Annotated in this window: 118 protein-coding genes, 1 pseudogene and 1 riboswitch (1 of these 120 cut by a window edge); of the genes and pseudogenes, 24 read left to right on the top strand and 95 right to left on the bottom strand. The window is 41.4% G+C overall.

What is annotated here, in order from left to right:
* The 4 genes from K5Q29_RS00860 to K5Q29_RS00845 all read right to left on the bottom strand — a co-directional run.
* Positions 1 to 835 (bottom strand): transposase (locus K5Q29_RS00860; protein WP_205032690.1); only part of this gene is annotated, 835 nt, incomplete at its 3' end.
* A gap of 138 nt (positions 836 to 973) precedes the next feature.
* Positions 974 to 1,441 carry a cytidine/deoxycytidylate deaminase family protein gene (locus tag K5Q29_RS00855; RefSeq protein WP_105139555.1) on the bottom strand — a complete coding sequence of 156 codons (468 nt, stop codon included), beginning with the start codon at positions 1,439 to 1,441 and terminating at the stop codon, positions 974 to 976.
* Positions 1,442 to 1,459: 18 nt separating this feature from the next.
* Positions 1,460 to 2,197, bottom strand: a complete 738-nt coding sequence (locus tag K5Q29_RS00850) for a hypothetical protein (protein WP_172699685.1) — start codon at positions 2,195 to 2,197, stop codon at positions 1,460 to 1,462.
* 1 nt (position 2,198) lies between these two features.
* On the bottom strand, positions 2,199 to 3,233 hold the full coding sequence (locus K5Q29_RS00845; protein WP_105139554.1) for a M42 family metallopeptidase: 1,035 nt from the start codon (positions 3,231 to 3,233) through the stop codon (positions 2,199 to 2,201).
* A 65-nt stretch (positions 3,234 to 3,298) separates the two neighbouring features.
* On the opposite strand from K5Q29_RS00845, the gene birA reads away from it, so the two are divergent.
* Positions 3,299 to 4,255, top strand: coding sequence for a bifunctional biotin--[acetyl-CoA-carboxylase] ligase/biotin operon repressor BirA (birA, locus tag K5Q29_RS00840; RefSeq protein ID WP_105139553.1), 957 nt, complete (start codon positions 3,299 to 3,301; stop codon positions 4,253 to 4,255).
* Here the strand turns inward: birA and K5Q29_RS00835 are convergent.
* The 6 genes from K5Q29_RS00835 to udk form a co-directional block, all read right to left on the bottom strand.
* Positions 4,221 to 4,409 carry a DUF3272 domain-containing protein gene (locus K5Q29_RS00835; protein WP_002936839.1) on the bottom strand — a complete coding sequence of 63 codons (189 nt, stop codon included), beginning with the start codon at positions 4,407 to 4,409 and terminating at the stop codon, positions 4,221 to 4,223. The two genes, birA and K5Q29_RS00835, sit on opposite strands and share 35 nt — an antisense overlap.
* A gap of 197 nt (positions 4,410 to 4,606) precedes the next feature.
* On the bottom strand, positions 4,607 to 6,274 hold the full coding sequence (dnaX, locus tag K5Q29_RS00830; protein WP_105139552.1) for a DNA polymerase III subunit gamma/tau: 1,668 nt from the start codon (positions 6,272 to 6,274) through the stop codon (positions 4,607 to 4,609).
* Positions 6,274 to 6,771, bottom strand: coding sequence for a GAF domain-containing protein (locus K5Q29_RS00825; protein ID WP_014638428.1), 498 nt, complete (start codon positions 6,769 to 6,771; stop codon positions 6,274 to 6,276). Before K5Q29_RS00825 ends, dnaX begins: the two co-directional genes overlap by 1 nt.
* 64 nt (positions 6,772 to 6,835) lie before the next feature.
* Positions 6,836 to 7,105, bottom strand: a complete 270-nt coding sequence (locus K5Q29_RS00820; protein WP_002940218.1) for a DUF1294 domain-containing protein — start codon at positions 7,103 to 7,105, stop codon at positions 6,836 to 6,838.
* Between the two features lie 87 nt (positions 7,106 to 7,192).
* On the bottom strand, positions 7,193 to 7,732 hold the full coding sequence (locus K5Q29_RS00815) for a PadR family transcriptional regulator (protein WP_105139551.1): 540 nt from the start codon (positions 7,730 to 7,732) through the stop codon (positions 7,193 to 7,195).
* A gap of 1 nt (position 7,733) precedes the next feature.
* Positions 7,734 to 8,363, bottom strand: coding sequence for a uridine kinase (gene udk / locus K5Q29_RS00810; protein ID WP_002936217.1), 630 nt, complete (start codon positions 8,361 to 8,363; stop codon positions 7,734 to 7,736).
* Between the two features lie 82 nt (positions 8,364 to 8,445).
* On the opposite strand from udk, the gene K5Q29_RS00805 reads away from it, so the two are divergent.
* Together K5Q29_RS00805 and K5Q29_RS00800 are read left to right on the top strand one after the other, a co-directional pair.
* Entirely contained in the window at positions 8,446 to 9,432 is a 987-nt protein-coding gene (locus K5Q29_RS00805) for a Gfo/Idh/MocA family protein (RefSeq protein WP_105139550.1), read from the top strand.
* Positions 9,422 to 10,504 carry a DEAD/DEAH box helicase gene (locus K5Q29_RS00800; protein WP_024398152.1) on the top strand — a complete coding sequence of 361 codons (1,083 nt, stop codon included), beginning with the start codon at positions 9,422 to 9,424 and terminating at the stop codon, positions 10,502 to 10,504. Before K5Q29_RS00805 ends, K5Q29_RS00800 begins: the two co-directional genes overlap by 11 nt.
* A gap of 66 nt (positions 10,505 to 10,570) precedes the next feature.
* Here the strand turns inward: K5Q29_RS00800 and K5Q29_RS00795 are convergent, their stop codons facing one another.
* From K5Q29_RS00795 to K5Q29_RS00785, 3 genes are all read right to left on the bottom strand, one after another.
* Entirely contained in the window at positions 10,571 to 11,968 is a 1,398-nt protein-coding gene (locus K5Q29_RS00795; RefSeq protein WP_105139549.1) for a polysaccharide deacetylase family protein, read from the bottom strand.
* Between the two features lie 342 nt (positions 11,969 to 12,310).
* Complete coding sequence (locus K5Q29_RS00790) at positions 12,311 to 12,694, bottom strand: VOC family protein (RefSeq protein ID WP_015647197.1); 384 nt, start codon at positions 12,692 to 12,694, stop codon at positions 12,311 to 12,313.
* Between the two features lie 105 nt (positions 12,695 to 12,799).
* Complete coding sequence (locus K5Q29_RS00785; protein ID WP_002936226.1) at positions 12,800 to 13,492, bottom strand: phosphoglycerate mutase; 693 nt, start codon at positions 13,490 to 13,492, stop codon at positions 12,800 to 12,802.
* Positions 13,493 to 13,717: 225 nt separating this feature from the next.
* Between K5Q29_RS00785 and K5Q29_RS00780 the strand changes: the two genes are divergently transcribed.
* From K5Q29_RS00780 to K5Q29_RS00770, 3 genes are all read left to right on the top strand, one after another.
* Positions 13,718 to 14,902: an acetyl-CoA C-acetyltransferase gene (locus K5Q29_RS00780; RefSeq protein ID WP_105139548.1), complete on the top strand. Its 1,185-nt coding sequence runs from the start codon at positions 13,718 to 13,720 to the stop codon at positions 14,900 to 14,902.
* Between the two features lie 28 nt (positions 14,903 to 14,930).
* A complete protein-coding gene (locus K5Q29_RS00775) occupies positions 14,931 to 16,100 on the top strand; it encodes a hydroxymethylglutaryl-CoA synthase (protein ID WP_105139547.1) in 1,170 nt (389 codons plus the stop codon).
* Between the two features lie 208 nt (positions 16,101 to 16,308).
* Positions 16,309 to 17,565, top strand: a complete 1,257-nt coding sequence (locus tag K5Q29_RS00770) for a hydroxymethylglutaryl-CoA reductase, degradative (RefSeq protein ID WP_105139546.1) — start codon at positions 16,309 to 16,311, stop codon at positions 17,563 to 17,565.
* Between the two features lie 24 nt (positions 17,566 to 17,589).
* On the opposite strand, the gene K5Q29_RS00765 is transcribed toward K5Q29_RS00770, so the two are convergent.
* The 11 genes from K5Q29_RS00765 to xseA form a co-directional block, all read right to left on the bottom strand.
* Positions 17,590 to 18,057 (bottom strand): GNAT family N-acetyltransferase, encoded by a 468-nt coding sequence (locus K5Q29_RS00765; protein WP_024396900.1) that lies wholly within the window; start codon positions 18,055 to 18,057, stop codon positions 17,590 to 17,592.
* Positions 18,058 to 18,621: 564 nt separating this feature from the next.
* On the bottom strand, positions 18,622 to 18,897 hold the full coding sequence (locus tag K5Q29_RS00760) for an HU family DNA-binding protein (protein ID WP_024385016.1): 276 nt from the start codon (positions 18,895 to 18,897) through the stop codon (positions 18,622 to 18,624).
* A gap of 89 nt (positions 18,898 to 18,986) precedes the next feature.
* Positions 18,987 to 19,583 carry a YpmS family protein gene (locus K5Q29_RS00755; protein WP_105139545.1) on the bottom strand — a complete coding sequence of 199 codons (597 nt, stop codon included), beginning with the start codon at positions 19,581 to 19,583 and terminating at the stop codon, positions 18,987 to 18,989.
* The gene (locus K5Q29_RS00750; protein ID WP_024378958.1) at positions 19,555 to 20,388 is read right to left on the bottom strand and encodes an SGNH/GDSL hydrolase family protein; all 834 of its coding nucleotides are present in this window, start codon (positions 20,386 to 20,388) and stop codon (positions 19,555 to 19,557) included. The genes K5Q29_RS00755 and K5Q29_RS00750 overlap by 29 nt, the downstream gene beginning before the upstream one ends.
* Positions 20,381 to 21,214 carry a DegV family protein gene (locus K5Q29_RS00745; RefSeq protein WP_105139544.1) on the bottom strand — a complete coding sequence of 278 codons (834 nt, stop codon included), beginning with the start codon at positions 21,212 to 21,214 and terminating at the stop codon, positions 20,381 to 20,383. Before K5Q29_RS00745 ends, K5Q29_RS00750 begins: the two co-directional genes overlap by 8 nt.
* Positions 21,215 to 21,307: 93 nt before the next feature.
* A complete protein-coding gene (recN, locus tag K5Q29_RS00740; RefSeq protein WP_002942943.1) occupies positions 21,308 to 22,969 on the bottom strand; it encodes a DNA repair protein RecN in 1,662 nt (553 codons plus the stop codon).
* A gap of 2 nt (positions 22,970 to 22,971) precedes the next feature.
* Positions 22,972 to 23,397, bottom strand: coding sequence for an arginine repressor (locus K5Q29_RS00735; protein WP_002936261.1), 426 nt, complete (start codon positions 23,395 to 23,397; stop codon positions 22,972 to 22,974).
* The gene (locus K5Q29_RS00730) at positions 23,390 to 24,211 is read right to left on the bottom strand and encodes a TlyA family RNA methyltransferase (RefSeq protein WP_044758511.1); all 822 of its coding nucleotides are present in this window, start codon (positions 24,209 to 24,211) and stop codon (positions 23,390 to 23,392) included. Before K5Q29_RS00730 ends, K5Q29_RS00735 begins: the two co-directional genes overlap by 8 nt.
* A complete protein-coding gene (locus K5Q29_RS00725) occupies positions 24,204 to 25,073 on the bottom strand; it encodes a polyprenyl synthetase family protein (RefSeq protein ID WP_105139543.1) in 870 nt (289 codons plus the stop codon). Before K5Q29_RS00725 ends, K5Q29_RS00730 begins: the two co-directional genes overlap by 8 nt.
* Positions 25,073 to 25,288, bottom strand: coding sequence for an exodeoxyribonuclease VII small subunit (locus tag K5Q29_RS00720; protein ID WP_002936269.1), 216 nt, complete (start codon positions 25,286 to 25,288; stop codon positions 25,073 to 25,075). The genes K5Q29_RS00725 and K5Q29_RS00720 overlap by 1 nt, the downstream gene beginning before the upstream one ends.
* Positions 25,263 to 26,606, bottom strand: coding sequence for an exodeoxyribonuclease VII large subunit (gene xseA / locus K5Q29_RS00715; RefSeq protein WP_105139542.1), 1,344 nt, complete (start codon positions 26,604 to 26,606; stop codon positions 25,263 to 25,265). Before xseA ends, K5Q29_RS00720 begins: the two co-directional genes overlap by 26 nt.
* Before the next feature lie 224 nt (positions 26,607 to 26,830).
* On the opposite strand from xseA, the gene K5Q29_RS00710 reads away from it, so the two are divergent.
* Entirely contained in the window at positions 26,831 to 27,739 is a 909-nt protein-coding gene (locus K5Q29_RS00710) for a neutral zinc metallopeptidase (RefSeq protein ID WP_105139541.1), read from the top strand.
* Positions 27,740 to 27,947: 208 nt separating this feature from the next.
* Here the strand turns inward: K5Q29_RS00710 and K5Q29_RS00705 are convergent, their stop codons facing one another.
* The 3 genes from K5Q29_RS00705 to K5Q29_RS00695 form a co-directional block, all read right to left on the bottom strand.
* Entirely contained in the window at positions 27,948 to 28,499 is a 552-nt protein-coding gene (locus K5Q29_RS00705) for an isoprenylcysteine carboxyl methyltransferase family protein (protein WP_024400287.1), read from the bottom strand.
* 171 nt (positions 28,500 to 28,670) lie between these two features.
* The gene (locus K5Q29_RS00700) at positions 28,671 to 30,059 is read right to left on the bottom strand and encodes a HAMP domain-containing sensor histidine kinase (protein WP_105139540.1); all 1,389 of its coding nucleotides are present in this window, start codon (positions 30,057 to 30,059) and stop codon (positions 28,671 to 28,673) included.
* A 1-nt stretch (position 30,060) separates the two neighbouring features.
* Entirely contained in the window at positions 30,061 to 30,711 is a 651-nt protein-coding gene (locus K5Q29_RS00695; protein ID WP_044679156.1) for a response regulator transcription factor, read from the bottom strand.
* Between the two features lie 231 nt (positions 30,712 to 30,942).
* Here K5Q29_RS00695 and K5Q29_RS00690 point away from each other — a divergent pair, with 231 nt between their 5' ends.
* On the top strand, positions 30,943 to 31,644 hold the full coding sequence (locus tag K5Q29_RS00690; RefSeq protein WP_105139539.1) for a CPBP family intramembrane glutamic endopeptidase: 702 nt from the start codon (positions 30,943 to 30,945) through the stop codon (positions 31,642 to 31,644).
* A gap of 448 nt (positions 31,645 to 32,092) precedes the next feature.
* Here K5Q29_RS00690 and K5Q29_RS00685 read toward each other — a convergent pair whose 3' ends face one another.
* From K5Q29_RS00685 to K5Q29_RS00670, 4 genes and pseudogenes are all read right to left on the bottom strand, one after another.
* Positions 32,093 to 35,227, bottom strand: a complete 3,135-nt coding sequence (locus tag K5Q29_RS00685; protein WP_221876858.1) for a serum opacification factor — start codon at positions 35,225 to 35,227, stop codon at positions 32,093 to 32,095.
* 569 nt (positions 35,228 to 35,796) lie between these two features.
* Positions 35,797 to 37,977, bottom strand: coding sequence for a YSIRK-type signal peptide-containing protein (locus K5Q29_RS00680; protein WP_221876857.1), 2,181 nt, complete (start codon positions 37,975 to 37,977; stop codon positions 35,797 to 35,799).
* Positions 37,978 to 38,608: 631 nt separating this feature from the next.
* Positions 38,609 to 39,081, bottom strand: a pseudogene (gene tnpA / locus K5Q29_RS00675) (IS200/IS605 family transposase).
* Between the two features lie 213 nt (positions 39,082 to 39,294).
* Entirely contained in the window at positions 39,295 to 40,230 is a 936-nt protein-coding gene (locus tag K5Q29_RS00670) for a manganese-dependent inorganic pyrophosphatase (protein ID WP_024384619.1), read from the bottom strand.
* A 137-nt stretch (positions 40,231 to 40,367) separates the two neighbouring features.
* Between K5Q29_RS00670 and K5Q29_RS00665 the strand changes: the two genes are divergently transcribed.
* Entirely contained in the window at positions 40,368 to 42,065 is a 1,698-nt protein-coding gene (locus K5Q29_RS00665; protein WP_105139537.1) for a M3 family oligoendopeptidase, read from the top strand.
* 24 nt (positions 42,066 to 42,089) lie between these two features.
* On the opposite strand, the gene K5Q29_RS00660 is transcribed toward K5Q29_RS00665, so the two are convergent.
* Entirely contained in the window at positions 42,090 to 42,437 is a 348-nt protein-coding gene (locus tag K5Q29_RS00660; RefSeq protein WP_105139536.1) for a helix-turn-helix domain-containing protein, read from the bottom strand.
* A gap of 142 nt (positions 42,438 to 42,579) precedes the next feature.
* Here K5Q29_RS00660 and K5Q29_RS00655 point away from each other — a divergent pair, with 142 nt between their 5' ends.
* Positions 42,580 to 43,422 carry a VOC family protein gene (locus K5Q29_RS00655; protein WP_105139535.1) on the top strand — a complete coding sequence of 281 codons (843 nt, stop codon included), beginning with the start codon at positions 42,580 to 42,582 and terminating at the stop codon, positions 43,420 to 43,422.
* A 41-nt stretch (positions 43,423 to 43,463) separates the two neighbouring features.
* Here the strand turns inward: K5Q29_RS00655 and K5Q29_RS00650 are convergent, their stop codons facing one another.
* From K5Q29_RS00650 to K5Q29_RS00640, 3 genes are all read right to left on the bottom strand, one after another.
* Positions 43,464 to 44,606 carry a glycoside hydrolase family 3 protein gene (locus tag K5Q29_RS00650; RefSeq protein ID WP_105139534.1) on the bottom strand — a complete coding sequence of 381 codons (1,143 nt, stop codon included), beginning with the start codon at positions 44,604 to 44,606 and terminating at the stop codon, positions 43,464 to 43,466.
* Positions 44,607 to 44,627: 21 nt separating this feature from the next.
* A complete protein-coding gene (gene pflA, locus K5Q29_RS00645; protein ID WP_012027587.1) occupies positions 44,628 to 45,419 on the bottom strand; it encodes a pyruvate formate-lyase-activating protein in 792 nt (263 codons plus the stop codon).
* A 120-nt stretch (positions 45,420 to 45,539) separates the two neighbouring features.
* Positions 45,540 to 46,877 (bottom strand): hemolysin family protein, encoded by a 1,338-nt coding sequence (locus K5Q29_RS00640; protein ID WP_002942867.1) that lies wholly within the window; start codon positions 46,875 to 46,877, stop codon positions 45,540 to 45,542.
* A gap of 132 nt (positions 46,878 to 47,009) precedes the next feature.
* On the opposite strand from K5Q29_RS00640, the gene K5Q29_RS00635 reads away from it, so the two are divergent.
* A complete protein-coding gene (locus tag K5Q29_RS00635) occupies positions 47,010 to 47,789 on the top strand; it encodes an ABC transporter ATP-binding protein (RefSeq protein WP_044765597.1) in 780 nt (259 codons plus the stop codon).
* 15 nt (positions 47,790 to 47,804) lie between these two features.
* Here K5Q29_RS00635 and K5Q29_RS00630 read toward each other — a convergent pair whose 3' ends face one another.
* Both K5Q29_RS00630 and K5Q29_RS00625 read right to left on the bottom strand, forming a co-directional pair.
* Positions 47,805 to 48,359 (bottom strand): class I SAM-dependent methyltransferase, encoded by a 555-nt coding sequence (locus K5Q29_RS00630; protein ID WP_002942863.1) that lies wholly within the window; start codon positions 48,357 to 48,359, stop codon positions 47,805 to 47,807.
* 9 nt (positions 48,360 to 48,368) lie between these two features.
* Entirely contained in the window at positions 48,369 to 48,887 is a 519-nt protein-coding gene (locus K5Q29_RS00625; protein WP_105212506.1) for a TetR/AcrR family transcriptional regulator, read from the bottom strand.
* Between the two features lie 121 nt (positions 48,888 to 49,008).
* Here K5Q29_RS00625 and K5Q29_RS00620 point away from each other — a divergent pair, with 121 nt between their 5' ends.
* The 4 genes from K5Q29_RS00620 to nadE all read left to right on the top strand — a co-directional run bounded on the left by K5Q29_RS00620 (position 49,009) and on the right by nadE (position 52,929).
* Positions 49,009 to 49,827, top strand: coding sequence for a cation diffusion facilitator family transporter (locus K5Q29_RS00620; RefSeq protein ID WP_105212505.1), 819 nt, complete (start codon positions 49,009 to 49,011; stop codon positions 49,825 to 49,827).
* Positions 49,828 to 49,879: 52 nt separating this feature from the next.
* Positions 49,880 to 50,524, top strand: a complete 645-nt coding sequence (locus tag K5Q29_RS00615) for an A24 family peptidase (protein ID WP_105212504.1) — start codon at positions 49,880 to 49,882, stop codon at positions 50,522 to 50,524.
* A gap of 107 nt (positions 50,525 to 50,631) precedes the next feature.
* Entirely contained in the window at positions 50,632 to 52,092 is a 1,461-nt protein-coding gene (locus tag K5Q29_RS00610) for a nicotinate phosphoribosyltransferase (protein WP_044684097.1), read from the top strand.
* Between the two features lie 12 nt (positions 52,093 to 52,104).
* The gene (gene nadE / locus K5Q29_RS00605) at positions 52,105 to 52,929 is read left to right on the top strand and encodes an ammonia-dependent NAD(+) synthetase (protein WP_044681117.1); all 825 of its coding nucleotides are present in this window, start codon (positions 52,105 to 52,107) and stop codon (positions 52,927 to 52,929) included.
* 42 nt (positions 52,930 to 52,971) lie between these two features.
* Here the strand turns inward: nadE and trpB are convergent, their stop codons facing one another.
* The 16 genes from trpB to K5Q29_RS00525 all read right to left on the bottom strand — a co-directional run bounded on the left by trpB (position 52,972) and on the right by K5Q29_RS00525 (position 65,658).
* Positions 52,972 to 54,147: a tryptophan synthase subunit beta gene (gene trpB, locus K5Q29_RS00600; protein WP_105212503.1), complete on the bottom strand. Its 1,176-nt coding sequence runs from the start codon at positions 54,145 to 54,147 to the stop codon at positions 52,972 to 52,974.
* A gap of 872 nt (positions 54,148 to 55,019) precedes the next feature.
* Positions 55,020 to 55,547 (bottom strand): VanZ family protein, encoded by a 528-nt coding sequence (locus K5Q29_RS00595; protein WP_002942846.1) that lies wholly within the window; start codon positions 55,545 to 55,547, stop codon positions 55,020 to 55,022.
* Entirely contained in the window at positions 55,544 to 56,656 is a 1,113-nt protein-coding gene (gene rlmN, locus K5Q29_RS00590; protein WP_221876856.1) for a 23S rRNA (adenine(2503)-C(2))-methyltransferase RlmN, read from the bottom strand. Before rlmN ends, K5Q29_RS00595 begins: the two co-directional genes overlap by 4 nt.
* A gap of 8 nt (positions 56,657 to 56,664) precedes the next feature.
* The gene (locus K5Q29_RS00585) at positions 56,665 to 57,306 is read right to left on the bottom strand and encodes a YutD-like domain-containing protein (RefSeq protein WP_105105999.1); all 642 of its coding nucleotides are present in this window, start codon (positions 57,304 to 57,306) and stop codon (positions 56,665 to 56,667) included.
* Between the two features lie 186 nt (positions 57,307 to 57,492).
* Positions 57,493 to 58,542 (bottom strand): SepM family pheromone-processing serine protease, encoded by a 1,050-nt coding sequence (locus K5Q29_RS00580; RefSeq protein ID WP_105139621.1) that lies wholly within the window; start codon positions 58,540 to 58,542, stop codon positions 57,493 to 57,495.
* Positions 58,529 to 59,017 carry a pantetheine-phosphate adenylyltransferase gene (gene coaD, locus K5Q29_RS00575; protein WP_105139620.1) on the bottom strand — a complete coding sequence of 163 codons (489 nt, stop codon included), beginning with the start codon at positions 59,015 to 59,017 and terminating at the stop codon, positions 58,529 to 58,531. The genes K5Q29_RS00580 and coaD overlap by 14 nt, the downstream gene beginning before the upstream one ends.
* Complete coding sequence (gene rsmD, locus K5Q29_RS00570; RefSeq protein ID WP_014638485.1) at positions 59,007 to 59,546, bottom strand: 16S rRNA (guanine(966)-N(2))-methyltransferase RsmD; 540 nt, start codon at positions 59,544 to 59,546, stop codon at positions 59,007 to 59,009. The genes coaD and rsmD overlap by 11 nt, the downstream gene beginning before the upstream one ends.
* Positions 59,547 to 59,853: 307 nt before the next feature.
* Positions 59,854 to 60,576: a serine protease gene (locus tag K5Q29_RS00565; protein ID WP_105139619.1), complete on the bottom strand. Its 723-nt coding sequence runs from the start codon at positions 60,574 to 60,576 to the stop codon at positions 59,854 to 59,856.
* A 56-nt stretch (positions 60,577 to 60,632) separates the two neighbouring features.
* Positions 60,633 to 61,019, bottom strand: a complete 387-nt coding sequence (locus K5Q29_RS00560) for a rhodanese-like domain-containing protein (protein ID WP_004194735.1) — start codon at positions 61,017 to 61,019, stop codon at positions 60,633 to 60,635.
* Positions 61,019 to 61,237 carry a YqgQ family protein gene (locus K5Q29_RS00555; protein ID WP_004194736.1) on the bottom strand — a complete coding sequence of 73 codons (219 nt, stop codon included), beginning with the start codon at positions 61,235 to 61,237 and terminating at the stop codon, positions 61,019 to 61,021. The genes K5Q29_RS00560 and K5Q29_RS00555 overlap by 1 nt, the downstream gene beginning before the upstream one ends.
* 104 nt (positions 61,238 to 61,341) lie before the next feature.
* Positions 61,342 to 61,941, bottom strand: coding sequence for a response regulator transcription factor (locus K5Q29_RS00550; RefSeq protein ID WP_105139618.1), 600 nt, complete (start codon positions 61,939 to 61,941; stop codon positions 61,342 to 61,344).
* Entirely contained in the window at positions 61,938 to 63,032 is a 1,095-nt protein-coding gene (locus K5Q29_RS00545; RefSeq protein WP_172699691.1) for a sensor histidine kinase, read from the bottom strand. Before K5Q29_RS00545 ends, K5Q29_RS00550 begins: the two co-directional genes overlap by 4 nt.
* 8 nt (positions 63,033 to 63,040) lie before the next feature.
* A complete protein-coding gene (locus tag K5Q29_RS00540; RefSeq protein WP_105139617.1) occupies positions 63,041 to 63,772 on the bottom strand; it encodes an ABC transporter permease in 732 nt (243 codons plus the stop codon).
* Positions 63,769 to 64,647: an ABC transporter ATP-binding protein gene (locus tag K5Q29_RS00535; RefSeq protein ID WP_105139616.1), complete on the bottom strand. Its 879-nt coding sequence runs from the start codon at positions 64,645 to 64,647 to the stop codon at positions 63,769 to 63,771. The genes K5Q29_RS00540 and K5Q29_RS00535 overlap by 4 nt, the downstream gene beginning before the upstream one ends.
* Positions 64,644 to 64,826: a hypothetical protein gene (locus K5Q29_RS00530; protein ID WP_105105994.1), complete on the bottom strand. Its 183-nt coding sequence runs from the start codon at positions 64,824 to 64,826 to the stop codon at positions 64,644 to 64,646. The genes K5Q29_RS00535 and K5Q29_RS00530 overlap by 4 nt, the downstream gene beginning before the upstream one ends.
* 313 nt (positions 64,827 to 65,139) lie before the next feature.
* On the bottom strand, positions 65,140 to 65,658 hold the full coding sequence (locus K5Q29_RS00525; RefSeq protein ID WP_024384587.1) for a DNA starvation/stationary phase protection protein: 519 nt from the start codon (positions 65,656 to 65,658) through the stop codon (positions 65,140 to 65,142).
* A 202-nt stretch (positions 65,659 to 65,860) separates the two neighbouring features.
* On the opposite strand from K5Q29_RS00525, the gene K5Q29_RS00520 reads away from it, so the two are divergent.
* The 4 genes from K5Q29_RS00520 to K5Q29_RS00505 all read left to right on the top strand — a co-directional run bounded on the left by K5Q29_RS00520 (position 65,861) and on the right by K5Q29_RS00505 (position 69,020).
* Positions 65,861 to 66,073, top strand: a complete 213-nt coding sequence (locus tag K5Q29_RS00520; RefSeq protein WP_002942806.1) for a CsbD family protein — start codon at positions 65,861 to 65,863, stop codon at positions 66,071 to 66,073.
* A 169-nt stretch (positions 66,074 to 66,242) separates the two neighbouring features.
* Positions 66,243 to 66,677: a low molecular weight protein-tyrosine-phosphatase gene (locus K5Q29_RS00515; RefSeq protein WP_105139615.1), complete on the top strand. Its 435-nt coding sequence runs from the start codon at positions 66,243 to 66,245 to the stop codon at positions 66,675 to 66,677.
* Positions 66,678 to 66,808: 131 nt separating this feature from the next.
* Positions 66,809 to 67,231: a hypothetical protein gene (locus K5Q29_RS00510; RefSeq protein WP_105139614.1), complete on the top strand. Its 423-nt coding sequence runs from the start codon at positions 66,809 to 66,811 to the stop codon at positions 67,229 to 67,231.
* Positions 67,221 to 69,020, top strand: a complete 1,800-nt coding sequence (locus K5Q29_RS00505) for an acyltransferase family protein (RefSeq protein WP_105139613.1) — start codon at positions 67,221 to 67,223, stop codon at positions 69,018 to 69,020. Before K5Q29_RS00510 ends, K5Q29_RS00505 begins: the two co-directional genes overlap by 11 nt.
* A gap of 224 nt (positions 69,021 to 69,244) precedes the next feature.
* Here the strand turns inward: K5Q29_RS00505 and K5Q29_RS00500 are convergent, their stop codons facing one another.
* The 14 genes from K5Q29_RS00500 to K5Q29_RS00435 all read right to left on the bottom strand — a co-directional run bounded on the left by K5Q29_RS00500 (position 69,245) and on the right by K5Q29_RS00435 (position 79,447).
* On the bottom strand, positions 69,245 to 69,898 hold the full coding sequence (locus K5Q29_RS00500; protein WP_044674249.1) for a phosphatase PAP2 family protein: 654 nt from the start codon (positions 69,896 to 69,898) through the stop codon (positions 69,245 to 69,247).
* Positions 69,899 to 69,922: 24 nt separating this feature from the next.
* Positions 69,923 to 70,480 carry an ECF transporter S component gene (locus K5Q29_RS00495; protein WP_063077036.1) on the bottom strand — a complete coding sequence of 186 codons (558 nt, stop codon included), beginning with the start codon at positions 70,478 to 70,480 and terminating at the stop codon, positions 69,923 to 69,925.
* A 59-nt stretch (positions 70,481 to 70,539) separates the two neighbouring features.
* Positions 70,540 to 70,755, bottom strand: a riboswitch (FMN riboswitch).
* Between the two features lie 49 nt (positions 70,756 to 70,804).
* Complete coding sequence (locus K5Q29_RS00490; protein WP_002939238.1) at positions 70,805 to 71,350, bottom strand: tRNA (cytidine(34)-2'-O)-methyltransferase; 546 nt, start codon at positions 71,348 to 71,350, stop codon at positions 70,805 to 70,807.
* Between the two features lie 704 nt (positions 71,351 to 72,054).
* A complete protein-coding gene (yidD, locus tag K5Q29_RS00485; protein WP_205032563.1) occupies positions 72,055 to 72,294 on the bottom strand; it encodes a membrane protein insertion efficiency factor YidD in 240 nt (79 codons plus the stop codon).
* The gene (locus K5Q29_RS00480; protein WP_205032562.1) at positions 72,294 to 73,025 is read right to left on the bottom strand and encodes a pseudouridine synthase; all 732 of its coding nucleotides are present in this window, start codon (positions 73,023 to 73,025) and stop codon (positions 72,294 to 72,296) included. The genes yidD and K5Q29_RS00480 overlap by 1 nt, the downstream gene beginning before the upstream one ends.
* Positions 73,015 to 73,584: an SMC-Scp complex subunit ScpB gene (gene scpB, locus K5Q29_RS00475; protein WP_002939233.1), complete on the bottom strand. Its 570-nt coding sequence runs from the start codon at positions 73,582 to 73,584 to the stop codon at positions 73,015 to 73,017. Before scpB ends, K5Q29_RS00480 begins: the two co-directional genes overlap by 11 nt.
* Positions 73,568 to 74,287: a segregation/condensation protein A gene (locus K5Q29_RS00470; protein ID WP_002942755.1), complete on the bottom strand. Its 720-nt coding sequence runs from the start codon at positions 74,285 to 74,287 to the stop codon at positions 73,568 to 73,570. Before K5Q29_RS00470 ends, scpB begins: the two co-directional genes overlap by 17 nt.
* Positions 74,287 to 75,018, bottom strand: coding sequence for a site-specific tyrosine recombinase XerD (gene xerD, locus K5Q29_RS00465; protein ID WP_205032561.1), 732 nt, complete (start codon positions 75,016 to 75,018; stop codon positions 74,287 to 74,289). The genes K5Q29_RS00470 and xerD overlap by 1 nt, the downstream gene beginning before the upstream one ends.
* Positions 75,015 to 75,473, bottom strand: a complete 459-nt coding sequence (gene cbpB / locus K5Q29_RS00460; protein ID WP_012027618.1) for a cyclic-di-AMP-binding protein CbpB — start codon at positions 75,471 to 75,473, stop codon at positions 75,015 to 75,017. The genes xerD and cbpB overlap by 4 nt, the downstream gene beginning before the upstream one ends.
* Positions 75,470 to 75,997 carry a metallophosphoesterase gene (locus K5Q29_RS00455; protein WP_012027619.1) on the bottom strand — a complete coding sequence of 176 codons (528 nt, stop codon included), beginning with the start codon at positions 75,995 to 75,997 and terminating at the stop codon, positions 75,470 to 75,472. The genes cbpB and K5Q29_RS00455 overlap by 4 nt, the downstream gene beginning before the upstream one ends.
* The gene (locus K5Q29_RS00450) at positions 75,970 to 76,980 is read right to left on the bottom strand and encodes a nucleoside-triphosphate diphosphatase (protein ID WP_205032560.1); all 1,011 of its coding nucleotides are present in this window, start codon (positions 76,978 to 76,980) and stop codon (positions 75,970 to 75,972) included. The genes K5Q29_RS00455 and K5Q29_RS00450 overlap by 28 nt, the downstream gene beginning before the upstream one ends.
* Positions 76,977 to 77,771 (bottom strand): glutamate racemase, encoded by a 795-nt coding sequence (gene racE / locus K5Q29_RS00445; RefSeq protein WP_015647255.1) that lies wholly within the window; start codon positions 77,769 to 77,771, stop codon positions 76,977 to 76,979. The genes K5Q29_RS00450 and racE overlap by 4 nt, the downstream gene beginning before the upstream one ends.
* Positions 77,772 to 77,860: 89 nt before the next feature.
* Positions 77,861 to 78,097, bottom strand: coding sequence for a YneF family protein (locus K5Q29_RS00440; protein ID WP_012027622.1), 237 nt, complete (start codon positions 78,095 to 78,097; stop codon positions 77,861 to 77,863).
* Positions 78,098 to 78,199: 102 nt separating this feature from the next.
* Positions 78,200 to 79,447, bottom strand: a complete 1,248-nt coding sequence (locus K5Q29_RS00435; protein ID WP_105138963.1) for a diaminopimelate decarboxylase — start codon at positions 79,445 to 79,447, stop codon at positions 78,200 to 78,202.
* 134 nt (positions 79,448 to 79,581) lie between these two features.
* On the opposite strand from K5Q29_RS00435, the gene pepC reads away from it, so the two are divergent.
* A complete protein-coding gene (gene pepC / locus K5Q29_RS00430) occupies positions 79,582 to 80,913 on the top strand; it encodes an aminopeptidase C (RefSeq protein ID WP_105138964.1) in 1,332 nt (443 codons plus the stop codon).
* Between the two features lie 51 nt (positions 80,914 to 80,964).
* Here pepC and K5Q29_RS00425 read toward each other — a convergent pair whose 3' ends face one another.
* The 3 genes from K5Q29_RS00425 to K5Q29_RS00415 are packed head-to-tail and all read right to left on the bottom strand — an operon-like array spanning position 80,965 to position 82,957.
* The gene (locus K5Q29_RS00425; RefSeq protein ID WP_105138965.1) at positions 80,965 to 81,666 is read right to left on the bottom strand and encodes a Bax inhibitor-1/YccA family protein; all 702 of its coding nucleotides are present in this window, start codon (positions 81,664 to 81,666) and stop codon (positions 80,965 to 80,967) included.
* Positions 81,667 to 81,687: 21 nt separating this feature from the next.
* The gene (locus K5Q29_RS00420) at positions 81,688 to 82,170 is read right to left on the bottom strand and encodes an HD domain-containing protein (protein WP_002942738.1); all 483 of its coding nucleotides are present in this window, start codon (positions 82,168 to 82,170) and stop codon (positions 81,688 to 81,690) included.
* Between the two features lie 46 nt (positions 82,171 to 82,216).
* Positions 82,217 to 82,957 (bottom strand): RNA methyltransferase, encoded by a 741-nt coding sequence (locus K5Q29_RS00415; RefSeq protein ID WP_105148178.1) that lies wholly within the window; start codon positions 82,955 to 82,957, stop codon positions 82,217 to 82,219.
* A gap of 130 nt (positions 82,958 to 83,087) precedes the next feature.
* Here K5Q29_RS00415 and K5Q29_RS00410 point away from each other — a divergent pair, with 130 nt between their 5' ends.
* Both K5Q29_RS00410 and yidC read left to right on the top strand, forming a co-directional pair.
* A complete protein-coding gene (locus tag K5Q29_RS00410; protein WP_002942735.1) occupies positions 83,088 to 83,369 on the top strand; it encodes an acylphosphatase in 282 nt (93 codons plus the stop codon).
* Positions 83,370 to 83,435: 66 nt separating this feature from the next.
* On the top strand, positions 83,436 to 84,350 hold the full coding sequence (gene yidC, locus K5Q29_RS00405) for a membrane protein insertase YidC (protein WP_105248722.1): 915 nt from the start codon (positions 83,436 to 83,438) through the stop codon (positions 84,348 to 84,350).
* A gap of 260 nt (positions 84,351 to 84,610) precedes the next feature.
* Here yidC and greA read toward each other — a convergent pair whose 3' ends face one another.
* The 25 genes from greA to rsmH form a co-directional block, all read right to left on the bottom strand.
* The gene (greA, locus tag K5Q29_RS00400) at positions 84,611 to 85,093 is read right to left on the bottom strand and encodes a transcription elongation factor GreA (protein ID WP_002938298.1); all 483 of its coding nucleotides are present in this window, start codon (positions 85,091 to 85,093) and stop codon (positions 84,611 to 84,613) included.
* Between the two features lie 73 nt (positions 85,094 to 85,166).
* Positions 85,167 to 86,984, bottom strand: coding sequence for an endolytic transglycosylase MltG (gene mltG, locus K5Q29_RS00395; RefSeq protein ID WP_205032558.1), 1,818 nt, complete (start codon positions 86,982 to 86,984; stop codon positions 85,167 to 85,169).
* Positions 86,985 to 87,055: 71 nt separating this feature from the next.
* A complete protein-coding gene (locus tag K5Q29_RS00390; RefSeq protein WP_024406643.1) occupies positions 87,056 to 87,541 on the bottom strand; it encodes a GNAT family N-acetyltransferase in 486 nt (161 codons plus the stop codon).
* A gap of 55 nt (positions 87,542 to 87,596) precedes the next feature.
* Entirely contained in the window at positions 87,597 to 88,928 is a 1,332-nt protein-coding gene (gene murC, locus K5Q29_RS00385; protein ID WP_024388499.1) for a UDP-N-acetylmuramate--L-alanine ligase, read from the bottom strand.
* Between the two features lies 1 nt (position 88,929).
* Positions 88,930 to 89,592, bottom strand: coding sequence for a hypothetical protein (locus K5Q29_RS00380; protein ID WP_053866696.1), 663 nt, complete (start codon positions 89,590 to 89,592; stop codon positions 88,930 to 88,932).
* Positions 89,593 to 89,670: 78 nt separating this feature from the next.
* Positions 89,671 to 92,763: a DEAD/DEAH box helicase gene (locus K5Q29_RS00375; RefSeq protein WP_205032557.1), complete on the bottom strand. Its 3,093-nt coding sequence runs from the start codon at positions 92,761 to 92,763 to the stop codon at positions 89,671 to 89,673.
* A 139-nt stretch (positions 92,764 to 92,902) separates the two neighbouring features.
* The gene (locus K5Q29_RS00370) at positions 92,903 to 93,211 is read right to left on the bottom strand and encodes a hypothetical protein (RefSeq protein WP_105248718.1); all 309 of its coding nucleotides are present in this window, start codon (positions 93,209 to 93,211) and stop codon (positions 92,903 to 92,905) included.
* A 13-nt stretch (positions 93,212 to 93,224) separates the two neighbouring features.
* Positions 93,225 to 93,554 (bottom strand): hypothetical protein, encoded by a 330-nt coding sequence (locus tag K5Q29_RS00365; RefSeq protein WP_044684117.1) that lies wholly within the window; start codon positions 93,552 to 93,554, stop codon positions 93,225 to 93,227.
* Between the two features lie 217 nt (positions 93,555 to 93,771).
* Positions 93,772 to 95,082: a ribosome biogenesis GTPase Der gene (gene der / locus K5Q29_RS00360; RefSeq protein ID WP_002942705.1), complete on the bottom strand. Its 1,311-nt coding sequence runs from the start codon at positions 95,080 to 95,082 to the stop codon at positions 93,772 to 93,774.
* A gap of 18 nt (positions 95,083 to 95,100) precedes the next feature.
* On the bottom strand, positions 95,101 to 95,814 hold the full coding sequence (locus K5Q29_RS00355) for an NADPH-dependent oxidoreductase (protein WP_024410718.1): 714 nt from the start codon (positions 95,812 to 95,814) through the stop codon (positions 95,101 to 95,103).
* Positions 95,811 to 96,710 carry a primosomal protein DnaI gene (dnaI, locus tag K5Q29_RS00350; protein ID WP_014636109.1) on the bottom strand — a complete coding sequence of 300 codons (900 nt, stop codon included), beginning with the start codon at positions 96,708 to 96,710 and terminating at the stop codon, positions 95,811 to 95,813. The genes K5Q29_RS00355 and dnaI overlap by 4 nt, the downstream gene beginning before the upstream one ends.
* A complete protein-coding gene (locus tag K5Q29_RS00345) occupies positions 96,710 to 97,861 on the bottom strand; it encodes a replication initiation/membrane attachment protein (RefSeq protein ID WP_024410717.1) in 1,152 nt (383 codons plus the stop codon). The genes dnaI and K5Q29_RS00345 overlap by 1 nt, the downstream gene beginning before the upstream one ends.
* Positions 97,848 to 98,339, bottom strand: a complete 492-nt coding sequence (gene nrdR, locus K5Q29_RS00340) for a transcriptional regulator NrdR (protein ID WP_002938341.1) — start codon at positions 98,337 to 98,339, stop codon at positions 97,848 to 97,850. Before nrdR ends, K5Q29_RS00345 begins: the two co-directional genes overlap by 14 nt.
* Positions 98,340 to 98,409: 70 nt before the next feature.
* On the bottom strand, positions 98,410 to 99,540 hold the full coding sequence (locus K5Q29_RS00335) for an AI-2E family transporter (protein ID WP_012027644.1): 1,131 nt from the start codon (positions 99,538 to 99,540) through the stop codon (positions 98,410 to 98,412).
* A gap of 89 nt (positions 99,541 to 99,629) precedes the next feature.
* Entirely contained in the window at positions 99,630 to 100,319 is a 690-nt protein-coding gene (locus tag K5Q29_RS00330) for a DNA-binding response regulator (protein WP_024386751.1), read from the bottom strand.
* 81 nt (positions 100,320 to 100,400) lie between these two features.
* A complete protein-coding gene (gene gndA, locus K5Q29_RS00325; RefSeq protein ID WP_024410716.1) occupies positions 100,401 to 101,828 on the bottom strand; it encodes an NADP-dependent phosphogluconate dehydrogenase in 1,428 nt (475 codons plus the stop codon).
* Positions 101,829 to 101,924: 96 nt separating this feature from the next.
* The gene (locus K5Q29_RS00320) at positions 101,925 to 102,464 is read right to left on the bottom strand and encodes a DUF177 domain-containing protein (protein ID WP_024410715.1); all 540 of its coding nucleotides are present in this window, start codon (positions 102,462 to 102,464) and stop codon (positions 101,925 to 101,927) included.
* Between the two features lie 9 nt (positions 102,465 to 102,473).
* On the bottom strand, positions 102,474 to 103,391 hold the full coding sequence (gene trxB / locus K5Q29_RS00315) for a thioredoxin-disulfide reductase (protein WP_024410714.1): 918 nt from the start codon (positions 103,389 to 103,391) through the stop codon (positions 102,474 to 102,476).
* A 13-nt stretch (positions 103,392 to 103,404) separates the two neighbouring features.
* Positions 103,405 to 103,629: a DUF4059 family protein gene (locus tag K5Q29_RS00310; RefSeq protein WP_002936682.1), complete on the bottom strand. Its 225-nt coding sequence runs from the start codon at positions 103,627 to 103,629 to the stop codon at positions 103,405 to 103,407.
* A gap of 17 nt (positions 103,630 to 103,646) precedes the next feature.
* Positions 103,647 to 104,990: a DEAD/DEAH box helicase gene (locus K5Q29_RS00305; RefSeq protein WP_105141290.1), complete on the bottom strand. Its 1,344-nt coding sequence runs from the start codon at positions 104,988 to 104,990 to the stop codon at positions 103,647 to 103,649.
* A 79-nt stretch (positions 104,991 to 105,069) separates the two neighbouring features.
* The gene (locus K5Q29_RS00300; RefSeq protein ID WP_012027651.1) at positions 105,070 to 105,903 is read right to left on the bottom strand and encodes a hypothetical protein; all 834 of its coding nucleotides are present in this window, start codon (positions 105,901 to 105,903) and stop codon (positions 105,070 to 105,072) included.
* A gap of 94 nt (positions 105,904 to 105,997) precedes the next feature.
* On the bottom strand, positions 105,998 to 106,996 hold the full coding sequence (gene mraY, locus K5Q29_RS00295) for a phospho-N-acetylmuramoyl-pentapeptide-transferase (protein WP_024413971.1): 999 nt from the start codon (positions 106,994 to 106,996) through the stop codon (positions 105,998 to 106,000).
* Position 106,997: 1 nt separating this feature from the next.
* Complete coding sequence (gene pbp2X, locus K5Q29_RS00290; RefSeq protein WP_105142636.1) at positions 106,998 to 109,247, bottom strand: penicillin-binding protein PBP2X; 2,250 nt, start codon at positions 109,245 to 109,247, stop codon at positions 106,998 to 107,000.
* Positions 109,247 to 109,570, bottom strand: coding sequence for a cell division protein FtsL (ftsL, locus tag K5Q29_RS00285; RefSeq protein WP_002942683.1), 324 nt, complete (start codon positions 109,568 to 109,570; stop codon positions 109,247 to 109,249). The genes pbp2X and ftsL overlap by 1 nt, the downstream gene beginning before the upstream one ends.
* An 11-nt stretch (positions 109,571 to 109,581) precedes the next feature.
* Positions 109,582 to 110,532, bottom strand: a complete 951-nt coding sequence (rsmH, locus tag K5Q29_RS00280) for a 16S rRNA (cytosine(1402)-N(4))-methyltransferase RsmH (RefSeq protein WP_024410711.1) — start codon at positions 110,530 to 110,532, stop codon at positions 109,582 to 109,584.
* 266 nt (positions 110,533 to 110,798) lie between these two features.
* Here rsmH and K5Q29_RS00275 point away from each other — a divergent pair, with 266 nt between their 5' ends.
* Both K5Q29_RS00275 and K5Q29_RS00270 read left to right on the top strand, forming a co-directional pair.
* Positions 110,799 to 110,987 carry a helix-turn-helix transcriptional regulator gene (locus K5Q29_RS00275; RefSeq protein ID WP_002942681.1) on the top strand — a complete coding sequence of 63 codons (189 nt, stop codon included), beginning with the start codon at positions 110,799 to 110,801 and terminating at the stop codon, positions 110,985 to 110,987.
* Between the two features lie 13 nt (positions 110,988 to 111,000).
* Positions 111,001 to 111,054 carry the 5' portion of a hypothetical protein gene (locus K5Q29_RS00270; protein ID WP_024410710.1) on the top strand. 147 nt of this gene lie beyond the right edge of the window, so the window shows 54 of its 201 coding nt (coding positions 1-54); its start codon is at positions 111,001 to 111,003; its stop codon lies off the right edge, out of view.

Here is a 111,054-nt window from a genome sequence, read left to right as displayed (position 1 = left end):
CTTCTTTCATTCGCATGAATGTTGCATCGTGATCTGTTTTAGAATAGGAATTTCGCTCTTGTAGAATCTGTTTATCCCGTTCGTACTTCTGTTTCCGAACAAGAAAATCCTCTTTCAACTTTCTCTTGAGTTTCTTAATTCTTCTTCGTTTCTGTCTGTTGGCTGAGCCACCTTTGATGACTTTAGGCTCTTGTGAGATAGCTTCTTCCACCTCATTCAATACTTGTTCGGTTTCTTGTAGGAGTTGGTTTAGTCCCTCGCTAGTGAGGCATTCTTCCTTGGACAAGGCAGTATTCACCCCTTCTTGGACTAGTTTGTCATAGAGTGCTGAAATGTTTCCATTCAAGGCATCTTCGTAGCGTACAACGGCCTTTTTCCATGTGAAAGAATACTTGTTGGCATCAGCTTCTACCTTAGTTCCGTCAATGAAGAGAGCCTCATCTTCAATCAAGCCATTCTCTCTGAGGAGGAGGGTAAAGTAAATGAAGGCAGTTTTGATGAGCTGATTGGCGTGTGTGCTAGCCCGAAAACTGTTGATGGTTCGATAACAGACGTAGGTATCCTGACTCAGCCATTTCATGGGAATAACTTCTTCATTCATTTGAACGATTTTTCGACCAGAGAATACCTGACGAGCATAGGCAAATAGGGTCATTTTAAGCAACATAGCTGGATGAAAGGCAGGACGACCTGTGTGAGAAATTTCATCTAGTAGAACAGGTTGAGGAATGGTATCCACAAACTGACTAATCAGACTAGCCTCATGCGTTGCAGGTAAGTCCCAAGCAATATTTAATTCCAAACTTAACTGATTTGTGTTATACTGTTTATACATTTTCATGCCTTTCTAGTTGTTTTGTGGTTATTATAATTATAAAGCATGAAGTGGAAAACGAGCAACTCCTAATTGGAATTGCTCGTTTTTTATATGTGAGAAGCTAGTTTTTGCCCAGCCTCCTCTTCTACAGAATCATTAGATAAATTCGGCATCTGCAATTGCCTGTTTAACCGTTTCCAGCGGCAAATGAACCAACTCACAGCCCTTTTCTTTATACAAGTACTGAGCATAGTCATCCATGCGGTATTCATTGATATAGACAACCCGCTTACAACCAACCTGTAACAATTGCTTGGAGCAGTTGAGACATGGGAAATGGGTCACATAGGCAGTAAAACCTTTTGGAATTCCCCGCTCCGCTCCTTGTAAAATAGCATTGACTTCCGCATGCAAGGTTCTAGCGCAATGACCATCAATCATAAGGCATTCCTGATCCAAACAATGTTCGGTTCCTGAAACAGAACCATTGTAGCCTGTTGCGATAACCTTATTGTCCTTAACCAAAACCGCACCGACCTTGGCTCTCTTACAGGTTGCCCGATTGGCAATCAAAAGCGCCTGAGCCGCAAAATACTCATCCCAAGCTAAACGATTTGTTGACATGACTTCTCCTTTCTCCACTCAATCCACCATCCCATAAAGCTCTGCCAAGTCCTGGGCTGTGACAATACCAACAAGATCCTCTGGCGAATGAAGCTTCCCGCTCGCCTGACGACTGACTAGGACGGTTGTGCGCTTACGCCCCTCAAAATGATTAATTACCTGATAAAGATGAGCTGTTATTGGCAGAACAATTACCTGAATACTATCTTCCTCACAAGCTAGTACGTCTTCAAGACTAGCCTCCACCAATTTTTCACGTATAGAGCCCGTTTCCTTGCTTGCCTTGGCCAACCAATTTGTCAATCCCTTGTCAGAAACCAGACCTTGATAAACCTTGTCAGAAAAAATAGGAAACTTAGAAAAATGCTCTTGCTCCACAATTTCTAAAGCCTTTATCAATTTGTCCTTGGCTTCAAAAATAACCGGCTTAATTTTCTGGGTTTCTTGTAAATAGTCGGCAATGGTAACCGGCTCTTGGTACTGGGCTATCACTTTTTCCAAAACAGTAAACAATTCCTGCGAAGGTTGGGCTACTTCCTTCAAACCTGTTCGTTTCTCATGAACCATGAGATTACGCAACTGACGAGCCACATAGAGTTTATCCCAGTTCGCCTCAACGGGATTATGTCGCGTCAATTCCTTTGCCTTGGTCAACATAGAGCCTACATCTGCATATTCCCCATCCGCAACACCGCACACCCTACGCAAGACCTTATCCAAGTCATTGAATAACTCTAAAAAACGGCTTTCATTCATCTTAGTCTACCATTGCTGATTTCAAGTAGGCATCGACCATCCGCTCAGTCGCATGGACCGAATCCAAATGGGTCCGCTCGTAGGAATGGCTAGACTCGATTCCAGCACCAAGCAGGGCGTGCTTGACATCTGCTCCTGCTCGCATAGCTGCTGAAGCATCTGAACCATAGTAAGGATAGATGTCCAGCTTATAAGGAATGCCATCTCTTTCAGCCAAGGCTACCAAGTGCTGACGGAGTTCGTAGTGATAGGGACCTGATCCGTCCTTGACACAGATAGAAACCGTGTATTCATCAGTCTGCTGGTCATCTCCCATTGCCCCCATATCGACCGCCAGATATTCAACCACCTGACTTGGAATGCTAGAGTTGGCACCGTAGCCAATCTCTTCATTGTTTGAAAAGTAAAAATGGGTCGTATAAGGCAGGGTGATTGCCTCTTCCTTGTAAACCTTCAAAAGATGCAGCAGGATAGCGGCTGAAACCTTATCATCTAAATGACGGCTCTTGATAAAGCCAGTTTCAGTCACAATAGTCCGTGGATCAAAGGAGATAAAGTCTCCGACTTCAATACCCAAGGCCCGCGTCTGTTCTGCATTGGTCACTTTTTCATCCAAACGAATTTCCATATTGGTCTGATTTCGCTCGGCTGTGCTGGCATCTCGATAGACATGGACAGAAGTTTGGTGCATCAAAATCGTTCCTGTAAAGGTCTTACCATTCTTGGCACAATGAATTAAGCAGTTTTCTCCTTCAATAGAAGGGTAGCCAAATCCTCCCACCAAATCCATTTTGAGTCGGCCGTCTGGCTTGACTGCACGCACCATGGCACCCAAAGTGTCCAGGTGAGCAGTCAGCATCCGGTGTGTCTGGTCATTTTCCCCAGTAACAGTAACTAGAACGCCACCCTTAGCAGTCTTGACAGCCTCATAGCCTAAACCTTCCACTTCTGCCTTGATGTAGTTCATAATGTCCGTCGTATAGCCCGTTGGCGACGGTGTATTGGTCAGTTTAACGATGTAATCAAGTGTCTTCATGAAAACCTCCTTATTTATAAACTATTATATCATGTTTTAGGACATTTTTTTGCTATAATGAAGACATGAAAACCTACCAGAAGATTTATTTACTATTAAAAGAAAAAGACGACTACATCAGCGGAGAAGATTTGGCACAGGAATTGGGCATTTCACGGACATCCATTTGGAAGGCCATTCGCCAGTTAGAAACACATGGTTTAACTATTGAGGCTGCCCGTAATCGTGGCTATAGATTAGCCGAAGGCGATTTACTCCTACCCGAATTAATCTCTCAGGAGCTTCAACTACCTATCCATCTGAATATGGATAGCGACTCCACCCAGCTAGATGCCAAACAAGGTATTGAATCAGGTCATACTAGTCCTGCCCTATATCTAGCTCCCTATCAGAATAAAGCCAAGGGACGATTTGGGAGACCATTTTATACCTCCAAGTCAGGTGGCATTTATATGTCGCTTCGTCTCTCTCCCAATGTTCCATTTCTAGAATTTAAGCCCTACACCATTTTAGCTGCAGCAGCTGTTGTGAAGGCCATTCAATCTCTTTGCGACTTGGACGTCCAAATCAAGTGGGTCAATGACATCTATCTCGGACACAAAAAGGTTGCTGGCATCCTCACTGAGGCTATCTCTTCTATGGAAAACCAACGGGTAACCGATGTCATTATCGGTGTCGGCATCAATGTCCGCATAGACGATTTCCCTAAGGAATTACAACAATCTGCCGGAAATCTTTTCGAGGAACAACCACCATTTACCCGCAACCAACTCATTACTGCCATCTGGAAAGCCTTCTTAGAAACCGATGAGAAGGAACTAATTGCCCTTTACAAAGAAAAATCACTTGTCGTTGGCCAACAAGTGAGCTTTGTAGAAAATCAAGTTGAATTTAAGGGTACTGCCATCGCTGTTACTGATACAGGAAACCTGGTTATCCAGTTAGATAACGGCAAAGCAAAAATTATCTCCAGCGGAGAAATCAGCCTTACTTCTTGGTCTGCTTCTCCACCAAACGAATAAATTTAGTCACCTTGTAAGCAAAATGAAGATTCCGATAGGCGATAAAGGCGTAGATACCTGCAATCAAGAAATCTCCTGTCAAAATCGATGCATTCATAAAATAAACAGCTAAAATAGTTGTAATGGCTAAAAAAAGAAATTGTGGAAGTTTCATAAAATAGATTATACCAAAAATTCAGTCAACTGGCTGAATTTTTATATGCTTTCTTGATAGGTTTCGATTCTTTTCTAAACAAGAAAACACCAACTAAATCAGTCAGTGTTTCTTAAGGAGATATGAAAAATATTTAGGATTGAATATAGTATAAAATATCTATCAAAACTATTCATCAGTCTTAGGGCTGATATTTTTTAATCATTCAAAATCTCTACTGAGTCCGCTAGAAAGCCAAATTCTTCTGGAACTGGACTGGCTTCTTTTTCGGTTTCTTGTGTCTTTTGCCCTTTTGCCTTAGCCGAAAATTCAGCACGAATACTTACCCAATCTTCCTGAGCAATGGCCAAAATCTGTGGCGAGAAGCCTGCAGCCTTGCTGAGAATATTACCAAACATGGTATTGAGATTGTCCCGTTTCATAGTCTGTTCAGCATTGAGTGGAGACTCAAAGGCCAAAATCGCATGATTTTCATTTGCAGCGACTGGTTGAGAACCAACAAGCAAGGCACGATCTGCTCCTGATAAACTCTCAATAATTTCTCCCCAAGCATTCTGCAAGCGAGTCAAATTTTCACGCGCCAAGGTTGGATTTTCCATAGCTTCCTGCAAAATAGCATGAACCTTGCTGGTATCCAATCGGTACTTCTTCGGAGCCTGCGGCTTGCGTGAAACTGGCTTAACAGCACTTGGTTGACTAGATAATTGACCTAGTTGTTTCTGTAAATCCGCGACTTGTTGTTGCAGACTGGCTAGTTGCCCCAGCAAATCAGCTGGCAGCTCTGCCATTGCCCCCGAAGGAGAACTATCTTCAGCCAAACGAATGGTCATCATTTCAGCGTAAATCTTCGGTTGAGGACTGGACTTGATGTCCGCCAACCCCCTGGTCACCATCTCAATCATGGTAAAAATCCGTGCCTGCTCAAGAGCTAGATTTTCTGAAAAACCTGTTGTTAAATGCGTATCCTCACCACCCGTCTGCACGATAAGGACATCTCTCAAATAGTGCAAAAGATCTGTCGCAAAACGGCTCATACTCTTTCCTTGGTCAAACAAGGTTTGTAGATGCTGGAGAGCTGTGACACTATCCCCTTGACGCAGGCTTGCCACATAGTCATCCAAGGCACGCAAGCTGATAGAACCCGTAATTTCCTCAGCAATTTCCAAGGTCACTTGCTGGTCCTGACTAAGACTGAGAGCCTGATCCAAAATGGATAGGGCATCCCGCATCCCCCCTTCTGCCCGACGCGCAATAATCGTCAGAGCCTGCTCGTCAAAGATTAGCCCTTCCTTGGTCAAAATTACAGCCAAGTGCTCCTGAATGTCCGTCACCTTGATGGACTTAAATTCAAATCGTTGCACCCTTGACAGAATGGTGGCAGGAATTTTGTGCAATTCCGTCGTTGCTAGAATAAATACCACATTTTCAGTCGGTTCTTCCAAGGTCTTCAAGAGGGCGTTGAAGGCACCAGTAGACAGCATGTGGACCTCGTCGATGATATAGACCTTATAGGTCGCAAGACTAGGTGCATAGGTCGATTTATCACGAATATCACGAATTTCATCCACACCATTGTTGGAAGCAGCATCAATCTCAATCACATCTTCCAGGCTACCTTCCGTAATAGCCTGACAGATATAACAATCGTTACAAGGCTCGCCTCCAACCTGATTAGGACAGTTCATGGCCTTGGCAAAAATCTTAGCTGCCGATGTCTTACCCGTACCACGAGGACCTGAAAAGAGATAGGCATGACTGATTTTCCCCTGTTCAATGGCCTGTTTGAGTGTGGTCGCAACCACCTCCTGCCCCACCATCTCCCCAAAGGTCTGGCTTCGGTACTTCCTATATAAAGCTTGGTACATTAGCGTTTTTCTCCAAACATAGCAAAATTCCAGTCCGTCTTCTCAACCAAGAGAGCAACGAACTTTTCTAGATAGTCTTGGTCAATGGTATCGTAATCAGCGACCAACCTCGAATCCAAATCCAAAACGCCCAATAATTGGTCGTTTTTCACCATTGGCACAACGATTTCCGAAAGAGCTGTCGCATCGCAGGAAATATAGTTATCATGTAGACGAACATCGTCTACGAGAATAGTCTGGCGCTTAGCTGCAGCCTCACCGCAGACACCCTTTCCAAGTGCAATATGAACACAGGAAACGCCACCCTGAAAAGGCCCCAAAATCAATTCACTACCATCATATAAGTAAAATCCTGTAAAGACAGAGTTTGGTAGAGCTTGATTGAGCAAAGCAGAAGCATTTGATAGATTGGCTAAAGCATTGGTTTCACCATCAAGAAGAGCTTCCAATTGAGCCAATAATAGTTGATAATTTGAAATTTTTTCTTGTTTTGTCATAGGAACATTATAGCATAGTTAAGCCGACTTTTATAGTCCGAGCGATAAAGAAAAAGGCTTGCGCCTATTTCCACATCCAGTACATAATCACTGCATCAATCAATACCCCTATAGCCCAGGCTAGTTGAAAATACTTTTTCTGTGTCTTATGCCGAAAATGGGTTCCACCTGCCCAGGCACCCAGCCCGCCACCAAAATAGGACATGAGTAATAAGGTCTTTTCTGAAATCCGATAGGCGTTCTTTCTCGCCTTTCCTTTATCCATACCATAGGTAATGAAGACAACTAAATTCCAAACTACTAGCGCCATACTAACCATCTGTTTGATTGACATACATTCCTCCAATTAAGTCACATTTCTTCTTACTCTAACATAATCCAAAACAGGACACAAGGAAAAACGATTCGGAAATCCGAATCGTTACATTTCTGCCAGTGTATCCTCTAACCATTTGAGCTGGGCACGGTTGCGTTCAATAGCACGTGTCAAAATCAAATAGTGTCCATAATTGTCTTGGATACTTTCCTTGGTTGAGAACAGCTCAACTTTACGACTGTCTAGGTGTTTTAAGTGCTTGGTGACTAGTTCAATTTGACTCTGCAACAAACCAGGAATCCGTGGGTCATCCTTTTCACGGATAAAAAACATCTTGATTGAAAACAAGTCTTTTTGCTGAGGCGTTTCTTCATTTGGAATGGATAGCCATTCGTCTAAAATCTGACGACCAGTAGCCGTCATCGCATACTGCTTTTCCTTTTCATTTCCAGATACTGCATGACAAGTAATCAATTCTTCCTTGGTCATACGTTTTAATTCTGGATAGACTTGGCTATGGGCAACCTGCCAAAATTCGCCTAAATCACGTTGAACATAGTCGGTAATCTGTTTGCCAGTTACCATCTGACCGCTAGCACCCATAATCCCTAATATGATATGAGGTAATATTCTTTGCTTCGGCATCTTAACCACGCTCTCTTAATATACTCTCCACCTTGGTGTTAATCAAGTCGATGGCTACAACGTTGCTGACGCCTTCAGGAATGACGATATCTGCATAGCGCTTGGTTGGCTCGATAAACTGGTGATACATTGGTTTCACCACCGAGGTGTACTGCTCAATGATACTATCTAAGCTACGGCCACGCTCTTCCATGTCTCTCTTAATGCGGCGAATGATACGAATATCGTCATCAGTATCGACGAATATCTTAATATCCATTAAATCCCGCAACCGTTTGTCTTCCAATACTAAAATACCTTCCACAATAAATACATCTTGTGGTTCCTGACGATAGGTCTTCTCTGAACGTGTGTGCTGAGTGTAATCATAAATCGGAATATCCACTGAACGTCCTGCTAATAGCTCACTGATATGGTAAATCATCAAATCCGTATCAAAAGCCAGTGGATGGTCATAATTGGTCAGTATCCGTTCTTCAAAGGTCAGGTGGGACTGATTCTTATAATAAGAATCGTGTTCAATCATAGATATACGAGCATTTGGGAAATTATCCAGAATGGCACGTGACACACTTGTCTTGCCACCCCCAGATCCGCCGGTTACGCCAATAATAATGGGTTTCTGAGTCATCATCATCTCCTTCTATTTTCAATACTATTTTACCATGAAACATGGTATAATGAAAAGGATAACACAAAAGAAATGAGAATTTATGCTTAATTTTGGTATTGTTGGCACCTCAGACATCTCTCATCGTTTTATAGAGGCGGCCCATTTAAGTGGACATTATCAGCTACAGGCTGTTTTCTCCCGTAAACTAGAAACTGCTGCTGCCTTTTCAGAGCAGTATGAAGGAGTCGATTTATACACAGAATGGGTAAAATTTCTTTCTGCTCCCATTGATGTTGTCTATATTGCCAGTCCAAATGCCCTGCACTTTGAACAGGCAAAAGCTGTTCTAGCTGCTGGTAAACATGCTATTGTTGAGAAACCCATGGTTTCTACACCTCAGGAATTAGAACAATTGCGTCGCGTTGCCCAAGAAAATAATGTTTTCCTCTTTGAGGCTGCTCGAAACTATCACGAACAGGCTCAAACCATTATCCGTGAATTTTTGACGGATAAAACGATTTTAGGTGGTTCATTTGGGTATGCCAAGTATTCTTCTAAGATGCCTGAATTGTTGGCTGGGCAAATGCCAAATATCTTTTCAACTGATTTTTCCGGTGGTGCTCTCATGGATCTAGGTGTCTATACGCTCTACGCCGCTATCGGCATTTTGGGAACTCCCAGAACGGCCAGCTATGTAGCACAACAGCTACCTTCTAGTATTGACTTAAATGGTTCGGGACAACTCATTTATGACAACTATATCGTCCACATTCAGGCAGGAAAAAATATTACGAGCAATCTAGCGAGCGAAATCTATACAAATGATGGAACACTAACACTCAACGCATGCCAGCATATCAGCTCTGCTATTTTCACAAAACATGACGGAGAGCAAATTGTTTTACCAATCCAAGCGGCCCAGCACCCTATGCTCGAAGAAGCGCTAGAAATTGCACAGGCAATCAAGCAACAAAACCGCGAGCTTGTAGACCAGTGGTTGGCTGTGGCAGAAAGCGTCCATCAAACACTTTACACCATGCGTCAAGACGCAGGAATAATCTTTAAGGCGGATAACAATGAAATCTAAATTTCCCTCCAGCTGGACGGACCAGCTTACCCTACTTGGCTTTGAGGACTTTACTCCTATCCAAGTTCAGGCCTTTGAGCCTATTGCAAACGGCAAGTCCCTTCTAGCTATCAGCCCAACAGGCACAGGAAAAACCCTTGCCTACCTCTGGCCTAGCCTATTAGCCCTAACTCCTAAAAAAGCCCAACAATTGCTCATTCTCGCACCAAATACTGAGCTGGCTGGCCAAATATTTGATGTTTGTAAGACTTGGTCGGAGACAATTGGGTTGACTGCTCAACTATTCTTATCTGGTTCCAGTCAAAAACGCCAGATTGAGCGACTAAAAAAAGGACCAGAAATCCTGATTGGAACACCTGGTCGTATTTTCGAGTTGATTAAATTGAAAAAAATCAAGATGATGAATATTAACACCATCATCCTAGATGAATTTGATCAGCTATTCTCCGATTCTCAATATCAGTTTGTCGAAAAGATTATCAACTACGTACCTCGTGACCACCAGTTAATCTACATGAGTGCAACAGCTAAATTTGACCGTCAAAAAATTGCTGAAGACATTGAAAGCATTGATTTATCTGAGCAGAAATTGGATAATATCCAGCATTGCTATATGATGGTAGATAAGCGTGAACGTTTGGAAACTCTACGTAAGTTTGCCAATATCCCTGATTTTCGTGCTCTTGCATTTTTTAACAGCCTATCAGACCTTGGTGCAAGCGAAGATAAACTACTCTATAATGGTGTGAATGCAGTTTCATTGGCTTCGGATGTCAACGTAAAATTCCGCAAGGTCATCATCGAACGTTTCAAAAATCACGAACTCAATCTTCTACTTGCTACAGATATGGTCGCACGTGGTATCGATATTGATAACTTAGAATGTGTCCTCAACTTTGAAGTTCCTTTTGACCAAGAAGCCTACACTCATCGTTCCGGACGTACTGGACGCATGGGCAAGGAGGGACTTGTCATTACCCTAGTATCTAGTCCTAGCGAATTAAAACAATTGAAAAAGTATGCCTCCGTCCAAGAAGTCATTCTCAAGAATCAAGAGCTCTACAAAATATAATGAACAATATACAAAAGGCTTAGAACCAGTGTTTCTACTAACATGATTCTAAGCCTTTTATCATTCTTACTGGGCTGGACCAGATAATTCTTGTGAATAATAGATTAATTGAGGATTGAGAGGACTGGCGAGTAAGTCTGTTACAGTAACCATATTGTAGCCCTCACCTGATAAGTATTGCAATACAGACTCGAGGCTATCAACTGTTGACTGATGAATATCATGCATTAGGATAATACTTCCTGGACAAGTCTGTTCTTTTATTTCTTTCAAAATGGCTTGGGGATTGCGACTCTTCCAATCTTTAGAATCGACCGACCAATAAATCGATGGAAGTCCCATCTGATTGACAACAGCCTGGTTAACCGAACCATACGGAGGACGAACCATTGTTGGTACAATACCTGTAGCTTCAGTAATAGCTGCCTGTGTATCTTGAATTTCTCTCTGTACTTGCTCCCCAGAAATAGTGACTAGATTAGGATGATTCCACGTATGGTTGGCGATGACGTGCCCTTCCGCTACCATTCTACGGAGAATAGCTTCATTCCCAGCTACAGCCTTACCAACAACAAAGAAAGTTGCTTTGGCATTATATTTTTTCAATAAATCTAAAACTACCGGTGTCGTATTCGGATTTGGTCCATCATCAAAGGTTAGAGCTACCTGTCTCAAATGTTTCTTATCCACAACTTGTGCAGCCATATACTCATCATAGCCAACCTTATCAGCATCTACTAGATAATCACTCTTCACTACTGGGTACAAATCTGAAATTGGTAGAACCAACTGGTTAATGCCGTAACCATCTGGTAATTGTAAGGTTAATTGGCTGTCTCCATAACTAAAGGAGATAGCATTTAAGTCTATTGTTTCAAACTTTTTGACAATCGCTTCTACATCAGTCTTTTCCATTCCTTGAGCAAGTAAGGCTTCTCTTAGATGATCAACAATAATACTTGCTGCAGAGGATAAATTAGGTAATAAATCTTCCAGGGTAAACAATTCATTGTCCTGCGTCAACAACACACGCTCAGACGGGAGTTTATCCTGCTTTTTAATTTGCAAGTTGTCTACTTTATAGTGCTCCGCTTGAATTTCACGAGCTGTTACATTTTTAAAATTCGTTTTTCCCTCTATTGACGAAACAAAGACCAGTTTTTGAATTTTTCCTGCTGGTTTTTTATGACCAAAGCGTCTTTGAACATAAGAAATCATTCGACTTTCTACAGGTCCTAAGACTTGACCTGCATCGTCTGTAGGTAGGGCAGCCACAACATGGGTCGTATCAATATTTCCCTCTTGAATTTTGCCCTTGCCTTTAGCGAGGATGGTTTGTTGTTTTTCCTCGATAAACTGACTAACCTGTCTTTCTTGAAGTCCTGCAAATAACCATAAAGCCAAACTTACCATCATGCCGAGCAAGGCAATGTTGATTCCCAACCAAAAACTAACTTTTTTCATCTCCAACCTCCCATTCAAAACATATATAAACTATGCTAAATCATTTAAAGGCTCTTGTCAAGACAGTTCTATAAAAACTCATAAAAAGATTAGGTAATACTCTTCGAAAATCAAAATTATCCGTTGTCAAGAGCCTTGATGAGTGAAAAGCTCCAGTGGAGGTTTTCAGCCTGTTACCTTGAAATAAGAAAGTAACAGAGTTCTATCTTCGGCTTCGTTTCCTAGGCTACTTTTGATTTTCATTGAGTATAAATAATTGATTTGCTTCCTAATTCCCTCTCTTCTGCCATTTTCTGATTTTTTTCTGAAAAGAAAAAGACTGCCTAGGCAATCTTTTCTAAATTAATCTGCACGAATGACTTCTACACGGTAGCCATCTGGATCTGTCACAAAATAATAACGACCTGGACTTCCTGGTAAGCCCTTGATGTCTGTTGTTGGATAGCCCAGCTCCTTATGCTTAGCATTATCACCTTCTAAATCATCCGAAGAAAGAGCTAGATGCGAGAAGCCATCCCCTACGATATAGGGACCATGATCATAATTGTAGGTCAATTCAATCTCAAAGTCATCCCCTTCAAGTGCTAAGTAAACCAAGGTAAACTTGTGCTCTGGATAGTCCTTGCGACGAGTCTCTTTAAAACCAAATCCCTCTTCATAGAATTTTTGAGATGCTTCTAGGTTTTCAACACGCAAACATGCATGTAGCATTTTTTTACTTGCCATAATAAACTCCTCCTACCTTTTAATACCACCAGTATACCATACTCTCTATGAAAAGTCCGATATTCAAAACTAAAAAAGCCTGAGCGAACTCAGGCCTTAAATGAATTATGCTTCCAAGTAGTACTCTTTCACAATGTTCAAGTTTTCATCCAATTCGAATACAAGTGGTGGGAAGTTTGGAATTTCCACATCCATGATTTCGTCATCAGACAATTGTTTGATGTGTTTTACAAGGGCACGGATTGAGTTACCGTGTGCACCTACGAATACGTTTTTACCGTCTTTCAATGCTGGAGCAATTTTATCTTCCCAGAATGGAAGGGCACGCTCAAGCGTTACTTTCAAGTTTTCTGCATCTGGAATAACTGAATCATCAAGGTGTGCATAGCGACGGTCAGTGTGTGCTGAATGCTCATGATCTTTAGCCATTTCTGGTGGCAAAGTATCATAAGAACGACGCCAGATGTGAACTTGCTCATCACCAAATTCAGCAGCTGCTTCAGCTTTGTTCAAGCCAGTCAAACCACCGTAGTGACGTTCGTTCAAACGCCATGATTTTTCAACTGGTACCCACAATTGATCTGCAGCTTCAAGAGCCAAGTTTGTAGTCTTGATAGCACGTTTCAATACAGATGTGAAAGCAAGGTCAAATTCGATACCTGCTTCTTTGATCAATTTACCTGCATCGATTGCTTGTTGTGTACCTTTTTCAGACAAATCAACATCAGCCCAACCAGTGAAAAGGTTAGCTTTGTTCCATTCAGACTCACCATGGCGAGCAAAAACCAATTTTACCATTTATGGATTCTCCTTTAAATTTTGAGGTTCCCCTCTTATACTTCTCTATTTTACACGAAAAGGTAAAAAAATGCCAGCCTTTCCACAATCTGTGTACGCTTTCATTACTCTTTCATGTAAATTCAGTCTCTAGACCTATCTTTCTTCTTAGAAAAAAGACAAAATAATGGTATAATAGTAAGGCTGAACACGACAGTTCAAAACGATACCACTATAGGAGTTATCATGAAAAAAGTAGCTATCGTGTCTGCCTATCGTTCTGCCATCGGCAGTTTCGGAGGTAGTCTGAAAGATATTGAAATCGCTGATTTAGGGGCGCAAGTCCTCGAAACAGCCTTAGCTAATAAAAACATCCCTGCAGACAGCGTTGATGAAGTTATCTTCGGAAATGTTCTATCAGCAGGACAAGGACAAAATATTGCACGTCAAATTGCTATTCGTGCAGGCATTCCTCAGACAGCCTCTGCCTATGCAGTCAATAAAGTCTGTGGTTCTGGTCTCAAATCAGTCCTTCTTGCCACACAATCAATCCTTCTCGGTGACAATGATGTAGTTGTGGCTGGAGGCATTGAAATCATGAGCCAGGCACCTTATCTATCCAAAACTAGCCGGTTTGGTAGTAAATTAGGGCATATTAGTCTGGAAGATTCCATGTTAACAGATGGTTTGACAGATGCCTTCAACGACTATCACATGGGCATTACTGCAGAAAATGTTGCTGAACGCTATCAAGTCAGTCGCGCAGAGCAAGATGCTTTTGCATACAGTAGCCAAGAGAAGGCTGCAAAAGCTATTGCTGAGGGAAGATTTGTTGACGAAATTGTTCCTATTAGACTAAAAAATCGAAAAGGTGAAATACTTTTTGACACTGATGAGTATCCCCGTCTGACACCTATTGAAAAACTGGCAACACTCCGTCCAGCTTTCAAAAAAGATGGATCCGTCACCGCAGCCAATGCTTCTGGCATCAACGACGGCTGTGCTGTCTTGGTACTCATGTCTGATGAAAAAGCCAGTGAGCTAAATATCCAGCCACTCGCCTATATTGAGGCCTATGCAACAAGCGGTTTAGATCCTGCCTATATGGGGTTAGGTCCTATAACAGCTAGTCAAAAAGCCCTTGAAAAAATCGACAAATCCGTCGAAGATATTGATTTATTTGAACTCAACGAAGCTTTCGCAGCCCAATCAATTCCAGTTGTCAAACAACTCGGCATTAATCCTGCAAAAGTCAATGTCAATGGTGGTGCTATCGCCCTTGGGCATCCAATCGGAGCTAGTGGTAGTCGAATCCTAGTCACTCTGATTCACGAATTAATCAAGCAAGAAAAAGAGCTTGGTCTTTGCTCACTTTGTATCGGAGGCGGTCAAGGTATCTCCCTAATCGTTTCCAATGCGCAAACAAGTTAACCTATCATTTGTACACAAAGGATATATTATGAACATCGGTATTGATAAAATCGGATTTGCGGCGCCCGATTATGTTTTAGATTTGGCTGATTTAGCCCAAGCCCGCAATGTGGACCCAAATAAATTTAAGATTGGTCTTCTTCAGTCTGAAATGGCTGTAGCTCCTATCACTCAAGATATTATCAGTCTTGGGGCAAAGGCTGCCGAAGCCATTCTGACAGAAGAAGATAAACACACCATTGACATGGTTATTGTCGGCACAGAATCTAGCGTAGATCAAAGTAAGGCTGCTGCCGTCACCATTCATGGATTACTCGGTATTCAGCCCTTCGCTCGCTCCATCGAGATGAAGGAGGCCTGTTACGGTGCAACGGCTGGACTAAGTCTTGCCAAAAGCCATATCGCTCAATTCCCAGAATCAAAAGTCCTAGTCATTGCTAGTGATATTGCAAAGTATGGAGTCGCTTCTGGCGGTGAACCTACTCAAGGTGCTGGTGCAGTTGCCATGTTGGTAACCGCAAACCCACGAATTTTGGTCCTCAACAATGATAATGTCTGCCAGACACGTGACATCTACGACTTCTGGCGTCCTAACTACGACAAATATCCACGTGTTGATGGTAAATTTTCAACTGAACAGTACACCGATTGCTTGACGACAACTTTCGGCTACTATCAACAAAAAACAGGCAAAACCCTCAACGATTTTGCTGCCATGTGCTTACACATTCCTTTCTCCAAACAAGGTCTTAAAGGATTGCAGGCTATCACTCAGGACGAAGAAACATTGGAACGTTTGACAGAGCGTTTCCAAGAAGCAATCGTCTATAATAAGGTTGTCGGCAACATCTACACTGGCTCTATCTTCCTCTCCCTCCTTTCCCTTTTGGAAAATAGCAGAGCTTTAGAGACAGGGGATCAAATCCTCTTTTATAGCTATGGTAGCGGCGCTGTCTGTGAAATTTTCAGCGGTCAACTCGTTGAAGGTTATCGCGACCACTTACAAGAAAATCGTTTAGAACAACTCAATCAGCGTACAAAACTCAGCGTTAAGGAATACGAACAAGTCTTCTTTGAAGAAATTATCCTTGATGAAACTGGTTCATCCCTTGACCTACCAGAAGACCAAACTCCCTTTGCCCTTATCAAAGTGGACAATCACAAACGTATCTATCGTAAATATCGTCGAATGAATTAGCTTTCAGACAAGGAACTGAGGTGCAGATAGCTAGAACAGCCTAAAGGCTGTTCTAGGTTGGAAATAAGACTTGATAAACAAGTCACTTTCGTAGAGTACGGCAAGCCGAAAGTGACGATGTATCAAAGCTAATTCAAATGACTATCAAAGCCAAAACGGCGCCCTTTGGCTCTCACCAAGGGGCGCTTTCCTATAGAAAGAGGAAACTATGTCAACTTTTTCCGGATTTTATAAAAAATCACGCCAAGAGCGCATTGATATTCTCCGTCAGAATCGTTCCCTATCCGAAGATAGCTTGGACATTCTTTACAAAGACGAAAACTTGCCAGAAGCAATTGCGGGAAAGATGGCAGAAAATCATCTAGGAACATTTTCCTTACCTTTTTCTGTACTTCCTGAACTGCTCGTGGATGGACAGACTCATTCAGTACCCATGGTCACTGAGGAACCTTCTGTGGTTGCAGCTGCATCATTCGGAGCCAATATCATCGCTAAATCAGGCGGTATTACAACGACTATTCACAACCGTATCATGATTGGACAAGTTGCTCTCTACGCTATTTCGGACCATAGCAGAGCGACACAGGCGATTCTTGACCATAAGGAGAGTATTTTAGAAACTGCCAATCAAGCACACCCTTCCATTGTTAAACGAGGGGGCGGTGCAAGAGAATTGACTGTTGAGAGTAAGGATGAGTTTTTGATTGTCTATCTTCAGGTTGATGTTCAAGAAGCCATGGGAGCCAATATCCTCAATAACATGTTAGAAGCGATTAAGGATGACTTAGAAGAGCTCAGCAAGGGACAGGCTTTGATGGGAATCCTCTCCAACTATGCAACGGAGGCACTGGTCACCGCCCAATGTCATATAGCCATCTCTAGCCTGGCTACCAGCTCTGCCATTGCCCAAGAAACTGCTCAAAAAATAGCCCTGGCAAGCAAACTGGCGCAAGTGGACCCTTATCGTGCTGCGACACATAACAAAGGGATTTTTAATGGTATAGATGCTGTCGTTATCGCTACAGGAAACGACTGGCGGGCATTCGAAGCCGGGGCCCATGCTTATGCCAGCCGTGATGGACAATACAAGGGGCTTTCTACTTGGTCCATTGATGGCGAGCACTTGGTCGGCTCAATCACTTTACCCCTCCCAATTGCTTCTGTCGGTGGCTCGATTGGGCTCAATCCAAAGGTAGCCGTCGCTTTTGACCTTCTCCAACAACCAAAGGCACGCCAATTAGCTTCTATCATCGCTTCTGTCGGCCTCTGTCAGAACTTTGCCGCCCTGCGTGCTCTTGTTACTTCAGGGATTCAGGCTGGTCATATGAAGCTCCACGCAAAATCCCTAGCGCTACTTGCTGGTGCCGAGGAGCATGAAGTAGACCAACTAGCCCAACTCCTGCGAAAAGAAAAGCACAGCAACCTAGAAACTGCTCAAAAACTTTTGGAAAAAATGAGAGATTAAAAAAAGAGGGACCTCCCTCTTTTTTTAATCAATTATTTTCTCCATACGAACCACTTGTGGTTTCATACCTAAGCGCTCATAGAATCGAACAGCTCCTGTATTATCTGCCCAAACATTCAAGGTAAGGTTGTGGCAACCATGCTCCTTAGCGTAAGAAAGAGCAAATTCATACAGTTGCTCACCAATTTTTTGACCACGGACAGAGCTGGCTACACACAAATCATCAATGAATAAGGTCTTGATTGTTTCTAAAACATCACCGCTTGTAGTCCTAAACTCACAAAATAGATGCCCTACAACTTGTCCCTCTAGCTCAAAGACAAAAATAGGCTTATCTGGATTTTCCAAAAGTTCTACTAATTCATCCTCAGAAAATTTTTGACCTGCACTTTTAAAAATATCTGGTCGTGCCTGGTGATGCACCTGTAAAATATCTTGTAATAATTCATTTAAAACTGGAATATCAGATGGTCTAGCTTTACGGATTGTCATAAAAAAAACTCCCCTTTTTATTTTTTCTATTATAGCACATGTTTATTTTTTAACAAAATAGGTCTGCAGACCGATGAAGAATCTGAAAATTCGTATATACTATAAGTGTATCCTAAAATTTTTCATAAATCTCCTAAAAAATCAGCTGGCCAAGGCTGGTTTTTTTGTTGTCTTAAAACGAGAATGTGTACTGTAGAAAACTACTAATACTCTTCGAAAATCAAAATTATCCGTTGTCAAGAGCCTTGATGAGTGAAAAGCTCCAGTGGAGGTTTTCAGCCTGTTACCTTGAAATAAGAAAGTAACAGAGTTCTATCTTCGGCTTCGTTTCCTAGGCTACTTTTGATTTTCATTGAGTATAAAGCTTCTCCCTCTTTGACGCAAAATGTTTTTGCTTCATTTCCAACCTCCCAGAGTCACTTCCCTGACTCTTTGACGCAAAATGCTTTTGCTTCATTTCTAACCTCCCAGAGTCACTTCCCTGACTCTGGGAGCCCCAAAACACAGAAAAAAGCCTACTGCACAACGTAGAAACGTTGATACAATAGGCTTTTTCACGTTAAATTATTTTACAGCGTCTTTAAGAGCTTTACCAGCTTTGAATGCTGGAACTTTTGAAGCTGCGATTTCGATTTCTTTACCAGTTTGTGGGTTGCGACCTTTACGTGCTGAACGCTCACGAACTTCAAAGTTACCGAAACCGATCAATTGTACTTTTTCACCAGCTGCAAGGTAGTCTGCTACTGCTCCGAATACTGCATCAACAGCTGCTGCTGAGTCTTTTTTAGTCAATGAAGTTGCTTCTGCAACTTTTGCAATCAAATCTTGTTTATTAGCCATTTGCTAAGTCCTCCAATAATTTTCTGAGTTATTACTCACTTCTATATAGTACCGAATTTTAGGCGTTTGGTCAAGTTTTTAATGCTATTTTACTGTCTTTTTCTGTAGATATCAACAATGAATTGGTCGTTGTACAAATCAATCGTATTCGCCTTTCCATACAGATCAAATTTGTTTTTCAGTTCTGTCAGTTGAACCTGTACTTGCGCTTGTTCAGAGTCTATTTTTACAAAGGCAGGTAGTTTATAATTTTTTTGTAAATAGGCTAATACCTCTGCTTTCGGCAAGGATAAACTTCCAGCTGATATTTCTGTTATCCGTAACAAAATACTGCCATCTTCCATTTTGCTAGGTTGAAAATAAATATAGAGTGGGATAGTCACACCAAAAATCTGATAGCTGCCTTCAAAAACAACTTGCTGACTCGTTACGAATAATTGATAGGAAAACTCTTCCGTCTGATAATCTTTTAGATAGTTAGTGAGGGTTTGGTTGAGCTGTTCCCTATTAGTGGAGAAGGTCCCAACCTTGGTATCTTCTGTACTAATCGGAACGAGCTTTGTTAAATCCTCTCTATCTATTTGAATCCGTGTATAGAGGACTATTCCGCAACCAATCAACAAAGCCAACTGGGCTAAAAATAGCCATTTCCAAATATTAAGGTTCCCAGCTTTCCGTGGTCTCATTCATTCTCTCCAATATCGCTTTTTTCATAATCTCATATCCAGTATTATTGGGATGGAAACTGTCTTCCTCATACAGTAAATTATTGGTAACTTGGCTACCATTTTGACTAATACCAGCCTCCCCTTCCAATCCTTTATAGAGCAAATCATTGATCGGAACAAAATAGACATGTTGATATTTTTCAGTTATCTGTTCTGTCATAGCATTCCAATTATCAACAATTGTCTGCATTTCTGTCAATTCAGGAAAATTGAGGTAGAGTGGATTGTAAATCCCGACAACATAGATGGGAAGATTTGGATTATTCTTACGCGCTGTCTTAATAATTGTATCCAATCGTTTTCCGTAATCTTTTGCGGGCTTATCAAAAGTTGAAACTTTGAGATTGGCAATGTTTTTAATAATAGCCTTGCGCAAATCGTTGCCACCAACTGTCAGAGTTAACAGATCTGCTGTTTTTAAGTAGCTTATCAGCTCTCCATCTTCCTTCATTCGCTTAAGAATCTGATTACTGGTATTTCCAGAAACTCCGAAATTTTTATAATCTACTTCATAACCATAATCGTTAGTTAGAGATTGAGCCAACAAGGGAACAAAGCCCCCCTGTCCAGTTGTATCTCCAACACCTTCTGTCAAAGAATCACCAAGTGCCACATATCGAAAACTGATTTTTTCTGATACGGTAAGCTCTTGTCTGGAGATACGAGATGAGGCAACAGGAATGAGTTGATGAAATAGAAAAATCGACCCTAGAATTGCCAGAAAAAAGAAAACAAAGCCTTGAATCAACTTCCTGTTATTCATAACGAATCAAAATAGCCCAGGCATCCTCACCGGTATGAGTTTGAATAATGGAGCCTGTCTCCAAGACAGAAATTTCTTTTGAGACGTACTCTTGTAATTGACTCTTCATTTCATTTGCAAAATCAGCCGTTCCTGAATAGGAAATGCCAATCTCGGCTACTTTTTTATCTGCTAGGGTTGCCGTGAACTCTTCCAGCCATTTTTTAAAGGTCTTATTGCCTCGTCCTTTGACAATCGGAGTCAGCTGATGGTCTTTCATTTCCATGATGACACGGATATTGAGTAGGCTACTCAACATCCCTTGAACACGTCCAATACGACCACCCTTGACTAGATTTTCTAGGGTTGATACACCAATGTATAATTCCGTTTTTTCTCTGACTGCTTCAATAGCTGCAAGGATCTCTTCTTTGCTGGCACCTGCTTGTGCCATGCGTGCTGCTTCTACAACTTGGAATTTTTCAGCCTGATCTGTAAAGCTTGAATCAAGTATTGTCACATCAGCGCCAGAAAGGGTTGCACCTTGTCTAGCAGCTTCTACTGTCCCTGATAAGGCATGCGACAGGAGAACGGCAATAATCTGACTGCCGTCTTTAGCCAATTCAGCAAAAGTTTCCGCAAAGAGTCCTACTGGGGGCTGACTTGTTTTTGGCAAGTTTTTTGACCCACGCATGAGCTCCAAGAATTCTCCTTCTTTTAAATCGTTGTCAGAGTATACGACTCCGTCAACCATTACAGATAATGGGACAACTGTTATATTCAATTCTTCGACCAAACTGGGTTCGATAGTCGTACTTGAATCCGTAACAATCTTAATCTTTGACATATTTCATCCTACAATTCTCTTCAATTTTGCCATCTATTATAACAAATTTTGACCAAAAAATAAACTTTGGACATAAGCAAAAAGGCTAGTCGCCTAACCTTTTTCTACTAATTCTTTTGCTTGATTACGGGCTGCATCTGTGATTTTGTCACCGGCTAACATCTTGGCAATTTCCTCAATACGCTCTTCTTTGGTCAAGAGACGGACACGAGAAACGGTCGAATGTTCGTCGGATATTTTCTCAATAAAGAACTGATAATCTGCGATGGCAATGACCTGTGGCAAATGTGAGATAGCCAAGACCTGACCATATTGACCGATTTTGTAAATTTTCTGGGCAATTGCCTGGGCCACACGTCCAGATACCCCTGTATCCACCTCATCAAAGACAATAGAAGTTTTACCTTCTTTACGGGCAAAGGCTGACTTAATGGCCAACATCAAGCGAGACAATTCTCCTCCAGAAGCCACCTTAACCAGAGGCTTGAAGTCTTCACCTGGGTTGGTGGAGATGTAAAATTCTACCGTTTCATTTCCTTCTCGATTAAATTTTCCTTTGGTAAATCGAACTTGGAAACGAGCTTTCTCCATATACAAGTCTTGCAATTCTTGGCGGATAATATCTTCTAAAACAACTGCTAATTCATGGCGTGATTGGCTGAGCTGACCTGCTCGTTCAACCAATTCTTTCTCTAAGTTCTTAAGCTGAACTTCCAAATCATCTCCAGATAAATCATTGCCTGTCAATAGATTGTATTCTTCGCTGATTTTACTAAAATAGTCCAAAACATCATCGACAGTTCCACCATATTTCTTCGTAATGGTATTGAGCAAATCCAGACGACTTTCCAATTGCAAGAGACGATTGCCATCAAAGTCTAGATTGTCCACCACATCACTGAGACGCTTGGTCACATCTTCAACGACATAATAAGCTTCTGTCAGGCTAGAAGAGAGCTGTTTGTAGTCTGGATCAAATTCTTCCAGACTTTGCAGGTCACTCATAGCCGAGCGCAAGTTGTTCAAGCTTGAAAAATCTTCATTGTCTAATAGTGCATAGGCATTGGTCAGTGTATCTGCAATTTGTTTGTGGTTGAGCAGTTTATCGCGTTCCTGATTGAGTTGAATATCTTCGCCAGACTTCAAATCTGCTGCTTCGATTTCAGCAATTTGGTATTCCAACATCTCAATCCGCGCCTTGTGTTCCTGCTCATTTTTTTGCTTTTCAAGAACTCGTTTACGAAGACTACGATAGGCATCAAAGGTTGTCTGATAACGGTCTTTAAGACTCCAAAATTCATCTTCTCCGAAACTGTCCAAAAGACGGATATGGTGTTGGGACTTCATCAATTCTTCCTGGTCATGTTGACCATGAATATCTACTAAATATTGCCCAATCTGTTTCAAGACAGATAAATTGACCATTTGTCCATTGACACGGCTAACCGAACGGCCATTTTGTAGGATTTCACGACGGATAATGAGTTCGTCAGCTACTTCAATCCCCTGTTCAAGCAAAATCTGCTCGAGAGCTCTGCTATTTTCAAAGGAAAAAAGCCCTTCAATCTCAGCCTTGGCGGCCCCATGTCTGATAACATCTGTCGTCGCACGCGCCCCTAGCATCAGATTCATGGCATCAATGATAATGGATTTACCTGCACCTGTTTCACCAGATAGGATGGTCATCCCGTTTTCAAAATTCAGTGATACCTGCTCAATAATGGCGAAGTTTTTAATGGACACTTCTAGTAACATGGCTACCACCCTCTAACCGTCTGTTCGATTTGCGAAATAATACCTTCGTTTGTAACAATGAGCAGAATACTGTCATCATCAGCAATCACTGAAAAAACATGTTCTTGAAATTGTTCCAAAATCTGGCGTTTTACCACAGCAGAACTTCCGGGTACCAGACGGAGATTAATCATTTTATCCATCACTGAGACTTCAAAAACATTCTGCGATTTTACCTTAACAAGACCTGCCTTTGGTAAACCGTAAATATATCCCTTATCTGCTGATGGAACCTTAATAATGCCAAGTTCCTTGATATCACGTGAAACCGTTGCTTGTGTCGCATTGACACCCATTGCTTCTAGACGTTCAACAATTTCTTCCTGTGTATCAATAGGAAATCGGACTACCAAATCTTTAATGACTTCTAATCGTTCTCGTTTATTCATCCTTTTTAAATTCCTCATGTGCTTGATAGACTGTAGTTGTTATGACCTCTTTATCAATCTGGTTTGGTTGTGTTGATTTTTCTAAGTGCGCTAAAAATTCGATATTGCCATGACCGCCTTGAACAGGGGAAAAGCTAAGGGCTTTCACTGAGAAGCCTGTTTCCACGGCCATTTTTGTCACTTCTTCCAATACTTTCAAGTGAACGGATTTATCTTTGACAATGCCATTTTTCCCAATCTGTTCACGTCCAGCCTCGAATTGAGGTTTGACAAGGGCAACAACCTGGCCGCCCTCCGCTAAAATACGATGGAGTGCTGGTAAAATCAGACTCAATGAGATAAAGCTGACATCAATGGACGCAAAACTTGGTTGACCAAGTTCGAAATCTCCCAACTCAGCATAGCGGAAATTGTACTGTTCCATGCTGATCACACGCTCATCCTGACGTAATTTCCAAGCGAGTTGATTGGTCCCTACATCCACAGCGTAGACCTGCTTGGCACCAGCCTGCAACATAACATCCGTAAATCCGCCTGTCGAAGCCCCAATATCAATCGTCGTTTGACCCTCAACTGATAATTGGAAAACCTGCAAGGCTTTCTCCAATTTGAGACCACCACGGCTGACATACTTGAGTTTTTCCCCCTTGAGTTTGAGTTCAATTCCCTCATCAATCTTCTCGCCGGGTTTGTCATAACGTTCGCCATTGATGACCGACACAACCAGTCCAGCCATGACGCCACGTTTGGCCTGCTCCCGCGTCTCGAAAAGCCCCTGTTTAAAAGCTAGTACATCTACTCTTTCCTTAGCCATTGATTCGTAAACTTTCTATGATTTCTTTGATTTTTTCTGTTGAAAATGGGACTTGTTTAGCCACTTGATTTAGCTCACTGCTTGCTTGATTCAAACTATCTTCTAGAAATACTTTTGAGGCCTCCAAGCCCATCAGAGCAGGGTAGGTAGACTTCTCAGCCACTACATCTTTTTGGGGAGTTTTTCCGATTTCCTCAAAAGTGGCTGTCACATCCAAAATATCATCCCGAACTTGAAAGGCTAGACCAACTAATTGACCTGCTTGTCGCAAATGGTTGATGACCGCATTCGATTGTCCTGCAATCAAACCTGCTGCTACAAAGGGAAAGGTCAATAATTTCCCTGTCTTATTGGCATGAATGGCTTGTAATTGCTCTAAGGTCTGTTTCTGCCCTTCACCAGCCATATCCAATACTTGACCAGCAACCATTCCAAAGGTCCCAGATGCCTGGGAAAGCTCTCTCACGAGAGCAAGGATGGTCTCAGCTGGTAAATCAACTTGGGCTAGGAAACCAAATGGATCTAGAAAGAGACTGTCCCCTGCTAAAATAGCTGTTGCTTCATCGTAAACCTTGTGGTTGGTCAAGCGACCACGACGGTAATCATCATTATCCATAGCAGGCAGGTCATCGTGAATCAAACTTCCCGTATGGATCAACTCGACACATGCTGCCACTTGGTAATGAGCTTGTTTTAATTCCATCCCAAAGGACTCTAAGATGGTCAATAAAAGCAAGGGACGGATTCGTTTCCCGCCAGCCTGTAGCGAATAAAGAACCGATTGGTTGAGGCGTTCTGCTACCTGAGGTTGGTAAAAGTCTGCCATGGCTTCCTCAAGTCGCTGCAATTTACTGGCAACCATTAGTCCATCTCCGCTTCACTGCCATCCGCCTGCATGACCTTGACCAAGGTCTTTTCAGCTTCTGCTAGTGTCTTTTGTAGGTCTTTCGATAGGACCATTCCTTTTTGAAACTCAGCAAGTGCTTCTTCCAGAGCCACATCGCCTCGCTCCAATTTGGTTACGATTCCTTCTAATTCAGCTAAGTTTTCTTCAAATGTTTTCGTCTGTTTGGACATGTTTTACCTCCACATCAAGTTGACCATCCTTCATCTGGATGGTTAGGTTTTCACCCATTTGTACATTTTCTACACTATCAATCACCCGACCATCTTGACGAATCATGGCGTAGCCACGGGCCACGATGCGACTGGTATCCAGCATGGTCAAGGCCTCAATCAGCTTATCCGCCTTGGCCATCTTATTATCATAGATATTGGCCATGTTGCTCTTCAAGAGTCGTTCCTGCTGGATAATTCTCTCTTGGAAACTCTCTACTTTACGACCTGGATGCACACCTTGTAATCGTTGCTGTAGTAGAAGACTAGCCTGTTTCTGCTGGCTGTAGAGTTCTTTCATCCGTGTCTGCAATTGATTGGTCAAGCGGTCTAATTTTTGTAAATAACCATCATACAGGCGTTCAGGCTGGCGGAACATGACTGACCGGCTAATTTTTTCAAGCTGACCTCTCAGGAATTTCAAACGATTTGTCATGGCCTGATAGGCTCTATTTTCCTGCTGATTGAGGTAGCCCAGTAAGTCTGCCTTGGTCACAGGTGTGGCTAATTCTGCGGCAGCTGTTGGGGTAGCAGCTCGTTTATCTGCTACAAAATCAGCCAAGGTCGTATCGGTTTCATGCCCAACACTTGAGATAATAGGAATTCTGGATTCAAAAATTGCCCGAACCACAATTTCCTCATTGAATGCCCAAAGGTCTTCGATAGAACCACCACCACGACCAACGATGAGAACATCTAAGTCATCCCGTTCATTGGCTCTTTGAATATTGGCAACAACCTCCTGAGCAGCACCATCTCCTTGCACCTTGGTCGGATAGAGAACAATCTCTACGCCTGGAAAACGTCGGCTAACGGTTGTAATAATATCCTGAATAACAGCTCCACTCGGACTGGTAATAACACCGATTTTCTTGGTAAACCGAGGGAGGGTCTGTTTGAATTCTTCTTTAAATAAACCTTCCTGTGTCAGAGCTTGTTTGAGCTGTTCAAACTTGATAGCCAAGGCTCCAATACCATCTGGCTCAGCTTTTTCAATGACAATGGAATAAGAACCATTTGGTTCATAGAGCTGAATGCGCCCGATGACATTGATTTTCATTCCCTCTTCAAGCTCAAAGCCCAGATTCTTATAGACGCCTGCCCACATGGTCGCTTGGATGACCGCCTTGTCATCCTTGAGCGAAAAATATTGATGGCTAGGGCGTTTACGGAAGTTGGACACTTGACCTGTCAAATACACCTTTTCCAAATACGGATCGCGGTCAAACTTTAATTTTAAATACTTAGTTAGATGACTAACCGATAAATATTCAACCATGTCCACTCCTTCTATATTGTATCCCTACTATTATACCAAATTTTGCACTTTTATACAGAACTAGGCCTATTATTTCCGATAGCTTTCCTGTGTTTTTTTCAACAATTTGCTATATAATAGTTTGTAAGAATATAAGAACTTGGATTCACAGTCTAATGCGTAAAAACACTTTACTTGTGAATACGGGTTCTAAGAATCATTATACAGATTCTAAGGAGATTTATATGAAAATTGATGATTTACGAAAAAGTTCTAATATTGAGGACCGCAGGGGACAATCCAGTTCTAACTCATCTTTCTCGTCTGGTTCATCTGGCGGGAATGTCCTATTGGGACTACTCTTTTCACGACTTGGTTGGAAAGGAAAACTACTTGTTCTTGTCCTTTTATTAGCCTTCGGAGGCATGTCAAATCTTGGCGGGCTGCTTTCCCCATCAACAGGGACTAATCCTTACCAATCGAGTCAAGTCACAACGACTGGTACAGATGTATCTGATGCAGATGCTGAATTCATGAGTAAGGTTTTAGGATCGACAGAAGATTTTTGGGCCCAAGAATTTAAAGCCAATGGTTTAACCTACAATGCACCGACTATGGTTTTCTATACTAACCAGACCCAAACCGGATGTGGAGTTGGTTCCGCCCAAGCCGGTCCATTCTATTGCTCTGCTGACCGCAAGATTTATATTGATACTTCTTTCTACCAAGAATTATCTAGCAAGTATAAGGCTGCTGGTGACTTTGCCATGGCTTATGTCATCGCTCATGAAGTTGGTCACCATGTTCAAAATGAATTAGAAGTTCTTGGGGCTTACCATCAAAAACGGGCTCAACTATCCGATAAGGAAGGCAATGCGCTAAATGTTCGCCTAGAATTGCAAGCTGACTATTATGCAGGAGCCTGGGCCAAATATGTTGATGGACAAGGCATCTTGGATGCTGGTGATATTGACGAAGCTATGAATGCTGCCCATGCAGTTGGTGACGATACTCTTCAACAGGAAGCCTACGGCCGTACCGTTCCAGACAGTTTTACCCACGGTACTTCTGAGCAAAGGAAAAAATGGTTTAATCTCGGTTATACCTATGGTGACCTTGCTCACGCCGATACATTCTCCGTAGAGAAACCGTAAACATCCATAGCCTCTCGTAGCAATAAAGAAACTCTTGCAACATACACTTTTGCAAGAGTTTCTTTATAATATACAACTGACAGAAGCAAATTTATACATATGGTACCACTTTTAAATATGAAAACTGAATCATGTAAACTTACTCATCAACTCTAATTAGAGCGGTATCCTAGTTTCAAACAATATCACTATTATTATTTAGCAAACTTTAATTACTTCCAGTTATCTCTGATGCAGACTGCACAGTTCCGTTTGGAATAATCACTGTTTTCAACAAGTTATTTTCCTCGTGAATACGTCTGTATAAGATAACCATGTAGACTGGGAATAAGATGAGAAAACTATATGTTGCATGACACAATAAAGCTAAACCGATTAATTCTGGTATAATATTTAGGAAATAGTTAGGATGCTTTACAACACGAAACAACCAATGATCAACAAAACGATGATCTTTTACCAACATGAGCTTAACTGTCCAAATATCACCTAACAATCGTGTTACCCAAAATAACATTCCCATTGAAAACAGCAAGAATATCAAACCTAAGCTACTAAGCGTATCAAACTTGGTGTGTCGCACTACTGCTTCAATCAAACATGATAAATAAAATAAAATATGTACAACTGTTAATAATTTAGTATTTTGAACACCAAATTCTGAACCGCCGTTTTTCAAAATCCGTTTTTCGTTTTTAATTGAAATCTTCAAAAAATAGATTCTTACTAAAAAAATACAAATAACCAAAAAAACAATCATAAATCCCTCCTGTGTTTTAACAGATTTTATCAAACACATTCATTATACAAAGTTAGACTGTCGCCATTCTATTCCTCTCCTGTTTTTTTCCTATTTTCCATTTGAGACTACAATAAAAGAGACCTGTTTTCAAAAATGGATGAAATCATGTCTCTTTTATTGTAATTTTACCTATATCAATTCATTGCTATTCGCTGTAATTTGTGATTGCAAATGAATCATAAAACGCATAGTTTGTGTATCAGAAGCATAAAAAGTGTACGGAAAGCCGTGTTTTTCTAATATTTTCTGTACAATAAACAAACCAATCCCTGTGCCACCATCTTTCTTATCACGGCTGTAGTCTGGACGATAAAATGGACGAAAGACTTGATCCAATTCCTCGTCACTTAAAACACGTTCAACCTGATTTTCGATTATTAATTGATTTTGGCGTAGTACTACACGAATAATAGCCTCTTTACATGAGTACCGAAAGGCATTATCTAAAATATTCTTAATAGCTTTTAAGAAATAAACAGGATTTCCTTCAATGAGAATCGGTGATAGCTCTACTTCAAATTGATAGCCCTTAACCTCTGCCAAACTCTGATAACTTGTTAAAGAGGAATCAATCAACTGATCTAATCGGATTTGTTCCCTACTTTCCTTTAAAGCCATATCAAGATTTGTCGCTTCTAAAATAGAATGAACTAACTCAGATTGTTCCTGCAAGATTTCCTTGCATTTTTTTAAATATGTATCATGGTCCTTAAATGGCCCCACATTATAAATCATGCCTTCAACTAACCCCAACATACTAGCTATTGGAGTTTTTAATTCGTGTGATGTGATACGAAGGAAATCAGACTTCTCCTTCTCACGTGCCATAGCGCGTTCATTTTCCGTTCTTAATTCATCGATACTTGACAATAACTTGCTATACAGGCTGTTAATATCCTGAGCCAATGTTGTTATTTCATCAGTTCCTACAACAGCACAACTGATTCCAGACTCTAACGATTGCATTCGTCTTGTTGTTTCTGAAATTCTTGCTATTCTACGAGTGGACAGTCTACTGTAAACAAAAGCTACCGAAACTGCCAGAACAATAATCAACAGCAATATGAATGGATAAAAAGTTACCAATGTTTGACTGACATCCGATAATGAGTGGAATCCATAATTAAATAACAGATAATATGTAACTCCTTCTGCAGATGTTATCTCGGCTCCCCAAGAACCAATTTCATCAAAATCCCCATTTTCTAAATACTCGTTCTCATGCTTTTTAGCCATTTCATCATTGGGGTCTGGATAAATAATTTCTCTATCACTCGAAAAAAGACTAATAATAATATTCGGAGTTTTTCTGTCGAAATCATCAATCTCAGATATAATCTTAGCTTCTGGCATCCCATCCAATTGTTTAGCCACAGTCATATAATCGCGTCTCAATTCCTGTTTCTTAACCTGATTATAATATATAGGCATGGCATAATACAATAACCCTAACAATGTTACAGAGATGAAAGAAATCATCACAGCAACAACTAGGAAATTTTTTCTAGCAATCCCCATATCAAGTATCCTCTATTTGATAACCACGACCAACTACTGTCTTCAAAGGAAGTGACGGCAATTTCTTACGTATATTTTTGATATGATTATCTAAGACACGGCTATCCAATTCCGTATATCCCCATATTCCCATCATCAAGTTATCACGACTAACAATTTTCCCACGTCGCTTAGCTAAATATAGTAAAACTTCATATTCTTTTTTCGTCAATTGAACTTCTTCTTCTTCCATATAAACTGCTCCGCTAGTTGGTTGAATAAGAATTGTTCCTATTTCGATGGTATCTGTATCTCCTTTTCCTCTTAAAATATTCTCAATCCGTTTTACCAATATAGTTGGTGAAAAAGGCTTAACAACATAATCACTTATAATCTGATTAAAACTAATAAGCTGTGTATATTCGTCACCCATGGCTGTCAGCATCAAAATTGGAACCTGAGAAGTTTTGCGAATTTCCTTCAGTACTTCCAAACCTGTCATAGACGGAATCATGATATCTAAAACAATTAAATCGAATTGTTCTTCTTGAAACCTTTCTAAAGCAACCTTTCCATCAAAAACAGATTCTACCTGATAACCATGTTCTTTTAAAAACTCGCAAACAACTTGACTAATAACTATGTCATCCTCGACAACCAAGATCCTTGACATTTTTATACCTCCTCGTAAAGTTCTATTATAAAATATTATTATACTTCAATTATATACCGATTCGTACAATGGTGCAACTCTATCATAGATAAATAGAGCAACATGTTCTGCTATTTCAGCTTTCTTTGGACTTCTTTTGTTTAAAACAGATAAAAAACAGATAAAACCAAGGACATATATAGGTTAGTTTGATAAACTGAACTAAACAGAAATGAAAGGAGCTATCCCATTATGTGGAGTTCAAAAAAATTAACCGTATTAAAATGGTTTGATATTCTCATTCTAACAATTATTTTATTTGGAGATGGGATTATCAACTCTACTCTCCAATACATAGCCTTACAAAATCAAACTACAACTCTTCAAGAAAATTTGACATTTTCACCAATGGATAATTATAAGGCTTTGGCTCTACAGTTAGTTTGGCTCACAATAGCCATCTTCTATCTATTACTCCGAAATTTTGATTTCTCAATTTGGAAAAAACATATTTTTATTACTCCTTGGGTTCCATTACAAGCTGTTGCCTTATTCATTTTCTCTGCATTATGCTTGGATATCTATCATCTAGTATCCTATCAGTTTCTAGCTTCCAATACTCCATCCATGTTTCAACTATTTCCTAACATCGATTTATCACTGATTTTGTACTCATTGTTGAACGGATTTTATGAAGAAATTTTCTTCCTTAACCTGTGCTTACTGGTTAACCCTAAATATGCAAAATGGGCATTTTTATATTCATTAATCATTCGATGCAGTTTCCATACCTATCAAGGTTTAATTAGTGCACTCGGTTTAGGCTTAATTCTAGGAACTATTTTCTATCTACTTTATCAAAAAATAAAACCTAAAAATTTATTACCATTTTTCCTAGCACATGCTGTGGCTGATGTTATCGGTTTAACTATTCTATCATATATTCTATACTAGTTATCTAACAGATAATTTGAACACAAGCTATCCTCATATCACCAAAGACTGAGTGGACCCCTACTAGTCATGACCACCCGTGAAACGGGTGGTTTATTTTATGTAATTTAGAGAAAAGGGAGCAAAAAAACGCATAAAATCATGTTGCTAAGAACGTTGATTTTATGCGTTTTACTATATGACTTATCTCAATATTTTTATTGAAATTTATGTTTATACCCAACTATACTTCTCAGAATCCATACCAATATTTCATCTAGCCTAGTATATCTACATTCCCAGTCCAGCCTCTACAGCTATTGCGAATGGCTCGTCTTATATTCAATCTCCAAAGATTGCCTAAAACTTGGATCTGTACGGAGGGTAAAACAATTCAATCACTATTATAGGCATAATCTCTACTCTATTAACCATATGTATATACAAGTAGAAATTACACGACCAACATTTACTTCGATTCTTGCTTACGTTTTGTACGATAAAGTACCTGAGCTCCTACAAGAAGAGAGAGGGCAGTTAACGTATAGATTGGAGAATCAGCTTGTCCAGTAGATGGAAGCGAGTTTGACTTCTCGTTTGAACGATTCACACTGGATACTTTCTCCATATTTTCAGAAGGACGTGATTTCTGATTCATAGCAAGCTCTACCTGATTTGCCACCGTTTCGGCATTCACTTTATCCTTGATAGTAGAAATTGGAGCAGAGTTATCTGAATCTTTAATAGTCTTAGAAGAATCTGGGGTATCACTATTTTCTGCTTTACCAATCTCTTCAGTTGACTCTGGTTTCATTGGGCGAGACAAATCTGGGGTATCCATTACTTTTGGAATATCCAATTTTTGTGTACCTGCTGAACTGTCTGTATCTTCGATAGGCTTAGACAATTCTGGTTCAACATTATTTCCTGTTTTTTCAGTCTCTTCAGGTGAATCTGGCTTCATTGGAAGAGTGGGATTTGGAATAATAATATTGTCCGTTGCTTTCGGAATTGTTGAGTCTGATTTATTTGCTGAATCATCGGTTGAGTCTTCGATAATCTTAGGTGATTCTGGCTTCATTGGAAAAGTGGAATTTGGAATAATAATATTGTCCGTTGCTTTCGGAGTTGTTGAGTCTGGTTTATTTGCTGAATCATCGGTTGAGTCTTCGATAGGCTTAGGTGATTCTAGCTCAACATTAATTTCCGTTTTTTCGGTCTCTTCAGCTGTTTCTGGCTTCATTGGAAGAGTGGGATTTGGAATAATAATATTGTCCGTTGTTTTCGGAGTTGTTGAGTCTGGTTGCATTGGAAGAGCTGAGTCTGGAGTAATAATATTGTCCGTTGCTTTTGGAATAACCAACTCTGGTTTGTCTATACCATCATTTTCAATTGGTTTCATCGGTTGGGTTGCTTCTGGAACCTTTGGTTCTGTCTGTTTAGGTATTTCAGGTGTCACCATAGGGGTCATATTTTCTACTTTTGATATACCTGTTGGCTTATCTACTACCTTATCTGTGTCTTTTGGCTCAATAGGAACAGGAACCAAAACTTTCTTAGTTTCATGGTTAAGAGACACTTTTAGGGATGAATACACTTTCTTTCCAACTTTATCATTAATCTCATGACTAATCTCTGTACTTACAAGTTTTTGAGAATTGCTGTTTTTCTTACCTTTATATTTTAACTGATAAGTTAAAGAAATTGGTTCGTTAGTTTGATAAGCCTTGATTAAATCAGCTTTATTAAGATCCAAGGTAATCGTTTTTTTCGAGCTAGAAAACCACGATAAACCCCAAAAAGAAGTGGACGGAGTTGTAAGCTTTGCTTTTGGATGACTTAATTCTCCTATAATTTCAGCATCATTTTCTATAGTATCTACCAATGTCACTTTAGTCAGTACATCTTTAAATTTTTCTGCAACATTCTTATCAATATTTAAAAACTCGCCCTTATCCCCAGACATTTTTTTCAAGTATTCATCAAATTTATTCTTTTCTTCGCCAGCTTTGTCTTTGGTCACATCAACAGCGTAGAAATGAATCCCTTTCTCAGTAGCAATCTTTGCTTCTGCCTGAGCAGAGAGGTTATGATTGTAAAAGACATTTTTTCGACCGTAGAAAATATAATCAACGAGGGTATTTGCAAATAAATCAATTGTTTTTTCAGAGGTATTTGTCAAACCAAGCTTTTTACCGATATAACTGAGAGTATTTGTAGGCAATGCAGCCTTATCTAATTCTTTTTTTAAATTATCCTTTATTTTCTTTACAATAGCGTCTTTAAATGGTAATGGATCAAGTTTACGTTCATAAAAGCTACGGAAATGGTACCCCTCACCAATTTGTTTCTCATAATTGAATTTTTGTTCTTCTAATTTGGAGCTATCAATATCAGCTAAGTCAATATAGTCTAACGGGTTTCTGAAAAACTTTCCAATAAAGTCAGTTAAACCTGCTACAGTAGATACTCCATCTAATGCCTCATTAAACCTTGTAATTCCCAATTTATTCAAGAATTCAATCAAGCTCTTGGCATCTTTTAACAAATTTGCTCTGCGAACAGTCACATCAAATGTAAATGGCCAAGGCAATAGAGGGTTCGTATGCACCACTTTATCTTCATCAATTGTCTTATATTTAGGTTCTGTTTTCGCAGCATCCGTCAAATCATAACTAAATGTAGACTCCCCTTGTGACAGAAGTACAATATGTTTGCGTTTCCCCGAGTTCTCGCTTTCTAAAATGCGACGTGCTTCGTGGATTGCTCCCTGCATATCTACGCCCCAATTGTAATTTTGTTCAGCATCAGTGAAAAGTTTCTCAACCGTAGTTTCTACATTAGTACTGTTAACCTCTTGAGCTTCAGACAACTTGCGATTGAAACCGATTACACGCACAGAGTTACGAGAATTATAATCATTGGTTGGGACAGTCATCTTTTCGACAAGCTTTATAATGTTATCTTTAGCTGTTTTTTTAGCATCTTCATCCATTTTTTTAGATGTATCCACCAAGACAACTATTTCTGCGCCCTTGTCAATTTCTTTCGGTACAATTTGAGTTGTTACTGTGACAACTCCATCTTGCCCTACTTCTGCTGTTCGAGAAACTGTAAAAAGCTCTTTAGGAGTTTTGTCCACTGTACTAGATACTGTTTCAGTTGGTTTTTCAACCTTAGTAGAATAATCATCTACTTCTTTCTCCACATACTGAACGGCTGGTTCTTCTTTTTCTGTTGCTTTTTCTTCAGAAGCACTAGTGTTTTCAGCAACTTTCACTTCTAATTCTGAAGCGTTTTCATTCGTCAACGCCTCAGGAGAAGCAGATTCTGCATTCGATTTTGGTAAGTCTAAAGTAGAAGAGGAGTCAGCCACCTCTCCTTCCTTGTTTTCATTAGCTTGGACAACTTTAGAGTCTTCAACGACGGCAGTAGGCATAATCGGAGAAGTGCTATCTGTCTCCGCATTTTTTTCTAAAGTAGGTGTTTCTGCATATACTGTCACAGTATTTTGGGGATAGAGCGTTCCCGATAAAGCTACCCCCGCTCCTAGCGAAACAAGTCCAATTGATAGCTTCCTCAAAGTGAATTTTGGATGATTCATTATGATACCTTCTCCTTGTTCTCTATTAAATTTAGAATGTATTTTCGCCCTTCTTTAGGTATTTTCAAAAAAGGAAGTATGGATGTCAATGGTAAATAACTTTAGTATCATTTTGTTCAACAAGCGTAGAGCTTTTGGGAAAAGAATAGGCACCTTGTGTATTCATAAGGTGCCTAAGTCCTTCTGTTAACTGCTTACTTCACCTATCAAGTCAAGCAAGCATGATTACAACTCAAAGTTCCTATTTATCATTAACAATGACCATATCACAAAATGTGCGAGTCTATTACTACATAATCCATTCTACCATATAATTTAAAAACAGAATTTGTTTTTTCTCTATCGTTTGTTTATGTTTGTTCTATTCAAAAAATGATAATTGGTCTTTGAGTCTGTTATCACACACATTTATACAAGTAATAAATATTGCAATGAGTCTTCAAACTCTACTTTCACCTCTATAAGCAAATAATTCATTGAAAGAAAAATTTTAACTCTTTTAATTTAAAGCTACACAATGCCTCTCATCTGTCGCAAATGAAATTTTGAGAGAGCTTTGTCATCACCTTTTACTCAATCTTTTTCTTGCCAATAAATAGAGCAAATAAGAATAATACGATTGATAACATTATATTGGCAACCAAGCTCGTTTTTTCACCGGTCTTAGGCAAACTTTGAACTTGGGTATTCTCACCACTATCATGTGAGTTGGTTCTCGCAGATACGTTTCCTTTTGTCCCTTCGTCTCTTACAGTACGAGCCATTTTCTCTTGCTTAGTAGGCATATCTTTTTTCGAATCATCAAAAATAGAAACCGTTTCTTCTTTTGATGTCTCTGCTTTTTGCTCTACTTTTTTGTCAGTCAGCGTTTGGCGCACAGGTGGCAAAGTAGTTTGTTCAAGTGTGTCTGATTGTTCGATATTTTTGGTAATTTCTTTGCTAGGTTGCTCTTCCTTCTCGTCCTTTTTATCTGGTTTATTAATGCGGTGACCATTTCCTTTTTGAACCGTTACAACTTCCCAAGCTACCTGTTCACCTTCTTTATCAAACGCTCTAAACGATAAGGTTTCTCCATTTTTTAAAACACGACTGCCCAAATCAAATTCAAATCGACCGGTTGAATCAGTTGAAGTTTTACCAATTATCTCCTCGCCATTCTGAGTTGATACTAATTCAATCATTACATCTGGAGCTGTTTTGCCACTGATGTAACCATGATCTGTAGTGACTTTTTCTACTTGAAATGGCAAATCCGTCACGTCTTCATCTTCCAAATATTGCCCTACAACTTCTTCCTTACTAGCGATGATATTATTTGTAACCGGGTCAATGATTTCAAAGCGAATTCTCTCACCTTTCTCAAAAGGCAATTGTAAATCTTGAATTTGGAAGCCAAAAAATCCTAATTCGTCCACTTGAACTGGAGGATACTGTTTTCCTTTGATTGACGAAACCATGCGAACGTAGGCATTAAGATGTATCGTTCGACCAACAATATAATCTTTTTTATTATGCAGTTTAGGTACAATGATCGGAGCTTCATCTGTCGCTTCATCCATATCTGCATCTTGTAAATAAGTTGCTAAAGATGCCATAACAGATTTATCCAATAATATACTTGAACCATCAACTGTATCAAGATGGACAGATATCAAATCCTCTTGTTGATTGTGAGTCAATCTGTAGTACTTATCCTCTGATTGTAGGGCAGGCAAAGCAATCTTATAGTGACCTGTCTCATCAGCAATAGCTTCCATGATAAACTCTGAGGTATCAGCATTGTATAGATGTACTCGACCTAAAGGAAATGTAGTTCCTTCCAAAACTGAAGTCGCACTTGATAAAGGTTTTACTGTCATTTGTGAAGATACTTTTTCTTTTACCAATGGTTTCACAATGGTACTAGTAATCACCGGCTGACCATCTTCTGATACAAAAGACAAAACCAATCTATCATCTGCTTTAAATTTTGAACCTGCTAAACTCTCGGAAAAAGTAACCTCAAATCGTCCATCTTTAGGATCAATTAGTGTCTTATCAGAGACAAAACTACCATTTATTGATAGATAGACTGAACCTTTGACAGAGGTATGACCAATAACTTTGCTCGTATGTTCAAAAACTGGTTCGATGAACACTTGATGCATTCCATTAGGTGTTTTTTCTAATCTTTTTGCTGGAATTTCATAAGCCTCTGGATGTCGATTAGTCCTCACCACTACCTTACGCTCTTCAGAATCTGCCTCTAGAGTCCAAAACTGTTTCGGCAAAGCACTAATTTCTACAGTTTGGCTGTGAGCAAGCGGTTTACTCAACCGATAAGAAAAATCTCCCTTATCATCTGCTTCCAAAATATTCTCAATAGAAGTAATGGCTTCCCCATCTATCGTAATCGCTACATATCCACCAGGAGTGGTATTCCCTGAGATGGTTTGATCTCCAGCTTGAATCGGAGCAACCTCTAGATGGTTTTCAATAAATGGAAGTTCTTCCTCCATATCCTCCATCTCTTCCGATTTTTTTTCTTCACTCGGTACCTCATCAGTCACTTCCTCAGCTTCAGCATTTTCCGAAACTGTATTGGTAAGCGATGTTTCCGTGCTTTCTAATTGAGTTTCAAGAGCTGTAGAGTCAGTCTCCTCAGCCATTGCGGTTTCCGTATTCATCCCTGTGCCAATCCATAGAAAAGCAATTGCCACCGAAACTAAACCCACCTTACTTTTTCTCAACGAAAAAATCTTGCTATTCATCTTTTCTCCTTATATCTGTATTAACAATTAACGACACATATTGTCCTAGTTTAATTATAAAAAAAACATCTCATAGAACATTGTTTTTCATTAGTTTTTTATCTGTTTCACAGTTGCCTGTAATAAATAGTATGCTACATTTCGCAAAAACTTTGCTGGTTCTCATAGTCATTCAGTTTTTCTTTTATTACTTGTAAATACAATTTCTAAGTTATGGCACATTCAAAGTAAAGAACAATCGCCTGAATTTTTCTATGATGCAGATCATTGTTTTTATCTCGGAGTGCTCGCTTTAATTCGTCAACTTATACTCAATGAAAATCAAAATCAGACTAGGCGACGCAGATGCAGATAGAACTGAAGTTCATCAAATCAAGTCAACAACGTCTGATTTTGATTTTCGAAGAGTATTAAATAAGAGTGGGTTTATTTGTCATGATGCCACTTGTTTATTTTGTTAACTATCACTTCATAAAACATGATTATCCTCACAGTCATAACCACCCGTGAAAACGGGTGGCTTGTACACCGGCTATAAGCCGTTTCTCTCCAGCGACGTCTAAAGACGTTCGCTGAACTTCGTTCAGGTTAGTGCTATAATTACTTGACTAATGCCCGTAACAACGGGCTTTTATCTCGTTCTAAAACTGCCATCTGAAAATGGATTTTCATACTCTTTGACACTCAAGAATCAAGTGCAATGTCATTTTTCTCCTGCTCGCGAATATATTTCGCAACTGTCTTTTCATTCAGTCCAACGGTACTAACATAGTAGCCTCTAGCCCAAAACTTTCGATTTCCATACTTATATTTTAAGTTGGCATGTTTATCAAATATCATTAGAGCACTTTTGCTTTTCAAATATCCGATAAAATCGGAAATCGAAAGTTTCGGAGGTATCAAGACAAGCATATGAACATGGTCTGGCATCATGTGTCCCTCAATGATTTCCACGCCTTTGTATTGACATAGATGACGGAAAATATCAATTAAGTCCTGTCTGATTTTGTAGTAAATAGATTTTCTCCGGTACTTAGGTGTGAAAACTATGTGATATTTGCACATCCATTTGGTATGTGATAAACTGTAACTGGTTTTAGCCATTTCTTTTTCCTCCTTTATTTAACCTGAACAATGAGATTATATCAGGAAAAAGAAATGGAAGCTCAAAGCCTTGTCAGCCACCAGCATAGCTGGTGGTTTTCTTGTTTTTCTCTACGAGAAAAACTGACTCGAAGTCATAATAAAAAAAGCACCCGAAGGTGCTAGGTAAGACCATTCTACCGACTTCAGGTTCGAGGTCGGTGGAAAAATTCATTAGGCGTTGAAAGCATCTGTCAATTGTGGCACCACTTGTTTCTTACGTGAAACGGCACCTGCAAGGAAAGCGTGGTTGTTTTCCAACTTGAAGTTGAAGGCTGCCTCCACCTTGTCCATGTTGCTACCGAGCGCAAGGATTTCAGAGTTTGAGTTAACGATGTCCGTAATCATCAAAACAAAGTCAGAGTAACCATTTGCTGCTGATGCGGCAGTCATAGCTGCTTCGATTTCTGCTTGGCGTTCCAAGACTTCTGCAATATCCACTGTGTTGACTTGGGCTACACGCACGTCATTTCCGTTCAAACCAAAGGTTTTTGCGTCGATGTCAATCAATTCTTCTGCTGACTTGCTGGCAAGGTTGGTTCCTGCTTTCAAGAGTGCCAAGCCGTATTCTTCCAAGTTCACACCAGCAATTTCAGCCAATTCAGCTGCTACTTGTGGATCTGTTGCATGAGTAGTTGGCGATTTGAGTAAGAGTGTATCTGAAATCAAACCTGATAGGAGAAGTCCAGCTACTTCTTTTGGAGGCGTCACACCATTTTCTTTGAAGGCACGGTATACGATTGAAGATGCTGAACCTACTGGCTCCAAACGCATGTACAATGGATTTGCGGTTTCAAAGTTTGCGACACGGTGGTGGTCAATAACAGCTGCCACTTCTACATCTTTGATGTCTGCGATTGATTGTTGGAATTCATTGTGGTCTGTCAAGATGACTTGGCTAACGCCTTCTGCCTTAGCAGACTCAACCACGCGCGGTGCAGTAACACCAAAATAGTCAAGTGCAAACGCTGTTTCTTCATTTGGCGTTCCAAGTGCAACTGCTTCCGCATCACGACCAAACACTTCACGCTCCAAGTGAGCCCAACCGTATGATGATGCAATGGCATCTGTATCAGGATTTTGGTGACCAAAAACTAAAAATTTAGACATGTCTACAACCTCATTTTTCTAATAATCTCCTACATTTTACCATAAATAGAAAGACTTGTGAACATGGACGGGTCGGGATTTGCCAAACGTTTTCAAAAAGAGTAAGATAGAAGGTAGCAATACAAAAGGAGAACCATATGAAATTTTCAGACTATACCTATGTTCGTCCAGATTATGAAGCTATCAAGGCTCAATTTTCTGACCTGACAGACCAGTTGGCTACGGCTAGCGATTTGGAAACAACTCGTACACTTGTGGCAGCTGTTACCAAATTACTCAACCTGGTCGATACCCAGTACAACCTCTGGATGATTCGCCATACTATCGACATGAACGATGAGTTCTACAATAAAGAAACCAAGTTTTGGAATGAATACTCGCCACTTTTTGAAGAATTGACCACCAACTACTACCGTGTCATTGTTCAGACGCCGTATAAGGAAGAGCTGTCAGACATCTTGCCTCAAACCTTCTTCATGCAGGCAGAAAACAAGCTCAAGACTTTCTCATCTGATGTGATTCCCTTGTTCCAAAAGGAAAATGAATTGACCGATGAGTACAGTAACCTGATTGCTGGTGCAGAGATTGAGTTCCAAGGACAGACCTACAACCTGGCACAAATGGGGCCATTCGGTCAATCAACCGACCGTGAGGTCCGCAAGGCTGCTTCTGCTGCCACAACCGCCTTCTTTGAAAGCAAGGAAGCTGATTTTGACCGTGTTTACGATGAATTGGTCAAGGTCCGTACGGAAATCGCCCACAAACTTGGCTTCAAGGACTATGTGGAATACGGCTACCTCAAGATGAACCGTTTCGACTACAATCGTGACATGGTCAAGGTGTACCGTGAAGAAATCCTCAAACACATCGTACCGATTGTGCAAGATTTGCGTCAACGCCAAGCCAAACGCTTGCAAGTTCCAAGCCTCAAGCACTACGACCTCAACCTTGAGTACTTGGATGGAAATGCTGTTCCTCAAGGTGACCCTGACTTTATCGTCAGCCAAGCCCAAGACATGTACCGCGAATTATCCGCTGAAACGGGCGAGTTCTTTGATTTCATGATTGAGCATGAACTCTTGGACTTGGTTGCAAAACCAGGCAAGAACAGCGGTGGCTACTGTACCTATATTCCTGACTTCAAGAGCCCATTCATCTTCTCTAACTTCAACGGAACCAGCGGTGATATTGATGTCTTGACCCACGAAGCAGGTCACGCCTTCCAAGTTTATCGTTCTCGTTGGATTCAAAGTCCAGAAGTTGTCTGGCCAACCTATGAAACCTGTGAAATCCACTCCATGTCTATGGAATTTATGACTTGGCCGTGGATGGACCGTTTCTTCAAGGAACAAGTCGATAAATATAAATTCACCCACTTGGCAAGTGCCCTACTCTTCTTGCCTTACGGTGTCTTGGTGGACCACTTCCAGCACGAAGTCTATGAACATCCAGAAATGACACCTGCAGAACGCAAGGCAACTTGGAAAAAACTCCAAGACCTCTACCTGCCAGACCGTGATTATTCTGAGTCAGAAGCTCTTAACCGCGGTATCTTCTGGTATCGTCAAGGTCATATCTTTGCTAGTCCATTCTACTACATCGACTACACCTTGGCCCAAGTTTGTGCCCTTCAATTCTGGAAACGTACGCAGGTAGATCACGATGAAAATGCTTGGGAAGACTACATCCGCATCTGTGATTTGGGCGGTACCAAGTCCTTCTTGCAAGTGGTTGAAGCCGCAAACCTCCAATCACCGTTCAAAGAAGGTGCCCTCGAAAGTACCGCCAAAGCTGCGGCCGATTGGTTAGATGCAGTTAAGGATGACGAACTCTAAAACGCAAAAATCTGAATGAACAGCTCATTCAGATTTTTTTGATTTGACAAAGTTGATGTATTTATCCCCAAAAGTTTCGATTTGCTCCAAGACCAACTTAAATTCCTGCCCAATCTCGCTCAGTTCATACTCGACCTTTGGTGGAACTTGAGCATAGACTTTTCGAGTAATTAAGCCGTCTTCTTCTAATTGACGCAGCTGCTTAGTCAAGGTTGCTTGGGAAATCCCTTCTAACCGCCGATGTAATTCATTAAAACGAATCGGTCCGTCCTCAATATGATGCAATAACAAAATAATCCATTTCCCTGACAACACTGTCTGCGTTGCCAAGTAAGGACAGGCATAAACATTTTTTGTATGATAATCAGGCATCAAACTCCTCCTTCTTTTCCTTGAATCGCCACATTACTTTAGAAAAAGATAGTGACTATTCAAAAAAATCGTACTTGTATTTTAAACTGTATTTGCTACAATCATACCATAAAAGAGTAGAATAAGAAAGCCAGGTATTCCTATGTACAATTCCCAATTCGAACTGGGCCATGTCGCCCTCAACGTCCGCGATTTAGAACTCCAAAGCCTCTTTTACCAACAAGTCTTGGGGCTCCAAGTTCTCTCCCAAAGCCCGAACCAGATTGACCTTGGTGTTGGAAAAAACACCCTTGTCCGCCTGATTCAAACAGAGCAGGACGGCGAAGTCAGCCACAGCTACGGCCTCTACCACTTGGCCATTGTCCTACCAAGCCGTGAAGACTTGGGTACCATTTTCCGCCACTTTATCGACAATAAGATTCCCCTCCAAGGCGCCAGCGACCACGGTTACAGCGAAGCCATTTACCTAGCCGACACCGAAGGCAATGGCATCGAGGTTTACCGCGACCTGCCTCAAAACACTTGGGATGTCCGCCCAGACGGCCGCATCGTCGGCATTACTGAGCCTATGGATGCTGAAACGATCTATGCTTTAGGAAAAAAAGCTGACGCAGCCTATCAGATGCCAGCTGGCAGTCGCATGGGCCATGTCCATCTATCTGTCCGAGAAAGCGCAGCTTCTAGCCGATTTTACCAAGAGGTCCTAGCTATCGAGGATAAATTCTCCGTCCCATCTGCATCCTGGTTAGCCTCAGGCGACTACCATCACCACCTAGCTGTCAATGAATGGGGAGGAAAAAATCTGAAAACCAGACAAGAAGGCATGCCAGGACTTGCCTACTATACGCTCATCTATTCCAATCCAGAAGCTTTTGAAGCAACCTTGAATCGTGCCATTGCTGCAAACCTAAATCTTCAAAGACTAGACAATAGCGCAGCCTTTGTTGATATAGACGGTATCAAAACCAAATTCATCTTAGAATAGAAATAAGAAAGGGAAATGCCTGAGCACTTCCTTTTCTTTGTTTATTTGATTAAGCCAAGATCGTATTTCATTCCCAAAATCCGTTTGACGGATTGGTCAATCCGCCCCTCTGTAATAGTTCCTGCCTTTACTTGTTCGATAATATAAGGAATTTGACTGGCATAACTTGAAGACAATATCATATCTGTTCCAGCTTGAATGGTCTGCAAGGCACCTGTATCTTGATCTACAAATTGGACCAAGCCTTGCATATCAAAATCATCCGTCATAATGACACCCTCAAAACCAAGCTCATTCCGAAGGATTTTATTGATTTCAGGTGAAATGGATGATGGAACATCATCAATGGCAGATACAATATTGTGGCTAACCATGATAGAGTCTGCACCCGCCTCAATACCAGCTTTAAAGGGAAGAAAATCATTGGCACGCAATTCTTCTAAACTACGATTGTCATAGACCAAATCCGTATGCGAATCCGCATTATCCCCATAACCCGGGAAATGCTTCAAGGTCGAAGCAAATTGTTCCTCTTTCAACAATGAAACCAATTGACCAATATAGTCTGAAGTGGTTTTCGCATCCTGTCCAATAGTCCTATCGTAGATAAAAGATGATGGATCGGTGGACAAATCCGCAACTGGGAAGAATCCTGCATAGATTCCCTCTTCCTTTAAAAGACTGGTCTTCTGCTTGGCATCCGACAAAATCGCCTCAATGCCGCCAGCTTGGTACAGTTCCAAGGGTGATGCAAAAGGTGTTTCCAGAAGTTGACTAATCCTCGTTACCGTCCCACCTTCCTCATCTGAAGCCATTAATAGCGGCACTTTTGAAAGTGATTGATAAGAAGCAATCTCTTCTTTAACTTGCTCCAGTGTCTTACCTTCAAAATCACTTGCAAATAAGATATAGCCCCCAAAATGATAGGTTTCCAATGCCTCAGTTTGTCCTGCAGATGGCATCCGAGCAAAAATCATCTGTCCGACCTTTTCTTCTAAGGTCATTTGATCTAGATAATTTGCAATCACTTTGTCCCTAGCAGATATTTCTTGGCTAGATGATGTCGTTGCAACTTTGGTTTGCTCCTTTTGTATTCGATCTCCCAAAAAGAACAAGCCTAGCATAAGCCCAATAAACAAGAGACAAGTGATACTTGTCCCTAACACATTAAATCTTTTCCGCATCAATCTCCGACCTCTTCACTATTATCCCTTAATTCTATTCAAGTACTCCTGATAGGTTTCTGTCTCCATCAATGCCTTTGCATTTTCCACTCGAGCCTTCGTTGGGGGCTTAGTCCCCTCTAGTGGATAGGGTCTGCCCAACTCACGCCACTTAAATTCACCAAGATTGTGATAAGGTAACACCTCAAAACGTTCGACATTTTTTAATGTTTTAACAAACTTACCAAGTTCAATCAAGTCCTCATCTCGGTCAGTCAAATTCGGTACCAGGACATGACGAATCCAAACAGGCTTACCAATGTCTGATAGATATTGAGCACATTCTAAAATAGTCTTGTTACTATGACCTGTCACAATGCGGTGTTGCTCAGGATTCATTTCCTTAATATCAAGGAGCACCAAGTCTGTTACTTCCATAAGCCGGCTATATTTTTCTAAGTAGCGCTCTGTCTTACGGAAAGTCAACGCACAGGTATCCAAAGTAGTGTGAATCCCTTTTTCTTTTGCAAGGGTAAACAGAGCAATTAAAAAATCAATCTGGATGGTTGCTTCACCACCTGAAACGGTAATACCCCCTTCTTTTCCCCAAAACATACGAAAACGCAGGGCTTCATTCAAGACATCTTCTGCCGTTCTCTCAGTCGCTGCTGGATTGACCAGATCCCAAGTATCTGGGTTATGGCAATACTGGCAACGCATGTGACAGCCCTGCATAAAGACTACAAAACGTACCCCTGGGCCATCAACCGAACCAAAACTCTCTGTTGAATGAACCAAACCTGTCACTTTACGATAATCAATTTCTGTCATCATCTCATCCTCATCATTTTATAAGACTAGTATATCACAAAAATGAAAACGCTTCTATCATTTACTTTCTTTCTTTCATAACTATCATCTTCCGTAAGAAGAAAGCTAAAAGACTAGGTTGCCCTAGTCCTTATCGGTTTCTTCTTTCTCCAGTGGTGTAATCAAGAGTTTTAATTTTGTTACGCGACCATTTTTTACCTTATCGTTAATAAGAACTAGATGGTGATCTTTACTATCTACTTCAAAGGAAACCTTCTCGTCTTGGCTCGGAATGGTACCGACCCCTGTCAGATAATAACCAGCAATCGTATCAACGTTATCACTTTCCAACTCCATCTCAAAATGCTCATTGAAGTCATTTAAGGTCATATTTCCTTGGACGATATAAGTGTTGTCAGCAATTTCTCGGACAAAAATTTCTGTCTTATCGGTCTCATCATCGATTTCCCCGACAATTTCTTCCAGCAAATCTTCCAAGGTAACGAGACCTGCAACTCCACCATACTCATCTAACAAGATGGCCATTTGATTTTGGGTATTTCTCAATGATGTCAACAAATCATCCACGAAAATCGTTTCTGGAACGAAGAGAGGCTCCTGCATAATGCGGCGGATGTTGAGATTGTCAAAGCCATTACTGAAAGCTTCTGACAAGATTTTCTTGGTATGAATCAGACCAATGATATTGTCCTTATCGCCATCATAAACAGGGATACGTGAAAAATTCTGCTTGAGGATAGCTGCCATAATGGTTGCTGTATCATCCTCAATATCCACCATGAAAGCATCCGTACGGGGAACCATTACTTCACGTGCCATCAGCTCATCTAAAGAGAACACCCCTTGAAGCATTTCGATTTCTTCGGCATCTAAGGTTTTCTCACTCTTTGTCAAAATATATTCAATTTCATCCCGTGTCATCTGCTCATCCGCATCATCAAAATTCATAGGAGTAATACGGCTGATAAGATTCGTTGCAGCTGATAATAACCACACGAACGGACTCACAATTTTTCCAAGGAAAATAATCACAGGTGCAGTGACTACTGCCAGATTTTCCTTCATATTCATGGCAATCCGCTTAGGGTACAATTCACCAAGAACGATTGAAACGAAAGTCAACATAGCCAGTGCAAGCCAGTATCCTGCAGTTTGCGCTGTTGTTGAATTCCCCATCCATTTGGCAAATACAGCTCCCAAATCATTAGCCAAACTGGCACCTGAAAGGATGGAGATGAAGGTAATACCGACCTGAATGGTTGATAGAAAATTGTTAGGATTCTCTAAAACTTGAAGCAAGCGAATATATTTCTTCTCACCGTCTGCGGCCTTTTGTTCTACTCTTGAACGATTTAGAGAAACAAGCGCCATTTCAGAGGCTGAAAAGAAGGCATTGAACAGGGTCAATAAGAATAAAATTAACAGTTGTAAATAGATGGTCTGACTACCAGGGTCTTCCATGATGTTCTCCTATAATAAAATTTATAACATTTCCATTATACCATAAATTCTAAAAATTAACATATTTCTTGTTATAAATAGTCCCTCATGTCTGTTTATGTTACAATAATCAAAAGGAATAGGAGAACAACTATGATTATTTCGATGAAGAATGTCCACTATAAACGACAAGGTAAAACTATTTTAGAAGACATCAACTGGGAATTTAGAAAAGGCGAGCGTTGGGCTATTTTAGGGCTAAATGGGGCTGGAAAGTCAACCCTCCTTCGTATTTTAATGGCTGAATTTTGGAAGACCTCTGGTGACTTGACGGTTCTTGGAGTGGAGTTTGGCAAGGGAGATATTCCTAGCCTACGCACTAAGATTGGGGTTGTTGGTTCTTTCCTTGCCGAACGCTTTCCCATTGATTTAACAGCTGAGCAGATTGTCCTGACTGGAAAGTACAAATCCTCCATCCTCTACCGTGAATACGGTCAAGCTGAATTGGATGAAGCCATAGACATGCTCAAAACCATTAAGGCTGAGCACTTGATTGGTCGGACCTATGCTAGTTTGTCACAAGGTGAACGCCAACTCCTGCTAATTGCTCGCAGTTTGATGGAAGAGCCTGCTATTTTGATTTTGGACGAGGCTACTGTGGGCTTAGACCTTTTGGCTCGCGAACGCCTGCTCCACCACATTGACTACATCTGCCAACTCCCAACGGCTCCTGCCATTATCTACGTCACCCATCACGCCGAGGAAATCACTGATAATTTCACCCATGTCCTCCTGCTCAAAGATGGCATGGTATTGGCACAGGGACCCAAAGAAGACATCCTGACACCTGAGCTCCTCAGCGATTTTTATGGTAATCAGGTGGAATTGATTGACTTGGGTGAGGGAAGATTGTTCATTAAGCCGATATTATAAAAAACAAATCCAGCCCTAGTTTGAGCTGGATTTTAATCGTTCCACCATCACCAAAAATGGTGGGGTATTGACTTGGTTGAGCGGTTTGTAGAGCATGGCGGTAAAGACGGTCTGGTCTAACTGGCTGATAAAATCTAAGACTGCATCCTTCTCAAGAGCACCGCCCTCGTGACCATAGTAAACCATGATGGCTAGGCGCCCCCCAACAACCAGTCGGTCAAGAACTTTTTCAATAGCTTGAAGGGTGGTTGCAGGCAGGGTGATGACTGACTTATCCGCCGAAGGAAGATAGCCCAGATTGAAAATGGCTGCCTTGCATTCCTCCACATACTGGTCTAGGTTTTCGTGTCCTGTCAAAACCAATTGGGCATTGGTCAAGCCAGCTTTTTCTAGTTTTTCAGCCGTTGTGGTCAGGGCTTGTTCCTGAATATCAAAGGCCACAACTTTTCCTGCTCGTTGGGCTAAAAATAGCGTGTCATGACCATTTCCCATCGTCGCATCGACCGCTAGGTCCTGGTCTGTTAATATCTCATCTAAAAAGGCATGGGCCATGTGCAAAGGTCTAAGCATGTTCTCTCCTTAAGTTAATAATCTTACATAATAATCGGTCAAGGTGGCTTCGTCCACCTTTTTGCGTTGCTGCAACCACCAGCTGACCGTCTCCACAAAAGTCGTCACAACAAAATGCACCAGCAAATCCTCTGGAAGATTTCTCTTATCCTGCATGTAATCTTCAGCCACTTTTGGAAAAATGTCGTGTTTCAACTCCGCTTCCAGTTCTCTTAGAAAATAGGCATTGCGGGACAACAAAAGGCTGGCAACACGATCTTGATTGGTCCGAAAGTGTTTGAAAATATGAACCAACAAGGTCTTCACATCCGCATCTTCACGACCTGTAAATAAGTGGTGAAAGAGGTCATGACAAAGTTCTTCCAAAAGAGCCTCTTTACTTTCATAGTGGGCATAGAAAGTGGAACGCCCCACATCTGCCAAGTCAATGACATCCTGCACGCGCATATGGTCATAGCCCTTATCATTTAATAAGGTCAAAAAAGCCTGAAAAATAGCTCTTTTGGTTTTTGCAATTCGTCTATCCATTTTTCGTACATTTCAAACAATTTGTTCAGAAAAAGACAAACCGTTTCTCTTGTTTCTAGTTTTTCAGCTCATTACAGTGCATAATAAACCTATAAACAGTATAACACAGAAAGGGAATCTCATGTCATCTTCTAAAAATACATTTATCGCTTTTCTTCTCAATCTTAGCTTTTCTATCATCGAGTTTATCTTTGGCTGGCTCTTTGATTCCAGCGCTATCTTAGCAGACGCTGTTCATGATTTGGGTGACGCCCTCGCCATCGGAAGCTCTGCCATCATGCAAACCTATGCCAACAAGCCTGCTGATAGGGTTTATCCCTTTGGCTACAAGAGATGGAATATTTTGGCCGCTCTCTTGACTTCTAGCATTCTGATTATCGGCTCCAGCTTGATCCTTGTGGAAAACATCCCCAATCTCTTCCATCCCCAGCCTGTCAATCAAGATGGGATGCTGGTACTTGGGATTATCGCTGTCATCATCAATTTCCTTGCTTCTCGTATTGTAAAAAATGGCTATAGCCATACTGAATCCATTCTCAGCTTGCACTTTTTAGAGGATATTTTGGGATGGCTGGCGGTCATCCTTGTTTCCATCATTCTTCAATTTACTGATTGGTACTTTCTAGACCCACTTCTCTCACTCTGCATTGCTATCTTCATCCTCTCCAAAGCCCTGCCAAAAGCTTGGAACAATGTTAAGATTTTACTTGAAACCAGTCCAGAGGGTGTGAACTTGGAAGAAATAAATAAGGCTCTCTTAACATTGGAAAATGTAGAAGAAATTTCTAAGCTAAATGTCTGGACCATGGATGGATATGAACATTGTGCGACTGTGACGGTCAAACTGACAAATCCTGCTTTAGCAGACAAGACCAAAGCAAAAATACGGAATTCTCTCAATTCCTTTGGCATTATCCAGAGTACCATCGAAATTTTGTAAAAAATTTAAAAAAATATCTCATTTTCCTCCACCCATTTACGAATAAATAGGTATGAAGACAATTATCCTATTTTTCCTTGGAGCTTCAATCGGCTCCTTCTTGGGATTGGTCATCGACCGTTTCCCTGAACAGTCCATTATCTCCCCCTCTAGTCACTGTAATGCCTGCAAGCGACGGCTCAAGACCTGGGACCTAATACCCATCCTGTCCCAGCTTTCGACAAAATCCAAATGCCGTTACTGCAAGACCAAGATCCCTTATTGGTATCTGGGACTAGAAGTCTTAGCTGGTCTAGTTGTCCTGCTCTGCCATTTTCAAGTCCTAAACCTAACCGAAACCATTCTCATCTTGGCAGGACTAGTTTTGACCATTTATGACATCAAGCATCAGGAATATCCCTTTGCTGTCTGGCTCGTTTTTACTTTTACAGCTCTGGTACTCTCCCAGCTCAACTGGCTCTTCTGTGGATTTTTACTCTTGGCCTATCTAACTGAAAAATGGCAATTCAATATTGGTTCTGGTGACTTTCTCTATCTGGCAAGTTTGGCCTTAATATGTGGATTTACAGAACTCCTCTGGATTATCCAGATTAGTTCCCTCCTAGGGCTTCTTGTCTTCACTATTTTCAAACCCAAGTCTATTCCCTACGTACCACTCCTTTTTCTTTCAAGTATTCCTATCATTCTGTGCATCTAAATCGAGTTTTTCTCGATTTTTTTGTTATAATAGAAGGCATATTAGAGTTCAACTCCATCAAAATAATTGGAGTGCCTTCTTGATCGGAAGGCAAAAGGAGAAACGTTATGACACTATTTAAGGATGACAGTTTAACCCTGCATACCGACCTTTATCAAATCAACATGATGCAGGTCTATTTTGACCAAAACATCCACAATAAACACGCTGTATTCGAAGTCTATTTCCGTTCACAACCTTTTAAAAATGGCTACGCTGTATTTGCCGGTTTGGAACGCGTTGTAAACTACCTCAACAATCTCAGCTTTAGCCAGACAGACATTGACTATCTGACAGAACTGGGTTATCCGCAGACTTTCCTTGATTACTTGTCCCAATTGGAAATGACTCTCACTGTCCGTTCGGCTAAGGAGGGCGACCTGGTCTACGCTAACGAACCCATTCTTCAAATCGAAGGACCATTGGCACAATGCCAACTAATCGAAACTGCCCTCTTAAACATCGTCAACTACCAAACCCTGATTGCTACAAAAGCTCGCCGTATCAAGGCCGTCATTGAAGATGAGCCCTTGATGGAATTTGGCACTCGCCGTGCCCAAGAAATGGATGCTGCTATCTGGGGTACACGGGCAGCCTTTATTGGTGGAGCATCTGCGACTTCCAATGTTCGAGCTGGCAAAATCTTCGGTATCCCTGTCGCTGGTACCCATGCCCACGCCTTGGTTCAAACATACGGAGATGATTACAAGGCTTTCAAAGCCTACGCTGAAACCCATCATGACTGTGTCTTCCTCGTTGATACCTATGATACGCTTCGTATTGGTGTTCCAGCAGCCATCAAGGTTGCCAAGGAAATGGGAGATAAGATTAACTTCAAAGGGGTTCGGATCGATTCAGGCGATATGGCCTATATTTCCAAGAAAGTTCGTCAGCAATTAGATGATGCAGGTTTTACAGATGCGAAGATTTACGCATCTAATGACCTGGATGAAAATACCATCCTCAACCTCAAAATGCAAAAGGCAAAAATTGATGTCTGGGGAGTTGGTACCAAACTCATCACCGCCTACGACCAACCTGCCTTGGGCGCTGTCTACAAGATTGTATCCATCGAAGATGAAGATGGAAATATGCGTGACACCATCAAGCTGTCTTCTAATGCGGAAAAAGTCTCCACTCCTGGCAAGAAACAGGTTTGGCGCATCACCTCCAAAGAAAAAGGAAAATCAGAAGGGGACTACATCACCTTTGCGGACACTGACGTCACACAGATGGATAGTATCTATATGTTCCATCCAACTTACACCTACATCAATAAAACCATCGAGAACTTTGATGCACGTCCACTCCTAGTTCCTATTTTCGAAAAAGGAAAACAGGTCTACGAACTTCCAAGCCTAGCGGAAATTCAAACCTATGCCAATCAAGAATTTGATAAGCTCTGGGATGAATACAAACGTGTGCTCAACCCACAGCTCTATCCAGTCGACTTGGCACAAGATGTTTGGGATAATAAGATGAACCTCATCAATCGTATTCGCAAACAAACTCAGACCAAATCCATCTAAGAAAGGTATGTTATGACCCTACAGGAAACAATCATCAAAGAATTAGGGGTCAAGCCAAGCATTGACCCCAAAGAAGAAATCCGTCGCTCCATCGACTTTCTCAAAGACTACCTAAAAAAACACCCATTTTTGAAAACCTATGTCTTGGGGATTTCTGGTGGACAAGATTCGACCTTGGCTGGTCGTTTGGCCCAGCTGACCATGGAAGAAATGCGGACGGAAACAGGTGACGATTCTTATCAATTTATCGCTATCCGACTCCCTTACGGTGTGCAAGCTGACGAGTCTGACGCCCAAGCAGCCCTAGCCTTTATTCAACCAGATGTCAGCTTAACCATCAACATCAAGGAATCAACAGATGCCATGGTGGCTGCAGTCAATGCAAATGGGCTTACTATGTCTGATTTTAATAAGGGAAATGCTAAAGCCCGCATGCGCATGATTGCCCAATACGCTATCGCTGGGGAACGCAAGGGGGCTGTCATTGGAACCGACCATGCCGCTGAAAATATCACTGGTTTCTTTACCAAGCACGGCGACGGCGGCGCAGACATTCTCCCCCTCTTCCGCCTCAATAAACGCCAAGGAAAACAGCTTCTAGCTGAACTGGGGGCAGATGAAAAACTCTACCTCAAAGTTCCTACTGCGGACTTGGAAGAAGACAAGCCAGGTCTTGCTGACGAAGTCGCACTCGGTGTTACCTATAACCAAATCGACGACTATCTCGAAGGCAAAACCATCGACCCTCAAGCCCAAACCATTATCGAAGGATGGTGGAACAAAACAGCCCACAAACGCCATCTGCCAATCACGATTTTTGATGACTTTTGGAAATAAAATTATCCCCTGACGATAGGCACAACCGTCAGGGGATTTCTTTTATCTACTCTCCAAATAATCCGCAATCGCTGCGACATCCTTGTCTCCTCGACCGGAAACATTGATAATAATGATTTTATCTTTATCTAGTTGTGGTGCTAATCGAATAGCTTCTGCAATCGCATGAGACGATTCAATGGCTGGAAGAATTCCTTCTGTGCGACTTAAGGTCAGAAGAGCATTAACAGCCTCATCATCTGTTGCCGCGACGTAATTAACACGACCAGTTTCCTTATAGTGGGCATGTTCTGGTCCAACGCCTGGATAGTCCAAGCCTGCTGAAATGGAATAAACAGGTGCAACTCCACCATTTTCATCAAAGAGGGAGATCGTCTTCATACCATCAACCACACCAACTGTTCCCTTAGTCATAGTCGCCGCATGTAGTTCTGTATCAACACCTTTACCAGCAGCTTCTACACCGATAAGCTTGACTGACTCATCTGGTAAATATTGAGAAAATGCACCGATGGCATTGGAACCGCCACCCACACAGGCAATAACGTAGTCTGGCAAACGACCTTCTTTTTCTAAAATCTGACGGCGAGATTCTAGACTAATAATCTTTTGAAACTCATGGACAATCGTCGGATAAGGATGAGGACCGACTGCTGATCCCAAAACATAGAAGGCATCTAAATCTGCCATCCAAGCACCGAATGCCGCATCAACTGCCTCTTTCAAGGTTTGCGTTCTATCTGTGACAGCATGAACACGCGCCCCCATCATCTCCATTCGAAAAACATTGAGGCGTTGGCGTTTGACATCTTCAGCTCCCATATAGACATCACAGCCCAAACCAAAGCGGGCAGCTACAGCAGCCGTCGCAACCCCATGTTGACCAGCACCAGTTTCTGCAATCACTCGAGTTTTCCCCATTCTTTTTGCCAATAGAATTTGCCCCAGCACATTGTTTAACTTATGAGAACCTAAGTGATTCAAATCTTCCCGTTTGAGATAGATTTTCGCTCCACCAAGCTCCTTGGTCAATGATTCCGCAAAATACAATGGCGTTTCACGACCAGCATAATCTTTCAGATAAGCTTGGTATTCCGCCAAAAATTCTGGATCATTGCGGTACTGTTCAAACGTTTCCTCCAACTGATCCAACAAAACCTGAATTTGCTCCGGTACAAAACTACCACCAAACTGTCCGAAATAACCTTTTTCTGTCATATAATTCCCTCTTTCAACATTCGCTACAAGAGACCAATAAGGTCAAGAGTTTAATCCTTCTTTACTTATCCTTAATTGCTACGCCATCGTTTCATCTTGATTACCTCGTAATTTCTATCATTGTCAAAGTAGATTGCTTTTAGATAAGGAACAGAGACGAAAATACAACTCAATGCTTCCTCATTTTCAAGCATTGACCTCAAACAGTCCACTGGACTGTTTGAAGTAGGCAAGCCAATCGCGACAAAATATAAAAGCAATCTACACAGACAATGAAAAAGCCCACGCAGGAAAACACATCCTGCGAGGGCGTCAATGGACACGGTGCCACCTCACTTATGGACTCGACTAGAAAAGTCCATAACTTTTTCTCCTCTAACAAGGAGGCGCACGATAAGGGGTGCGGACCGAATTCTCATTGTTTCGAATTCATCGAACCAAACTCGCTTTACTAAACCAGACAATCCATAAAATGGATACGAATGCTTGTTTGGCATCAGCCCATTTCATAAACCTCTATCATCTATTCACACCAACCATAGACTCTCTAAAGACAAAGTGTTTATTACTTTTTCTGATTACTTGTAATTATACGTTACAAAATCGGAATGGTCAAGTAATTTTTAGAAATTTTCTAAACAATTTGAAAATTCAGTTTCCATTGCCTGAATCCATTAAAAACTAACAAAAAGCCACTCTGCTTAAGTGACTTTCTAAAAAAACTGTACTCACGAGCGAAGCGCTTATATCAAAGATAACATTAGCTAATCAAGATCATTTTAAAGGGAATACTGACTGTATTTCAAAAAAATAACGATATGTAACTTAAACAATAGCCTTAGATGGACATTCTGAACCTGTGACGATAGGTTCTAAGACTCCTGTTTGGAAAGGATTATCCCTCTCTTTATCAATGAATAGGTAAAATAGGCTAGTATTCCCCCCATTGTATTGGTCCATAAATCATCGATTTCAAAGACGCGTTGGGCATCAATCAGCAAATCCAGTAGCAATTGTGTGCATTCAATAAAAAGACTGATACAAAAACTATAACGAATCACCGCTCGAAGGCTCCGCCATTCTTCCCTAAGAAATAAAAGAAGAAAAATCAGAGGGAAAAGTAGAAAAATATTAGTGATGTTTTGCAAGAAAATCCATCCTAGGTCCGCCAAACTATCTACCTTATCCCCGTTGACGATGCTGTTGAAAGGCGTTGGTAAAAGATAGAGACGGCCGATTTGAATAATTCCTGGGGTCGAGAAATCCTTATACTGTGGGTACCAAGTCTGAGGTAGAAAACAAAGTAAAACAATAGCCAGAGCATAGGCTCCAGCTAAGGTCTTACAAATCTGTCTTCCTAGCTTGGTCAAGTTTCCATCTGCTTGGAAGAATTTTCTCATGCTCGAATACCTGCCTTTGCTTTTGCGGCTGCAATACGAGCACGTGCTTTTTCACGGTCTTTCTTGAGCGTATTGGAGCGCAATTGACCACAGGCAGCATCAATATCTGTATCATGTTCCTGACGAACGACACAGTTAACACCATTTTTCTTCAAAACATCAAAGAAAGCAAGAGTACGTTCCTTGGTTGAACGACTGTACTGATCATGTTCGCTAACTGGGTTATAAGGAATCAGGTTGATATAAGACAATTTACGGATGTTCTTGGTCAAGTCAGCCAATTCCTGTGCCTGTTCCACTCCATCGTTGACCTCATTGAGCATAATATACTCAAAAGTCACACGGCGGTTGGTCACTTTGATATAGTCTTCGATTGCTTCAAAAAGAACTTCTATAGGGAATTTGCGGTTAATCCGCATAATGCTCGAACGAAGGTCATTATTTGGCGCATGTAGAGATACTGCCAAGTTAACTTGGACACCTTCACGTGCAAACTCACGAATTTTTGGTGCTAAACCTGATGTCGAAACAGTGATGTGACGGGCACCAATTGCCAAGCCCTTGTCGTCATTAACCACTCGCAAGAAGGTCATAACATTATCGTAGTTATCAAGCGGCTCACCAATCCCCATCACAACGATATGGCTAACACGCTCATTCTGATTGCGCTCATCCAAGTACTTTTGTACCAACATAATCTGAGCCACAATCTCACCGCTAGTCAAGTCACGTTGCTTAGGAATCAATCCAGATGCACAGAATGTACAGCCGATATTACAGCCAACTTGTGTCGTTACACAGACAGAAAGACCATAGTGCTGGTGCATGAGAACTGTCTCAATCAACATGCCATCTGGCAGTTCAAAGAGGTATTTGATAGTACCGTCCTTAGACTCCTGTACAATCCGTTGTTTGAGCGGATTAACTACAAAATGTTCTTCCAACTTTTCAATCAAAGATTTTGGCAAGTTGGTCATTTCCGCAAAGGATTGGACACGAGAACGGTAAAGCCATTCCCAAATTTGAGTGGCACGGAACTTCTTCTCTCCGTTTTCTAAAATCCAATCAACCAGATTGGCTTGACTAAATGCATAAATTGATGGTTTCATATTTCTCCCTATTTCTGGCGGATAACAAAGTTACGCTTCACTTCATTCATCTCACGCTTGCTCTGCTTACGCTCACGTTTTTGAGAACGCTCCGTTTGACTCGCCTTAACACCAGCATTCTTCACAGTAAAATGACGCTGTTCCGACTGTTTGTTCTGCTGCTTCCCTTTTTTCTGACGGTCATTGCGATTATTTTTGTTTTCTTTTGGTGCAATAGGCTCCGTCCGCTGCTGATTTCTGTTGCGATTGCGAGAACGACTCCGCTTGCGACGCGGTCTATCCTCCTCCTCAGCAGGCAAGTCTTGTGGATTCGGATTGGCTAAGACGAAATAAGCACAACCAAAATTACAATACTCCGTCAAATAGTCGTCCAAGCGGCTGATTTTTAAGTCTGATTTAACATTTTTATCGTCTGTATAGAATCCCCTTAATCTCAGCTGCTCATTGCCCCAATCTCCCACAATATAATCAAATTTGAGCATGAGTTGTGAAAAACGTTGACCAAAAATCGTCTGGTCAAAAGCATTCTTGTAATCTTCCAAAAGATCCAATTCAATATTTTCAGATACAACCTTATCTCCGACACGAGCAAAACTCGGACCAGGGTATTTATTATAGTTATACATTTCAGGTGAAATTTCTTTTTTCATTTGTCCTCCTATCTTATAAAATCTTCATACGTAAAAATCATTTGATTAATAATCTATCTGGTCAGAATCTAAATTCTCACACTTAACCTTATCATTATAACACGATTTATCTGGAAATTCTTCTACTTTACCATTTAGGAGAAATTTCTGACAATTATAATGTTATTCTCTAACAAAAAGGACGATTTACTCGCCCTTTGTTTTTTTCAAATAATCAATAGCCTCTTGAACAGTTTTCACAGGAACTACCTCAATATCTAATCCTGCTTTCTCCGCGGCTTCCTTAGCTTCTTCATAGTTCGTTTTAGCCTTTGGGTTTTTCTTCAAAACTTCTACATCAACTGGATTGTTTGGTACAAAAAAGATACTTGCACCTGACTTAGCTGCCGAAATAACCTTCTTATCAGCACCACCAATGTCACCTACTTTTCCATCCTGCTCGATAGTCCCCGTACCAGCAATAATCCGACCACCACGTAAGTCAGGCTCTGCAAGTTGAGTATAGATGGCAAGTGTAAACATCAGACCAGCACTTGGACCACCAATATCTCCCGTTTGGAAATCAATCGGAACCGAACTTTGAACCTCTGTATGGTCTACGAGAGTGATGCCTATTCCGTTTTTGCCATTAGACAATTTGATAATCTTACCGTCCGCAGATTTCTCCTGACCAGCGCTAATATAACCAACTGTTACATCACTTCCAACCTCCAAGCCACTCACATATTTAATCAAATCAGGAGAAGACTCAAATGTTTTTCCATTAACACTCACAACGGTATCTGCAATATTAAGGACTTTTTTAAAGGTTGAATCATCCGTCAAGGCAAGCACATAGACACCAAAGAAATCAAGATTGACTTCTTTTCCTGCCAAGGTCAATCCTTGATACTTCGCCATATTTTGCGAAGTCTCCATGTAAAACCGTGCTATACGGAAATACTCTTCGTTGTCGGCCCCTCCTGTCATCTCTTCAGAGGAACGAACTGTCGTATAAGGATCAAACTGAGCAGCGAATAGTTGTAAAGCTGTAGCTTGTTGGACTGATACATAGGTGAAGTTGTAAGAGCCACCCTCTTGGTCTATTTGATTGTTCACCGTTAGTACCTGACGAATATCGGCAGCTCCACCTGGACTTTCCAGATAATAAGGCAGACGAACAAAAACGGCAAACCAAATCAAAAGAGTTCCTAAAACAATAGATGCAATTAAGGTTAACTTCCTATTTTTCTTCATTCTTTCTAATCTCCTCACTAACAATTTCTGGAACATAAGGGCCTATGTCCTGTTTGAAATACAGCAATTCTCGAACCTGGCTGGATGATACGAACTTAAGCTCTAGCTTGGCGATTAAATAAATAGTTTCCAAATCTGGTGCCAACTGACGATTGTAAAAATCAAAACTTGACTCGTATTCCAAATCGGTCGCATTACGCAATCCTCGGACCAAATGTGTTACTCCATAGCGCTTAGCTACATCGACTACCAATTCATTTTCAGACAGAACGACCTCGATATTCTCCATTCCTACAAAAAGCTTCTCCAAAATGGCTTTTCTCTCCAAACCCGTCAAGAGTCCTGCCTTTTTAGGATTGGTAAAAACTCCCACATATAATTTATCAAATAGTCCACTCGCTCGTTCAATTAAGTCCAAGTGTCCATTGGTAATGGGGTCAAATGAGCCCGTAAATAATCCAATCTTATCTGACATATACTGTTACCTTACTAATTCCGTAGAGTTTCTCTTTCCATATCCCCAGCTCTGCTATTTCTTCCGGAAGAGAGACCGCCTTATCCGTTTCGCAGACTACCATAACATCATCTGCTAGTAAGTCACGGCGACAGAGTTCTGTTATCACATCTTCAATTTCCTGCTCTGCATAAGGAGGGTCCAAGAATACCAGGTCGAAAGGACCTTCCACACTGTTCAAAGCCTGTCTAGCTTCCATTGCTAGAAGCTGAAATTTATCTGCTTCCTTAGTCATTGCAATATTTTCACGGATAATGGCTTGTGCTCGTCGATCTCGCTCAACCAGAACTGCTGACTCCATGCCACGAGATATAGCCTCGATAGATAAACCACCACTGCCGGCGTACAAGTCAAGAACTCTACCACCCTCAAAATAGGGACCAATCATATTGAACATGGCTCCACGGACCTTATCCGATGTCGGTCTGGTTGTTTTTCCATCTAACGTTTTCAGTGGTCTTCCACCATAGCTTCCCGATACAATTCTCATAAGGTATATTATAGCAAAAAATGAAGCTCGTTGCTGAAACCAAGTGCACTTCCTGCCTTCCTTTTTGCACCAACTTTTTCAATCTTCTGCCAAATACGCTCTCAACCGCTATAGCAGGAAATCATTCACGCGCTATTCAATAAAATGATAAAAATAAAAAGCAAGGAAATTCTGTTTTACGCGAAATTCCTCACTCTTATCGTATGTATTTAAACTAGATCGTTACAAGAAAAAAATTAGTGTTGAAATACAAATAGCTATTTTTTCCAGTATGTAATACGCCATAAAGAACCAGTAGCTAAAAAGCCTACGGATTATCTGGTGAACTCTCGTCAGCTGTTGGAACTGTTTCCACTGACTCAACCAGGCTAGTTGTTGAATCTGTCGTTTCCTCCGGTGTTTCAGAAACTGTTGGAGTTTCTACCACAGGTGCTCCTTCACTAATCGGAGGGACTGAAGTACTTGTACTAGTTGACGCCACGCTGCCTGTATACTGGCTTGTTGAACTCACATTTTGGTTTCCATATATATTTTGATTAGGTACTACATAAGATTCTTGTGAGGCCTCACTAGCTTCAGCAAGGTCCGTTGACTGACCGTTCCCTGTTTCAGATACTTTTTTCTCATCAGCTACTTTTTGGGCTGCTTCCGCCCTGACCAACTCCGCTTTTAGCTTAGCCTGTGTTTGAGCATCTGTCTGCTGTCCCACTAGCTCTTTTACTTGGTCAATCCGTTTCTGTAATGCTGCTTTTTTAGTCGCATCCGTAACCTTGTTTACTGCAGATTGTGCCTCTGCAAGTTTCTCTTCAGTATGTGTTCCTTCCAATACAATGACAGCATTCTCAGCATCCTGAAATACTGTATCAACCGTTTTTTTCTGATTGGGCACTTGCTGTACTGTCTTTGTATCACTTGTTTCGCTTTGAGCATTTTTATACCAACTAGCGCCTAAGCTAATCAATAAAATAAGTCCCATAAAAGAAATAATGCTAATTTCTGCCAATGACAACTTTTCAAATTTCTTTTCCATATTTTTGCCCTTATCCGTCTTATTGCATAAGAAAATACTCTAGCCTACTGACAATGTTACTTAGTCGTTTTTACCTTACCATTCCATCCATTTAGACCATAGCTTAAAATATAGATTTCGTTAAAGCCCTGTTTCTTCAGATGAAGGGCTGCAGGCGTTACCAACTGACCACGATCATTCTCATAGATTAAGACAGGTCTGTCCTTACGCAAAGCAGCTGTAGACTGGCGTAATTGCTGGTAAGGAATATTTCTCGCACCTAAGATATGCTTACGATTAAACTCACTCGGGTCTCGCAGGTCAATCAACTGACCTCCGTGTATCTTTTCTGCAAATTCTGCATTATCAATCACCGTCGCCGCACGGCGCAATCTCCAGTAATTAAAACCCATCCAGGCTCCCAATACTGCCAAAAATACTAAAAACACCCAAAATGTTTCCATCACTCATTCTCCCTTGATTTCTGATACTCTAATTCCAAACGATGTTCACGCCTCAAAACAAGCTCTGCTTCCATATATTCCAACCGATCTAAGACACCTGCCTGATAGATTCTATTTAATTCTATCTGCATCATTTCAATATCGTAGAGACGGTTGCCCATATAGACAATTATACCAAACCGTTTGAGTAATTGTTGCACATCATAAAGTCTTTTCATAAAAAAATTGTAGCAGAATTTTAGGTGTTTTTCAATATAAAAAATCAGTTGGAATTTATGAAATGCTTAAAAAGGATTGGAAATACCACCAATCCTCTATAATTTCATAACCAACCCTTTTCCTGTGCCACCTTAACAGCAGCCGTGCGGTTTTCAGCACCAAGCTTGGCCAAGATAGTGGTCATGTAGTTGCGGACCGTCCCGTCAGACAGATAGAGCTGGCTGGCAATTTCCTTATTGGACAAGCCGTCAGCAACCAGCTTGAGCAGCTGACTTTCCTGGTCCGTCAAGGGACTACGTTGGGTCAGGAGAATGTCCATCAACTCTGGCGAGTACTCCTTCCGCCCCGCCAAGACCGTTTCAATGGTCCGCATAAGGTCCGAAATGGAGCGTTCTTTGAGCACGTAGGCATCCACATCTGCCTTGACCGCCCGCTCAAAATAGCCTGGTCGCTTGAAGGTAGTCATGATGACAACCTTGACGGGCAAGGATTTCGCTCGTACCCATTCCAAGACATCCAGCCCTGTCTTCTCAGGCATTTCAATGTCTAGCAGTACCACATCTACTTGCTCTTTTTCCAAAAGAGAAAGGGCCTGACTGCCGTTTTCTGCCTGTAAAACAGCCTCAACCGCATCTTGAAAGGCCAAGAGCTGACAGAGGGCGTCCCGCAGCATGGCCTGGTCTTCTGCGACTAAGATTCTCATTCTACCACCTCCTCAAGCAGAATTCGTATGGACAGGCGGGTAGGCTGTGCCAGAGAAAGAAATTCCAAACTCCCCTGCACCGTTACCAGTCTATCCTTTATGGTATGCAATTCTTGACCGGTTAACTGGGCAAAGCCCACACCATTGTCTTCGTAGTGCAAGACTAATTCTTGCTGGTCTTCTTCAAATATCAAACGGCACTTGCTGGCCTGGCTATGTTTGAGCAGGTTATTGCCCAACTCTCTCAGCACCATGGCTAGCTTGTTCTGGACAGGCAAACTGAGCTGCTCTGCTATTTCCCCGCCCAAAACGACCAAATCCACTCCTGCTAAATCCAACATCTGCTGCAAAATCTGGAGTTCCTCTGCCACGGTGTGCTGCTTGAGGGACTGAACAATCTGGCGGACGTCCTGCATGGAGTCCTTGGCTAAGGTCTGGAGATCCTGCACTTCCTTCTTAGCCTGATCAATCTGGTCGTGGTCCAAAAGGGTCTTGACCAGCTCCGCCTTGACGGATAGCATGGCAAAGACATGGCCCAGAGTGTCGTGCAAGTCCTGACCGATGCGGTTGCGTTCGTTCTCAGCAAGCAGGAGATTAATGGAAGCATTTTGCTCCTGAATCCGTTGCTGGAGGGCTTCCCGCTTGGTTTCAACCCAGCTGAAAATCAGCAAGGCCAGGCCGAAAAAGTGAATGATGAGTGCAAAAGCCCGCATTTCAAAGGGAACAGGTCCAAAAAGGGCCCAGAGGATAATGGCCAGCAACAAGATCCCATAGGACACCGTTCGATAGGTCGGGCGAGTTTCCTTGTAATACCAGCCCAGCATATTGGACAGGTTGAAGATAAAGAGGGAAAACTGCAGATTGCCCCAAAAACTCATGACGGCGATATAGCCAATCAGGTAAAACCAGCCCAGCATGGAATAGAGCTTGTGGTCGGTGTAAAAGAGAGAACAATAGACCATGGCAAAGAGAATGGTTGCTAGAATAACCGCCGTCGGATTTGGACTATACTGGGCGTAATAAAGTGGAAAATAGAGAAAGACCATGCCCACGAAGAACATGAGTGGTATCTTTCTTTTTTCAAAAATCATGGGTCACCTCACTGCTGTTCAGATTTTCTATGAATAGCCAGAGCAATTCCTAAGAAAATTATGGCATATCCTAGGACAATTAGCAAGGATTTCCAGAGAAAAACTCCCTCTTGGGCATAGGTGGTCACCAGCTGATTGACATGGTAGCTGGGCATAAGTTTGCAAATTCGCTGTACCCAGTCAGGAAAGAGGGAGACAGGCATCCAAGAGCCACCCATGATAGCCAGAACAAAGTAGAGCAAGTTGGCTACCACCGACATGGTTTGTTCCGACTGGATTTGCACCAAAAGCAAGCCAATGGCTAGAAATACGATAGAAGTTACTAAAAGCAAGAGGGCCGAAATCACCCATTCTTGAGCTGTCATCTCAACTCCCTTGACCAAGCCTCCGACCGCAAAGACAATGGCAATAGAAGACACAAAGCAGAGCAAGACCCGCACCAGTTTGGACAGATAATATTGCCAGATTGGAAGGGGAGAATGCTGGATAAAGGTCAACCAGCTGTTTTTTCGGTCCTCCGCCAACATCATGGGAAAGGTAAAGAGGGCAAAGCCCGACATGGAAAAACCTGTCATGGTCAGCATATAGGACTGGATAAAGGCCTTTTGCATGGTCGCATCATCAAACTGGACCGTCGATGAGAAAATCAGGAAAAAGAGGACGGGCATGCCAATAGATAGGAGAAAAACTCCTAAACTTCTAGATAATTTGACCGCTTCTACTTGCACCAATGCTTTCATGATTCTTCCTCCCTTGTCTTGTCAAATAAGCTGTTGAGCAGGGTTTTGTTCTGCACTTCTAGGTCCGAAATCCGACAACCTGCTTCCTGCAAACAAGCCCAAACCTGCTCAATGGCACGGGTCTTGAAGCTGACTGTATCCTGCTTATAGGTGATGTTATCAATCGCATCCAAGCCCTCCACCACCGTCGCAAAGCGGATTGGCAGTGCTACTTCTTTTTCCTGCTCCTCACTCCGCATGGCAAACGGCGTCGTATCCCGCAAGAGCCTACCCTGGTGCAAGACCAAAATCCGCTCTGCCGTATGCTCCACTTCCTCGATGTAGTGGCTGGTATAAAAAATGGTCACGCCCTTTTCCTTCAAGTCATGGACAATCTCCCAAAAACGCTGACGGGTCGACGTATCCATGCCCGCCGTCGGCTCGTCCAAAAAGAGCAACTTAGGCTTGCCAATCAAGCAGATGATAAAGGCCAAGAGCCGCTTCTGACCACCTGATAGCTTGCCTGCCAGCTGATTTTTTTGCTCTGGGGAAAAGCGGAGCAGGCTGTCGATTTCCACATCTGTCAGACTGTCCTTGTAGATAGCTTGGAAAAAGCGGAGCAATTCCTTTACCTTCAAGTCCGTTGGAATAGCATTTTCTTGAGGTAAAACTGCCACTGTTTCTTTATTGGGCTGAGCCTGCGGAGCCAGACCGTCCAACAATACCTGCCCTTTCGTCGCCTTTCTATCGCCCAACAGACAGGACATGAGCGTTGTCTTCCCAGCTCCGTTGGGACCAATCAAGGCCACACATTCCCCTGACTTAATCTCAAAGGAAATATCAGACAAAATGGACCGTCCTTTGATGATTTTTTCTAACTGATTGACTTGAATCATCCTTGCTCTCCTTTCTGACAAATCACCGCTCCAACAATCCCGATAATTATACTTGCTGGCAAGGACAAAGCCAAGTAGGTCATTACTTCTAATCCTTGACCAAACAAAATGCAGGAAGCATAGAGAAACACAAAGGCTATAGTGAAATAAGATATACCTGTTTGAACAAATGATTTCATACCATTCTCCTTACTAATTACTGACTGAATTTCTTTTACACACTCAGTATAACTTATCACCCACACCCCTACCAGAAGCCTTTGTCATGGACTGATATGACAAATGTCATATTATACTCAATGAAAATCAAAAGTAGCCTAGGAAACGAGGTCGAAGATAGAACTCTGTTACTATCTTGTTTCAAAGTAACAGGCTGAAAAGCTCCACCGGAGCTTTTCACTCATCAAGGCTCTTGACAACGGATAATGTTGATTTTCGAAGAGTATTAAATAATGCAGCAAAAAAGAGTCCTACTGGGGACCCTTCATCTATTTACAACTTAGGTGCTTGACCAAGTTCTGCCTGCAACATCCAAATATGTTTTTCAATACTAGCCTTAGCCACATTGAAAATATCGTTGGTTACACTGTCACCTTCTTCATCACTGACATCAAATCCCTTTTGGAAAAGAGCAGCCAGATAGCGGAACACCTCTACCACACGCGCCAATTGCTCTTCAATCGTTACAGTGTAATCACCAGGAACTTCCTTGAGCTGACTATTTTCACTAAACTCTTTAAGGGTAGAAAATGGTGCCCCACCTAAGGTGATTAAACGCTCACTCATCTCATCCAAATAGCCATCAATTTCTTCCATATATTCATCCATCTTTGGATGCCAAATCATAAAGCCACGACCACGCATATACCAATGAACTTGATGGAGGATAGAATGGGCTACTGATAAATCGGCCACCGCTTGATTCAAAACAGCCTTAGAATCAGCCAGTGATGGACGCGGGCTGAAAGACGCAATTTCTGCTGGAGATTGATAATATTTTTGTTTCATCATATATCACCCTTTCTTTTATTTATAATTATTATAAATAAAAGAAGAAAAAATTGCAAGAATTATCCCTCATCCTCCTCTGACCTATTGACAGACAAATTCCTTGCTATATTAACTTATATACGTTAGACTAGTAAGTAAGAATAGTATGTGATTTTCTTTTTAGAAAGTCATCGCCCCATCTGTATATATAAGGAGGGATTTTATGTCAGAAGAAAAATTTGACGCAAAACTAGAACAGCTATCTGGCTCTGCAAAAGAGGTAATTGGTAAGCTGACCGGCGACAAGGAAATCGAAGTTGAAGGACTTGTTGAGAAAGGAATTGGCAAAGCAAAAGAGCTAGTCGAAGATGCAAAAGATGGGCTTGAAGGTGCCATTAACGGCATCAAAAATGCTTTCGACAAAGAAGAGAAATAAGCAAAGAGTTCAATATAGGTAGGATTGCTCGTGCACTGTTTGATAATGAACATTACACTCAATTTGGTCTTTTACCTGTAGCCCGAACAAAAATATGCAAGAGAGGGGAACTCAGGCATTTACCTGTCGAGTCTGCCCTCTCTTTTCTTATGCCACGAAAGGAGAATCTATGAAAAAAATCGTTTTTGTCTGTCTTGGAAATATTTGTCGTAGCCCTATGGCTGAATTTGTCATGAAAGATTTGACAAATCAATTTCATATTGAAAGCCGTGCTACTTCAAACTGGGAACATGGTAATCCTATCTACCCTGGAACTCAGAAAATTTTCCAAAAGCACAATATTCCCTATGACCAAAATAAATCGTCACAGCAAATGAGCCAGACAGATTTCGAAGCATTTGATGTCATCATTGGTATGGACAGCAATAATATCCGAGATTTACAGAAAATGGCACCAGCACATGCCCAAAATAAGATTTTTCAATTCGCAGAAAAATCCGTGCCAGACCCTTGGTATACTGGAGATTTTGACGAAACCTACGAAATGGTAAAGAAAGGTTGCCAAGACTGGTTGGACAAGTTACAGGCATTTGACCAAGAATAAGATTTTTTGTGTAATATTTTTGTAATATTTGTAAAAAAATGGTAAACTATTTCTGACTGAACTGATAATTTCTTACTGTATTCTAGAAAGAACTGATTAGCGTCGGTCAAATCCTATGAAAGAGTAAAACGATGAAAGAGTTCAAATTACCTAGTATAAAATGGCATGATATAACAAGTCATTTCACCCGTCCAAAACTTGAAATCCTCTCCCTTATTATCATCCTCATCTGTGCCCTCTCTGTATTTACAGGACGAATTGCCAGCAAGCAAGTCATGACTTTCAATAATGGCGCCCTGCAGTACAACGGTTATGTGGTTGCAAATAAAATGAATGGTCAAGGAAAATTGACCTTTGATAATGGAGATATCTACGAAGGACAATTTACAAATGGAATTTTCCACGGTCAAGGAACCTACACATCTGCAAGTGGGTGGGTTTATACCGGGCAATTTAAAAACGGCTATGCCGATGGAAAAGGAAAATTGACCACCGAAGGACAAGCTACCTACGAAGGAACTTTTAAACAGGGGATTTATCAATATGAAAATTAAATGGTTATCCGTTATACGTGTGATTGGATTAGTCTTTGTCCTACTTTATCATTTCTTTATCAAATATTTCCCAGGTGGCTTTGTGGGGGTTGACCTCTTCTTTACCCTGTCTGGATATTTGACAACCGCCCTTTTGATTGATGAGTTTGCAAAACATAAAAAAATAGATATTGTCAGCTTTTTCAGAAGAAGGTCCTATCGGATTCTCCCCCCTCTGGTTTTAACGATTCTTTTGGTTCTTCCACTTGCTCTGCTTGTCCGCAATGATTTCATTGCCAATATCGGCAATCAGATAGCCGCTGCGCTCGGATTCATGACAAACTTCTTTGAAATTCTATCTGGTGGTAGTTACGAGAATCAATTTTCACCTCATCTATTTGTTCATACTTGGACTCTAGCCATAGAAGTTCAGTATTACCTTGTCTGGGCTGGTTTAGTTTGGTATCTGACTCGCATCTCAAAAAGTGTGGGGCAACTACGTGGATCAATTTTTCTAACATCTATAAGCCTCTTCTCGCTAAGTTTTTTAGCAATGTCTATCTCAAGTTTCTTTGTGGATAATTTCTCAACCATTTACTACTCGAGCTTCACACATACCTTCCCATTCTTCCTCGGAAGCATTCTCGCAACCATCGCTGGTATCGGAAATACAACAACTGCCTTCCAGCAACAAGTGAATACATTGAGTATCAAACAAGCTATAGGTCTGTTTCTTGGAGGACTAGGAGTAGAACTTCTTCTTCTCTTTACTCTTCAATTCAGTTCCATCTGGACCTATCTAATTGGTTTTCTTCTATCCAGTTTAGCTACAGTAACTATGATTTTTGCTGCTCGGGTACTTCACGAGAAAACCGAAGATGTCAAAGAACCTGCAATTATCCTCTTCTTTGCAAGTATTTCTTATGGCATCTACCTCTTCCATTGGCCCTTGCTCATTATCTTTACACAACTGACAAATGCCTCTATCGCTGCGGGATTATCCTTTGTTTTTTCTACTATCCTATCAACTATTTCCTTCTATATTCTAGAACCATATATTGCTGGTAAAGTAGGAAGTTTGTTTGGATTACCAATGGACTTGAAACCCTATAAAAAGTGGCTTCTTAGCGGCTTTGCTTGCTTGACTACAATTAGCTTAGGTATCTGTCTGTTTGCACCAAAATTAGGAAGTTTTGAACAAGAGAGCATGGTTAGCAATCTTTATCAAGCTCAGACCCAACTAAATACAACACGATCTGCTGCTGAAAATGCTAAAGCTACTAGTTTTGAAATTCAAAAAGGAGTTATTATCTTTGGCGATTCTGTTACTGTTCGCGCAAGTTCTGCCATACAGACCGCGCTACCAGATGCACAGATTGATGGAACTGTCAGCCGAAATCTCTCTGAAATTGCTAAATTGATAAGTCTTTATCAGCAAAATAATAGTTTGAAAGAGACTGTAGTTGTAGCCCTAGGTACAAATACTACGGATAATTATCAGGAACTACTAGACCAACTAGTCAAAGATTTTCCTAAAGGACGTCGCCTTATTTTTGTCACTCCTTACGATGGAAACTTCACTCCAAGCGAATCCATTTCCTATCAAACAGGTCAATACGAGAAAGAATTGGCTGAAAAATATGATTACATTTCCATTGCAGACTGGTATCAAGTTGCAAAGGATAATCCACCAATTTGGTACAATACCGACCTTGTTCATTTTAATCTTGAAAGTAATGGAGGCGAAGTCTTCGCCCAAACGATAAAAAATGCTGTCGAAGCCGTTGCTGATGGCCCAATCAAAAACTAGATTTATACATCATCATCCTCTGAGAATTTCTCGGAGGATTTTTGCACTATTTTCCGATAAGTCCAGTGCGAACTCTAAGAAACGGCGCTGTGCCTAAGCTCAGTCTCAATAAATCTTGCGAAATAAGCCACTTCTACAAAGGACGGCAGAGCGGAGTAACGATAATAGTAAAGATGACAAATTAAAACTCCTACCTTTTACAGTAGAAGTTGGTGTCAATTTGACTATTTTTGCTTACTTTGGAAACGCCATTCAAAGCGTTTCTGATCGTAAAATGGATACATCATTTGTAAAAGAGTGACGGCAAGTAGCCAACCGCCGATAATATCTGTCGGATAGTGAACCCCAATATAGATACGGGATACAGCTACCAGGACAGCAAGTAGAATCAACACGGCTTGTAGCACAAGTCTAGCTATGCCTTTCTTCATCCTCTGGTGAACAATAATAACAACTGCTCCTGCAATCATCATAGTTGATGCAGTATGCCAGCTAGGAAATGAATAACCGATGGTATCAATCAACCATTCAATACTTGGACGCGGACGTTGGTAGACATATTTCAGGGCTGTGGATGCCACACCCATCGCCGCAAAACTAGCAAGTAGGAAATAAGCTTCTATCTTCCATTTTTTATAGTAGTAAAAGATAGCAGCTAGAATCAAGGTAATAGCTAAAATAATAACCGTATTTCCTAAAACAGTAATAGAGGTCCAAAATTGACTGGCTCCACTTGGTAAATTTCCACGAATGGCAGACTGGACAGTCGAGTCAAAACCTGCTAGGGTAGTAGGATAAAATTTTACTACATAGCCCAATATCACAAAGGCCAGAGCAAAAAAAGATGCGTTTCGTAAATGGATTTGTTTATTCTTCATACAATATAGTTTACCTTATAAAGGTTAAACTTTCTTTAAAATAGGTTGGGCTGCTTTGTAACAGATATAAAATATTGCTGAAAGCACAATCCCTTGTAAAAGATTAAAAGGAAGTACCATCATCAAAAGATAGTTAGTCAGACCCAAGATTTCCTTAATATCAAAATTTGCAAAGGCTGCATAGACAGGCACCGCATAAACGTAATTTAATACCAGCATCACTGCTGTCGAACCAATTGTCGCAACAGAGGCTGCTTTTAAATAATTTTTTATCGCTTGGTCATTTTTCCAGAAATAAGCTACTGCTAAAATGAAAACTGACATAGCTGCAATATTCATCGGTAAGCCAATAATTGTCGATGGTCCCTGATTATTTAAAATCAGTTTGAGAAAAGTTCGTACCAAAAGGATAGCAAAACTAGACTTCAGATCTAGAATAAGCAGACCAAATAAAATCGGTACGAGAGAAAAATCCACTTCCAAGAAACTGGCTGTTGGAATCAGCGGAAATTTCAAATACATGAGCAGAAAGGATACTGCTGAGAGAATGGCGATAATCGTCATTTTGCGTGTGTTTGTCATAAGGTTCCTCCAATTTTTGAAAATTGAAGAAGCGTGGAAGAGCAGGCAAAAAGCCTCCACTTCGTCTTCTCCCATCCAGACTTTACTGTCGGTTGTGGAATTGCACCACATCAGCTTTCGCTCGCAGACTACCAACTGACTATTTTGTTCTAATACTGCGTTAGCTCATCTCGACATACATTCAGTATAGCCTTCGATTCGCTGCCTAGTCTTAAAACAGGATAGCCACGTTTTACACTGCCGGTCGGGAATTTCACCCTGCCCTGAAGACTATTTCATCATACCAAAAAAGCCTTGCATTTGCAAGAGCTTGGTAAGTTTTTACTATTTTAACTTGTCCCCATCATAGGTGTGAACCAAATCTAGACCAGCGAACTGTTGCTGCCGAAGAGCCTCATATACAATCATACACGCTGTATTAGAGACATTAAGACTACGCACATGTTCATCATTCATTGGAATACGGATAGCTTTCTCTGGATGTTCACGCATGAAATCTTCTGGCAAGCCCTTATCTTCACGGCCAAATAAGAAATAATGAATGTTCCCATCATTATAGTCTTCATCCGAATAGGTTTTATCAGCAAATTTAGATACTAAGTGAACACGTCCTTGTTTGCTGGCATAATCCATAAATTCTGCTAAATTGTCATAGAAGCGAACATCTAACTTATCCCAATAATCTAGTCCTGCACGTTTCATCTTACGGTCATCAATTGGAAATCCCATAGGCTTAATGATATGGAGAGGACTATTGGTTGCAGCACAAGTTCGAGCAATATTGCCTGTATTCTGTGGAATCTGTGGTTCAAATAAGACAATGTGGTTTTTGGCTGTTTCTTCTATATACTCTAATGTTTCAATATTCATAAGGACCTCTCTGGTGACATTTCATTAAATACGAATCCCCTTCGAAAATCAAATCCAAACCATGTCAGCTTCATTTTGCCGTATACCATGCTTGTTTTCTAGTTTCTTTTTTGATTTTCATTGAGTAAAAAGACTCGACTGTCTCCTATGGTAAGAAAGACAAAAAAATAGCCACACTGCCCGGAGTCAAGCTCAGCAAACAGCATGGTGAATGATGATTCATTCACTTAACTCACAACAGGTTTGAGTTAAATCAATGAAATCGTGATACTATTGTAGCTTAAAGAAGGCTGAAAATCAAGAGTTTTGCCCCATTTTTTTCAAATTTTCATAGAAAATCATAGAGGCTGGGCAAAAAAACCAACCTTGCTTCTCAGAGTGCGTGTCAACATCTGAGCGCAGTGGTTGATTGGCTTTAACAGTCCAGTGGACTCTTAATATTGAGGTAAACTTGTTTCGCCCTATCTCCAGCCTTCAAAGGTTCCCGAACCTTTGAAGCGAGTACTAAAAACAAACTAATACTCAATGAAAATCAAAAGTAGCCTAGAAAACGAAGTCGAAGATAGAACTCTGTTACTTTCTTATTTCAAGGTAACAGGCTGAAAACTTCCACTGGAGCTTTTCACTCATCAAGGCTCTTGACAACGGATAATTTTGATTTTCGAAGAGTATAAACAACTATAAATAACAAAAAGTAGGTTGCCCTACTTCTGCCTATTTCTTTTCAGACTAAACCTGTCCGGCACAGGATCTTCCCCATCTTCCACAAAGGGATGACAGCGACCAATTCGAGCCAACCCCATCAAAAAGCCCTTGAGTCCATGTTTTTGTAAGGCCTCAATCATATAAGCCGAACAAGTCGGACGGTAGCGACAAGAGGGCGGAAAAAGGGGAGAAATAAATTTCTGATAGAATCGGACCAAGCCGATCAAGAGTATAGTCATTATTTTTTAACTGGCTTAGTAACAGCCAGAGTATGTAACTTACTGATGTCTTTCTTGTTGAGCTTGCGGTATTCTCCTGGACGTAGGCCGGTCAAGTCAAGATTACCAAAGCGAGTACGAGACAGCTTATCTACCTGCAAACCGACAGCCTCAAACATCTTCTTAACCTGGTGGTTTCGACCTTCATGGATTGTTAATTCTACAACTGAGCGGTTCTTAACAGGGTCCACCTTGATAATCTCATACACCGCTGGCTTGGTTTTCTTACCATCAACGACAACACCACGGGTCAAGGGACGCAAGACTTCCTTGTTGGCAACCCCTTTGACACGCGCCAAGTAAACCTTATCAATCTCATTACGTGGGTGAATCATCTCATCTGTAAAATCACCGTCATTGGTCAAAATCAAGACCCCAGATGTATCCCAGTCCAAACGACCAACAGGATAAATCCGCTCCTTAACTGTTGGCAACAAGTCCACAACCGTCTTTCTTCCCTTGTCGTCTGACACACTAGAAATAACACCTCGTGGTTTATTGAGGAGATAGTAGACTTTCTCTTCGTTATAAATTGGTTGTCCCTCAACCTCTACCTTATCACCCGATTTGATAACTGTCCCTAGCTCACGAACAACCTGACCATTTACAGTAACTAGTCCTTGTTTGATTAGTTCTTCTGCCTTACGACGACTGGCAACTCCAGCATGGGCAATGTATTTATTAATTCTCATTTTCTAACTCATTTCTTTCTACGAATAGCTCTGTTTCTTCTTGAATCAAATCTATTTCAGACACATCAGGCAATTCTTCTAGACTATTAATTCCCATGTAATCCAGAAAATAATCCGTTGTCACATAGAGATTTGGTCTACCAAGAACCTCTTTCTTACCGTTCTCACGAATGAGGTCAAAGGCCTGTAATTTACTGATGGCACCGCTGGAATTGACTCCGCGAATATCATCAACTTCAATCCGAGTAATGGGTTGCTTATAGGCTACGATTGATAAGGTTTCCAAAAGAGCCCGTGACATAGTCTGATTGATTGGTGTTTTGGCATAGATTCGCAAAAGGTTTGCATATTCTTTTTTAGTAACCAACTTGTAGCGATTGGAAGACTCTAAGATGGCTAAGCCTGACGCTTTGTCTGCCATATATTTCTCACTAAGTTTCTCTAACTGCTGGCTGACAGCTGTCGGCTGCATTTCCAACATCTCTGCCAAATTTCGTAACGTCAAGCCATCCTCACCTGCCACAAAGAGCAGGACTTCGATTTCAGCTAAGCGATTCATCTTCACTCCTTACTAGATAAATATCTCCAAAAGTCTCTGTCTGTTCCAAGACGATTTCATGAACCTTGACCAATTCCAAAGTCGCAAGGAAGATCGTAATCATTTCATTGACATCTTGACTTTCTTGAAAAAGCTGACGGAGTTCAAGGCGTGGACCAGTCTCGAAACGACTGCGAACAAAGTCCATCATGTCTTCGATTTTATATTCATCACGGGCAATGGTCGCATGAGACTGACGGAGGCTTGCCTGTTTTTCAGCCATTACTTTAGAAAAAGCTAGGAAAATGTCAATGACGGTCTTATCCTTGGCTAACTGTACATCATCATAAATCAAATCTAATTTGGGTTTTGAAAAATAGTTCGCCCGTTCATCATGTTGCTCTCCTAATTTCTCACTGAGAAGCTTGAACTTGCGGTATTCTTCCAACTGGTCCAAGAGATCCATTTCAGGATCATCTTCGGGATCAATTTGCTCAACAACCTTCGGCAATAACCGACGACTTTTGATGACCATCAATTGACTAGCCATGAGCATATATTCTCCCGCCACCTCTAAACGCATGGCTTGCAAGGTAGCAATGTAGGCCAAATATTGCTCGATAACCTCTGTAATCGGAACCTCGTAAATATCTACTTGATACTTGGACACCAGGTGTAGCAGGAGATCAAGTGGCCCTTCAAAATCTTTTAATTTTATATCCATTATCTAAATTTTTCCAAACTCATGCTTGTTTTCAGTCCCAACTGCTTGGCGATTTGGTCCAAGGATTTTCCTTCATCTATCTGTTTTAGAATATACTGCTCCCGCAACTTTTGGGCTGTCCAATCAGGCTTGCCAATGGACTGGACAAATTCTGTCAGACGATTAAAAAACCATTGACGAGAATAGGTCTGTCCCTTCTTGTCAAAAACATAAATTCCTGTCAAATGCCCTTCCAAATAAACAAGTAATTCCTTGGGTAGAGTGAGCACACGCTTAGTCGTCCCTTTCTCAACTGTCAGAACTTGAAAATCCAGATTGACCTGCTGACTAGTCAGCTCTGCTATTTCACTAGGAGTCAGCCCTAGCAAGGCAATCAAAAGAGCAATCAGTTGCCCATCAAGCCAAGGACTTTCTTGAAAGAGGAGAGTTAAATCCTCACGCTCCAGCTTCTTTTTGACGCTGGCTGGACCTGACATCGTTTGCAATTTATAAAAACGATCCAGGAGATTATTTTCATAAAGAAAGTAGAGAAATTGATTGACCGCTGACATTTTTCTTTTCTGAGCAGCAGGTTTCAAGTCTAGAAGAGACTGCTGATAGACCAAAAGAGACTGTTGGCTAATCTCCCCCTTTGTTACTGTCACAAATTGCTGCAGGTCGTAGGTATAGGACTTTTGGCTGTTGACACTGACCTTTTTACTCTGGATAAAAGATTCAATAGCCTGCTTCATTTCTTGCCTTCTTTTGATGCTAGGGGGAAATTATGCAAGAGAGCATTGATTGCCTTTAAGATGGATTTTCGTGTAATGATTCCCATAAATTCTCTATTTTCCCCAAGAACGGGTAAGAAAGATTGATCTACTAGCTTGCGCATCACTTCTGTCAAATCATAATCCAGACCAACAGTCTCTTCATCTGTCTTTACAATCACAGAAATATCTCTGTTTAACTCATCATCCGATAGTTCATTTTCAGCTTGATATTTAATGATTTCCGTCAAGCCGATGGTGCCGAAGAAACGACCGTCTTCTGTTACCACAGGTACGCGTGAATAGGTCATGTGACTGAGTAACAGTTTTGCATGGTCAATATTATGCGTATCAATAATTACTGCCAATTTATCCGCTGGTGTCAAGAAAGTTTCTTCCTGGTCCAATAAAAAGGCTTCAAATTCTCTTGCAATCATCTTGAAATATCCTTTGTCAATGCTGGGTAAAGTTGGTGCTGTCGATTGTAGTAATCCACATGGAAGTGATCATCATAGATGGTCACAAGAGCATAGAGACATTCTCTGACCAAACCACGAGGTTGACTAACGGAGCCAGGATTGAGGAAGAGGGTCTTGCCACGCACTTCGGCATCAGGCACATGCAGATGCCCATACAAACAAATATCCGCATCAACTTCCTGAGCCCAATAATCCAACCGCTGCCAGCCGTAATTAATGCCATAAAGATGACCATGAGTCTGAGCAATAGTCACACCATCCAATTGAGTAATGAGCTGGTCAGGGTAACCACCAAAATAGTCGCAGTTTCCATTGACCACTTGAATGCCGTCCCACAAACTATCTTGACTATCCAGCTCCGAATCACCATTGTGAAAGATGGCATCGACCTTGCCAAGATAATGATGTTTAATATCCTCTACAATCTGTCTATCCCCATGAGAGTCGCTCATGACTAGGATTGTTTTGCTTGCTCCTGCCATACTGGAAATGCCTCCACTAATTTTTCTAGTGCTTGTGCACGGTGGGAAATCTTATTTTTTTCTTCTAAGGTCAATTCTGCCGAAGTCTTGCCTGTTTCGCCTACGAGGAAAAGTGGATCATATCCAAACCCATTTTCCCCACGGAGGTCCATACCGATAAAGCCTTCCCAGTCCGCTTCGACAACCAAACTCTCACGATTTGGAGCAGCCATAACTAGGGTACAATGGAATTGTGCCGAACGATCTTTCAGTTCAAATACCATGGCCAATTCGTGCAAGAGTTTGGCATTATTGAGCTCATCTGTGGCATCTGGACCTGAAAAACGTGCAGACCAAACTCCTGGCAAACCACCTAAAGCATCAACCTTCAAACCAGAATCATCTGCCAAGACCATCTTGCCTGTCAGCTCTGCTATGGTTTCAGCCTTGAGCCGTGCATTTTCCTCAAAGGTCATACCTGTTTCTGCTACATCTGGCAGGTCAGGATAATTGTTGAGGTTCTCGACCTGGTAGCCAAAGCGCTCAAAAAACTTACGGAATTCCTTGGTCTTACCTTCATTTTTAGTGGCAATCAAGATGGTATCTCCCACGCTTGCCAAGCCCTTGTCTTGACCGAAGAAATCTGCCGTGCTAACCCCTGCTTGGGGCAGATGAACCAAGAGAAGCTTGTCATTTTCTGTTACCAGAATAGCTCCTTGATGTTGGAGAACTTTGAACTGGCGATTGTTTAACTCATTCAAAATATCACAGGCAAATTGAAAGAGGGCAAATTCAGACTGAAGTTTGATCACTTCAATGTTGACACACTGGTTGAAATTCTCATCTTCAAAATTACCAGCAATCAGTTTGTCAAACAACTGACCAATCTGGTAAATTTCCTGCTCTCTTCCATTTTCTCCAAAGGAACCAAATAGGTTGGCAAAACTAGCCTTTCCGATAAACCAATTGTGTTCATCTCTGTATTCGTATATCTTGTCTGTCATAGTTCTACATGCTCCACATGAATATCAATGCCCATCCAGCTTTCAGCTATTTCTTTAAAAGCTGCCGGACTAGCTGTTGTGTAAAATCTGTGCTGAATATCCTTTTCGGTACGGCTGCGGTTGATTTGAAAATAATTTAATAAAACAGAAATATCCCGCGCACACTCTGCACCACTATCGATTAACTTGACCTCCTTGCCCATGGCATTCTGGATGATGGGGCGAAGCAGAGGATAATGGGTGCAACCCAAAACCAAGGTGTCCACTTTCCCAACGAGTGGTCGAAGTGTCTCATAAACAACCTTTTTGGCAAGACTGGATTGGTGGCTATTGGACTCAACCAGAGGGGCAAACTTGGGACAGGCTAGGCTGTCTACCTGCGTTTCCGGAGAAAGGGCCTGAATTTTTTCACGATAGATATCGGATTGAATAGTCATAGCCGTTCCTAAGACACCAACCTTACCAGTTTGCGTTGCCTTAATGGCAGCCGAAGCACCTGGTAAAATAACACCCAAAACAGGAATATCCAACTTTTCCTTGACTTCTTCCCAGGCTACCGCTGTTGCCGTATTGCAGGCAAAGACAATCATTTTTACATTTTTTGTCAAAAGAAAATTGACCAACTGCCACGTATATTCTCTGATTTGTTCTGCTGGACGGGGTCCATAAGGTGCCCGTGCCGAGTCCCCGATATAAACGATTTCTTCATGGGGAAGTTGGCGCATTAACTCACGCGCAACCGTTAATCCCCCCACACCTGAATCTAAAAAACCTATTGGTCGATTATCCATAATACTGAGAATAGCCAGAAAATCTGACTAGCCTTTCTTTTCTACTCAAAAAATGGGATCTGGGAATGAATATCCCAGTCCCAGTTTGATTATTTTTTCTTGCTTGCCACTTTTTGTTGGCTCTTGATTTGGCGAAGTACTTGTTGTACTTTTGCTTCGCTTGGTTTTTGCCCCATTTGGCTCATCATCAAACGCAAAGCATTTTCATCCAAAATTGGCTTGTCAGCAATGTAGTTTTCCACCTGTCTACGTGACAAGTAAATACCCAAGGCTACACCACCTGCAAATGCCAATACGATAAGTAAAATTGCTAAACCTAAGTTCATTTGTCAATCTCCTGACTCTTCTAAAAATAATTCATTCGGAATTGCCCTGCGACAATCTCTTAATGAATCTATTATACCAAATTCAGCAGGCTTTTCCAAGACTTACCTGTCAAATTCAAAACCGTAAATGGTCGCGAAATAGTCCTCTGGTGTTTCAGCACGACGAATCATACGTGCTGTGCCATCCTCCTGTAAAAGAATTTCAGAGGAACGCAGACGACCGTTGTAGTTGTAGCCCATGGAGAAGCCGTGGGCACCACTGTCATGAATGACCAAGGTGTCACCTACTTCTGCCCGTGGTAATTCACGGTTGACCGCAAACTTGTCGTTGTTTTCACAGAGGGAACCTGCCACATCCACCACTTCGATTGGGGCATCTGGGCGCGTGATGTTGGTGATATGGTGGTAGGCACCATAGAAAGCAGGACGCATGAGGTTGGCTGCCGATGCATCGACACCGATATAGGTCCGATAGGTTTCCTTACGATGAAGCACCTTTGTAATCAAGTGACCGTGTGGCGCCAACATAAAGCGACCCAATTCCGTAAAGATTTTGACATGTCCCATACCAGCTGGCGTGAGAATTTCCTCGTAAACCTTTCGAACACCCTCACCAATGACAGCAATGTCGTTTGGTTCTTGCTCAGGACGATAGTTGACCCCAATCCCACCTGATAGATTGATGAAGTCCAAGGTCACACCTGTTTCCTCACGAATTTCCAAGGCCAATTCAAAGAGTTGACGAGCTAAGACAGGATAGTAGTCATTGGTAACAGTATTTGAAGCCAGAAAAGCATGGATCCCAAACTGCTTTACACCCAGTTCTTTTAGCTCCTTATAGCCTTTCATGAGCTGGTCTTTGGTCATCCCAAATTTAGACTCTTCTGGATGGTCCATAATGTCCGTTCCCAGCGAGAAGACCCCACCTGGATTATAACGGAGGCAGACTGTTTCTGGGATACCAGCAACATTTTTCAAAAATTCAATATGTTCGTAAGCGTCTAGGTTGATAGTCGCCCCAACTTTTCTGGCATAGACAAATTCTTGCGCTTGGGTATCATTGGATGTAAACATGATGTCCTTAAAGCCCAATTTTTCACTCATCAGCACTTCTACATCCGTTGCACAGTCCACTCCACAGCCTTCTTCTTGAAGAATTTTTAAAATAGCTGGAGTCGGAGTCGCCTTGACCGCAAAATATTCCTTAAAGCCTTTGTTCCATGAAAAAGCTGCATTGAGGGCACGGGCCTTCTCACGAATGCCTTTTTCATCATACAAATGAAAAGGTGTCGGAAATTGCTTCGTAATGGTCTCTAAAACTTCTTTACTAACAAATGGTGTCTTGGTCATGTCGCTACCTCATCAAATATTTTTCCTATTATATCACAAATATGTGAGGAACTGTAGCTTTCAACTCCACCAAATACTTGCAAAATAAATTATGAGCGCTATAATGTGAATATCATTAAAAAAAGGAGTAATATATGTCAACATTAGATTTTGATTTTACAGAACGCTTGTATGCCAACTATCTAGCTAATCCAAGCCTACAGGCAACCGAAAATGCCGTGAGCCACAACGGACTTTTGAAATCCTTAGAAACACGCCAAAGCGCCATCGACAATGACTATGTCTTTTCAATCGACTTGACCAAGGACGCTGTTTCAAACCAAAAGGCTTCTGGACGTTGCTGGATGTTTGCTGCATTGAATACCTTCCGCCACAAGCTCATCTCAGACTTCAAGCTGGAGAATTTTGAGCTATCACAGGCCCATACCTTCTTTTGGGATAAATATGAAAAGTCCAACTGGTTCCTCGAACAAATCATCGCCACAGCTGACCAAGAAATTGGTAGTCGTAAGGTAAAATTCTTATTGGATACCCCGCAACAAGATGGCGGTCAATGGGATATGGTTGTTGCCTTATTTGAAAAATATGGTGTGGTACCGAAATCTGTCTATCCAGAATCTATCTCATCCAGTGCCAGCCGTGAGCTCAATCAGTACCTTAACAAATTGCTCCGTCAAGATGCACAAATCTTGCGAGACCTCCTTGCCAAAGGAGCTTCCTCGGAAGAAGTTCAAGTACAAAAAGAAAACTTGCTTCAAGAAATCTTTAACTTCCTAGCCGTCAACCTTGGACTCCCTCCACGCAGCTTTGATTTTGCATATAGAGATAAAGACAATGTCTATCACCGTGATACAAATGTAACACCTCAGGTATTCTACGAGAAATACGTTGGTTTGAAACTATCTGACTATGTCTCCATTATCAATGCTCCTACAACTGACAAACCCTACAATAAATCTTATACAGTCGAATTGTTGGGGAACGTTGTTGGCGCCCCTGCTGTCCGCTACCTCAATGTAGAAATGAACCGTTTTAAAGAACTGGCTATTGCCCAACTCAAAGCTGGTGAATCCGTTTGGTTTGGTTCCGATGTCGGTCAAAGTAGCAATCGTCAAACTGGTATTATGGCAACCAACACCTACGACTTCTCTTCAGGTCTGGGTATCCATTTCCATCAAGACAAGGCCGGAAGATTAGACTACTCCGAAAGTTTGATGACTCACGCTATGGTCTTAACTGGTGTTGATTTAGACGACAATGAGCAACCTCTCAAATGGAAAGTAGAAAACTCTTGGGGTGACAAGGTTGGTGACAAGGGATACTTCGTCGCATCAGATAGCTGGATGGACGAGTACACTTATCAGATTGTTGTCCGAAAAGAATTCCTCACACCAGAAGAACTAGCAGCTTATCAAGCTCAACCACAAGTCCTTGCCCCATGGGATCCAATGGGAGCTCTAGCATAACAAACGACATATAAAAAAAAAGAGGGCAACCCTCTTTTTTATATGTCATAATTAGTCTCTACTCAAACCACCAAAGATACGGAGTAAGTTGAGGAAGAGGTTGATGAAGTCAAGATAGAGCTGAAGCGCCATGGATACGACCCAACCTTGGCCAACATTACCACTAGTTTGTTCGAAAACATTGCGGATACGTTGATTGTCATAAGCAATCAAACCTGAGAATACCAAAACAGAAATGATAGACATCATAAAGCTTAGACCTGAGCTACGAAGGAAGATATTAATAACACTTGCAATAATAATTCCCCATAGAGCTGCACGCAATGCCTGAGCCATACCAGAAAGATCCTTCTTCGTTGTCATCCCAATTACAGCCATGATAGCAAACATGAGAGCCGCTGACACGAAGGCGAGTACAACTGTTTCGCTAGTATAGAACATCAAAATCATGCTGATGGTAATCCCGTTTGTTACTGAGTAGGCAAGAAACATTGGTAGAGCCATTGGACTATTTTTAGCTGCCATTGCTGAAGCAGAAACAACCAAGGCAATCTGACCAATCATAATCAGCATCATGATGATGGAACCTGCACTCAGCAGACTAAGCAATAAAGATTGAAAGACGGTCACAGCCAAGAAAGAAACTAGAGCTGACAGACCAATTCCCATGGCAACCACACCATAAATTTTACCGAAGAAACGGTTGAGGGCGGTATTATCCACCTGATTAATAATAAATGAATCGTTATTCATACTATTCTCCTTTAAATCATTTTATTGAAACCGAAAGACCTTACGATTTTTCCACTTGTGTTGTAAGGGCAGACTCCACTCTCTCACAGCCCAATACTTATCCACACATGTCACAATCCAGGATTCCTTGTAGCGAGGAGGAGCGATTGTCGCACCAAACATATGCTTCACAATGATGTCTTCTTCTAGTTTATTGAGTTGAATGAGTTTCTGAGCATTGCGTTTAGCAATTCGTGGATGAACCCAAGCATGGCTCTTGTTGAATTTGGTATCTCTCCAATCATAGAAGAATAAATCATGCAATAGACCACCACGGGCTGTTGACTTGGCATCCCAACCAAATTTTTTCGCAATCTTATAGCTTGTATAAGAGACATTGATGGAATGTTCCAAGCGCGTGGAGTAATAATGATGAGGGATTTTCCCCAATTTTTGCACCTTGGGTGTGGCAATCAAGTGCCCCACGTAATGCATGTATTCTTTATCTTGTTTATATGCAACCATTCGTTAACCTCGTTGGAATATTATACCACACTATAGTACACTTGGCTTAAATAAAGCTAAACAATAGAATGCCCGCCGCAATGGCTACATTGAGGCTTTCCGCCTGCCCTGGCATGGTAATATGGACAAGTTGATCCGCCTCATCGGCTACAAAAGTTGAAATTCCTTGACCTTCATTTCCCATGACCAAGGCAAAACTTGGATTTGGCGTAACTTCCTTATAGCCAACCGACTGACTAGAAAGGGTTGTTGCCAAGATTTGTATCTGATTGCTTTTTAAAGCAGAAAAAATAGCGGTCATCGGCATCCGATAAACTGGCAAGTGGAAATGACTCCCTTGCATGGAACGCAGAACTTTCATATTGTAAATATCTGCCGACTTATCCGATAGGAATACTCCATCAAAACCAGCTGCATCAGCTGTACGAATCATGGTACCAACATTTCCAGGGTCCTGCACATCCTCCAGAACCAAAAATTTTCCTGTTAAGACATCAGGTAAGGTCTGATTTGGTAAGGACAGTTGAGCTACTACCCCTTGTGGTGTCCGTGAGTCTGCCAAATCCTGCATAATATCTGAACTGACAACTGTTACATTGGATAAGCCAGCAACCCGATGAACATGTTCTTCTGATACCAAAATATGTTCAATAGGTACTTTGGCTGCCAAAGCCTCCTCCAACAAATGCCAACCTTCAATCAAATAAGAAGAAGTACGGTATTTTTTCTGTTGTAATTTCTTAACCTGCTTGACCAAATGATTGGCCTTTGAGCGAATGATCTCCATGAATGCCCCTTTTTCTTTTACTGCTCAGCAACCTCAATTTTCCAACGGCTAAATCAATTATCTTGATTTTTGAACAGTCTTACCCAACCATGATATAATAAAGTAAATGTCTTGTCAAAAGGAGAAACTTATGCGAAAGGTAAAAATGATTGCATCTGGTCGTGTGCAAGGAGTCGGCTTTCGTTGGTCTGTTCAATTTTTAGCTGTGGAAATAGGCGACATCTACGGCAGAGTTTGGAATAATGATGATGGAACTGTCACCATTTTAGCTCAGTCAGATAATGCTGAGAAGCTCAGCCATTTTATCCATGAAATTCGGAAAGGGCCTTCTCGTATGGCCAAAGTCACCTATCTCGATGTCACCCTAGCCAACTTCGAAGACTATAAGGATTTTCAGGTGGCTTATAGATAAAACTTGTATATTTTGAACAAAAAAAGTAAAATAGAATGTATCTTGTAAAAAAAGGAATGTATCATTTTGAAAAAGAATAAACGAATTTTATTAACAAGTCTAGCCCTGTCTACGCTAGTATTTCTATCAGGATGTGTGCAGACAAAGAACGGTGTTCCTACTGGTGAAGGTTGGGTCTACAACTTCCTTGTTGCCCCAATGGGAAACCTGATTAAATTCTTCGCAGAAAACCAAGGACTCGGTTTCGGTGTTGCTATCATTATCGTGACATTGATTGTTCGTCTCTTCATCATGCCACTAGGTATTTACCAATCTTGGAAATCAACCTATCAGTCTGAGAAAATGAATTACCTCAAACCAATTTTAGGTCCAATCCAAGAACGCATGAAAAATGCAAGTTCCCAAGAAGAGCAATTGGCTGCCCAACAGGAATACTTTGCTGCTCAAAAACAATATGGTGTCAGCGTGTTTGGTGGAATGGGCTGCCTTCCTATCTTGATTCAAATGCCATTCTTTACGGCACTCTTCTATGCAGCTCGTTACACGGAAGGAATCTCAGAAGCAACCTTCCTTGGCATTGATCTCGGTTCTGCAAGTCTCATTCTAACAGCTATTGCTGGTATCCTCTACTACGCTCAATCACTTCTGATGCAAGTCGGTATGGACGAAGAACAGAAGAAACAAATGAGAGCTGTGGCAATCATGAACCCATTGATGATTGTTATGTTCTCTTGGTCTTCACCTGCTGGTGTTACCCTCTACTGGGTAGTCGGTGGATTTATCGGTCTTGTTCAACAAGCTCTTACAAACTTCATCTTGAAACCACGTATCCGTGCTAAGGTTGAAGAAGAATTTAAAAATAATCCTCCAAAACCATATAAATCAACTATCAAGGATGTAACTCCTAAAGCATCCGCTATCATCGAAGAAAAAACGTCTAAGAAATCAAACCGTAACGCCGGTAAACAACGTTCTAGATAAAAAATCGCAACCATCTGTTTCAGATGGTTGTTTTCTTATATAGTTTTTTGTACTTGCTCCAACTATCTGAGAGATAGTTGGAGGTTGGAAATAGGGAGTGGGAAAGAGCTCAACCATTCATAGAAGAGTTCGTCAACAATTTTTCGTTTTAAGCTGTTGAGCTGAATCGAACTCTGTTCGCCTCAGTACTCGTCGAAGGAATAAAAGAGCCTACTAAACAACTATACGAAAAGAGAGAATCTTTCGACTCTCTCCACACCTTATTTCGTTTTTTCAACCTTCAAGATTTTTACATCATAGCTACCAGCAGGCGTTTCAATTGTTGCAACATCTCCTGTTTTTTTACCAATCAAAGCATGGCCAATTGGGCTTTCATTTGAAATCTTGTTTGCAAAGGCATCTGCACCTGCAGCACCAACGATATGATAGACTTCTTCCTCGGTCTCACCAACTTCTTGAACAGTCACAGTCTTACCAATTGCCACTTCATCCGCAGCAACTGCATCACTGTTTACGATTTCAGCATAGCGAATTTTTGTTTCGATTGTTGAGATTTGACCTTCAACAAATGCCTGTTCATCTTTAGCTGCTTCGTACTCAGAGTTCTCTGAAAGGTCTCCGTAAGAACGAGCAATTTTAATACGTTCAACAATTTCTGGTCGACGAACTAACTTTAGTTCCTCTAGTTCTTTTTCTAATTTTTCCTTTTCTTCCAAGGTCATTGGATATGTTTTTTCTGCCATTTGTCTTTCCTTTTCTTTTATTTTTCATGAAAACAAAATTATGTGGAAAACCACATAATTTTGTTGTAAAAATTTACTCATTATTAAGATGTGCATTTACATACTTAGCAACGTTTTGGTTATGTTCATCAATATTATTTGTAAAGTAAACATTTCCAGTTGTAACATCTGCTACAAAGTAAAGATAGTCTGTTGTGTTGGCATTAATCACTGCTTCGATAGCCGAAAGGCTTGGACTATCCACTGGTCCAGGCATCAATCCTGGTGTCCAATAAATGTTGTATGGTGACTCAATTGATGTATCAATCGCTACATCTTCTGCCAGAGTTGTTTCTTGACCAAGTTTACCCTGAGCATACAAGATGGCAATATTGGATTGTAGAGGCATTGCTGCATTCAAGCGGTTAGAGAAGACACTTGCAATGTTTCGACGATCTTCATCAGTAGAACCTTCTTTTTCAACCAAAGATGCCAAGGTAAGAACTTCATTTACAGTCAAATTCTTAGCAGTAATCGTTTCATAATATGGTTGTAAACGATTATCCATCGCGGCAATCATTTGCTCAACGAGCTCTTCGATAGTTGTTTCATCGCTGTATTCATAAACCGCTGGGAAGAGGTAACCTTCCAACTGATAAATAACTCCACTATCAGCAGCTGGTAGGCTGGCAAACAATTTTGGATAGGTAGCAACCATTCGATTAATAAAATCTTGGTTGGTTACAGTAGCCATAAACTGTTCTGCAGTAAATGGTGTTTTATCGTTCTTATCTTTTGTATTAGTATTGTCTGTAATAGCCTGAGCAATTTGTGTTAACGTATACCCTTCAACAATCAAAACCTTCCCTGCGGCTTCTTTTTGAGCTGTCGGAGTTCCGCTTTCTTGAAGTGCTTTGGCGATGTCATCCACAGACATATTTTGTTTCAAATTATAAAAACCACTTTGGAAATTATTATAACTCTTAATTTTAGAGTAGTAATTAAAAATAGTAGCATTCTTAATCAACTTGTTGTCAACTAAAATTTTACCAATTTCTAAAGTTGAAGATCCTTCTGGAATCTCTACCTGAATAGTTTCTGTAGCTTTTACATTAACTGGTTCCAGACTAGATTTTACCCACACATAACCAGTAACACCTGTCACTAGAACTGCCACTATAACAATTGACATGATAACAGAGACAATGTGTTTAGCGGCGTTATCTTGTTTTTTACGACGTTGCTTGCTTGTTCTGTGGGTTGTTCTTCTTCTGGGTTGTGTTTCCTGCATCTGCTTGTCTACTTCTGGAACAATAGCCGTTGTCTTTGGAGCAATAATAGTTTCCTCTAGTGAGATGATTTCTGTATCACCAGTCACAGCTGACACGTCTTCCGTTGGAAATTCCAAAAATGTATCTTCTAAAGGAGAATTTCCCGGAAGGACAGACTCTACTGGCTCAGAAACTGACGAGCTTGATGGTACTTCATCAAATCCTGCCGTATTAGCAGCCACAAGATTCCTTAATTTCTCCAAGTTTCGTTCAACAGTATCTTGTGGAACTGGACTTGAAACGACTTCTTTTTCAATCACAAAAGTCTCTGGAGTAGCCAAAGTTTCTGATGTTGGCTCTTCGATACTTTCCGTCATCACTTCTGATTCTTGCTGTTCTTCTGACAAGTATGAATCAGGGAAGGCAATCCCTTCTACTTTTACAATTTCAGTCTCTCTATGGGGGGCTTTTTCTTCGGCAAGACTAGGCTGGAGCTCGTTGATAACTTCATTACGCTTATCAACAAGAACATCCGCTGATTGTTCCGCCAAACGTTTCACCTTCAATTCTTCCAAATCTCGTAAAATTTGATCGCGGAAGCTTGAAGACTGCGTGTTTTTTTCATTCGTATCCTTTGTCACGCTGTTACTCCTTTCACACAGTTACTATACATTATATCTTAAAGGCTTATGAATTGCAAGAACTTCCCTTTCTACAAGGCTTTCCAGTACATATCACTCCACATTTGTCCTCCAAATTGCGACAAGGAGGGGCCAAAGTCTTCAAACTGGTTCATTTCATAGTAGCCAATCAAATACTCCTTACAGGTCAGGGAAACCCCTTCAAATCCTCCCGCTAAAGCCACTTCTTTTATGGCTGCCAACAAAAGAGTCCCCACTCCCTGTCCCTTATAGGTATCCGCTACGGATAGACTAGCAATAGCTAGGTGACTGCCTGTCGGCATGTCACTCTCTGTCAAGTAAAAAATATCGTCTGTAACAGTCTGCGAAACAGAAGGACAGGATAATAAATATCCTGCTATTTCCCCATCGTGTTCCATTATTAAACAGGTTTTACTCAAAGCATTCAGATAAATGGCGAGAACAGACTCAGCTATTTGTTCTTCTTTGGAAAAATTGGCATTTTCAATCAAAACAACTTGTTCTAAATCCGAAGGAGTAGCAAAACGAATTTCCATAATTTTCTCCCTTATATAGCGGAAAAACAGGGGCCATAGGCCTCCGTCTTTCTTTTTATTGGACGTTATTTGTAAGATTTGACAAGAGTCTTTCGAAGGAATATTCATAGGACTGAATATCACCAGCTCCCATAAATACATATACTGCATTGTCATGGTCTAAAAGCGGTGAAGTATTTTCAACTGTAACAAGTCCACCTTTTTTGTTGATTTTAGCCGCCAAATCTTCTACCTTAACCTGACCATTGTCTGTTTCACGCGCTGAACCATAAATTTGAGCAAGGTAAACTGCATCTGCTCCATTCAAAGCATCTGCGAACTCATCAAGAAGCGCAATGGTACGAGTGAATGTATGTGGTTGGAAGATGGCTACCAACTCCTTACTAGGATACTTCTGACGTGCCGCATCAATGGTTGCAATGATTTCCGTTGGATGGTGAGCAAAGTCATCAATGATAACAGTATCATTGACAATTTTCTCCGTAAAGCGACGTTTGACACCTCCGAACGTCTTCATGTGCTCTGCAACCAGTTGCAAATCAAATCCAGCAATATAAAGATTGGCAATAACAGCTGTTGCATTCATCACATTATGCTTACCAAAGGTTGGAATTTGGAATTCTCCCAACTCTTCTTCACCATGGCGAACTTTGAATTGTGAACCATTAGTAGAAGGCTTCAAGTCATAGGCAACAAAATCATTATTGTCTTCCAAGCCATAATAGTAGATTGGAGCATTTGCCGTGATACGACGAAGTTGCTCATCTTCACCAAAAACGAAGAGAGCTTTTTTTACTTGCTTCGCATAATCATTGAAAGCATTGAAAACATCCTCTAGACTAGTGAAATAATCTGGATGGTCAAAATCAATATTGGTAATGATGCTGTACTCAGGATGGTATGGGGCAAAGTGACGTTCGTATTCATCGGATTCGAACACAAAATACTGAGCATTTGCCGAACCGCGACCAGTACCATCACCAATCAGGAAGGAAGTATCTGTGATATTGCGCATAACATGTGCCAATAATCCCGTTGTAGAGGTCTTACCATGGGCACCAGCAACACCGAGGCTCGTAAAACCTTTCATAAATTCACCTAGAAATTCATGGTAGCGTTTGTAGGTATAGCCTTGGGCATCAGCATAAGCGATTTCCACATTGTTATCTGGACGAAAAGCATTACCAGCAATCAATTCAACATCTGCTGTAATATTTTTCTCATCAAATGGTAAAATCTGAATCCCAGCTTGTTCAAGCCCGCGTTGTGTAAAGTAGTATTTCTCTACATCACTACCTTGAACCTTATGCCCCATTTGATGCAACATAAGAGCAAGTGCGCTCATACCTGATCCCTTAATTCCGATAAAATGATAGGTTTTTGTCATGTTATTCCTCTTCTATATGTGTCAAATTCAATTCTTGTGCCACTTGGCGATCTCGTTGTTGTCTGCGCTCAGGATAATTGTAGACCTGACTCTTTCTTAAAAAGTCATACGAATTTTTCTTTATAACCTGTTCCTGTTCTCTATCTTCTTTCTTCAAAGAATAGACAGCTGGCATATCAGCGAGAATATAGTCTGTCTGACGTAGGTTGTCCGCCAAACGTGTCAACCGACCTGCCTTAGGTTCAGTTGTTGAAACGATAGGAGGTTTCACCACAACTTTAGCTGGTGCTGGTTTTTCATCTCTTAAGTAGGTTGCTGATCGTTTTTTCTTCAAGTCTTCTCTAGCCTGTTCACGAGCCAATTGCCCCTGTGTTTTCACTGGAGAAGGCTTCGTTTTAGTCAGTTGCTGAAGGCGTTCCTTGCGAGAATAATGGCTTGGCTTAGCTTCAAACAGAGGAGGCAGGAGCTCATCTTCCGTTTGTGCTACTGGTTTTGTCGACGCAACTCGCTGTGAATCGGTAGACCAGCTAAATTCCTTTTCTTGATAAGGTCCCCTGATATTGCTAATCAGGTCGCTCTCATCATATAAACTCATAATTGGATTTTCTCCAACTAGTACCTCATCATCTGCGACTAGTGGAAATCTTTTTTCATGTCTAATCATAAGTCATCCTTTCGAACCCTTATTATACCATACTTAGGCCTTATTTCCTAATTCTACGCTGAGTCAACTGATTCCGTATCACTCAATCCCTAAAATCTCGCGAATGTCCTCAACCGTCAAATTCGCTCGGCTTTCATTGCCATCAAGGACTGTTTTGACAAGGTTCTTTTTATTTTCTTGCAATTCTTGAATCTTCTCTTCGATTGTCCCTCTAGTAATCAGGCGATAGCATTCAACCTTTTCAGTCTGCCCCATGCGATGAGCCCGACTGATAGCCTGAGCTTCCACGGCAGGATTCCACCAAAGATCGACTAGGATGACTGTGTCTGCACCTGTCAAATTCAAGCCAACACCACCTGCTTTCAAGGAAATGAGAAAGGCATCTCGACTTCCTGCATTGAAGGCCTGTGTCATTTCTTGGCGTTGGTTAGCAGGGGTTGAACCAGTCAGAGTATAGGATGTCATCCCAATTTCTTTTAGCTGTTCTTCTATTTTTTCCAGCATATTTCTGAATTGGGAGAATATCAAGACCCTGTGTTCACCTTCTTTTAGCTGCAAGAGTAATTCTTTCAAACTATTAAGTTTGCCACTCTCACCACTAAACTCTTCCATGAAAAGGCTGGGTGTATCGCAGATTTGACGTAAGCGAGTAATTCCTGATAGGATTTCTATCTTGCTACGATTGATTTGAGCATCATCTGCGCCAGCTATTTGAGTCCGCATTTGTTGAAGCTGGGCTAGGTAGATAGCTTTTTGTTCATCTGTCAGTTCATTAAGTACATTGACTTCTATCAAATCAGGCAATTCCTGAAGAACGTCTTCCTTATGACGTCTGAGAACGAAGGGTTGAATGGTCCGCGCAATGTCCTTGGCTGCTAATTTACCGAAGTCTTGTTTGCCTGGCAATAAACCTGGTAAGACAATTTGGAAAATGGACCAGAGTTCCGTCAAATGGTTTTCAATCGGCGTACCTGAGAGGGCAAAGCAATTCCCAACCTCAAACTCACGCAGTAGCTGTGCAATCTTAGATTGGGCATTTTTCATGACCTGCGCCTCATCTAAAATGAGGTAGTCAAAGCGTTCCTGTCTATAGAGCGCGACATCCTGTCTGAAGGATGGATAGGAGGTAACTAAGACTTGGTGACCATTGGCAATGACCTCTTCACGCTGTTCCTTGTTTCCATGGACAACTGCCACATCTAAACTTGGAGCAAACCGCTTGCACTCATCTAACCAGTTATAAATCAAGCTGGACGGTGCCAATATTAAAACTTTGGAATCTTTTGTCATCCGACTGGACAGAAAGGCGATAGTTTGCAAGGTCTTTCCAAGCCCCATGTCGTCAGCTAAAATTCCACCAAAACCATACGTATCCAGCATAGTCAACCACTTAAGCCCTGTCTGCTGATAATCCCTAAGCGACGTTGTTACTTCCACATCAGGAAGCGGGAACAAATCTGGCTGAGCTAGATAGCTTGCCATTTCCTCAAATTCCTTGGAGAAACTGACTTGGTTGAATTGTGACAAGGATTGAGCCAATTGGTAACCGGCAAGAGCATGGACTTGTACCTGCCCCTCCTTACCATGACGGGCTCGCAGATAGACTAGGGTTTGACTGATTTTCTTGGTTTCCTCATCAAAAACAAATACCTTACCACTCGGGCTAGTATAGTGATCCTCTTGATTCAGCAAGGCTGTAATCGCCTGATCGATTTCAGATTGTTCAATACCTGATAAGTCAAACGAAATATCCAAAAGTGAGCCGTTACGTACAATTTCTAATTGAGGTTTGGCTTCAATATATAAAGCCTGGAGCCTTTCTGCTAGATGAACCTGCCCCATTTTTTGTAATATAGGCAATTGTTGTTGGAAAAATGGATAGAGCTCCTGCTGACTAAGAGCCGCTCTCTGGGCATGATATGTCCCCCTAAAGCCAGCTAGACGAATAGCCTGATAGACCCTCTCCAAATGTTGGAAATGGCTGGCAAAAGGCAGGAGAGCCAAATCCTCTTCACTCCTTACCTTCCGTCCATCAAAATCCAAAACCAATTGGAGTGATAAACTTTCATTTGCCTCCATCTGAATATGAAATTCTGGCTTGAAATCATGAATGATGAAGCGTTTAGGTGCCTTAACAGTCCCAATTGTCTGCAAATCCAGCAAGCTTAAAGCCAGACGATTTTGGTCAGGGAAATCCACCTGCACCTTTCTTAAACCTGATTCGGTTGGAACAAGTTCGGAAATTTGGTAAATCAGATGTTCTTGATGGCGATTGACACTATAAACCGTGCCATTTACTAAGAGATAGCGCCCATGAAAAAGTGGTCGGACTGGTTTTTCGTGAATAACCATTTCAATCATCTGCGTGTGAACGGTCACCTCAAAATGATAGAGCCCTTCCTCCCCTGTCAACGGAAGAACCATCAAGGAGGAATAGGACTGCTGTTGATAGGAAAAGTTAAAATGTTCTAGCTGATTTAACAGCTCCAACCCCTCCTCAAAATAGGCTTGTGGCAGACGAAAATGTCGTCCAAAATGAGTAAGAATGTCTGAATCTATACCAACTTTCTCTGGTACCAAGGCCCAGAGAAAATCCAGGAGAGCCTGACTTGGTTCATCAAAATTTTCATAAGTAACTTGCTCATAATAATTTTTACCTATCTGATAGTGACCGTTGGCTTTCACAATGCGCAAAAAAGCTCCGATGTCCCGCACAATGTACGAACGTGTATCTGGCAAGCGGGTAATTTTCAAGGTCCAATCTATCTGACGATCATAGGGCAATAAGCTCCCTTCAACTGATAACTGATACTTAAGCCCCAGTTCAGGTTCTGGCCGCAAAATTTCATCTAAAAAGAGACCGCCAAAATAAGTCCGACGGACGGTTTCCTTATGTTGTTCACCATCTTCTTTCAAAGACTGCTTCATATCCTTGCCTGAGGCGTCATTTTTTAAAAAATACTCCGTGGCAGCTAGGTGTTGACAGTAGCCCTTACTTTGAAATAACTGGCAACTACACTGTAAATCGCTATCTGCATCGCCGTAAGTGAAGCGCTCACCAGCAATATCCAGCACCATCTTTCCATTCTCACTATGAAGAACAGTCAGTTTTCCAGCCTCGTACAAATCAATTCCTTCTTGGCGAATCCGCCCTGGCATCATGCGACCCATTCTAACTCCTTTACCCTTCAACCAATCATCAGCTCTTCTGTAAAATGTATCTAAAATATTATCTTTTCATTATAGCATATTTTCAATTTGAATTGTTTAAATAGGTATCAAAAAAACACCAGCTGGTAAACTGGTGTCTCTAATGAATAGCTAAATAATAAATCGTTGCCTGCCACATTTTCAAGATTGTTTTTCTGCTTTTCCAAAGCCAAAATAGAGCAAATAGCAGGAAAACAACTGCCACTACTACGTTAATCAAGCCTTTTCCATCCAAGAAAAACTTGAAAAAGAAGACGGTCACACAAGTAAGTAAGGCAAGGAGTAAGATATGAATCAGAACTCCCAACCAACCTAGCCAATAGCGAAGGCCAAAAGGAGGGTGTTTCTTTTCATCGAAGTCTGCTAGACCAGTCAAAAACTCAACCAAGATTTCACCGATTATTTCCATATGGTCGGTCCCCCTATTTCATCTGCTGATAATACTTAGTCCGTCGAATTAAGGTTTTGATAGCCCTAGCCAGTAGAATCGTCAACACACTTGCTCCAAATACCAAGAAAAGAAAGATGCCAACCAAGAACCTGTCAAAATGGTTGAAAACCATGATGGATCCAGCTGCGTAGGTTACAAAATAAACCAAAAGAGTCACTAAAAATACCAATATACACGCAAAGACTCCAAACCAGTAACGAAGACCAAAGGGCTTGTACTGCTTATCTTCATAGTCTACTAGTAGAAGAACAGGAACTGTTAGAAATGCAAACAACATTAGAATGACATTGCCCGCTATCATGGAATCACCTCCAAGTCCATTCTAGCATATTTACGAATAGGTGCAAAGAGGGAGTGGGACAGAACTCGCAAATTGTTAAAAGAGTTCGTCTTCCCACCCCCGCACAGTTGATTAGGTCAGATTTGGAGTGTGAAACACGAACAAATCTGCCAATCAACCACTGCGCTGAGATGTTGACACGAACTCTGAGAAGCGTGGCTGGACTTTTTGCCCAGCCTTACTTCCGTTTCCGTGCAATCAGATGAATCGGTGTTCCTTCAAATACAAAGGCCTTGCGGATTTGATTTTCCAAGAAACGCATATAGGAGAAGTGCATGAGCTCTTCTTCGTTGACAAAGACCACAAAGGTCGGTGGCTTGGTCGCAACTTGTGTCGCGTAGAAAATCTTGAGACGTTTACCTTTATCAGTCGGTGTTGGATTGATGGCAATGGCATCCATGATGACATCGTTAAGCACAGCCGATGGAATGCGGGTATTCTGGCTTTCACTGATAGCCTTGATCATCTCAGGCAACTTGTGCAAGCGTTGCTTGGTCAAGGCTGATACAAAGATAATCGGTGCGTATGACAAATACTGGAATTGGTCACGAATATCGTCTTCCCACTGCTTCATGGTATGGTTGTCTTTTTCAAGCGTGTCCCACTTGTTGACTACGATAATCATTCCCTTACCAGCCTCATGGGCAAAACCAGCGATGCGTTTGTCGTACTCACGGATACCTTCTTCAGCATTGATAACCATCAATATGACATCCGAGCGTTCAATGGCACGCATGGCACGCATAACAGAGTATTTCTCGGTATTTTCATAGACCTTACCAGACTTGCGCATCCCTGCGGTATCAATCATGGTAAATTCTTGACCTTCTGGGTCTGTAAAGTGCGTATCAATAGCATCACGAGTCGTTCCAGCAACAGGCGACGCAATCACGCGCTCTTCCCCCAAAATAGCGTTAATCAAACTTGATTTACCAACGTTGGGACGACCAATCAAGCTGAACTTGATAATATCTGGATTTTCTTCTACTTCCTGAGCTGGTAGGTTTTCAATGATAGCGTCCAAGACATCCCCTGTTCCGATACCGTGTACAGAAGATACTGGATAAGGATCTCCAAGACCGAGTGAATAGAAATCGTAAATGTCATTCCGCATTTCAGGGTTATCAACTTTATTGACAACTAAAATAACTGGTTTGTTTGTCTTATAAAGGATACGCGATACATACTCGTCAGCATCCGTCACACCTTCTTTGCCAGATACGACAAAGACGATAACATCCGCTTCATCCATGGCAATCTCAGCCTGATGCTTGATTTGCTCCATGAAAGGTGCATCCACATCATCAATACCACCTGTATCAATCAGGGAAAACTTACGGTTGAGCCACTCACCAGTAGCATAAATACGGTCGCGGGTCACACCTTCAACGTCTTCTACGATAGAAATGCGTTCCCCCGCAATACGGTTAAATAAGGTTGATTTACCAACATTGGGACGTCCAACGATGGCGATAGTTGGTAGAGCCATAGCTCCTCCTCTTCTAGTTTACAATAATTTATTTTTTTCTAATACAGCCCTCGTTTCAGGCTGCTCTGGCTGACCAAACTGGGCAACCATACGCTCCGACCAGGTTTCTGTCTGACGGGCACCTGCATAGGCTGTCTGAACTTGATCGTAGGCTTGGATTACTTCCACGCCTTGCTCCACATATTCTTCCTGAAAGACAATGATTTCACTTGCCAAACGTGGTTTGACAGGATGGTTTTGGGCTGGTCGACCCAAGGCAATACAGAAAATGGGATAGGTATAATCTGGCAAGTTGAACAGCTCTGCTATTGCCAAGGCCTTATGGCGAATCATACCGATAAAGACGCCACCGTAACCTAAGCTTTCCGCTGCCAAGAGGGCGTTTTGCCCTGCTAGGCTCGCATCAACAGAAGAAATCAGGAGATTCTCTGTTCCTTTGGCATCAAAGTCTGAACCATGGAGTTGAGCCGCCTTGCTGGCACGATTATGGTCGCCCACAAAAACCAGAATAGCCTGAGCCTGTAAAATAGCTGGCTGGGGCACCAAATCATAGAGTGCTTGTTTTTTCTCCTCCAACTGCACCACAATGATGGAATAAGACTGGAAATTCTTCCAGCTAGACGCAGCTCGCCCAGCTGAAATAATAGCTTGCAAATGTTCCGCCTCAATAGGCTCCTCCGTAAAACGACGTACGGAAGTATGATTCAACATCAAATCAATGGTTTCATTCATCGGCGGTTATTTCCTTTCAAATGCAAATCGCGAGCCAGATAGCGAATCCGCTCCATAACCCGTTTGGCCTGCCAGGTCTCATCACCAGACTTACCAGATGCAAAATGCCGTTCCAAATCATCAAAGGAGAAATTGGACGTAAAGAAGGTCGGCAGATTTTCCTGCATACGGTATTGCAGAATGACCTGCAGGACATCGTCACGCACCCACGGACTATGTTGCTCCGCCCCAATGTCATCTAGCACCAATACCTGAGCCATCTTGATTTCATCAATTCGCTCCTTGACAGAACCATCCTTGATAGCATTTTTAATATCGACAACAAAGGTTGGATAGTGGAGCATGGTGGTTGATTGAAGATGGGTCTTGGACAACAAATTGGCTAAATAAGCCATCAAATAACTTTTTCCAATACCGAAGTTACCATAGATGTAAAGACCTTTTGGCTTTTCTTCAAAGCGTTTAACAAAATCTGCAATAGCCAGCATGACTTCCACACGATTTTCATCGCTCTTATCAATATCCGCCACGGTTACATTTTTCAAACTTGCCGGCATATTAATGAGCTGGATACGGTTCTTAATAGCTTCCAAACGACGGTATTCGACCAATTCTTCTGTCTCAAGATAAGAAACATCCGCGTAGCCCTCATTCATAACCAAAACTGGTTGATACCCCTTAGCAATATAGGATTCATCCTGTTTGACAAAGAGGTCCCGCTGACTGATATATTCCAAAAACTTTGAAATGGACAGAGTAATTTCCTGCTGGGTCAAACCTTCTTTTTTGATAAAAGCAGCGACTTCAGGATCACTCACTATCTCCTGATAGAGTTGCTGATAAGATTTTGGACTTGGATTGGTTGTTTGCGACAACCTGTCTTGTACTGATTTCATCAGCTACCTCCTTTGTTTTCCATTTCTTCTAATTCGCGATAAAGGGCAGCTAATCTAGCTTGACCTTCCTGCGTTTGTCCTTGCTGAACCTCTTCCTTACTCCACTCAGGCACATTGGTTTTCTGTGGCTGGCTCGGCTTGGTGACAGCTTGACCTGCCTTCAACTCTCTTAGGTAAAGAACAGCTGCCTCTGCACTGCCAATTCCCTTGTAGGAAAAATCATTGCCCAGCTTCATAGCGTATTTTTCATTCAGATTGGCTGAGTCCACCTTGTTAAAGGTATAGAGGACCAAGACATTGATAACTTCATCAAGCAAACCCAAATTGGCCAAATCCGTCAAGCATTTTCGCTCTGTTCCTGTCACAGCTGCCTTCCGTTGCTCCTTGATAAAGGACAAGAAGGTTAGGCTGGATTTTGATTTCGCTTCACGAACAATGGCTTGCTCCTGAGCAGTGAGGTTGGCGCTTTCTGTTGGCAATGACTGACGTGACTGCTGCAAGCGTTTGGTCGAGATCGTCTGTCCAATAGCTGTTGCTTTAGCCTGACGATAGGTTTCCAACCAGGTCCAGCCTGCCTGCTCTGCTATGTAACTAAGCGCAATAATATCCTCAGCTTCATCCTGAAAAAGAAGCTTATCCTTGGCCATCAAGGCCTTGAAGGCAGACCAGTCAAAATCATATTTCGGTTCAAAAACAACTGGAGCCTGCCCATCCATGGTAAAGACCTGAGAAAACGTTTTTGAGATATTCTGTTCCTGATTGGGTAGGTGAACAAGCAGATTCTCCATGCTCGACTCCCCAATCTTCCTCGCCAACAAGTTCTTATACAAGGGTTTCGCTAGAAAACTTTTTACGGTCAGAGGGGCTTGTAGCGCCAAACCTGTTAATTCTTCTGCACGATAGAGTTCTAGGAGCCCCATGGCAGTCAGAACATCCAGAGCCTTCTCCAAACGATTCATCCCAAAATCCATGTGATTGAGAATGACAGTCCATTTGTAACGGCCTTGCCCTTGATCGGCAAAACTATAAAAGTAATAATAAAGCGCTAATGCATCAAAACCGATAATCGGCTGGTAGCATTGGCTAAGACTGACAATATCAGGTGTAAACGGGCTGATTTTTATATAGGCAAATAAATCATTTGGTTTCATCTTTTTTTCCCGGTTTTACCTTACTTCCTTTGGAAATCATCTGCTTAAGCAAATTTTCTAGCTCTCCAACATCTTTGAAAGAACGATAAACCGATGCAAAACGCACATAGGTGATTTCATCCAATTCGACCAATTCTTCCATTACCAAATTCCCAATGACATCGGATTCTATTTCACTATCACCTTGTGCTCGAACCTTCTGTTCAATCCGATTCACCACTTCATCAATATCATCGGTTGACACAGGGCGCTTTTGAGCAGAACGAATAATCCCATTGAAAATCTTTTCACGTGAAAACTGCTCTCTAGTTCCGTCTTTTTTCACAACGACTAGAGTTTTCTCTTCAATCCGTTCATAGGTGGTAAAACGTTGACCACATTGGTCGCAGGAACGACGACGACGGATGGTATTGCCATCTTCAGCCTGACGACTATCAATGACACTTGATTTCAAACTCTGACATTTTGGACAACGCATACTCTTCTCCTACATAAACTTTATCACTTCAGTATAGCATAAAAATGACAAAAATAAAAGAAAGCGAGAATTACTCACTTTCTACCAATAATTCATCTTGCTTCTTCAATCGACTGGCAACCCATTCACGAACCAGGCGGTAGACAACCGCAAAAATTGGGGTAAAGAAGACCATACCAAGTAGGCCAAACAAATTACCACCAATCAAGGCTGCAGCCAGGGTAAATAGAGTCGGAAGACCAACTGATTGACCAACCACGCGCGGATAGATAACATTTCCTTCTATCAGCTGAATAATCTGGAAAAGGGCGATAGACCAGAGTGCCAAGAGCGGATTTTGTACCGCCACAAAGAGAGCACTAATCAAACACGCTGAAAAGGGACCGATATAAGGTACAAATGATAGGACCCCTGCCAAAATACCAGCCATGCTGGCATAAGGAATTCCTGAGAGCGAATAACTAACAAAGACAAGTGTCCCAATGATACACGCCTCAACAATCTGACTCATCAAGAATCGGTCATAGGTATCAACAATAACTTCTCCAATATAGTTCACTACTCTGACAGCCTTCTCTGGCAAGGTAGCCTGCAAGAACTTTCTCGTCATCGCCTGTAAGTGTTCCTTGCTCCCTAAAATCGCTAGAGTGAAGAAGAAAGCCATTATCAACGTCATAGTGTTCGAAAAAATCCCCGTCACATTGGACACCAAGCCAGATAAAATCGGTGTGACCAAACTTGAAATAAGTGTTAAATTCTTCAACTGATCCAAAAAGCTGGCAATCTGGTCTCCGATTTGTCCCGACAAAAGACCATTTGATTCAAGAAAATTAGTTAGGGCATTTACCGATTTTGGAATGGCTGTGCTACTAACCGAAACCAGTTCTGAAACAGTCGTCACCAATGTAGGAAGAACAATCACCACCAGTCCTGTCACAATTAAAGCAAATCCAATTAATACTCCAACAATTGCCAAAGACCGCTTGGATTTCTTTAAAAAAGAAATTTTTTCAAACTGATCTTCTAATTTTTTCATGGGAACATTGAGAATAAAGGCAAAAATAGCTCCAATAAAAAGCGAGTTCATACTGCCTAATAATTGTTGAATAGCCCCATAAATACTAGACCAGTTGAGAACAGCTAACAATGTCGCTCCAGATAAGAGTATCAATATGACTTTTTCTTTAAATGATGTATTCATAACTTTTCCATTCTTACTTATTGGCTATTATTTTATCACACGCTTATAGAAAAAGAAAGAGGGAAAGCTTCCCTCCTCTCTACTCTAAATCAATCGCGCATGGCATATCCGACACCACGAACTGTTTTTATATATGAATCTTGATGTGGCAAATCCAGTTTACCACGTAGATAGCGAATATATACATCGACGACATTGGTCTCAGAAGCCGCTTCATATTTCCAAACACGCTCAAGAAGTTGTTCTCGACTAACAGGCTCTGGACTGTTCATCAAGGTTGCAAGCAAATCATATTCCCGCCTTGTTAAATTAATTAACTCTTCTCCACGTGTCACTGTTCGATTTTGAAAATCAACCTTCAAATCACGATAGGCCGCATGCATGTGAACCTGTTTACAGTTATTGTCAATAAAATCACGACCACGAAAAATCGCAGAGATTTGCTCCACTAAATCACTGATGACAAAGGGCTTCACTACGTAGGAAACAGCATAAGAGAGGACTTCTTCCCCATATTGACTAACTTCTGTCGGCTCAACTACCACAATCATGACCGTGGCTGGTTTTATCGCTAATAGTTCTGTAGCCAATTCCTTGCTGGACATGTCTGAAAGCTGAAAACTCATCAGAATCAAGTCAAAATCCGTTTCATGTGCCAAGGACATAGCCTCTTTCCCTGTCGATGCATAATCAACAAGATAGTCTTTTTTCTGCAATTCCATGGAAACAAAATGCGAGAGATTGCGTTCTTTACCAGCAATCAAAATTTTCTTAGCCATTGTCCATCCTTTTCTATTCTTTCAAATGGTGTAGGAATCGTATTATGACTAGAAAGAAGGGCGCTTCCACGCCCATCTTTTCTATTTTGATTCGCTATACCAGTCGTAATGGAAGATTCCTTCTTTATCTTTACGGTTATAAGTGTGAGCACCAAAGTAGTCACGTTGTGCTTGAATCAAGTTCGCTGGCAAGTTTTCAGCACGGTAGCTATCGAAGTAGGTAATAGCTGCTGAGAATGTTGGTACAGGAACTCCTGCTTGAACTGCCAAGGCAACAACATCACGAACTGCCTGTTGATACTTAGCTGTTACATCAAGGAAGTACTCATCCAAGAGCAAGTTTGCCAAGTCTTCATCACGTCCGTAGGCATCTGTGATTTTTTGCAAGAAGCGAGCGCGGATGATACAACCTGCACGCCAGATTTTTGCGATTTCACCAAATGGCAAGTTCCAGTTGTTTTCTTTTGATGCTACGCGCAACTGTGCAAAACCTTGTGCATAAGACATGATTTTTGAGAAGTACAATGCTTGACGGATTTTTTCTACCAATTCAGCCTTGTCGCCTTCGTATGCAAACGGAGCTGGTTTTGGAAGGACCTTGCTTGCTGCCACACGCTCATCTTTGTAAGTTGAGATATAACGAGCAAATACAGATTCTGTAATCAATGACAGTGGCACACCCAAGTCAAGTGATGATTGACTTGTCCATTTACCAGTTCCCTTGTTACCAGCCGCATCCAAAATGTAATCAACGATTGGTCCATCTTGACCTTGATCGTCTTTACGTTTCAAAATATCTGCTGTGATTTCAATCAAGTAGCTATCCAATTCGCCTTTGTTCCACTCAGTAAAGATGTCAGCCATTTCATCCACTGACAAACCGAGCAAGTGTTGCATGAGGTCATAAGACTCCGCAATCAATTGCATGTCGCCATACTCGATACCGTTGTGTACCATTTTTACGTAGTGACCAGCTCCATCTGGACCGATATAAGTCACACATGGTGCTCCATCTTCTGGTGCTTTTGCTGAAATTTCTTCCAAGACATCTGCCACCAATTCGTAAGCTTCTTTCTGACCACCAGGCATGATAGATGGACCTTCAAGGGCTCCTTTTTCACCACCAGATACACCTGTACCGATGAAGTTAATACCTGAATTTGCCAATTCTTTTGAACGACGGATAGTGTCTTCGTAGAAAGTATTACCACCATCGATCAAGATGTCACCTTCATCCAAGTGCGGCAAAAGTGCTTGAATGGTTGCATCTGTACCAGGACCAGCTTGAACCATAAGCATGATGCGACGTGGTTTTTCGATAGATGCCACAAAGCTTTCCACATCGTAACTTGGTACCAAGTTTTTACCTGGGTTGCTTGCAACAACATCTTCTGTTTTATCAGCAGAGCGGTTGTAAATAGCTACTGCATAGCCACGTGATTCAACGTTAAGCGCAAGGTTGCGGCCCATAACGGCCATCCCTACAACACCAAAATTTGCTTTAGTCATTTGTTTACTCCTCTAATTTGTATCTCTTTTATTATACACCGAAAGCTTAAAATTGACAAGAATTTTCAGATAATTTAACTATCTTGCCAATCTGAGTTAGTCCTCATCCCCAAATAACCCTTGTAATTGGGCAAAAGGACTATTGGCCTCTTTTTTCTCTTGAGCTTTTTGTTGAAAATCTTCTTCAGTCATTAAAGCCCAAGCTTTACCAGATGGTAGTTCCTGTCCAGCTTCTTCTTCAGGTGTCAAGACTTTGATTGGTATAGCCAGTAAAATATTATCTGCTACACTCTCATCAAGGACAATGTGGTCATCTTCTACTACCAGTACCATATCCTCATCAATCAAATCTTGTTCTTTAAGAACTGCTTCATTGGCAACAAAGAGTTCATTGACGTTTTGGACCTCATGCAAAACAACTGGTTGCAGAGAACGACTGGATGCCAAGGTAATATCATAAGTCATCTGATAGTCCAAGAAAAAGAAACCTGATTCAAAACGGACATTTCCAGTGACTTGGACTGGCGACAAGCCTAGAACTTCACCATTTCGAGCTTGCAATTCTTCCTGTAAATCCAAGGTTTTATCAAAGGAGATTCCATCTGGATTTTTCTGAATATCGTAAATATGAAACATTGTATTCCCCTATTCAGCTAGTTCTGTGATGTAGTTATAGACTTCTTGTCCAGCAACTGCACCATTTCCTACTGCCGTCGCAATCTGACGCAGTTGATTTTGACGAATATCACCGATGGCATAGATGCCTGATTGAGTCGTTTCCATCTTTTCATTAGTGATAACCCAACCAGCTTCGTCTGTAATTCCTAGGTCCGCAACTGTATCAGTCATCGGATCCAGACCGACATAGATAAAGACACCTCCGAAATCAAGTTCACTGACTTCTTCAGTTTTCACATTTTTGATAACCACGCTTTGTACACGTAAGTCATCACCCTTGATTTCTTCGACTACGCTATCCCAGATGAAGTTAATTTTTTCATTGGCAAAAGCGCGGTCTTGGATGACTTTTTGAGCACGAAGCTGATCACGGCGGTGAACAATTGTCACAGACTCCGCAAATTGTGTTAAGAAGAGAGCTTCTTCGACCGCAGAATCTCCACCACCGACAACCAAGAGTTTTTGTCCACGGAAGAAGGCACCGTCACAGACTGCACAATATGAGACACCACGGCTATTGTAAGTATCCTCACCTGGAATACCTAACAAACGGTGTTTTGCCCCCATGGCTAGAACGACTGTCTTTGTCTCCAAAACACCATCCTCAGTAATCACTTTCTTAATTTGTCCTTCTTCCTCAATACGGACTAGGTTGCCAAAAATATGGTCCACACCGAATTTTTCCAAGGGTTCAAACATTTTTTCAGCCAAGGCTGGACCTGAAATATGGTCATAGCCTGGATAGTTTTCAATTTCCGCGGTATTGTTCATCTGACCACCATAAATACCACGTTCCAAAAGAGCTACCTTTAAATTGCTACGCCCTGCATAAAGAGCTGCAGTCATCCCCGCAGGACCCGCACCAATTACAACTGTATCGTACATATACTTTTTCCTTCTACGCTTTAAACATTAATAAGATTCCCACTACTCCAAAGGCTGCAATGGGAATTGTCATCACATTAATCATCAACAAATCAAACAAGAAATCTTGTCGTTCTTGCAAGGTTTTATCCACACCCTTTGTCGCACGCCAGATAAACCAGACCAGACTAGAAGTGATAATCAACAAGGAAGCTATTAACAATCCTTGTAAATAAAAACTTAGAATGTTTTGTAACATCTTTTTCCTCGATTACTTTAAAAGGTTTGACGCTTGGCTTTACGTTCTGCACGACCTTTTGCACGCGCTTCAACTCGCTTGGTCTTGCGACGTTTTTCATCAACAGCCCATTGAATTTTCTTCTTGTAGCCTGGTTTAACTTTTTTCTTTTTCTTCTTGACCAAGCCAATCATTTCCAAATCTAGTTTTTCACGAGATTTTTCACGGTTAGCACGGCGGTCACGGTCGTAGGTATCGACAAATTCGCCATTTTTCATTTCTTTTGGCAAGAATTTGATATTGAGTTTTTCTAGCTCTCGAATATCTGCATCATCGCTTGGCTGATAAAGGGTAATGGCAATGCCTGATAAACCATTACGGCCTGTGCGCCCTACACGGTGAACAAAGAAGGAAAGGTCTTGTGGAATAGCATCGTTGATGACATGGCTGACACCTTCAATGTCAATCCCACGTGCTGCCAAGTCTGTCGCTACAATGTATTGATAATCCAAGTTCTTCACCTGGTTCATGATCCGCTTGCGCTCACGTGGAGGAATATCCCCATGAATCTTTGCAACGCGTAGACCATTCGCCGTCAAATAGCTATGCAATTCATCTGCACGTGTCTTGGTATTGACGAAAATCATGGCCAAATATGGTTGCATGAGCTTGGTTACTTCCAAGATTTGAGCATTACGGTCACGCCCCTTGGTTGAAATCAGCCAGTTTTCAATGGTATCTGAAATGACCGTATGGGTCTTGATTTGTTCCATGACTGGATTGGATAAGTATTTTTTCAAAAACGGTTGGAGTTTCTGCGGAATGGTCGCTGAAAAGACCATAAATTGCAAGTCTTTTGGCAGGCTGCCAGCAATCTTATCGACTGTTTCTAAAAAGCCCATGTCCAAGGTCATATCTGCCTCATCAACCACAAAGGTTTTGGCCTTATGGATAGCCAGGTCACCTGATTTGACCAAATCATAGATACGCCCCGGTGTCCCGACAACAATGTGAGGCTGACCAGCTTGAAGCTTGTCAATTTGACGGTTCTTATCCGTACCGCCAACATAATTGGTCACACGAACTTCGATGTCCGAATGACTTGCCAACTGGCGTGCCGCTTGATAAATCTGAGTAGCTAATTCACGAGATGGGGCTGTAATAACAGCCTGAACTTGGTCCAATTCCTCATTTAATTTTTGGAAAATAGGGATCAAGAAGGTATGGGTCTTACCCGAACCTGTTTTTGATTCCCCTATCAAGTCTCGCCCTAACAAAACAACAGGAATCAATTTCTCCTGAACTTCTGTCGGCTGGACAAAGTTAATTTCTTTCAAAGCCTCCTGAATATAAGGCTTGAGTTTCATATCTGTAAATTTCATAGTTTCCTCTTTAGTTGTATTTCCCTCTATTATAGCACGATTTAGGTGGACAAGCAAAAAGGACGGATACCCGCCCTAATCAACTCTCGCTTGCTTCAGTAAATTCTGCCTCAATAATTCCAAGTTCCTTCTCTTCTTCCAAACTTGCTTTAAAGGCCTCAGTGAGTTCTAATTCGCCATCAAAATCACCATTTATTTTTTTCACAAATGTGTCTGCCAACATCCCTCCCATGGGCTGGAAGGTAAAATAGGTCAAACCTCCCGAAATCAGACCACCCAAAATAGGAACTGCATTGGCAATGGTCTTTTCAACAGTCTTTTTGGTAATTTTCACACCAATCACTGCGGCTACCTTTTTCACCAAGGGATACCAAGTTGTCTTGGTCAAAGCCTGCATAGCTACTTTTTTACCGATATTAGCTCCGACTGTCTTGGATACTTTATTGAGAAGAACTGCTGAACCACCTGCTCCAAACATGACACCAATGTAGGCAATAATGCGGATTTGAACCTCTTCTGAAATTTCCTTCCCTTCACCAACAAATAATTCATCTTCACCAAAAAGATAAGCGATTTGTTGCGACAAATTCAAGGCAAAACCAAAATACTGAGCTATATCAGCAGTACCTGCCGCCACCGCTGTAAATGGATTCCCCGGTAAACCAGCTGCGAAAGAAATCAAAGATGTTTTCGTAGTCATATCATTAATGATTTTTTCAGCTTCCTTACGCAAAGCTTTTGTAGTGAAGACCGCTGTTGGTCCATCCGCAATAATTTTATCTAGATAGGGACTATCTTTAAAACGAGTCTTCAAAAATTCTTCCCGATTGACTTTAACCATAGGAAGTTGACTAGCAGCTGTCATGGTTTGAATAACCACTCCATATAACTGTTCTTGATTGAATTGTTCCATTTTTATCCTCCACCAATTCTCTCTCTATTTTACCCCCCCCCCCCGACCATATTTGTCAAGGTAAAAAAACAGCATTTCTGCTGTTTCTGACATTTTATAGATAAAGAATAGCTAGGGTAATCAAGCTCATGATGAGACCGACTGACCAGAGGAAAAAATCAACTTTCCACTCGCTCCATTTTTCAGCTTTTCCGGTCAAACCTCCAAGCTCCAAATGGTGATGAAAAGGAGTCATACGGAAGATACGACGACCTTCTCCAAAGCGTTTTTTGGTGTATTTAAAATATGAAACTTGCAACATAACAGAGGACGTTTCAATGACATAGACCAGGCCGATAAGGAGGAGGGTCCATTCCTGACGGAGGGCAATTGAAATAGTTGCCAACATACCACCGAGAGCCAAGCTTCCCACATCCCCCATGAAAATCTTCGCTGGTTTACGGTTATAGACGAAGAAACCGAGCAAACCACCAATCATGGTTACACAGACCAGAAGAATATCAAATTTCTGCTCATTGTAAGCAATGACTGAGTAAGCTAACAAGCTGATAACAACTGAGATAGAAGCCAAACCATCAATGCCATCAGTCAAATTGACTGCATTAGAAAAACCGACTAACCAGAACAAAACAAATGGTAGATAGAGTACTCCTAAATTGATAATATGCCCAAAAACATTAAGTTCACCACCACCTGAACCTCGTACATGGACAAAGTAGAAAACTAGTCCACCCAAGATTTGCAAGGCTAGCTTTTGTTTGGGATTGAGTCCCTCATTGATTTTACGGAAAATTTTCAAGAAATCATCCAAAAATCCAACTAGTCCATAAAGGGCTAGTATGAAGAGAATGCCTAAGACACCACCAGTGAGCATTTGAAAACTAGCTGCAAAGATTAAAGTGACAAGAACAGAAACAACTAGAAATACAGTGCCTCCCATTGTAGGAGTTCCTGCCTTAAATTGATGTTGCTTCACATCCTCATGCATCTGCTGACCTTCGATGCGTTTGGCTTGATAAAAGGTAATAAAACGTGGTATCAGGATAACCGTTACTATAAAAGCAACTACTCCCGATAAAATTGTAAATTGCATATTAGTCTCCTAATGTAACTGTAATATTCTTAGTTTTGTTTAGCTTTGTACCAACTTCGACACTTTGATCAATAACTTTCGCCCCCTGACCTTCATAGGTCACTTCAATGCCGGTCCATTCAGCAATCAAGTCCATATTCTCTTTTGTAACAGCGTACAAATCCGGCATCTCTTCAAATTTGTTAGTTAGCAAGAGTACCTGTTGATTAGCTGATACTGCGGTCCCCTTCTCTACAGAAGCCTGCTTGATTTCAGAACCATTCCCCAGTATGACTGGTTGCACTAGATTTCGACGTAATTCTTCTGCTATTTCACCAGGTGCCTTACCGACAATATCTGGCAACTTATATTCCGTCTCATTTGTCAAGAGTGAGAGATTAGAGGCTGGCACATCTAAATTTAAATTATCTTTTAGTAGCATAGCTTCTTTCAAAGTCGGGCTTACAATAGTATTCCACGATAAGACACTCAATACTTCTGGTTGTCGAATCGTAACATACATGATAAATTCTGGATCTTCTGCGGGAATCATTGCTACAACTGAGTTAGTGTATGCATCCTTAATATAACCTTGACCATCCTCACTTGCGATTTCGGCTGAACCTGATTTCATCGCAATATCATAGCCTTCAACCTGAATAGCCGGTCCTTGTAAATCGTGAGAATATAAGGTACCAAAGACTGGGTCCGTTCCAACATTTATCATATACCCTAAGGTAGCATCTGCCGCCTGTTCAGAAACTGGATTTCCAACTTCTTCTTTTGAAGAAAGTCTAGCTGAATCTGTATTCGGATTATAAAGGGCTGAAATAAACTTCGGCTCCAACATAATTCCGTTATTTGCAATGGCTGAGAAGCTTCGAAGCATTTGAACTTGGTTAGCTGAAATACCTTGACCAAAAGTTGACATTGCGATTGTGACAATATTGTCTTCCGGAACTAAGCCGGGTGCTTCATCTCCCATTCCGAAACGCGTTGGATAGCCATAACGAAATTTAGCAAGATAATTTCGCCATTTTTCATCCCCCATTTCTTGTTGTAACAAAGTCATTCCGACGTTACTTGAGAGTGAAAAACCCTGAGCAAAATTTAACGTAACAGCTGATTGGCCAGCGTTTAAAGTCCAGTCATTGATTTTTGCGTCTGCAATTACGTATTCATTATTTGTGTAATATGCATTTGGATCAAATGTACCATTATCAATTGCAGAAGCTACTGTCAAAACCTTCATGGTTGATCCCGGCTCAAAGGCTTCTTGGTAAAGTAACGAACGCTCTAGCAAACCTTCCTCACCAAGACCTTCTTTAGTATCAGAATCATAACTTGGACGTTGCGTAGTAGCAAGAATTTCACCCGTTTTGGCCGATATCAACGTAGCATTCGCATACTTCCCTTTTGCAGTATCAAAGAAAGTAGTCATATTGGTTTCTAATGAGCGTTGCAAATCTGCTGAGATAGTTGTATATACATCTTGGCCATTTACAGTTTCTTGTTCTACATTTTCAGTACCTGGTAAAATCCGCCCCTGGCTATCTTTCTCATAAAGTACTTTACCATCTTGACCTGCCAAAATATCATTAAGGTAGTATTCCATACCGCTCACACCCTGTAAACTATGACTACCATCCTTGTTTTCAACCGGGTTAGCCAACCCCACGAAAATTGAAGCAAAATTTCCATTTGGATACATTCGTCCTGGACTGGCATTAAAGGCAATCCCCTTTATACCCGCGGTCTTCATCTCCTCTTGGATACTAGACATTGTACTGTAAGAAATATTCTTCCCTAGTGTACCAAAATAGACTTGTTTTAATTCTGGTTGATTTAATTGCTGATTGACATAGTCTGTCTCCATACCAAGGTACTTGTTTAGTATTTCTGCAACCTTGCTAAATTGTGTTGCTTCAACATACAAGACTTCTTTAAATTCTGAAACATAATCTGTGTCTATAATTGCATAGATTGTGTAGGTGGTAGAATCTTCTGCAATTGGAATTCCGGTTCGATCATAAATTGTACCACGTCTCGCTTGTACAGTCACTTCTTGTTGATGAACAGCATCTGCCCTCTCAGAAAGCGACACACCTGCTTTACTATCCGTTCCAATAATGAGCGCAAAATTACTCAAAAAAAGAAAAAAGATGAAAACCGTCAAGAGTAGTAGATTCTGCCCTACTTTCTGACGATTTTTTGTTGGAACATATCTTCTTCGTAAAACATACCTCAAAAGTCGATTGTTTCTTCTAGACATTACTCTGCTACTCCAATATTGTCATTATTAAATGTTAATCCTACTTTTTCAGCTATTTCCATTAATCGAGCAGATCTTGTTAGCTCATTTTTTGCCTGCTTTGAGTCATTCAGTTCTACTTGTTTTTGGTTAATGTCTTGATTCACTTTCGCCAAGTCTGATTGAACTTGCAAAAGTCTCGCCTGCATAAAAATAATACCAACAGCCAATGCCAGACCTGAAATTACAATACTAGAATAGAAGGCTCTTTCAACACGAGTAAATGTCTTGATTTTGTCACCAATTACTCGCATGGTTGCTTCTCTACGTTTCTCTTGTACCATAAATCCTTCTCCTATTTATGTACCTTCTTAGCTACACGCAATTTAGCTGAATGTGCTCTGTTATTAGCCTCCAACTCCTCCTGACTCGGCAAAATTGGTTTACGATTGACCAATTCAAGAGGTGCCTTCAAGTCTTCTGGGATAAAAGGCAAACCTTTTGGAACATCAATCGTACTGGCTTCCTTAAAGAGCTGTTTGGTCAAACGATCTTCTAAAGAATGGAAGGTAATGACGGAAATGCGCCCCCCCACTGCCAGTAAGTCAATAGCCTGTTGGATAGACTCATCCGCCGCGCCCAATTCATCATTGACTTCAATCCGAATGGCCTGGAAAATCTGCTTAGCAGGGTGCCCCTTCTTCTTAAGTTCCTTGGCTGGCTTGGCAGATTTGATCAGCTCTGCCAACTCAGTTGTGGTTTCAATGGGCTTGACAGCACGCGCCTGTTCAATCTTACGAGCAATCTGCTTGGAAAACTTATCCTCACCATATTTAAAGAAAATCCGCACCAAGTCGTGATAGTCATAGGAATTGACCACATCATAAGCCGTCAACTGACCCTCACGGTTCATCCGCATATCAAGAGGGGCATCCTGCTTATAGGAAAAACCGCGCTCCCGCTCATCCAACTGTGGACTGGACACACCTAGATCGTAACAAATCCCATCAATTTCTGTCACACCAAGTTCTGCCAAGCGGACCTTGAGGTTGCGGAAATTATCCTTGATAAAGGTAACTTGTCCCTTTTCAATGTAGGCTGCCAAGCGGATTTGGGCGTGGTCAATGGCCGTCTGATCCTGGTCGAAGGCATAAAGATGCCCACCATCTGTCAACTGACTGAGCAGGTACTCACTATGCCCTGCTCCACCCAGCGTTGCATCTACATAAATTCCATTTGGTTTGATGTCTAACATATCGACTGTCTCATGCAAGAGAACAGTTGTGTGATTAAATTCCTTGGTCATATCTTTTCTATTGTACCACAAATTAAAATAAAAAGTTGTTGCAAACTTTTTACAAAAAATATGTCAAATATAGTTGACAACTTATATGAACAGGTATATACTAACAGTAAAGAAACATGTCACATATAGTTGACATCAACAGGGATGTCCCCTCATTTTTTTACAACCAACTGTCGCATATAATTGACATCGCATCTAAGGATAGCTAGTCTATCCTCTCTCTTTACAATAGAATGTCGCATATATTTTACACGAAAGGAGAACCCATGAACCGTGTCAAAGATTATCGCCTACTGCTAGGGATTTCCCAGCTGGATCTTGCCAAAGCCATCGGCGTATCCAGGCAAACCATCAACATGATTGAAAACAACAAATACAACCCCTCGCTAGACCTCTGTATCAACCTAGCCAAAGCTTTACAGACCGATCTCAACAGCCTCTTTTGGAATGAATAGAAAGGAAAATATCATGAAAAAGAATACACGCAAAAACCTGATCTCTACCCTTATTTTTATCCTCCTC

The sequence above is a fragment of the Streptococcus sp. 2018037 genome (assembly GCF_019754195.1).
Lineage (GTDB): Bacteria > Bacillota > Bacilli > Lactobacillales > Streptococcaceae > Streptococcus > Streptococcus hashimotonensis.
Note: the sequence above shows the minus strand (reverse complement) of the source record. Positions and strands in the feature narration are given on the sequence as shown.

Bases quoted from the DNA above. Each gene is read 5' to 3' on its own strand.
- K5Q29_RS00835 (WP_002936839.1), bottom strand. From the start codon at position 4,409: ATGAAACTTCCACAATTTCTTTTTTTAGCCATTACAACTATTTTAGCT.
- K5Q29_RS00565 (WP_105139619.1), bottom strand. From the start codon at position 60,576: ATGGAAAAGAAATTTGAAAAGTTGTCATTGGCAGAAATTAGCATTATT.
- K5Q29_RS00300 (WP_012027651.1), bottom strand. From the start codon at position 105,903: ATGGAACAATTCAATCAAGAACAGTTATATGGAGTGGTTATTCAAACC.
- K5Q29_RS00720 (WP_002936269.1), bottom strand. From the start codon at position 25,288: ATGTCCAAACAGACGAAAACATTTGAAGAAAACTTAGCTGAATTAGAA.
- K5Q29_RS00470 (WP_002942755.1), bottom strand. From the start codon at position 74,287: ATGGATATAAAATTAAAAGATTTTGAAGGGCCACTTGATCTCCTGCTA.
- K5Q29_RS00710 (WP_105139541.1), top strand. From the start codon at position 26,831: ATGAAAATTGATGATTTACGAAAAAGTTCTAATATTGAGGACCGCAGG.
- xseA (WP_105139542.1), bottom strand. From the start codon at position 26,606: ATGGTTGAATATTTATCGGTTAGTCATCTAACTAAGTATTTAAAATTA.
- K5Q29_RS00695 (WP_044679156.1), bottom strand. From the start codon at position 30,711: ATGTCAAGGATCTTGGTTGTCGAGGATGACATAGTTATTAGTCAAGTT.
- K5Q29_RS00525 (WP_024384587.1), bottom strand. From the start codon at position 65,658: ATGATGAAACAAAAATATTATCAATCTCCAGCAGAAATTGCGTCTTTC.
- K5Q29_RS00655 (WP_105139535.1), top strand. From the start codon at position 42,580: ATGTACAATTCCCAATTCGAACTGGGCCATGTCGCCCTCAACGTCCGC.
- K5Q29_RS00815 (WP_105139551.1), bottom strand. From the start codon at position 7,732: ATGCCGAAGCAAAGAATATTACCTCATATCATATTAGGGATTATGGGT.
- nadE (WP_044681117.1), top strand. From the start codon at position 52,105: ATGACCCTACAGGAAACAATCATCAAAGAATTAGGGGTCAAGCCAAGC.
- K5Q29_RS00505 (WP_105139613.1), top strand. From the start codon at position 67,221: ATGAAAATTAAATGGTTATCCGTTATACGTGTGATTGGATTAGTCTTT.
- K5Q29_RS00735 (WP_002936261.1), bottom strand. From the start codon at position 23,397: ATGAATAAACGAGAACGATTAGAAGTCATTAAAGATTTGGTAGTCCGA.
- K5Q29_RS00755 (WP_105139545.1), bottom strand. From the start codon at position 19,583: ATGAGACCACGGAAAGCTGGGAACCTTAATATTTGGAAATGGCTATTT.
- K5Q29_RS00495 (WP_063077036.1), bottom strand. From the start codon at position 70,480: ATGACAAACACACGCAAAATGACGATTATCGCCATTCTCTCAGCAGTA.
- udk (WP_002936217.1), bottom strand. From the start codon at position 8,363: ATGACTCAGAAACCCATTATTATTGGCGTAACCGGCGGATCTGGGGGT.
- K5Q29_RS00700 (WP_105139540.1), bottom strand. From the start codon at position 30,059: ATGGGGATTGCTAGAAAAAATTTCCTAGTTGTTGCTGTGATGATTTCT.
- K5Q29_RS00790 (WP_015647197.1), bottom strand. From the start codon at position 12,694: ATGGCAAGTAAAAAAATGCTACATGCATGTTTGCGTGTTGAAAACCTA.
- K5Q29_RS00320 (WP_024410715.1), bottom strand. From the start codon at position 102,464: ATGTTTCATATTTACGATATTCAGAAAAATCCAGATGGAATCTCCTTT.
- K5Q29_RS00705 (WP_024400287.1), bottom strand. From the start codon at position 28,499: ATGATTGTTTTTTTGGTTATTTGTATTTTTTTAGTAAGAATCTATTTT.
- murC (WP_024388499.1), bottom strand. From the start codon at position 88,928: ATGACAAAAACCTATCATTTTATCGGAATTAAGGGATCAGGTATGAGC.
- K5Q29_RS00305 (WP_105141290.1), bottom strand. From the start codon at position 104,990: ATGAAATTTACAGATATGAAACTCAAGCCTTATATTCAGGAGGCTTTG.
- K5Q29_RS00450 (WP_205032560.1), bottom strand. From the start codon at position 76,980: ATGACAGACAAGATATACGAATACAGAGATGAACACAATTGGTTTATC.
- K5Q29_RS00780 (WP_105139548.1), top strand. From the start codon at position 13,718: ATGAAAAAAGTAGCTATCGTGTCTGCCTATCGTTCTGCCATCGGCAGT.
- K5Q29_RS00850 (WP_172699685.1), bottom strand. From the start codon at position 2,197: ATGAATGAAAGCCGTTTTTTAGAGTTATTCAATGACTTGGATAAGGTC.
- scpB (WP_002939233.1), bottom strand. From the start codon at position 73,584: ATGAATCGCTTAGCTGAAATCGAAGTCCTGCTCTTTGTGGCAGGTGAG.
- yidD (WP_205032563.1), bottom strand. From the start codon at position 72,294: ATGACTATACTCTTGATCGGCTTGGTCCGATTCTATCAGAAATTTATT.
- K5Q29_RS00510 (WP_105139614.1), top strand. From the start codon at position 66,809: ATGAAAGAGTTCAAATTACCTAGTATAAAATGGCATGATATAACAAGT.
- recN (WP_002942943.1), bottom strand. From the start codon at position 22,969: ATGTTACTAGAAGTGTCCATTAAAAACTTCGCCATTATTGAGCAGGTA.
- K5Q29_RS00805 (WP_105139550.1), top strand. From the start codon at position 8,446: ATGCTTAATTTTGGTATTGTTGGCACCTCAGACATCTCTCATCGTTTT.
- dnaI (WP_014636109.1), bottom strand. From the start codon at position 96,710: ATGAAATCAGTACAAGACAGGTTGTCGCAAACAACCAATCCAAGTCCA.
- K5Q29_RS00520 (WP_002942806.1), top strand. From the start codon at position 65,861: ATGTCAGAAGAAAAATTTGACGCAAAACTAGAACAGCTATCTGGCTCT.
- pepC (WP_105138964.1), top strand. From the start codon at position 79,582: ATGTCAACATTAGATTTTGATTTTACAGAACGCTTGTATGCCAACTAT.
- K5Q29_RS00490 (WP_002939238.1), bottom strand. From the start codon at position 71,350: ATGAATATTGAAACATTAGAGTATATAGAAGAAACAGCCAAAAACCAC.
- K5Q29_RS00540 (WP_105139617.1), bottom strand. From the start codon at position 63,772: ATGAAAGCATTGGTGCAAGTAGAAGCGGTCAAATTATCTAGAAGTTTA.
- dnaX (WP_105139552.1), bottom strand. From the start codon at position 6,274: ATGTACCAAGCTTTATATAGGAAGTACCGAAGCCAGACCTTTGGGGAG.
- coaD (WP_105139620.1), bottom strand. From the start codon at position 59,017: ATGTCAGATAAGATTGGATTATTTACGGGCTCATTTGACCCCATTACC.
- K5Q29_RS00765 (WP_024396900.1), bottom strand. From the start codon at position 18,057: ATGACAATCCGTAAAGCTAGACCATCTGATATTCCAGTTTTAAATGAA.
- K5Q29_RS00825 (WP_014638428.1), bottom strand. From the start codon at position 6,771: ATGACAAAACAAGAAAAAATTTCAAATTATCAACTATTATTGGCTCAA.
- K5Q29_RS00330 (WP_024386751.1), bottom strand. From the start codon at position 100,319: ATGGCTAAGAAAATTTTGATTGCTGGTAAAGAACGCAATCTCTCGCAT.
- K5Q29_RS00800 (WP_024398152.1), top strand. From the start codon at position 9,422: ATGAAATCTAAATTTCCCTCCAGCTGGACGGACCAGCTTACCCTACTT.
- K5Q29_RS00420 (WP_002942738.1), bottom strand. From the start codon at position 82,170: ATGGTTGCATATAAACAAGATAAAGAATACATGCATTACGTGGGGCAC.
- K5Q29_RS00375 (WP_205032557.1), bottom strand. From the start codon at position 92,763: ATGGGTCGCATGATGCCAGGGCGGATTCGCCAAGAAGGAATTGATTTG.
- K5Q29_RS00545 (WP_172699691.1), bottom strand. From the start codon at position 63,032: ATGATTTTTGAAAAAAGAAAGATACCACTCATGTTCTTCGTGGGCATG.
- K5Q29_RS00480 (WP_205032562.1), bottom strand. From the start codon at position 73,025: ATGAGAATTAATAAATACATTGCCCATGCTGGAGTTGCCAGTCGTCGT.
- K5Q29_RS00580 (WP_105139621.1), bottom strand. From the start codon at position 58,542: ATGAAGAAAAATAGGAAGTTAACCTTAATTGCATCTATTGTTTTAGGA.
- K5Q29_RS00775 (WP_105139547.1), top strand. From the start codon at position 14,931: ATGAACATCGGTATTGATAAAATCGGATTTGCGGCGCCCGATTATGTT.
- K5Q29_RS00845 (WP_105139554.1), bottom strand. From the start codon at position 3,233: ATGAAGACACTTGATTACATCGTTAAACTGACCAATACACCGTCGCCA.
- K5Q29_RS00415 (WP_105148178.1), bottom strand. From the start codon at position 82,957: ATGGAGATCATTCGCTCAAAGGCCAATCATTTGGTCAAGCAGGTTAAG.
- K5Q29_RS00560 (WP_004194735.1), bottom strand. From the start codon at position 61,019: ATGGAAACATTTTGGGTGTTTTTAGTATTTTTGGCAGTATTGGGAGCC.
- K5Q29_RS00660 (WP_105139536.1), bottom strand. From the start codon at position 42,437: ATGCCTGATTATCATACAAAAAATGTTTATGCCTGTCCTTACTTGGCA.
- K5Q29_RS00610 (WP_044684097.1), top strand. From the start codon at position 50,632: ATGACACTATTTAAGGATGACAGTTTAACCCTGCATACCGACCTTTAT.
- pflA (WP_012027587.1), bottom strand. From the start codon at position 45,419: ATGATGACAGAAATTGATTATCGTAAAGTGACAGGTTTGGTTCATTCA.
- pbp2X (WP_105142636.1), bottom strand. From the start codon at position 109,247: ATGTCTAGAAGAAACAATCGACTTTTGAGGTATGTTTTACGAAGAAGA.
- K5Q29_RS00365 (WP_044684117.1), bottom strand. From the start codon at position 93,554: ATGATAGCGGGCAATGTCATTCTAATGTTGTTTGCATTTCTAACAGTT.
- K5Q29_RS00585 (WP_105105999.1), bottom strand. From the start codon at position 57,306: ATGAAAAAAGAAATTTCACCTGAAATGTATAACTATAATAAATACCCT.
- K5Q29_RS00410 (WP_002942735.1), top strand. From the start codon at position 83,088: ATGCGAAAGGTAAAAATGATTGCATCTGGTCGTGTGCAAGGAGTCGGC.
- K5Q29_RS00665 (WP_105139537.1), top strand. From the start codon at position 40,368: ATGAAATTTTCAGACTATACCTATGTTCGTCCAGATTATGAAGCTATC.
- K5Q29_RS00595 (WP_002942846.1), bottom strand. From the start codon at position 55,547: ATGAGAAAATTCTTCCAAGCAGATGGAAACTTGACCAAGCTAGGAAGA.
- rsmH (WP_024410711.1), bottom strand. From the start codon at position 110,532: ATGACCAAGGAATTTAATCACACAACTGTTCTCTTGCATGAGACAGTC.
- K5Q29_RS00455 (WP_012027619.1), bottom strand. From the start codon at position 75,997: ATGGCAGGAGCAAGCAAAACAATCCTAGTCATGAGCGACTCTCATGGG.
- K5Q29_RS00785 (WP_002936226.1), bottom strand. From the start codon at position 13,492: ATGGTAAAATTGGTTTTTGCTCGCCATGGTGAGTCTGAATGGAACAAA.
- K5Q29_RS00355 (WP_024410718.1), bottom strand. From the start codon at position 95,814: ATGAATGAAACCATTGATTTGATGTTGAATCATACTTCCGTACGTCGT.
- K5Q29_RS00770 (WP_105139546.1), top strand. From the start codon at position 16,309: ATGTCAACTTTTTCCGGATTTTATAAAAAATCACGCCAAGAGCGCATT.
- rsmD (WP_014638485.1), bottom strand. From the start codon at position 59,546: ATGAGAATTGTATCGGGAAGCTATGGTGGAAGACCACTGAAAACGTTA.
- K5Q29_RS00680 (WP_221876857.1), bottom strand. From the start codon at position 37,977: ATGAATAGCAAGATTTTTTCGTTGAGAAAAAGTAAGGTGGGTTTAGTT.
- K5Q29_RS00725 (WP_105139543.1), bottom strand. From the start codon at position 25,073: ATGGTTGCCAGTAAATTGCAGCGACTTGAGGAAGCCATGGCAGACTTT.
- K5Q29_RS00425 (WP_105138965.1), bottom strand. From the start codon at position 81,666: ATGAATAACGATTCATTTATTATTAATCAGGTGGATAATACCGCCCTC.
- K5Q29_RS00625 (WP_105212506.1), bottom strand. From the start codon at position 48,887: ATGGATAGACGAATTGCAAAAACCAAAAGAGCTATTTTTCAGGCTTTT.
- K5Q29_RS00750 (WP_024378958.1), bottom strand. From the start codon at position 20,388: ATGAATAACAGGAAGTTGATTCAAGGCTTTGTTTTCTTTTTTCTGGCA.
- rlmN (WP_221876856.1), bottom strand. From the start codon at position 56,656: ATGAAACCATCAATTTATGCATTTAGTCAAGCCAATCTGGTTGATTGG.
- greA (WP_002938298.1), bottom strand. From the start codon at position 85,093: ATGGCAGAAAAAACATATCCAATGACCTTGGAAGAAAAGGAAAAATTA.
- K5Q29_RS00650 (WP_105139534.1), bottom strand. From the start codon at position 44,606: ATGCGGAAAAGATTTAATGTGTTAGGGACAAGTATCACTTGTCTCTTG.
- racE (WP_015647255.1), bottom strand. From the start codon at position 77,771: ATGGATAATCGACCAATAGGTTTTTTAGATTCAGGTGTGGGGGGATTA.
- K5Q29_RS00685 (WP_221876858.1), bottom strand. From the start codon at position 35,227: ATGAATCATCCAAAATTCACTTTGAGGAAGCTATCAATTGGACTTGTT.
- K5Q29_RS00670 (WP_024384619.1), bottom strand. From the start codon at position 40,230: ATGTCTAAATTTTTAGTTTTTGGTCACCAAAATCCTGATACAGATGCC.
- trxB (WP_024410714.1), bottom strand. From the start codon at position 103,391: ATGTACGATACAGTTGTAATTGGTGCGGGTCCTGCGGGGATGACTGCA.
- der (WP_002942705.1), bottom strand. From the start codon at position 95,082: ATGGCTCTACCAACTATCGCCATCGTTGGACGTCCCAATGTTGGTAAA.
- nrdR (WP_002938341.1), bottom strand. From the start codon at position 98,339: ATGCGTTGTCCAAAATGTCAGAGTTTGAAATCAAGTGTCATTGATAGT.
- K5Q29_RS00550 (WP_105139618.1), bottom strand. From the start codon at position 61,941: ATGAGAATCTTAGTCGCAGAAGACCAGGCCATGCTGCGGGACGCCCTC.
- K5Q29_RS00440 (WP_012027622.1), bottom strand. From the start codon at position 78,097: ATGAACTTAGGTTTAGCAATTTTACTTATCGTATTGGCATTTGCAGGT.
- mraY (WP_024413971.1), bottom strand. From the start codon at position 106,996: ATGCAATTTACAATTTTATCGGGAGTAGTTGCTTTTATAGTAACGGTT.
- K5Q29_RS00500 (WP_044674249.1), bottom strand. From the start codon at position 69,898: ATGAAGAATAAACAAATCCATTTACGAAACGCATCTTTTTTTGCTCTG.
- K5Q29_RS00380 (WP_053866696.1), bottom strand. From the start codon at position 89,592: ATGATTAGACATGAAAAAAGATTTCCACTAGTCGCAGATGATGAGGTA.
- K5Q29_RS00640 (WP_002942867.1), bottom strand. From the start codon at position 46,877: ATGGAAGACCCTGGTAGTCAGACCATCTATTTACAACTGTTAATTTTA.
- K5Q29_RS00435 (WP_105138963.1), bottom strand. From the start codon at position 79,447: ATGACCAAGACACCATTTGTTAGTAAAGAAGTTTTAGAGACCATTACG.
- K5Q29_RS00370 (WP_105248718.1), bottom strand. From the start codon at position 93,211: ATGGAAATAATCGGTGAAATCTTGGTTGAGTTTTTGACTGGTCTAGCA.
- K5Q29_RS00345 (WP_024410717.1), bottom strand. From the start codon at position 97,861: ATGAAACCAAATGATTTATTTGCCTATATAAAAATCAGCCCGTTTACA.
- K5Q29_RS00335 (WP_012027644.1), bottom strand. From the start codon at position 99,540: ATGAATACATCATTTAAAGAAAAAGTCATATTGATACTCTTATCTGGA.
- K5Q29_RS00310 (WP_002936682.1), bottom strand. From the start codon at position 103,629: ATGTTACAAAACATTCTAAGTTTTTATTTACAAGGATTGTTAATAGCT.
- K5Q29_RS00390 (WP_024406643.1), bottom strand. From the start codon at position 87,541: ATGGAAATTCGTTTTGCTACTCCTTCGGATTTAGAACAAGTTGTTTTG.
- xerD (WP_205032561.1), bottom strand. From the start codon at position 75,018: ATGAAGCAGGCTATTGAATCTTTTATCCAGAGTAAAAAGGTCAGTGTC.
- K5Q29_RS00760 (WP_024385016.1), bottom strand. From the start codon at position 18,897: ATGGCTAATAAACAAGATTTGATTGCAAAAGTTGCAGAAGCAACTTCA.
- K5Q29_RS00275 (WP_002942681.1), top strand. From the start codon at position 110,799: ATGAACCGTGTCAAAGATTATCGCCTACTGCTAGGGATTTCCCAGCTG.
- trpB (WP_105212503.1), bottom strand. From the start codon at position 54,147: ATGACAGAAAAAGGTTATTTCGGACAGTTTGGTGGTAGTTTTGTACCG.
- K5Q29_RS00615 (WP_105212504.1), top strand. From the start codon at position 49,880: ATGAAGACAATTATCCTATTTTTCCTTGGAGCTTCAATCGGCTCCTTC.
- K5Q29_RS00530 (WP_105105994.1), bottom strand. From the start codon at position 64,826: ATGAAATCATTTGTTCAAACAGGTATATCTTATTTCACTATAGCCTTT.
- K5Q29_RS00630 (WP_002942863.1), bottom strand. From the start codon at position 48,359: ATGCTTAGACCTTTGCACATGGCCCATGCCTTTTTAGATGAGATATTA.
- K5Q29_RS00690 (WP_105139539.1), top strand. From the start codon at position 30,943: ATGTGGAGTTCAAAAAAATTAACCGTATTAAAATGGTTTGATATTCTC.
- gndA (WP_024410716.1), bottom strand. From the start codon at position 101,828: ATGACTAAAGCAAATTTTGGTGTTGTAGGGATGGCCGTTATGGGCCGC.
- K5Q29_RS00620 (WP_105212505.1), top strand. From the start codon at position 49,009: ATGTCATCTTCTAAAAATACATTTATCGCTTTTCTTCTCAATCTTAGC.
- K5Q29_RS00820 (WP_002940218.1), bottom strand. From the start codon at position 7,105: ATGTCAATCAAACAGATGGTTAGTATGGCGCTAGTAGTTTGGAATTTA.
- K5Q29_RS00635 (WP_044765597.1), top strand. From the start codon at position 47,010: ATGATTATTTCGATGAAGAATGTCCACTATAAACGACAAGGTAAAACT.
- birA (WP_105139553.1), top strand. From the start codon at position 3,299: ATGAAAACCTACCAGAAGATTTATTTACTATTAAAAGAAAAAGACGAC.
- K5Q29_RS00555 (WP_004194736.1), bottom strand. From the start codon at position 61,237: ATGAAAAGACTTTATGATGTGCAACAATTACTCAAACGGTTTGGTATA.
- cbpB (WP_012027618.1), bottom strand. From the start codon at position 75,473: ATGATTGCAAGAGAATTTGAAGCCTTTTTATTGGACCAGGAAGAAACT.
- K5Q29_RS00745 (WP_105139544.1), bottom strand. From the start codon at position 21,214: ATGTCAAAGATTAAGATTGTTACGGATTCAAGTACGACTATCGAACCC.
- K5Q29_RS00515 (WP_105139615.1), top strand. From the start codon at position 66,243: ATGAAAAAAATCGTTTTTGTCTGTCTTGGAAATATTTGTCGTAGCCCT.
- K5Q29_RS00795 (WP_105139549.1), bottom strand. From the start codon at position 11,968: ATGAAAAAAGTTAGTTTTTGGTTGGGAATCAACATTGCCTTGCTCGGC.
- K5Q29_RS00855 (WP_105139555.1), bottom strand. From the start codon at position 1,441: ATGTCAACAAATCGTTTAGCTTGGGATGAGTATTTTGCGGCTCAGGCG.
- ftsL (WP_002942683.1), bottom strand. From the start codon at position 109,570: ATGGTACAAGAGAAACGTAGAGAAGCAACCATGCGAGTAATTGGTGAC.
- K5Q29_RS00535 (WP_105139616.1), bottom strand. From the start codon at position 64,647: ATGATTCAAGTCAATCAGTTAGAAAAAATCATCAAAGGACGGTCCATT.
- K5Q29_RS00730 (WP_044758511.1), bottom strand. From the start codon at position 24,211: ATGGCTAAGGAAAGAGTAGATGTACTAGCTTTTAAACAGGGGCTTTTC.